General features: G+C 60.7%; 107 protein-coding genes, 1 tRNA gene and 1 pseudogene (1 of these 109 only partly in view). 50 read left to right on the top strand and 59 right to left on the bottom strand.

Going from position 1 to position 113538, the window contains the following annotated elements:
• The 3 genes from HX823_RS04535 to fdhA form a co-directional block, all read left to right on the top strand.
• Positions 1-469: the 3' portion of a sarcosine oxidase subunit gamma gene (locus HX823_RS04535; RefSeq protein ID WP_038848850.1), read on the top strand. It extends 164 nt beyond the left edge of the window; only the last 469 of its 633 coding nucleotides appear in the window; its start codon lies beyond the left edge, outside the window; its stop codon occupies positions 467-469.
• Positions 470-479: 10 nt separating this feature from the next.
• Positions 480-1337, top strand: coding sequence for a formyltetrahydrofolate deformylase (gene purU / locus HX823_RS04530; protein WP_016977808.1), 858 nt, complete (start codon positions 480-482; stop codon positions 1335-1337).
• A 197-nt stretch (positions 1338-1534) separates the two neighbouring features.
• On the top strand, positions 1535-2734 hold the full coding sequence (gene fdhA, locus HX823_RS04525) for a formaldehyde dehydrogenase, glutathione-independent (RefSeq protein WP_016977809.1): 1200 nt from the start codon (positions 1535-1537) through the stop codon (positions 2732-2734).
• 51 nt (positions 2735-2785) lie between these two features.
• On the opposite strand, the gene HX823_RS04520 is transcribed toward fdhA, so the two are convergent.
• The 5 genes from HX823_RS04520 to HX823_RS04500 all read right to left on the bottom strand — a co-directional run bounded on the left by HX823_RS04520 (position 2786) and on the right by HX823_RS04500 (position 5703).
• Entirely contained in the window at positions 2786-3172 is a 387-nt protein-coding gene (locus HX823_RS04520) for a hypothetical protein (RefSeq protein ID WP_177074235.1), read from the bottom strand.
• Positions 3173-3332: 160 nt separating this feature from the next.
• The gene (locus HX823_RS04515) at positions 3333-3734 is read right to left on the bottom strand and encodes a DUF3757 domain-containing protein (RefSeq protein WP_177074234.1); all 402 of its coding nucleotides are present in this window, start codon (positions 3732-3734) and stop codon (positions 3333-3335) included.
• 133 nt (positions 3735-3867) lie between these two features.
• On the bottom strand, positions 3868-4326 hold the full coding sequence (locus HX823_RS04510; protein WP_218169640.1) for an anti-sigma factor domain-containing protein: 459 nt from the start codon (positions 4324-4326) through the stop codon (positions 3868-3870).
• Between the two features lie 76 nt (positions 4327-4402).
• Complete coding sequence (locus HX823_RS04505) at positions 4403-5080, bottom strand: anti-sigma factor domain-containing protein (RefSeq protein ID WP_177074232.1); 678 nt, start codon at positions 5078-5080, stop codon at positions 4403-4405.
• Complete coding sequence (locus HX823_RS04500) at positions 5077-5703, bottom strand: RNA polymerase sigma factor (RefSeq protein ID WP_038848839.1); 627 nt, start codon at positions 5701-5703, stop codon at positions 5077-5079. Before HX823_RS04500 ends, HX823_RS04505 begins: the two co-directional genes overlap by 4 nt.
• A gap of 151 nt (positions 5704-5854) precedes the next feature.
• On the opposite strand from HX823_RS04500, the gene HX823_RS04495 reads away from it, so the two are divergent.
• Positions 5855-6427, top strand: a complete 573-nt coding sequence (locus tag HX823_RS04495) for a DUF2780 domain-containing protein (protein ID WP_033898061.1) — start codon at positions 5855-5857, stop codon at positions 6425-6427.
• Here HX823_RS04495 and HX823_RS04490 read toward each other — a convergent pair.
• Positions 6424-7311: an acyltransferase gene (locus tag HX823_RS04490; protein WP_177074231.1), complete on the bottom strand. Its 888-nt coding sequence runs from the start codon at positions 7309-7311 to the stop codon at positions 6424-6426. The two genes, HX823_RS04495 and HX823_RS04490, sit on opposite strands and share 4 nt — an antisense overlap.
• 173 nt (positions 7312-7484) lie before the next feature.
• Here HX823_RS04490 and HX823_RS04485 point away from each other — a divergent pair, with 173 nt between their 5' ends.
• From HX823_RS04485 to creD, 4 genes are read left to right on the top strand one after another with little or no spacing between them, the layout of a single operon-like run.
• Positions 7485-7985 (top strand): ATP-dependent zinc protease, encoded by a 501-nt coding sequence (locus tag HX823_RS04485; RefSeq protein WP_033898063.1) that lies wholly within the window; start codon positions 7485-7487, stop codon positions 7983-7985.
• Positions 7986-7994: 9 nt separating this feature from the next.
• Complete coding sequence (creB, locus tag HX823_RS04480; RefSeq protein WP_038848831.1) at positions 7995-8663, top strand: two-component system response regulator CreB; 669 nt, start codon at positions 7995-7997, stop codon at positions 8661-8663.
• Positions 8663-10102: a two-component system sensor histidine kinase CreC gene (creC, locus tag HX823_RS04475; RefSeq protein WP_177074230.1), complete on the top strand. Its 1440-nt coding sequence runs from the start codon at positions 8663-8665 to the stop codon at positions 10100-10102. The genes creB and creC overlap by 1 nt, the downstream gene beginning before the upstream one ends.
• 51 nt (positions 10103-10153) lie before the next feature.
• Positions 10154-11527 (top strand): cell envelope integrity protein CreD, encoded by a 1374-nt coding sequence (gene creD, locus HX823_RS04470; RefSeq protein ID WP_177074229.1) that lies wholly within the window; start codon positions 10154-10156, stop codon positions 11525-11527.
• Positions 11528-11692: 165 nt separating this feature from the next.
• Here creD and HX823_RS04465 read toward each other — a convergent pair whose 3' ends face one another.
• From HX823_RS04465 to HX823_RS04430, 8 genes are all read right to left on the bottom strand, one after another.
• The gene (locus HX823_RS04465; RefSeq protein ID WP_177074228.1) at positions 11693-12322 is read right to left on the bottom strand and encodes a glutathione S-transferase; all 630 of its coding nucleotides are present in this window, start codon (positions 12320-12322) and stop codon (positions 11693-11695) included.
• A 35-nt stretch (positions 12323-12357) separates the two neighbouring features.
• Positions 12358-12534 carry a hypothetical protein gene (locus tag HX823_RS04460; RefSeq protein WP_098467484.1) on the bottom strand — a complete coding sequence of 59 codons (177 nt, stop codon included), beginning with the start codon at positions 12532-12534 and terminating at the stop codon, positions 12358-12360.
• Positions 12531-13634 carry a PepSY domain-containing protein gene (locus HX823_RS04455; protein ID WP_177074227.1) on the bottom strand — a complete coding sequence of 368 codons (1104 nt, stop codon included), beginning with the start codon at positions 13632-13634 and terminating at the stop codon, positions 12531-12533. Before HX823_RS04455 ends, HX823_RS04460 begins: the two co-directional genes overlap by 4 nt.
• A gap of 62 nt (positions 13635-13696) precedes the next feature.
• Positions 13697-16126: a TonB-dependent siderophore receptor gene (locus HX823_RS04450; RefSeq protein ID WP_177074226.1), complete on the bottom strand. Its 2430-nt coding sequence runs from the start codon at positions 16124-16126 to the stop codon at positions 13697-13699.
• A gap of 86 nt (positions 16127-16212) precedes the next feature.
• On the bottom strand, positions 16213-17193 hold the full coding sequence (locus HX823_RS04445; RefSeq protein WP_038843098.1) for a FecR domain-containing protein: 981 nt from the start codon (positions 17191-17193) through the stop codon (positions 16213-16215).
• Positions 17190-17708: an RNA polymerase sigma factor gene (locus tag HX823_RS04440; RefSeq protein WP_177074225.1), complete on the bottom strand. Its 519-nt coding sequence runs from the start codon at positions 17706-17708 to the stop codon at positions 17190-17192. The genes HX823_RS04445 and HX823_RS04440 overlap by 4 nt, the downstream gene beginning before the upstream one ends.
• 100 nt (positions 17709-17808) lie before the next feature.
• On the bottom strand, positions 17809-18516 hold the full coding sequence (locus HX823_RS04435) for a PolC-type DNA polymerase III (RefSeq protein WP_061434395.1): 708 nt from the start codon (positions 18514-18516) through the stop codon (positions 17809-17811).
• Positions 18513-20435, bottom strand: a complete 1923-nt coding sequence (locus HX823_RS04430) for a putative nucleotidyltransferase substrate binding domain-containing protein (protein ID WP_177074224.1) — start codon at positions 20433-20435, stop codon at positions 18513-18515. Before HX823_RS04430 ends, HX823_RS04435 begins: the two co-directional genes overlap by 4 nt.
• Before the next feature lie 246 nt (positions 20436-20681).
• On the opposite strand from HX823_RS04430, the gene HX823_RS04425 reads away from it, so the two are divergent.
• Positions 20682-21128, top strand: a complete 447-nt coding sequence (locus HX823_RS04425) for a response regulator (RefSeq protein WP_025857000.1) — start codon at positions 20682-20684, stop codon at positions 21126-21128.
• Between the two features lie 50 nt (positions 21129-21178).
• Here the strand turns inward: HX823_RS04425 and HX823_RS04420 are convergent, their stop codons facing one another.
• A complete protein-coding gene (locus tag HX823_RS04420) occupies positions 21179-23356 on the bottom strand; it encodes a malate synthase G (protein WP_177074223.1) in 2178 nt (725 codons plus the stop codon).
• A gap of 266 nt (positions 23357-23622) precedes the next feature.
• Here HX823_RS04420 and HX823_RS04415 point away from each other — a divergent pair, with 266 nt between their 5' ends.
• Positions 23623-24135 carry a glycine cleavage system protein R gene (locus tag HX823_RS04415; RefSeq protein ID WP_038843084.1) on the top strand — a complete coding sequence of 171 codons (513 nt, stop codon included), beginning with the start codon at positions 23623-23625 and terminating at the stop codon, positions 24133-24135.
• A gap of 237 nt (positions 24136-24372) precedes the next feature.
• Here the strand turns inward: HX823_RS04415 and rarD are convergent, their stop codons facing one another.
• The 5 genes from rarD to HX823_RS04390 form a co-directional block, all read right to left on the bottom strand.
• Complete coding sequence (gene rarD / locus HX823_RS04410) at positions 24373-25257, bottom strand: EamA family transporter RarD (RefSeq protein WP_033898075.1); 885 nt, start codon at positions 25255-25257, stop codon at positions 24373-24375.
• A gap of 55 nt (positions 25258-25312) precedes the next feature.
• Positions 25313-26287, bottom strand: a complete 975-nt coding sequence (locus HX823_RS04405) for a serine/threonine protein kinase (protein WP_016977838.1) — start codon at positions 26285-26287, stop codon at positions 25313-25315.
• Positions 26288-26470: 183 nt separating this feature from the next.
• Positions 26471-28369 carry a PhoX family phosphatase gene (locus tag HX823_RS04400; protein ID WP_177074222.1) on the bottom strand — a complete coding sequence of 633 codons (1899 nt, stop codon included), beginning with the start codon at positions 28367-28369 and terminating at the stop codon, positions 26471-26473.
• A 78-nt stretch (positions 28370-28447) separates the two neighbouring features.
• Complete coding sequence (locus tag HX823_RS04395; RefSeq protein WP_038843079.1) at positions 28448-29212, bottom strand: TOBE domain-containing protein; 765 nt, start codon at positions 29210-29212, stop codon at positions 28448-28450.
• Between the two features lie 58 nt (positions 29213-29270).
• The gene (locus HX823_RS04390) at positions 29271-30008 is read right to left on the bottom strand and encodes a ComF family protein (RefSeq protein ID WP_177074221.1); all 738 of its coding nucleotides are present in this window, start codon (positions 30006-30008) and stop codon (positions 29271-29273) included.
• 92 nt (positions 30009-30100) lie between these two features.
• Between HX823_RS04390 and bioB the strand changes: the two genes are divergently transcribed.
• The 10 genes from bioB (at position 30101) to HX823_RS04340 (ending at position 42248) form a co-directional block, all read left to right on the top strand.
• On the top strand, positions 30101-31156 hold the full coding sequence (bioB, locus tag HX823_RS04385; protein ID WP_177074220.1) for a biotin synthase BioB: 1056 nt from the start codon (positions 30101-30103) through the stop codon (positions 31154-31156).
• A gap of 3 nt (positions 31157-31159) precedes the next feature.
• Positions 31160-32341 (top strand): 8-amino-7-oxononanoate synthase, encoded by a 1182-nt coding sequence (gene bioF / locus HX823_RS04380; RefSeq protein ID WP_177074219.1) that lies wholly within the window; start codon positions 31160-31162, stop codon positions 32339-32341.
• Positions 32334-33065: an alpha/beta fold hydrolase gene (locus tag HX823_RS04375; RefSeq protein ID WP_038843070.1), complete on the top strand. Its 732-nt coding sequence runs from the start codon at positions 32334-32336 to the stop codon at positions 33063-33065. Before bioF ends, HX823_RS04375 begins: the two co-directional genes overlap by 8 nt.
• Positions 33058-33870, top strand: coding sequence for a malonyl-ACP O-methyltransferase BioC (gene bioC / locus HX823_RS04370; RefSeq protein ID WP_177074218.1), 813 nt, complete (start codon positions 33058-33060; stop codon positions 33868-33870). The genes HX823_RS04375 and bioC overlap by 8 nt, the downstream gene beginning before the upstream one ends.
• Positions 33867-34547, top strand: a complete 681-nt coding sequence (bioD, locus tag HX823_RS04365) for a dethiobiotin synthase (RefSeq protein ID WP_095013765.1) — start codon at positions 33867-33869, stop codon at positions 34545-34547. The genes bioC and bioD overlap by 4 nt, the downstream gene beginning before the upstream one ends.
• Before the next feature lie 106 nt (positions 34548-34653).
• Positions 34654-34935 (top strand): hypothetical protein, encoded by a 282-nt coding sequence (locus HX823_RS04360; RefSeq protein WP_016977847.1) that lies wholly within the window; start codon positions 34654-34656, stop codon positions 34933-34935.
• Between the two features lie 252 nt (positions 34936-35187).
• Complete coding sequence (locus HX823_RS04355; RefSeq protein ID WP_016977848.1) at positions 35188-36993, top strand: phenylacyl-CoA dehydrogenase; 1806 nt, start codon at positions 35188-35190, stop codon at positions 36991-36993.
• 203 nt (positions 36994-37196) lie between these two features.
• Positions 37197-38486 (top strand): diguanylate cyclase, encoded by a 1290-nt coding sequence (locus HX823_RS04350; protein ID WP_038843061.1) that lies wholly within the window; start codon positions 37197-37199, stop codon positions 38484-38486.
• Positions 38487-38576: 90 nt separating this feature from the next.
• On the top strand, positions 38577-40346 hold the full coding sequence (locus HX823_RS04345; RefSeq protein WP_177074217.1) for an acyl-CoA dehydrogenase C-terminal domain-containing protein: 1770 nt from the start codon (positions 38577-38579) through the stop codon (positions 40344-40346).
• Between the two features lie 123 nt (positions 40347-40469).
• Positions 40470-42248: an acyl-CoA dehydrogenase C-terminal domain-containing protein gene (locus HX823_RS04340; RefSeq protein ID WP_177074216.1), complete on the top strand. Its 1779-nt coding sequence runs from the start codon at positions 40470-40472 to the stop codon at positions 42246-42248.
• 240 nt (positions 42249-42488) lie between these two features.
• Here HX823_RS04340 and HX823_RS04335 read toward each other — a convergent pair whose 3' ends face one another.
• Complete coding sequence (locus HX823_RS04335) at positions 42489-43388, bottom strand: LysR family transcriptional regulator (protein ID WP_177074215.1); 900 nt, start codon at positions 43386-43388, stop codon at positions 42489-42491.
• A gap of 209 nt (positions 43389-43597) precedes the next feature.
• On the opposite strand from HX823_RS04335, the gene HX823_RS04330 reads away from it, so the two are divergent.
• The 4 genes from HX823_RS04330 (at position 43598) to HX823_RS04315 (ending at position 46019) form a co-directional block, all read left to right on the top strand.
• Positions 43598-44860 (top strand): aspartate aminotransferase family protein, encoded by a 1263-nt coding sequence (locus HX823_RS04330; RefSeq protein WP_177074214.1) that lies wholly within the window; start codon positions 43598-43600, stop codon positions 44858-44860.
• Positions 44861-45095: 235 nt separating this feature from the next.
• A complete protein-coding gene (locus HX823_RS04325) occupies positions 45096-45461 on the top strand; it encodes a type II toxin-antitoxin system RelE/ParE family toxin (protein ID WP_177074213.1) in 366 nt (121 codons plus the stop codon).
• The gene (locus tag HX823_RS04320) at positions 45445-45765 is read left to right on the top strand and encodes a DNA-binding transcriptional regulator (RefSeq protein WP_095013759.1); all 321 of its coding nucleotides are present in this window, start codon (positions 45445-45447) and stop codon (positions 45763-45765) included. The genes HX823_RS04325 and HX823_RS04320 overlap by 17 nt, the downstream gene beginning before the upstream one ends.
• Before the next feature lie 95 nt (positions 45766-45860).
• Positions 45861-46019 carry a YqaE/Pmp3 family membrane protein gene (locus HX823_RS04315; protein ID WP_007904205.1) on the top strand — a complete coding sequence of 53 codons (159 nt, stop codon included), beginning with the start codon at positions 45861-45863 and terminating at the stop codon, positions 46017-46019.
• A 5-nt stretch (positions 46020-46024) separates the two neighbouring features.
• Here the strand turns inward: HX823_RS04315 and pqqE are convergent, their stop codons facing one another.
• The 10 genes from pqqE to HX823_RS04265 form a co-directional block, all read right to left on the bottom strand.
• Positions 46025-47155, bottom strand: coding sequence for a pyrroloquinoline quinone biosynthesis protein PqqE (pqqE, locus tag HX823_RS04310; RefSeq protein WP_038843053.1), 1131 nt, complete (start codon positions 47153-47155; stop codon positions 46025-46027).
• Positions 47148-47423: a pyrroloquinoline quinone biosynthesis peptide chaperone PqqD gene (pqqD, locus tag HX823_RS04305; RefSeq protein WP_038843051.1), complete on the bottom strand. Its 276-nt coding sequence runs from the start codon at positions 47421-47423 to the stop codon at positions 47148-47150. Before pqqD ends, pqqE begins: the two co-directional genes overlap by 8 nt.
• Positions 47420-48172, bottom strand: coding sequence for a pyrroloquinoline-quinone synthase PqqC (pqqC, locus tag HX823_RS04300; RefSeq protein WP_038843048.1), 753 nt, complete (start codon positions 48170-48172; stop codon positions 47420-47422). The genes pqqD and pqqC overlap by 4 nt, the downstream gene beginning before the upstream one ends.
• 11 nt (positions 48173-48183) lie before the next feature.
• Positions 48184-49095, bottom strand: a complete 912-nt coding sequence (pqqB, locus tag HX823_RS04295; protein ID WP_177074212.1) for a pyrroloquinoline quinone biosynthesis protein PqqB — start codon at positions 49093-49095, stop codon at positions 48184-48186.
• A gap of 66 nt (positions 49096-49161) precedes the next feature.
• On the bottom strand, positions 49162-49236 hold the full coding sequence (pqqA, locus tag HX823_RS04290) for a pyrroloquinoline quinone precursor peptide PqqA (RefSeq protein WP_003194766.1): 75 nt from the start codon (positions 49234-49236) through the stop codon (positions 49162-49164).
• Between the two features lie 159 nt (positions 49237-49395).
• A complete protein-coding gene (gene pqqF / locus HX823_RS04285; RefSeq protein WP_177074211.1) occupies positions 49396-51738 on the bottom strand; it encodes a pyrroloquinoline quinone biosynthesis protein PqqF in 2343 nt (780 codons plus the stop codon).
• A gap of 48 nt (positions 51739-51786) precedes the next feature.
• Positions 51787-52581 (bottom strand): carbon-nitrogen hydrolase family protein, encoded by a 795-nt coding sequence (locus tag HX823_RS04280; protein WP_177074210.1) that lies wholly within the window; start codon positions 52579-52581, stop codon positions 51787-51789.
• Positions 52582-52591: 10 nt separating this feature from the next.
• Entirely contained in the window at positions 52592-54283 is a 1692-nt protein-coding gene (locus HX823_RS04275; protein WP_177074209.1) for an NAD(P)/FAD-dependent oxidoreductase, read from the bottom strand.
• A gap of 146 nt (positions 54284-54429) precedes the next feature.
• Positions 54430-54876: an Lrp/AsnC family transcriptional regulator gene (locus tag HX823_RS04270; protein ID WP_038843036.1), complete on the bottom strand. Its 447-nt coding sequence runs from the start codon at positions 54874-54876 to the stop codon at positions 54430-54432.
• 37 nt (positions 54877-54913) lie between these two features.
• The gene (locus HX823_RS04265; protein ID WP_177074208.1) at positions 54914-55783 is read right to left on the bottom strand and encodes a LysR family transcriptional regulator; all 870 of its coding nucleotides are present in this window, start codon (positions 55781-55783) and stop codon (positions 54914-54916) included.
• A 112-nt stretch (positions 55784-55895) separates the two neighbouring features.
• Between HX823_RS04265 and HX823_RS04260 the strand changes: the two genes are divergently transcribed.
• The gene (locus HX823_RS04260) at positions 55896-56321 is read left to right on the top strand and encodes a VOC family protein (protein ID WP_177074207.1); all 426 of its coding nucleotides are present in this window, start codon (positions 55896-55898) and stop codon (positions 56319-56321) included.
• A gap of 44 nt (positions 56322-56365) precedes the next feature.
• On the opposite strand, the gene HX823_RS04255 is transcribed toward HX823_RS04260, so the two are convergent.
• The 5 genes from HX823_RS04255 to rpsU form a co-directional block, all read right to left on the bottom strand.
• Positions 56366-56442 (bottom strand) — tRNA-Ile (locus HX823_RS04255).
• Positions 56443-56458: 16 nt separating this feature from the next.
• The gene (locus tag HX823_RS04250; RefSeq protein WP_177074206.1) at positions 56459-60202 is read right to left on the bottom strand and encodes a bifunctional diguanylate cyclase/phosphodiesterase; all 3744 of its coding nucleotides are present in this window, start codon (positions 60200-60202) and stop codon (positions 56459-56461) included.
• Between the two features lie 123 nt (positions 60203-60325).
• The gene (gene rpoD, locus HX823_RS04245) at positions 60326-62176 is read right to left on the bottom strand and encodes an RNA polymerase sigma factor RpoD (RefSeq protein ID WP_038843028.1); all 1851 of its coding nucleotides are present in this window, start codon (positions 62174-62176) and stop codon (positions 60326-60328) included.
• A 67-nt stretch (positions 62177-62243) separates the two neighbouring features.
• A complete protein-coding gene (dnaG, locus tag HX823_RS04240) occupies positions 62244-64217 on the bottom strand; it encodes a DNA primase (RefSeq protein WP_038843026.1) in 1974 nt (657 codons plus the stop codon).
• Between the two features lie 443 nt (positions 64218-64660).
• Complete coding sequence (gene rpsU, locus HX823_RS04235; RefSeq protein ID WP_002551877.1) at positions 64661-64876, bottom strand: 30S ribosomal protein S21; 216 nt, start codon at positions 64874-64876, stop codon at positions 64661-64663.
• A 202-nt stretch (positions 64877-65078) separates the two neighbouring features.
• Between rpsU and tsaD the strand changes: the two genes are divergently transcribed.
• Entirely contained in the window at positions 65079-66104 is a 1026-nt protein-coding gene (gene tsaD, locus HX823_RS04230) for a tRNA (adenosine(37)-N6)-threonylcarbamoyltransferase complex transferase subunit TsaD (RefSeq protein ID WP_017739515.1), read from the top strand.
• Between the two features lie 33 nt (positions 66105-66137).
• Here the strand turns inward: tsaD and plsY are convergent, their stop codons facing one another.
• Positions 66138-66707, bottom strand: a complete 570-nt coding sequence (gene plsY, locus HX823_RS04225; protein ID WP_038843023.1) for a glycerol-3-phosphate 1-O-acyltransferase PlsY — start codon at positions 66705-66707, stop codon at positions 66138-66140.
• Between the two features lie 74 nt (positions 66708-66781).
• On the opposite strand from plsY, the gene folB reads away from it, so the two are divergent.
• Positions 66782-67135, top strand: coding sequence for a dihydroneopterin aldolase (gene folB / locus HX823_RS04220; protein ID WP_015886183.1), 354 nt, complete (start codon positions 66782-66784; stop codon positions 67133-67135).
• Complete coding sequence (gene folK / locus HX823_RS04215; protein WP_177074205.1) at positions 67126-67644, top strand: 2-amino-4-hydroxy-6-hydroxymethyldihydropteridine diphosphokinase; 519 nt, start codon at positions 67126-67128, stop codon at positions 67642-67644. Before folB ends, folK begins: the two co-directional genes overlap by 10 nt.
• On the opposite strand, the gene HX823_RS04210 is transcribed toward folK, so the two are convergent.
• From HX823_RS04210 to HX823_RS04160, 11 genes are all read right to left on the bottom strand, one after another.
• The gene (locus HX823_RS04210; protein WP_177074204.1) at positions 67639-68868 is read right to left on the bottom strand and encodes a multifunctional CCA addition/repair protein; all 1230 of its coding nucleotides are present in this window, start codon (positions 68866-68868) and stop codon (positions 67639-67641) included. The genes folK and HX823_RS04210 overlap by 6 nt on opposite strands.
• 63 nt (positions 68869-68931) lie before the next feature.
• The gene (locus HX823_RS04205) at positions 68932-70497 is read right to left on the bottom strand and encodes a SpoVR family protein (protein ID WP_033898111.1); all 1566 of its coding nucleotides are present in this window, start codon (positions 70495-70497) and stop codon (positions 68932-68934) included.
• Complete coding sequence (locus HX823_RS04200; protein ID WP_016977872.1) at positions 70494-71765, bottom strand: YeaH/YhbH family protein; 1272 nt, start codon at positions 71763-71765, stop codon at positions 70494-70496. The genes HX823_RS04205 and HX823_RS04200 overlap by 4 nt, the downstream gene beginning before the upstream one ends.
• Before the next feature lie 113 nt (positions 71766-71878).
• Entirely contained in the window at positions 71879-73801 is a 1923-nt protein-coding gene (locus tag HX823_RS04195) for a PrkA family serine protein kinase (RefSeq protein ID WP_038843013.1), read from the bottom strand.
• 285 nt (positions 73802-74086) lie between these two features.
• A complete protein-coding gene (gene glpE / locus HX823_RS04190; protein ID WP_033898114.1) occupies positions 74087-74416 on the bottom strand; it encodes a thiosulfate sulfurtransferase GlpE in 330 nt (109 codons plus the stop codon).
• Between the two features lie 9 nt (positions 74417-74425).
• Positions 74426-75277 (bottom strand): symmetrical bis(5'-nucleosyl)-tetraphosphatase, encoded by an 852-nt coding sequence (locus HX823_RS04185; protein ID WP_177074203.1) that lies wholly within the window; start codon positions 75275-75277, stop codon positions 74426-74428.
• Positions 75277-75657: a Co2+/Mg2+ efflux protein ApaG gene (apaG, locus tag HX823_RS04180; RefSeq protein ID WP_010206973.1), complete on the bottom strand. Its 381-nt coding sequence runs from the start codon at positions 75655-75657 to the stop codon at positions 75277-75279. The genes HX823_RS04185 and apaG overlap by 1 nt, the downstream gene beginning before the upstream one ends.
• Positions 75658-75754: 97 nt before the next feature.
• A complete protein-coding gene (gene rsmA, locus HX823_RS04175) occupies positions 75755-76567 on the bottom strand; it encodes a 16S rRNA (adenine(1518)-N(6)/adenine(1519)-N(6))-dimethyltransferase RsmA (RefSeq protein ID WP_177074202.1) in 813 nt (270 codons plus the stop codon).
• Positions 76564-77553, bottom strand: coding sequence for a 4-hydroxythreonine-4-phosphate dehydrogenase PdxA (gene pdxA / locus HX823_RS04170; RefSeq protein ID WP_038843003.1), 990 nt, complete (start codon positions 77551-77553; stop codon positions 76564-76566). Before pdxA ends, rsmA begins: the two co-directional genes overlap by 4 nt.
• Positions 77550-78887, bottom strand: coding sequence for a peptidylprolyl isomerase (locus tag HX823_RS04165; protein WP_038843001.1), 1338 nt, complete (start codon positions 78885-78887; stop codon positions 77550-77552). The genes pdxA and HX823_RS04165 overlap by 4 nt, the downstream gene beginning before the upstream one ends.
• Entirely contained in the window at positions 78862-81675 is a 2814-nt protein-coding gene (locus HX823_RS04160; RefSeq protein WP_177074201.1) for an LPS-assembly protein LptD, read from the bottom strand. The genes HX823_RS04165 and HX823_RS04160 overlap by 26 nt, the downstream gene beginning before the upstream one ends.
• Positions 81676-81805: 130 nt before the next feature.
• Here HX823_RS04160 and HX823_RS04155 point away from each other — a divergent pair, with 130 nt between their 5' ends.
• The 3 genes from HX823_RS04155 to HX823_RS04145 are packed head-to-tail and all read left to right on the top strand — an operon-like array spanning position 81806 to position 84271.
• Positions 81806-82831, top strand: coding sequence for an aminoglycoside phosphotransferase family protein (locus HX823_RS04155; protein WP_177074200.1), 1026 nt, complete (start codon positions 81806-81808; stop codon positions 82829-82831).
• On the top strand, positions 82828-83502 hold the full coding sequence (gene murU / locus HX823_RS04150; RefSeq protein WP_038842995.1) for an N-acetylmuramate alpha-1-phosphate uridylyltransferase MurU: 675 nt from the start codon (positions 82828-82830) through the stop codon (positions 83500-83502). The genes HX823_RS04155 and murU overlap by 4 nt, the downstream gene beginning before the upstream one ends.
• Before the next feature lies 1 nt (position 83503).
• Positions 83504-84271, top strand: coding sequence for a TerB family tellurite resistance protein (locus tag HX823_RS04145; RefSeq protein WP_038842992.1), 768 nt, complete (start codon positions 83504-83506; stop codon positions 84269-84271).
• 3 nt (positions 84272-84274) lie between these two features.
• On the opposite strand, the gene HX823_RS04140 is transcribed toward HX823_RS04145, so the two are convergent.
• On the bottom strand, positions 84275-85249 hold the full coding sequence (locus tag HX823_RS04140) for an alpha/beta hydrolase family protein (RefSeq protein WP_177074199.1): 975 nt from the start codon (positions 85247-85249) through the stop codon (positions 84275-84277).
• 77 nt (positions 85250-85326) lie between these two features.
• Here HX823_RS04140 and HX823_RS04135 point away from each other — a divergent pair, with 77 nt between their 5' ends.
• The 14 genes from HX823_RS04135 to HX823_RS04070 all read left to right on the top strand — a co-directional run bounded on the left by HX823_RS04135 (position 85327) and on the right by HX823_RS04070 (position 100087).
• Complete coding sequence (locus HX823_RS04135) at positions 85327-87321, top strand: histidine kinase (protein ID WP_177074198.1); 1995 nt, start codon at positions 85327-85329, stop codon at positions 87319-87321.
• An 18-nt stretch (positions 87322-87339) separates the two neighbouring features.
• Positions 87340-87969 (top strand): response regulator transcription factor, encoded by a 630-nt coding sequence (locus tag HX823_RS04130; RefSeq protein ID WP_038842984.1) that lies wholly within the window; start codon positions 87340-87342, stop codon positions 87967-87969.
• Positions 87970-88194: 225 nt separating this feature from the next.
• Positions 88195-89307, top strand: coding sequence for an ABC transporter ATP-binding protein (locus HX823_RS04125; protein ID WP_177074197.1), 1113 nt, complete (start codon positions 88195-88197; stop codon positions 89305-89307).
• A gap of 43 nt (positions 89308-89350) precedes the next feature.
• A complete protein-coding gene (locus tag HX823_RS04120) occupies positions 89351-90391 on the top strand; it encodes an ABC transporter substrate-binding protein (protein WP_033898127.1) in 1041 nt (346 codons plus the stop codon).
• Between the two features lie 73 nt (positions 90392-90464).
• Complete coding sequence (locus tag HX823_RS04115) at positions 90465-91697, top strand: ABC transporter permease (protein ID WP_177074196.1); 1233 nt, start codon at positions 90465-90467, stop codon at positions 91695-91697.
• A 12-nt stretch (positions 91698-91709) separates the two neighbouring features.
• Complete coding sequence (locus HX823_RS04110; protein WP_177074195.1) at positions 91710-92534, top strand: ABC transporter permease; 825 nt, start codon at positions 91710-91712, stop codon at positions 92532-92534.
• 85 nt (positions 92535-92619) lie between these two features.
• The gene (locus HX823_RS04105) at positions 92620-93768 is read left to right on the top strand and encodes an iron-containing alcohol dehydrogenase (protein ID WP_177074194.1); all 1149 of its coding nucleotides are present in this window, start codon (positions 92620-92622) and stop codon (positions 93766-93768) included.
• An 83-nt stretch (positions 93769-93851) separates the two neighbouring features.
• On the top strand, positions 93852-94526 hold the full coding sequence (gene rpe / locus HX823_RS04100) for a ribulose-phosphate 3-epimerase (protein ID WP_028618149.1): 675 nt from the start codon (positions 93852-93854) through the stop codon (positions 94524-94526).
• Positions 94523-95341, top strand: coding sequence for a phosphoglycolate phosphatase (locus tag HX823_RS04095; protein WP_033898132.1), 819 nt, complete (start codon positions 94523-94525; stop codon positions 95339-95341). The genes rpe and HX823_RS04095 overlap by 4 nt, the downstream gene beginning before the upstream one ends.
• Positions 95342-95411: 70 nt before the next feature.
• A complete protein-coding gene (gene trpE / locus HX823_RS04090; RefSeq protein WP_177074193.1) occupies positions 95412-96893 on the top strand; it encodes an anthranilate synthase component I in 1482 nt (493 codons plus the stop codon).
• A 10-nt stretch (positions 96894-96903) separates the two neighbouring features.
• Positions 96904-97497 carry an aminodeoxychorismate/anthranilate synthase component II gene (locus HX823_RS04085; protein ID WP_177052773.1) on the top strand — a complete coding sequence of 198 codons (594 nt, stop codon included), beginning with the start codon at positions 96904-96906 and terminating at the stop codon, positions 97495-97497.
• Positions 97498-97506: 9 nt separating this feature from the next.
• Positions 97507-98556 (top strand): anthranilate phosphoribosyltransferase, encoded by a 1050-nt coding sequence (gene trpD / locus HX823_RS04080; RefSeq protein WP_010206948.1) that lies wholly within the window; start codon positions 97507-97509, stop codon positions 98554-98556.
• Positions 98553-99389 (top strand): indole-3-glycerol phosphate synthase TrpC, encoded by an 837-nt coding sequence (gene trpC / locus HX823_RS04075; protein ID WP_177074192.1) that lies wholly within the window; start codon positions 98553-98555, stop codon positions 99387-99389. The genes trpD and trpC overlap by 4 nt, the downstream gene beginning before the upstream one ends.
• 2 nt (positions 99390-99391) lie before the next feature.
• Complete coding sequence (locus tag HX823_RS04070) at positions 99392-100087, top strand: lipoate--protein ligase family protein (protein WP_177074191.1); 696 nt, start codon at positions 99392-99394, stop codon at positions 100085-100087.
• Here the strand turns inward: HX823_RS04070 and crp are convergent.
• Positions 100084-100728: a cAMP-activated global transcriptional regulator CRP gene (gene crp / locus HX823_RS04065; protein WP_038842955.1), complete on the bottom strand. Its 645-nt coding sequence runs from the start codon at positions 100726-100728 to the stop codon at positions 100084-100086. The two genes, HX823_RS04070 and crp, sit on opposite strands and share 4 nt — an antisense overlap.
• A gap of 247 nt (positions 100729-100975) precedes the next feature.
• Here crp and HX823_RS04060 point away from each other — a divergent pair, with 247 nt between their 5' ends.
• Positions 100976-101398 (top strand): OsmC family protein, encoded by a 423-nt coding sequence (locus tag HX823_RS04060; protein WP_005792019.1) that lies wholly within the window; start codon positions 100976-100978, stop codon positions 101396-101398.
• A 71-nt stretch (positions 101399-101469) separates the two neighbouring features.
• Here the strand turns inward: HX823_RS04060 and coq7 are convergent, their stop codons facing one another.
• The 6 genes from coq7 to hemJ form a co-directional block, all read right to left on the bottom strand.
• Positions 101470-102117, bottom strand: coding sequence for a 2-polyprenyl-3-methyl-6-methoxy-1,4-benzoquinone monooxygenase (gene coq7 / locus HX823_RS04055; protein ID WP_177074190.1), 648 nt, complete (start codon positions 102115-102117; stop codon positions 101470-101472).
• 117 nt (positions 102118-102234) lie between these two features.
• Entirely contained in the window at positions 102235-102573 is a 339-nt protein-coding gene (locus HX823_RS04050; RefSeq protein ID WP_010206940.1) for a histidine triad nucleotide-binding protein, read from the bottom strand.
• Positions 102574-102619: 46 nt separating this feature from the next.
• Positions 102620-103408, bottom strand: coding sequence for an SDR family oxidoreductase (locus HX823_RS04045; RefSeq protein ID WP_038842947.1), 789 nt, complete (start codon positions 103406-103408; stop codon positions 102620-102622).
• Between the two features lie 64 nt (positions 103409-103472).
• A complete protein-coding gene (locus tag HX823_RS04040) occupies positions 103473-104429 on the bottom strand; it encodes a DUF805 domain-containing protein (RefSeq protein ID WP_177074189.1) in 957 nt (318 codons plus the stop codon).
• Positions 104430-104499: 70 nt separating this feature from the next.
• Positions 104500-105462 carry a nitronate monooxygenase family protein gene (locus HX823_RS04035; protein WP_061434349.1) on the bottom strand — a complete coding sequence of 321 codons (963 nt, stop codon included), beginning with the start codon at positions 105460-105462 and terminating at the stop codon, positions 104500-104502.
• A gap of 24 nt (positions 105463-105486) precedes the next feature.
• Positions 105487-105915: a protoporphyrinogen oxidase HemJ gene (hemJ, locus tag HX823_RS04030; RefSeq protein ID WP_038842941.1), complete on the bottom strand. Its 429-nt coding sequence runs from the start codon at positions 105913-105915 to the stop codon at positions 105487-105489.
• Positions 105916-106050: 135 nt separating this feature from the next.
• On the opposite strand from hemJ, the gene argC reads away from it, so the two are divergent.
• The 3 genes from argC (at position 106051) to erpA (ending at position 109238) form a co-directional block, all read left to right on the top strand.
• Complete coding sequence (gene argC / locus HX823_RS04025) at positions 106051-107085, top strand: N-acetyl-gamma-glutamyl-phosphate reductase (protein ID WP_010206935.1); 1035 nt, start codon at positions 106051-106053, stop codon at positions 107083-107085.
• 206 nt (positions 107086-107291) lie between these two features.
• Positions 107292-108674, top strand: coding sequence for a hypothetical protein (locus HX823_RS04020; protein ID WP_177074188.1), 1383 nt, complete (start codon positions 107292-107294; stop codon positions 108672-108674).
• 213 nt (positions 108675-108887) lie between these two features.
• Positions 108888-109238, top strand: a complete 351-nt coding sequence (gene erpA / locus HX823_RS04015) for an iron-sulfur cluster insertion protein ErpA (RefSeq protein ID WP_003176443.1) — start codon at positions 108888-108890, stop codon at positions 109236-109238.
• 67 nt (positions 109239-109305) lie between these two features.
• On the opposite strand, the gene HX823_RS04010 is transcribed toward erpA, so the two are convergent.
• A complete protein-coding gene (locus tag HX823_RS04010) occupies positions 109306-110397 on the bottom strand; it encodes an anhydro-N-acetylmuramic acid kinase (RefSeq protein ID WP_177074187.1) in 1092 nt (363 codons plus the stop codon).
• Positions 110398-110400: 3 nt separating this feature from the next.
• The gene (locus tag HX823_RS04005; protein ID WP_177074186.1) at positions 110401-111819 is read right to left on the bottom strand and encodes a peptidoglycan DD-metalloendopeptidase family protein; all 1419 of its coding nucleotides are present in this window, start codon (positions 111817-111819) and stop codon (positions 110401-110403) included.
• Between the two features lie 208 nt (positions 111820-112027).
• On the opposite strand from HX823_RS04005, the gene tyrS reads away from it, so the two are divergent.
• Positions 112028-113227: a tyrosine--tRNA ligase gene (tyrS, locus tag HX823_RS04000; RefSeq protein ID WP_033898150.1), complete on the top strand. Its 1200-nt coding sequence runs from the start codon at positions 112028-112030 to the stop codon at positions 113225-113227.
• Positions 113228-113349: 122 nt separating this feature from the next.
• Here the strand turns inward: tyrS and HX823_RS31830 are convergent.
• A pseudogene (locus HX823_RS31830) lies at positions 113350-113538 on the bottom strand (hypothetical protein); the annotation flags it as partial.

Raw genomic sequence — 113538 nt, 5'->3', positions numbered from 1 at the left:
CGGCCATGATGCCGCCTTCGCCGCTGGCGTACACAAGGCCCTGGGCATCGAACTGCCGAGCGCCTTGACCGTGATCGTCAAAGGTGAAACCAGCTTGCAGTGGCTCGGCCCGGACGAGTGGTTGCTCATCGTGCCAAGCGGCGAAGAATTCGCCGCCGAGAAAAGCCTGCGTGAGGCCCTGGGTGAGCTGCATATTCAGATCGTCAACGTCAGCGGCGGCCAGCAGATTCTTGAACTGAGCGGCCCGAACGTGCGCGATGTGCTGATGAAGTCCACCAGCTACGACGTGCACCCCAACAACTTCCCGGTGGGCAAGGCGGTGGGCACGGTGTTCGCCAAGTCGCAACTGGTGATCCGCCACACGGCCGAAGACACCTGGGAATTGCTGATCCGTCGCAGCTTCTCGGATTACTGGTGGTTGTGGTTGCAGGATGCGTCTGCCGAATTCGGCCTGAGTGTTCAAGCCTGAGGAATGCCCCATGAGCCGCGCACCTGATACATGGATTTTGACCGCCGACTGCCCCAGCGTGCTCGGCACGGTGGACGCGGTCACCCGCTATCTGTTCGAACAGGGTTGCTACGTCACTGAGCACCACTCGTTCGATGACCGGCTTTCGGGCCGGTTCTTTATCCGCGTGGAGTTTCGCCAGCCCGACGGTTTTGACGAACAAGGTTTCCGCGATGGCCTGGCCACGCGCGGCGAAGCCTTCGGCATGATCTTCGAGCTGACGGCGCCGAACTACCGGCCAAAAGTGGTGATCATGGTCTCCAAGGCCGATCACTGCCTCAATGATTTGCTGTATCGCCAGCGCATCGGCCAACTGTCGATGGACGTGGTCGCGGTGGTGTCCAACCACCCTGATCTCAAACCCTTGGCCGACTGGCACCAGATTCCCTACTACCATTTCCCCCTCGACCCCAATGACAAACCGTCCCAGGAGCGTCAGGTGTGGCAAGTGGTGGAAGACACCGGCGCGGAGCTGGTGATCCTTGCGCGCTACATGCAAGTGCTGTCGCCGGAGCTGTGCCGCAAGCTGGATGGCAAGGCCATCAACATTCACCACTCGTTGTTGCCGGGGTTCAAGGGCGCCAAGCCGTATCACCAGGCGTACAACAAGGGCGTGAAGTTGGTCGGCGCCACGGCGCATTACATCAACAACGACCTGGATGAAGGCCCGATCATTGCCCAGGGCGTGGAGGTGGTGGATCACAGCCACTATCCCGAGGACTTGATTGCCAAGGGGCGGGATATTGAAGGACTGACATTGGCCCGGGCGGTGGGGTATCACATTGAGCGGCGGGTGTTTCTAAACGCCAATCGGACGGTGGTGCTCTGATGGACGCCATCGCAGGCAAGCCAGCTCCCATATTCGACCGTGTTCCAAAGTTGGAATGCAGTCGAATGTGGGAGCGGGCTTGCTCGCGAAGAGGCCATCACTAACAACGCAAAAACAGCATCTGTACCCGAGCACTTAAACGCGCTGCCCACCCAACGGGCAACGCGGTTCCATAAAAACAACAGCGAGGTGAAAGCATGTCTGGTAATCGTGGTGTCGTGTATCTCGGCAACGGCAAGGTCGAAGTACAGAAAATCGACTATCCCAAAATGCAGGACCCCCGTGGCAGGAAGATTGAGCACGGCGTCATCCTGCGCGTGGTTTCCACCAATATCTGCGGCTCTGACCAACACATGGTGCGCGGCCGCACCACTGCCCAGACCGGCCTGGTGCTCGGTCATGAAATCACTGGCGAAGTAATCGAGAAGGGCAGCGACGTCGAGAACTTGAAAATCGGCGACCTGGTTTCGGTTCCTTTCAACGTGGCGTGCGGTCGCTGCCGCTCCTGCAAAGAGCAACACACCGGCGTCTGCCTGACCGTCAACCCGGCCCGTGCCGGTGGCGCCTACGGCTATGTCGATATGGGCGACTGGACCGGCGGCCAGGCCGAGTACGTGCTGGTGCCATACGCAGACTTCAACCTGCTGAAACTGCCGGACCGCGACAAGGCCATGGAGAAAATCCGCGACCTGACTTGCCTGTCGGACATTCTCCCGACGGGCTACCACGGTGCCGTGACTGCGGGCGTTGGCCCAGGCAGCACCGTGTACATTGCAGGCGCCGGCCCGGTCGGCCTGGCTGCTGCCGCTTCTGCACGCCTGCTGGGCGCGGCGGTGGTGATCATTGGCGACGTCAACCCGATCCGCCTGGCCCACGCCAAGGCCCAGGGTTTTGAAGTGGCCGACCTGTCCACCGACACCCCACTGCACGAACAGATCGCCGCGCTGCTGGGCGAGCCGGAAGTGGATTGCGCCGTCGACGCCGTCGGTTTCGAAGCCCGTGGCCACGGCCATGAAGGCGTGAAAGCCGAAGCCCCGGCCACCGTGCTCAACTCGCTGATGGGCGTGGTGCGCGTGGCCGGCAAGATCGGTATTCCGGGCCTGTACGTCACCGAAGATCCAGGTGCCGTGGATGCCGCCGCCAAAATGGGCAGCCTGAGCATTCGCTTCGGCCTCGGCTGGGCCAAGTCCCACAGCTTCCACACCGGCCAGACCCCGGTGATGAAGTACAACCGCGCGCTGATGCAGGCGATCATGTGGGACCGTATCAACATTGCCGAAATCGTCGGCGTGCAGGTGATCAGCCTGGATGACGCACCACGTGGCTACGGCGAGTTCGATGCGGGCGTGCCGAAGAAGTTTGTGATCGATCCGCACAAGCTGTTCAGTGCGGCGTAAGGTTCAAGGCTGAAAAAAATGGCGACCCTGGAGGTCGCCATTTTTTATGGGTTACTTGAGGGTCGTGAGTCGCAGATAGGGATCGGCCATCTCACCGTTCTTGATCAGGCGTTTGCCGCCGTAGTCGCAATGGATCTTGCCGTTGCGTTCATTGATGGCCTCGGCCTTGAGCTCGTACTCCGCGGCCAGGTAGTCATCCTGGGTGGCTGCCGTTTGGCCTGTCCACGACTTGCCGTTGGTGGTGGCAGTGTATTGATAGCCCTCGCCATAGGGCGCTGGAAGGTCAGGGTCTGTGTAGGGTTTGGATTGGATGTCACGGGGGGCGGGGCATTGGTCGATGCCAGTGGCTTGGGGCCGTGAAGCCTGGGCTTGGCTGCGAGATGGCAAATGGTTGAGTGCGCTGAAGGCAGCATAAAAATTGGGTATCAATCCGATCATGATCGTTACAGCTCCTTGTAGTGTGGCTGAGCCTCCCCGTTGAATGTGAATGGGAAGGCGAGCTTGGGTGGGCTGTGTCGATGGATGCGTTCCGCCATAATCTGGACCGCGGGTCGTGGATGTGTGGACGGTCACCGTAGGAATAATTCGGTGGCGCTTTTCAATGATGTGTAAATAAGCATTTGGCAATCTCCAGGGCTTCGCAATACGTGCCTCTCCAGTCGCCTATAGGGGTAAGGTTCCAACCTGAGACCTGTTTGAGTGTGACCGAAAAGCTCGCGGCGTTATTCATTGGCCCTTTGTAGGTGCAGATGACGGCTTGGTTGATCGCATCGTACCGGGCATCGTGGAACGTTGAGTCAGTGAGGTATGACGCCGTAGCCTGCGGGTTCTCGCCTGACCAAGTGCGCCCGTCAGGCTGGAGCATCTCGTAGCGATAGCCGCCGCTGCCCATGGCTTTTTGTTTGATCTCCTGGGGCGTCGGACAGGTGGAGGTCGCTGCATCCGACGTGTTCACCAGTGCAATGACAGCGAATACACCTGCAAGCATTGCGCTTTTCATGACGGCTTCCAGTAGGGGAAAGGCATCATGCTGCAGGTGAATACTGGAGGGTGGCTACTGTCAAACGTGACAGTTATTTAGAGCGGTTCGTGATCAGCAACCGGTTCTTTAGTCCAATAGGCAGCGCATCGATTCAGCGAGCAGCCAACGCGCCCTGATAAACCGTCGGCCCCGTGGGCTGCTTGCTCAACGACCCGCCCTTGGTCTCCGAACTCACCATCAATTCCACCGGCTTACGGATGCTTTTCTGCTGGCGCGGGTTGAGGCCGATAATGCCTTTGCCATCTTCCGGCAATAGCCCCAGGGAGACCGGCGCACCACCTTCGGGCATGGCCCAGAGTTCCAGGCTGCGATCCGGCTCGGGTGCCGTGGTGGCGATCGGTTCGACTTCGAGGTAATCCTTGTGCGCCATTATTTGCGCGGCCGGCTGCTGGGCAGTGGTCACCAGCGTGGCGGCGGCCTTGACGTTGTCCTGGGTGTAGAGCGCGCCGCCGAGGCCGGCGACGATGGCCATGCAGACGCCGATAAACACACGTGGGCGGCTCCAGAATGGGGGGTTTTGCTCAATCACTTGGGGGCGGGTCGCGCTCATGGGGCTATTCCTGACAGGGCTTTCAGTCCTGTCATGGACCCTGGTTTGCACGATGGGTTCCTGGCCCCGGTTCAGCTCAAAGTGATGCCAATTGGCCCTGATACAGCACCGGTCCGGTAGGTTGACCGGTCGGTGAGCCGCCGTGCGGCTCCAGGCTCACGGCCAGGGTCAGTGGCGCACTGAGCAACGCACGCTGTGTCTCGCTCAGTTGAATCCGGCCTTTGCCTGCGGCGGGCAGCAAGCCCAGTGAGATGGGTTTGCCACCCGGCGCAATCGCCCACAATTCCAGGCTCAACGTCGGTGCTATCGCGGCCAGTGTCAGGGGTTCCACTTGCAGGTGGTCGGCGAACGCGCTGATCTGCAGCGCGGGTTGTTGGTTGGCGTTGACCAGGGTGGCGTTGTACGCCACCCCTGTGTCGCGTTGGTACAGCACACCGACGGTGACGGCGACGACCACTGCGCAGGCGGCGGCCAGGACGCGGAGGTTTTTCCAGAACGCTTGCTTCGCCGGCACATGCAGTACCTGCGGCTCGATGCGTGCCTTGATGCCTGCCCACACGTGTTCCGGAACGGGTCGCTCAGGCAGAGTGCCGGTCAGGCTGGCGAGCGCGTCCTGCCAATGGCTGAGTTCCACGCGCAGCGCGACATCCTCCCGCAACAGCGCATCAAAACGCCGCCGTGCGGTAGCGGGCATCAGCCCGATGGCGTAGTCGGCGGCCAGGGCGCGGCGCAGGGCGGTGGTCTGGTAGTTCATGATTCAAGGCACCTGCGCAGGCGTTCCATGCCGCGGCGGATCCAGGATTTGACCGAACCCAGGGGCGCTGCCAACTGCGTGGCCAGCTCCGAGCAGGACAGGCCCTGGAAGTACGCCACGCTGATCGACCGGCGTTGCATGCCGTCGAGGGTGTCCAGGCAACGGTTCAAGGCATGGGCTTGGCGTTCGTGGTCGAGTTGGTCGTGGGCGCTGGGGGCGTCATCGATCAAGGCGTCTTGCTGACCATCGGCCAGCGGCTGTTCGCGGTGTTTGCGCAACTGGTCGATGGCCAGGTTGCGGGTGATGTTGACCATCCAGGTCATCGGCGCCGCCAGGTGCGCCTCGTAGCGCGAAGCGTTGTACCAGATGCGTACGAAGGCTTCCTGCAGCACTTCTTCGGCCAGGTCCGTGCGGCCCATGAAGCGCAGGGCCACACCGTGAAGGCGCGGCGAAACGCTGCGGTAGAGGGTTTCGAACGCTTGGCGGTTACCCAGGGCACATTGCGCCAGCAAAGGGCGCAAGGGGTCAGCATCATCGGCGCTAATAAGGCTTCTCCAGACCCTCGTTCGAGGGTTACGGGACGGCACGCGGTAAGCGGAGGGTAGTTCAGCCTGGGCATTCATTCCATCCAACTCCGAGTGGCGTATGCAGGCTATACGCGGGCCGAGGCCATTCGGATGCAGAAAAATCTGAACTAACCTTGGTGTGGGAACAATCGTTCCGGACTGTCAGTCAAACGCCTGCTTTTAGCTCTTACACCCAGAGGTTGTTTCGATGAAGATTTCACGCGGTTTCGCCCTTTCCTGCCTGATGACCCTGGCAGCCGCCCCGGTGTTCGCCGCAGGCTTCAGCCTTGGCGACGCGGCCAATGCGATTTCCGGCATGCAGGGTGGCAACAACAAGGCAGCCGCTGCCGCCCCGTCTTCCGAGACGGCCGGCCTGTTAAGCGCACTGACCTCGCAACTGAACATCACCCCCGAACAAGCGGTCGGCGGTACTGGCGCCATGCTCGGCCTGGCCAAGAACAAGCTGAGCGGCAACGATTATTCGCAACTGGGCAACAGCGTGCCGGGCCTCGACCAGTTGTCGGGCAACAACGCATTGGGCAGCCTCGGCGCCTTGAGCGGGATGCTCGGCCAGACCGGTGGTAGTAAGACCAGCGGCCTGGATGGCCTGTTGGGTAATGTGAAAAGCACCAACGACCTGAACACCGCCTTCAGCGCCTTGGGCATGGACAGCGGCATGGTCGGCCAGTTTGCCCCGGTCATCCTTCAATACCTGGGCGGCCAGGGTGCCAGCAGCTCGGTGCTGGGCAAGCTGGCCCAGGCCTGGGGCACCGGCAGTTAAGAGCGCTCCTCGCGCAGTTGTTCGATGTGCGCGTCCTTCTCCGTCCAGAGCTGGTTCACCCAGTTCTGGACGGTCTGGCGAAACGCCGGATCATTCTCGTAATCCCCTTGCCACAATGCCGGATCCAGTTCACGGGTGCGGATATCAATGATCACCTTGGGCACTGCGCCACTGATCAAATCCCAGAACCCCGGAATCTTCTGCTGCGGATAGACCACGGTCACGTCGAGCACGGCATCCAGTTGTTCACCCATCGCCGCCAATACAAACGCCACGCCGCCCGCCTTGGGCTTGAGCAAGCGAGTGAAGGGTGAATCCTGCTGCTTGCGCTTGGTTTCGTTGAACCGCGTGCCTTCCAGGTAATTGACCACCGTCACCGGCTGGCGCTTGAACAGCTCGCAGGCCTCCTTGGTGATCTTCAAGTCTTGCCCGGCGAGCTCCGGATGCTTGGCCAGGAAGGTCTTGCTGTAGCGCTTCATGAAGGGGTAATCCAATGCCCACCAGGCCAGGCCGAGGAAGGGCACCCAGATCAGCTCTTTTTTCAGGAAGAATTTGAAGAACGGCGTGCGGCGGTTGAGGGCCTGGATCAGCGCCGGGATATCCACCCAGGATTGGTGGTTGCTGATCACCAGGTAGGACGTATCGCCCCGCAGGTCTTCGCCACCGCGAATATCCCATTGGGTCGGGATGCACAGCGCGAAAATCAGCTTGTCGATCTCAGCCCAGGTCTCGGCGATCCACATCACCGCCCAGGACATGTAGTCGCGATAGCGACCGGGAGCTACCAGCTTGAGCAGGGCAAACACCATCAACGGCCCGATCAGGACCAGGGTGTTGAGCAGCAGTAGCAATGACACAAAACAGCCGGTGAGCAGGCGGCGCATAAGTAACTCTTGAAATCCTGTGGGCGGGCCATGATAAGCAGCTTGAGTCTAGAGGCCAAATGCCAATTCGCCGGACGAATGTTTCACAATGTGCCGGTTATGCTGGGGCGAGCTAACTAAGTGCTGCCTTTGCGGTCTAGAATCCGCCTACTTCTTTCCGAGGAAATCACTTCGTGAAACTGCTCCTTGCCTCTCTCGCCCTGGCTGCCCTGCCGGTCATGGCCGCCGAACCGACCCTCTACGGTCGCTACGAATACATCCAGTTGCCGGAGATCGGCGAAACCTTCAAGGCCAAGATGGACACCGGCGCGCTGACGGCTTCGCTGTCGGCCCGCGACATCGAGACCTTCACCCGTGACGGCGACGATTGGGTGCGCTTCCGCCTCGGCGGCAAAGACGCCTCCAACAAAGTCTACGAACACAAGGTGTCGCGCATCAGCAAGATCAAGAGCCGCGCCGATGAAGACGACGACAAGGACGAAGCCACCGTGGCCAAGCGCCCGGTGATCGACCTGGAAATGTGCCTGGGCGACGTCAAGCGCACCGTCGAGGTCAACCTCACCGACCGCAGCAGCTTCAACTACCCGTTGCTGATCGGCGCCAAGGCCCTGCGTGAATTTGGCGCTGCGGTAAACCCGGCCCGTCGTTACACTGCCGACAAACCGGACTGCTGACGGACCTACATGCCGCATATCCTGATTGTCGAAGACGAAGCGGCGATTGCCGACACGCTGATCTTCGCCCTGCAAGGCGAGGGCTTCACCACCACCTGGCTGACCCTCGGCCAGGCGGCGCTGGAGCATCAGCGCCAGACCCCCGCCGACCTGATTATCCTCGACATCGGCCTGCCGGATATCACCGGCTTTGAAACCTGCAAGCAACTGCGCCGGTTCAGCGAAGTGCCTGTCATGTTTCTCAGCGCGCGGGATGGCGAGATTGACCGCGTGGTCGGCCTGGAGATCGGCGCCGACGATTATGTGGTCAAGCCCTTCAGCCCACGGGAAGTGACGGCGCGGGTCCGGGCGATCCTGAAGCGCATTGGCCCAGGTGCTGCGCCGGCCGTGTTCCAGGTGGATCTGGAACGTATGCAAATTACCTTTCGCGGCCAGCCGTTGAGCCTGACGCGCCATGAGTTTCGTTTGCTGCAAAGCCTGCTGGAACAACCCGAGCGCGTGTTCAGCCGCGAGCAACTGTTGGACGCGGTGGGCGTGGCGGCGGATGCCGGCTACGAGCGCAATATCGACAGCCATATCAAAAGCCTGCGCAGCAAGTTGCGCAGCGTGGCCGCCGATGCCGAGCCGATCCAGACCCATCGCGGCCTCGGCTACAGCTACAGCCCGAGCAACAGCTGATGCGCCTGGGGCTGCGGATCTTCCTGGTGTATGCGCTGTTTATCGGCCTGACCGGCTACTTCGTGCTCAGCACCGTGATGAAGGAAATCCGCCCTGGCGTGCGCCAGTCCACCGAAGAAACCCTGGTGGACACCGCCAACCTGTTGGCCGAGATCGTGCGCAATGACGTAAAGAACGGCACCCTCGGCCAAAGCCACTGGCCGGAACTGCTCAAGGCCTATGGCAATCGCCAGCCGGGCGCGACTATCTGGGGCTTGCCGAAGAACCAGGTCAACCACCGCATCTACGTAACCGATGCCAAGGGCACCGTGTTGCTCGACTCCACGGGTGAAGCGGTGGGGCAAGACTATTCCAAGTGGAACGACGTGTACCTGACCCTGCGTGGCGAGTACGGCGCGCGCTCCACCCGCAGCGAACTGGATGACCCCGCCTCGTCGGTGATGCACGTGGGCGCGCCGATCCGTGACAACGGCCAGATCATCGGCGTGGTCACCGTGGCCAAGCCGAACAGTTCATTGCAGCCTTATGTCGACCGCACCGAGCGCCGCCTGCTGTGGTACGGCGGTGGCCTGGTGATTCTGGGCCTGCTGCTGGGCGCACTGCTGTCGTGGTGGCTGAGCGTGGCGCTGCGCCGTTTGACCGCCTACGCCGAAGCCGTCAGCGAGGGGCGGCGTGCGGAGCTGCCCCATTACCGTGGCGGTGAGCTCAAGCAACTGTCCACCGCCGTCGAGCACATGCGCACGCAGTTGGAAGGCAAGGCCTACGTCGAGCATTACGTACACACCCTGACCCACGAATTGAAGAGCCCATTGGCCGCGATCCGCGGTGCGGCGGAGCTGTTGCAGGGTGAGATGACCCGCGAGCAACAGCAGCGCTTCGTCAGCAACATCGACAGCGAAAGCGCGCGTCTGCAGCAGTTGATCGAGCGCCTGCTGAACCTGGCGCAGGTGGAACAGCGCCAGGGCCTGGAGGAGCAGGCGAGTATCCCGCTGGCGGCGATGGTCGATGAAGTGCTCAAGGCTCAATGCGCGCGGATTGAAGGCGCCGGGTTGCAGGTCGAGCAGTCAATTGCGGCGGATGTGAAGGTGTACGGTGAACCCTTCCTGTTGCGCCAGGCCCTTGGCAATCTGCTGGACAATGCCCTGGACTTCACGCCGCCCGGCGGGCTGTTGACGTTCAGCGCACAGACGCGACACAACGACGTGCAAGTCAGCCTGTTCAACCAGGCCGCGCCGATTCCCGACTACGCCCTGCCGCGCCTGAGCGAGCGTTTCTACTCGCTGCCACGCCCGGCCAGTGGGCGAAAAAGTACGGGGCTGGGCCTCAACTTTGTCGAGGAAGTGATGAAGTTGCACGGCGGCGCGTTGCAGATCGGCAATGTCGACGGCGGCGTGCAGGTGGTGCTGCATCTCCACACAGTCTCCACATTGCCCACATAAATCGCCCACACGGGCTGCCCAGACTCTCCCCATCAAAACAGGGAGAGACCCATGAACCGCAGCCTGCTTTTCAAACTTGGCGCGATTGCGCTGCTGATGCTGGTATTGCTGATTCCATTGCTGATGATCAACGGCATCATCGCCGACCGCCAGTTCACGCGTGATCAGGTGTTGGATGACATTGCCCGCAGCTCCAGCTACAGCCAGCGCCTCACTGGCCCGGTGATGGTGGTGCCGTATCGCAAGACCGTCCGCGAGTGGAAGCTCAATGAAAAGCTCAACAAACGCTACGAAGTCACCCGTGAAGAGCGCGGTCGTCTGTATTTCCTGCCGGATCGATTTGAACTCGATGGCAAGGTGCAGACCGAACTGCGCGCACGGGGCATCTACCAGGCGCGGCTGTTCCATGCCGACAACCGCATCAGCGGGCGTTTCGAATTGCCTGCGCAGTTGGGTATCACCGAAGACTTCGCCGATTACCGTTTTGAGCCGGCGTTTCTGGCGGTGGGCATCAGCGATATTCGCGGCATCGAGAACGCGCTGAAGCTGGAGCTGGGCAGCCAGCAACTGGAGTTCGAGCCCGGCTCCCAGGTGGACTGGCTGGGTGAGGGCGTGCACGTGACACTGCCGGAGCACGACAGCAAAAAGCCCAACGTTGTGGACTTTGCTTTCGACCTGCGCCTGCAAGGCACCGAGCAACTGCAAGTGGTGCCGGTGGGCAAAACCAGCCAGGTGTCACTCGCTTCAAACTGGCCACATCCCAGCTTCATCGGCAACTTCCTGCCGGCACAACGCGAGATTACCGCCCAGGGCTTTACCGCCAACTGGCAGACCTCCTTCTTCTCCACCAACCTTGAGCAAGCCCTGCAAACCTGCCTGGACAAGCAGGGCTGTGAAGACTTCAACAACCGCAGCTTCGGCGTGAACTTCATCGACCCGGTGGACCAGTACCTCAAGAGCGATCGTGCGATTAAATACGCGCTGCTGTTCATCGCCCTGACCTTCGCCGGCTTCTTCCTGTTCGAAGTGCTCAAGAGCCTGGCGGTGCATCCGATTCAATACGCGTTGGTGGGGTTTGCGCTGGCGTTTTTCTACCTGTTGTTGCTGTCGTTGTCCGAGCACATCGGGTTCGCGCTGGCTTATCTGATCTCTGCCAGCGCCTGCGTGTTGTTGATTGGCTTCTATGTGTGCCATGTGCTGCGCAGCGTCGCCCACGGGCTGGGGTTTTCCGCGGGGTTGGCGGCGTTGTATGGCTTGTTGTACGGGCTGTTGAGTGCCGAGGATTACGCGTTGCTGATGGGCTCGTTGCTGCTGTTCGGCCTGCTGGGCACGGTGATGGTGCTGACGCGTAAGTTGGATTGGTATGGGGTGGGCAAGCGTAAGACGGCGCCGCCTTTGGAATTTGACCTGGAGGCGGTGCAATGATCGGGTTGCGGGAGGATAGGCTGGAGCGGGCAAAATTGGTGCTACGGATTAATCAGCTGTTTTCTGTGGCGAGGGAGCTTGCTCCCGCTGGGGCGCGAAGCGGCCCCAAAGAATGGGCCTGCTACGCAGTCCAACGGGAGCAAGCTCCCTCGCCACAGTAAAATCTTACACCGGGGGTTGGGTCTGTTGCATCGAAGGCCGCTGGCTGACCTCGGCGTACCAGGCGGCAAGCTGCGGGTTATCCAGGCGCCATTGCATGTCCGGATGGCGGAAGTCGAGGTAACCCAAGGCGCAGGCCACGCTGATGGCGGCGATGTCGAAGTGGCTGGTCAGCTCGGCGATGGCGTCCGCTTCCAATTCAGAGAGTGTGCGGCGGATTTTGTTGCGCTGCTCATCGAGCCATTGGTCCCAATGCTTCTCGGCTGGGCGCAAGGCCGTTTCGTAGCGCACCAGCACGGCGGCATCCATGATGCCGTCGGCCATCGAGGCCAGGGTCAGGCGGCGCCAGCGGGCCGAGCCGTCGCGGGGAATCAGTGGGTTGCCGACGTGCTGGTGGTCGAAGTAATCGAGGATCACCCGGCTGTCGTGCAATACCGTGCCATCGGCCAGGCGCAGGGCCGGGATCTTGCCCACGGGGTTGCCTTGAACCACCTGCGCATCCGGGTTGACCGGGGTCGGCATGCAGCCGTGCAGCGCGACGCGGTCCTGCTGGCCGGTTTCAGCCAGCAGCACGCGCACCTTACGCACGAAGGGTGAAGCGGGGTTGTGGAACAAGGTCATGCTGGGAGCGGACATGGGCATTCCTCAAGAAAGGGCCGGGCTAATCTATCTCACCGCTTGAGCAAGGCCCAAGTACCAATTGCAGCGGGAATGCCCAAGCCGACCCAACTGAGCGAATCCCACAGCCCATCTCCCAGCAACGCCGCAAACAACCCGGCTGCGCTGAGCAGGCCGATCCCCAACGGGATACCAAACACCTTCCAGAAGTTCGATTGACGCGGCTTCATGCCTTGCCCGCCTTGCGCCGCACCATCCACAAGTAAATCCCACTGACCAACACGATGATGGTCAGCACATCCAGCGCCGCCCATAGGACTTTCATCGGCATGCCGCCGTAGTCACCGAAGTGCAGCGGTTGGGACATGCCCATGGCGTCCATGTACCACGGCCGTTCGGCGATGGCGGTGACGGCCAGGGTGCTGGCGTCGATCAGCACCGGCGTGAGCAGGTGTGAGGTCAGGTGGGTGCTGCCTTTCATGAACACGGCATAGTGGTGCTCGCTGGAAAAGCGCGTGCCGGGGAAGGCGATGAAGTCCGGCTCCATGCCGGGAGCGGCCTTGGCGGCGATGGTCAGCAGTTCGGTAGCCGGTGCGCGCTGGGTCAGCGGCGGGGCGTTTTTGTAGGGCTCGATCATGGCGCTGAGACTGTCCTGGCGCCAGGCGGCGATGATCAGGTCAGCGCAGGCGCTGATCACGCCGGTCACGCCCACCACCAAGGCCCAGGTCAGGGTGACCACGCCGATCAGGTTATGCAGATCGAGCCAGCGCAGGCGCGTGGACTTGTCCTGGCGCACCGTGGCGAACTTCAGGCGACGCATGAACGGCAGGTACAGCACCGTGCCCGAAATGATCGCCAGCACAAACAGAATGCCCATGAACGCCAGCAACAACTTGCCCGGCAGGCCGGCGAACATGTCCACGTGCAGGCGCAGCAGGAACAGGGTGAGCCCACCGTTGGCCGCCGGGGTTTCCACGGCTTCACCGGTACGCGCATCAAGCATGAAGGTGTGGGACGCGTTGGGCTCGGTGTCAGCGGTGGCGGCCATGATCGCGATCACGCCGTTCTTGTCATCCTCGTCCCAGGCCAGGTATTGCAGGGCATCGCCGGGGCGATGGGCCTGGGCGGCGCTGACGAGTTGTTCGAGATTGAGCTGCGGCGTATCAGCAGGCATTTGCGCCAGTTCCGGCTCGTTGCCCAGCAGGTGGTCGATCTCATGGTGAAACACCAACGGCAGGCCGGTGAGGGCGAGCAGCAGCAGGAATACCGTGCAGATCAGGCTGGTCCAAGTGTGGATGAAGGACCAGCGGCGGATGGTTTTGCTTTTCATTTTTTCAACCTTCAGACACACCAAAGCCGCCCACGGGGGCGGCCTGGGGTTAACTCAGCCGATTACCACTGGTAGGTGGCGCTGGCGACGACGCTGCGTTGGTCGCCGAAGTAGCAGTAGTTGCCATCGCAGGTCGACAGGTAGTCCTTGTTGAACAGGTTGGTGGCATTCAACTTGACCGATGCGCCTTTGAGGCTGTTGTCCAGGCGGCCCAGGTCGTAATGCACCGAACCGTCGAACACGGTATAGGCGTTGGCCTTGCCCAGCCAGGTGTTGGCCTGGTCGCCGTAGGTGTTGCCAGTGTAGCGCGCGCCGAAGCCGATGCCGAAGCCATCGAGCGGGCCGGTGTGCCACGTGTAGTCAGTCCACAGCGAAGCCTGCTGGTTGGGCATCAACGTCAGGCGGTTGCCTTTGTAGATGCCTTTTTGCACCTCGGATTTGGCCAAGGTGTAGGCGGCGATGACCTTGAGGTTCTCGGTCACGTCAGACACGGCTTCCAGCTCCAGGCCCTTGACCTTCACTTCGCCGGTCTGGCTGTTGATTTGCTGGCCTCCTGCGCCGAGCGTCGTGACCTGCACGTTTTTCTGGGTCAGGTCGTACACCGCTGCGCTCAGCAAAGTGTTGGAGCCGGGCGGCTGATACTTGACGCCCATTTCCCACTGCTTGCCTTCCGTCGGTTTGAAGGTCTTGGTGGCATTGGTATCGGCGTTGCTTGCCGGCTGGAAGGACTCGGCGTAGGACAAGTACGGTACGAAGCCCGAATCGAACACGTAGCTCAGCGCCGCGTTGCCGCTGAAATGTTTGATGCGGTCGGTGTTGGTTGCGTCGCTGTCGTTGAAATAGGTGGTGCCCTGATGCACCCAGTCTTCACGCCCACCCAGGGTCAGGCGCCATTTGTCCAAGGCCATCTGGTCCTGCACGTAGAGGCCGGTCTGTACGGTTTTCTGGTTGTAGTCGTAGAAAGGCCGCACGCCGGTTGGGCGCAGCGTTGGCGTGGTGTTGATCGGGTTGAAAATGTTGATGTTTGACGCGGTGCCGTAAATCGCACGGTAGGACGTGTCGGTGCGTTGGTGATCCAGGCCCAGCAGCAGGGTATGGATCACGTCGCCCGTGGCGAAATCCGCCTGGAAATTGTTATCCACCGCGAACTGGCCAATGCTTTCGTTGACGTTGGTGGTCGAGCGGCTGATATCGCCCGCCGCATTTGCCGGGGAAAATGCATAAGAGCCCACGGTCAACTGCCGGAAGTCCAGTTCCGACTTGGTGTAGCGCAGGTTCTGCTTGAACTGCCAGGTGTCGTTGAAACGGTGTTCGAACGCATAGCCCAGCGCATAGTAGGTGCGGTCGTAGAACTCGTAGTCCGGGTCGCCCAGGTTCTTGTGGTGGGAAACGTCACCCAGCGGCGACTTGATCTTGGTGCCCTGGATCGGCATGAACTGGCTGGTCGTGCCGGTATCGTCCCGCGTGAACTGCGACAAGAAGGTCAGCTTGGTATCCGGATCGATGTTCCACGTCAGGCTTGGCGCAAGGTTGTAGCGCTTGTTGTCGATGTGGTCGACCTGAGTGCCGGCGTCGCGCACCACGCCGCTGAGGCCGTAGAGGAACTGGCCGTCATCGTCGATCTTGCCGGTGCTGGCAAAGTTGATCTGACGGTAGTTATCGCTGCCGTATTGCACCTGGACGGCGTGGCTCGACTCCTCGCTGGGACGGCGGCTGACCATGTCCAACAGGCCGCCCGGCGGCGTCTGGCCGTACACCGATGAGGCCGGGCCGCGCAGCAGGGCGAGGCGGTCGAGGTTCCAGGTCTCGGCTTTCGGGTTGGCGTAGACGCCACGTGGCAGCGGCAGGCCGTCGAGGAACTGGGTGGGTTCGAAGCCACGTACACGCATCCAGTCGTAGCGGGTGTCGCTACCGTAGCTGGCGGACACGATGCCCGGCATGTATTTCACCGCGTCATCCAGGTTCTGCACGTTGCGGTCTTGCATCTGCTCGCGGGTGGCGACCGAGATCGAACGCGGCGCCTCGACCAGTGCGGTGTCGGTCTTGGTGCCGGCGGCGGTGCGTTTGGCCAGGTAGCCGTCGACCGGGCCCCAGGCGCTTTCATAGCTGTCCTGGCCGGTGATATTGGTGGTCGGCAACGCCACGACGCCTTCTGGAATCGCCACCAGGGTGTACGTCCCCGTACTGCTCTGTTCCAACTGCAACCCCGTGCCACGCAGTGCTTCACGCAGCGCGCCCGGAGCATCGAACTGGCCCTTGACCGGCGCCGAGGTCTTGCCTGACGCCAAGGCCGGGCTGAGGGTCAGCGCCAGGCCGCCCTGGCTGGCGATCTGGTTCAGGGTGGTGGCCAGGGGGGCCGCCGGCAGATTGTAGGTGCGCACGCTGGACGCCTGTTCCGCTGCGATCAGCGAAGTGCTGGCCAGCGGGGCGCTGAGGGCAATGGCCACGGCTAACAGGCTGGGGCGCAACAAGGTGTCTAGCGTGCGGGACATAGGGCGGCTCCTGAATGGAAATATTTCGCAATTGCCTAGGTGCCGAACGAGAATCGAAAAGTGATAGGGCAGGATGAAAATATTTTTTATTTGGCCGCGGGTGCTTTGCCGATCACGGTCACCCACCACGGGGTGTGCTGCTCGATCTGCACCGGCAACGTCGGCAGCAGCGCGTTGAGCGCCAGTGTGGTGTCGTGCAGCGGGAAGCTGCCAGTGATGCGCAGGTCAGCGACGTTTTTATCCACACCCAGGTAACCGGTGCGGTAACGGCTGAGCTCCGCAACCACATCGCCCAGGCGCGCGTTATCGACCACCAGCATACCGCGGGTCCAGGCGTCGGTGGCGGGGGTGACGGCAAGTGCCGGGCCGAGGCCATCGCTGCGCATCAGCACTTGCTGGCCTTCCTTGAAGATCTGTTCCTGATTCAGCGCTTCGGGCTGGGCGGCCACGGCCGATTGCAACACGCTCAAGCGCGTGGCGTCGTCTTCGCGCTTGACGATAAACCGCGTACCCAGCGCCCGCAGGCTGCCGTCGCGGGTTTGCACATAGAATGGCCGCGCGTCGTTGTGGCCGGTCTCGACCAGGATTTCGCCTTCCTGCAACACGATCAGCCGGCGTTTTTCATCAAAACGTACGTCGATGGCGCTGTGGGTGTTGAGGTTGATCAACGTGCCATCCGCCAGCTTCAGCGTGCGCTGCTCGCCGGTGGCGGTGCGTTGGTCGGCCAGCCAATAGTGGATCGGCACATAGCGTTCACCGGCAAACAGCGCCAGGCCAATCACCAGCGCGATGCTTGCAAGACCACTGCCCAGCTTGCGCACGCGCTGGCGAATGCCTTCACGCGATTGCAGCAACGCCGCCCGCGCCGGACCCGAGGCCACGCTGAAACGCTGGTCGAGCATGCCCAACTGGCGCCAGGCGCGGGCGTGTTCTTCATCGCTGGCCAGCCATTTATCGAATTCTTCACGCTCAATTACGCTGCCGTCGCCCGAATCGAGGGACAGCTGCCAGGCAATCGCCGCATCCAGCACGCGGGCCGAGACGGGTTTGGAGCTGATCACCGTCACAGCGGCTCGCCATACAGCGCGATGTAGCACTGGCGAATGCCCTGGGCGAGGTACTGGCGCACGCGGGGCACCGACACGCCGAGGCGCTGGGCGATTTCGGCGTGACCCATGCCGTCGAGGCGGTTATAGAGGAAGGCGGCGCGAGCCTTGCTCGACAGCTTGCCGAGCAGGCGGTCGATGGCCTTGAGGTCCTCGAGGATCAGTTGCTGTTCTTCCGGCGACGGGTGTTCGCTTTCCGGGATCAGCATCAGTTCAGTGAGGTACGTCTGTTCCAGGGCCGCGCGACGGAAGTAGTCGAACAACAAGCCCTTGGCGATTGCCACCAGGAACGCCCTTGGTTCGCGGGGTTCACGCAACTCATCACGGCCGAGCAGGCGCATGAAGGTGTCCTGGCTCAGGTCTTCGGCGCGGCTCGGGCAGGCCACGTTGCGTCGAAGCCAGGCCAGCAGCCAGCCACGATGGTCGCGATACAACGCGCCAACAAGCTCACTGTGTGGGTTCTGGATCGACGACAAGGCATCACCTGGTAAACGCGATGTTTAAACTAACGAGAATTATTCGCGATTGTGTCAGAGCCGTGGAGTGGGCGCAATTGGCGTCTGTCGGGAGATGACATTAAAACGATGGCGCGTGCTGACGCCGTTTCCATTGGCTCAAACGCTCTTGCAACGCCTGTGTCGTGTCGATGTGTTGCTGGCGCGCGCGGCTGAACAGGATCAGCATCAGCTCCGCCGTGGCCAGGGCGTCGGCGCTGGCGTGGTGGCGCTCGCCCACATGCAGGTGGAAGTGGTTGATCCAGTCGTCCAACCCGGCCTCGCGAATATGCGCATCCGGGCACAGCAGCGGGGCGATGTCTGCAACATCGAGAAACGGATGGGCCAGGCGATAACCCAGGCTGTCCTTGAGCGCCCGGCACAGCATGTGTTGATCGAACGGCGCATGGAAGGCCAGCAATGGGCTGTCGCCCACAAAGTCCATGAAGTCCAACAACGCATCGACCGGATCGCTGCCAGCGGCAATCGCACTGGGGCCGAGGCCGTGGATCAACACGCTGGGGCTGAGTTTGGTTTCGGTCCGTTGCAGCGTGCGTTCGAACAGTTGCGAGAAATCCACCGCGCCATCTTCGATCACCACCGCGCCAATCGACAGCACCTGGTCACGGTTGAGGTTGAGGCCGCTGGTTTCCAGGTCCACCACCACCCAGCGCTGGTTGCGCAGGGTGACGTCGCCCAGCGGTGTGGGTTTGCGCAGTTGCGCCAGGCGCTGCTGTTGCGCGCTGTCGAGCCCGGGCGCTTTCTTACGCAGCCAGTTGAACAAGCTCACAGCTGATACCGCAATGTCAGGCTGCTTTGCAGGCGCTGGGCCTGGCGCAGGGATTCACGCAGGATGCGCCGGTCCAGATGGTTGAGGCTGTCCGGGTCGACACGGTTGGAATACGGCTGATTCTCGCGGGTTTGCAGTTGGTGCTGCTGCATGCGGGTCTGCTGGATAAAGTGGTAGGCCTCTTCATACGCCGCGCCGTCCAGGGGCTCGATCACCTCCTTGACCACTAACTGGCGCAGGCGCTCCAGGGTGTTGTTGGCGTGGATGCCATTGGCCAGGGCCAACAGGCGCGCGCCGTCGACAAAAGGGGTCAGGCCCTGCACCTTGAGGTCGAGCGTGGCTTTTTCGCCGCCTTTACGCGTGAGTACAAATTCGCGGAAACGTCCTACGGGCGGCCGCTGGCGCAACGCGTTTTCGGCCAACATGCGTTGAAACAACCGGTTGTCCGCCACCTGGTCGAGAATACCTTGGCGCAATTGCTCGCAGCCGCGTTCATCGCCCCACACCACACGCAGATCGAAATAGATGCTGGAACCCAGCAGATTCTCCGGCGTGGCTTCGCGGATAAACGCTGCAAACCGTCGCGCCCATTCCGCCCGTGACAGGCACAGCTCCGGGTTGCCGGCCATGATGTTGCCTTTGCACAGGCTGAACCCACACAGCGCCAGGCTCTGGTTGATCTGCTGCGCCAGCGGCAACAACCGGCCTCGGATCGCCGCGGCTTCGGCCGCGTCCTTGGCATCAAACAGGATGCCGTTGTCCTGGTCGGTGTACAGCGTCTGCTCGCGGCGGCCTTCGCTGCCAAAGCACAACCAACTGAAGGGCACGCCGGGGTCGCCTTTTTCGGCCAGGGTCAGCTCGATCACCCGGCACACGGTGTGATCGTTGAGCAGCGTAATGATGTGGGTGATCTGGGTGGACGAGGCACCATGGGCCAGCATGCGTTCGACCAACTGGCCGATCTCGCCGCGAATCGCCACCAGATTGTCCACCTTCGGCGCATTGCGGATGGTGCGCGCCAGGTGCACCAGGTCCACCCGTTGCAGGGAAAACAGATCGCGCTCGGACACCACGCCGCACAGGCGCTGGTCCTTGACCAGGCAGACGTGGGCGATATGCCGCTCGGTCATGGCGATCGCGGCGTCGAAGGCGCTGTGGTCCGGCGTCAGGAAGAACGGTGCCTGGGTCATATGCCCTTCGATGGCCTGGCTGAAATCGCTGGTGCCATCGGCCACCACCTGGCGCAGGTCGCGCAGGGTGAAAATCCCCAGGGGCGCCTTGTGTTCATCCACGATCACGATGCTGCCGACCTGTTGCTCATGCATCAGCGTGACGGCTTCGCGCAGCGGCGTGGCGGGGCTGCACGTGACGGGGTGGCGCATGGCCAATTCACCGAGCCGCGTGTTCAGGGAATATTGAGTGCCGAGGGTTTCCACGGCTTTTTGCTGCACCTGCTGATTCACCTGATCCAACAGGCTGCTGACGCCGCGCAGGGCAAAATCGCGAAACGGGCTGGAGAGTGCAAACAGCTTGATGAACGCCTGTTTGTTCAGTTGCAGGCAGAAGGTGTCTTCGGCGGCCTTGTGCTCGGTGCGCGTCGCGCGTTCGCCCAACAGTGCGGCGAGGGGGAAGCATTCGCCAGTGGTGATTTCAAACGTGGTTTCGGCGCTGTCTGGCCGCTCACCGACCACCCGGCCCTGCTTGACGATATAAAAGTGCTCCACCGGCCCGCCCGACGGTTTGAGGATGCTGTCGCCGGGGCCATAGAAGCGTAACTGGCACTGTTCCACCAAAAACGCCAAGTGGGCGTTTTCCATCTGGTTGAACGGCGGGAAGCGTTGCAGGAATTGCAGGGTGCCGTGGATATTTTGCAACACAGCAGTTTTCCCCGCCTGGGCGAAGGCATCAGCTTTACTCATAACAATGACCGCAGTTTTTTTGTCGTTATCGTCCCTCATGGTCGACTCCTGCGCAGCGGGTGCCCATTGGACGTAAGTCTAGGTCGATACAAACGGCACACACCTAGGGAAAAACCTTACATGACTATCGTCCAAAACCCGTAGAACGCCCACTAGGCAAACTTTCCGACGAAGTGCACATTGATCGCCCTTCCGCAGATGTCTGACGAGTGTGCTGGGAGATTGATGAGAACTGCTGAGAACCGTATGTCCGACCACGATATTTTGAGTGATGCCGAGCGCGAGGCGCTGAGCGCCGTGATGCTGGAGCCTGATTTACCGCCACAACGCGTGTTGATCGTCGACGACGACAAGGACGCACGCGAACTGCTGGCGGAAATCCTGGGGCTGGACGGTATTCGCTGCATGACCGCCGACAGTGGTGAGGCGGCGTGGGATTTGTTGAAGTCGAGCAGCTCCATCGGTTTGCTGATCACTGACCTGCGCATGGCACCCAGTAACGGCCTGGAACTTATCCGACAAGTGCGTGAGTCCACACGTGCGGCGCTGCCAATCATCATCATGTCGGGGGATGCCGAAGCGCCGGATGTGATCGATGCGATGCATTTGAGCGTGGTGGATTTTTTGCTCAAGCCGATCGATAGCGTGAAGTTGGCAAAGATGGTGAAGCGAGAGTTGGGGATGGCGCAGTAAAACCCAGCCGGATAAAAAAAGCCCTGATCGTGTGATCAGGGCTTTTTCATTTACAAGCCGTTCTTGGCCTTGAACTCCCGACGCCGACGGTGCAATACCGGCTCGGTATACCCATTAGGCTGTTTGGTCCCTTCAATCACCAACTCCACCGCTGCCTGGAACGCGATGTTGCTGTCGAAATCCGGTGCCAGTGGGCGGTACAACGTATCCCCAGCATTCTGACGGTCCACCACCGGCGCCATGCGCTTGAGGCTTTCCATCACCTGAGCTTCGTTGACGATGCCGTGGCGCAGCCAGTTGGCGATGTGCTGGCTGGAGATGCGCAGGGTGGCGCGGTCTTCCATCAGGCCTACATCGTTGATGTCCGGCACTTTCGAGCAACCGACGCCCTGGTCGATCCAACGGACCACATAACCCAGGATGCCTTGGGCGTTGTTGTCCAGTTCGTTGCGGATCTCTTCGTCGGACCAATCGGTGTTGCTGGCCAGCGGAATGGTCAGGATGTCGTCCACCGACGCACGCTCGCGCTTGGCCAACTCGGCCTGGCGGGCGAACACATCGACCTTGTGGTAGTGCAACGCGTGCAGCGCAGCCGCTGTCGGCGACGGCACCCAGGCGGTGTTGGCGCCGGCCAGTGGGTGGGCGATTTTCTGTTCGAGCATCGCCGCCATCAGGTCGGGCATGGCCCACATGCCTTTACCGATCTGCGCGCGACCTTGCAGACCGGTGCTCAGGCCGATATCGACGTTCCAGTTTTCGTAGGCGCCGATCCATTTTTCCGCCTTCATTGCCGCCTTGCGCACCATCGCGCCGGCTTCCATGGAGGTGTGGATCTCGTCGCCGGTACGGTCGAGGAAACCGGTGTTGATAAACACCACGCGCTCGCTGGCGGCCTTGATGCAGGCCTTGAGGTTGACCGTGGTACGGCGCTCCTCGTCCATGATCCCGACTTTCAGCGTGTTGCGCGGCAGCTTCAGCACGTCTTCGATGCGGCCGAACAGCTCGTTGGTGAACGCGGCTTCTTCCGGGCCGTGCATCTTCGGCTTAACGATGTACACGGAGCCAGTGCGGCTGTTCTTGCGGCTGTTGTTGCCGTTGAGGCTGTGGGTCGCGGCGAGGCTGGTGACCAGGCCGTCGAGGATGCCTTCCGGCACTTCGTTGCCGTCTTTGTCGAGGATCGCATCGATGGTCATCAGGTGACCCACGTTGCGCACGAACAACAGCGAGCGACCGTGCAGCGTTACGTCCTGGCCATCCACGCCGGTATAAACGCGGTCGGCGTTCATGGTGCGAGTAAAGGTCTTGCCGCCCTTGGCCACTTCTTCGGCCAGGTCGCCCTTCATCAGGCCGAGCCAGTTGCGGTAGATCACCACTTTGTCGTCGGCATCGACGGCGGCGACGGAGTCTTCGCAGTCCATGATGGTGGTCAGCGCGGCTTCCATCAGCACGTCTTTGACGCCGGCGGCATCGGTCTGCCCGACCGGGGTGCTGGCGTCGATCTGGATTTCGAAGTGCAGGCCGTTGTGTTTCAGCAGGATCGCAATCGGCTCGGCCGCAGGGCCCTGGAAACCGATCAACTGTGCGTCGTCGCGCAGGCCGCTGTTGCTGCCGCCCTTGAGGCTGACGATCAGCGTGCCGTCGACGATCTTGTAGCCGGTGGAATCGACGTGGCTGCCGGCGCTGAGCGGTGCGGCCTCATCGAGGAAGGCGCGGGCGAAGGCGATGACCTTGTCGCCACGCACTTTGTTGTAGCCCTGGCCCTTTTCGGCGCCGTCGGCTTCGCTGATGGCGTCGGTGCCATACAGCGCGTCGTACAGCGAGCCCCAGCGCGCATTCGAGGCGTTGAGGGCGAAGCGGGCGTTCATCACCGGCACTACCAGCTGCGGGCCGGCCATGCGGGCGATCTCGTCATCGACGTTTTGGGTCGTGGCCTGGAAGTCCGCGGCTTCTGGCAGCAGGTATCCAATGTCTTGCAGGAAGGCTTTGTAGGCCACCGGGTCGTGCGCCTGGCCGGCATGAGTCTGGTGCCAGGTATCGATCCGCGCTTGGAAATCGTCGCGTTTGGCGAGTAGGGCTTTGTTCTTCGGGGCCAGGTCATGGATGACCTTGTCGGCACCGGCCCAGAACTGGTCGGCAGTAATGCCGGTGCCGGGAATGGCTTCGTTGTTCACGAAGTCGAACAGGACTTTGGCGACCTGCAGGCCACCGACTTGAACGTGTTCAGTCATTGCTTGCCTCACTCTGCACAGCTTAAGCGCTTTTTAGATTTTCATTATGTAGTGCCAGGTTGCGCATACTACATGATGACTTGCGGTTGTGAAAATTAGACTAAATACGTCGTTTAGCGACCCACTTTGGTCGTACGGTCACAGCGGAGAACCGGATGTTCTCAAAAAACTATTGGATTGTTCCAGATAAATATAAAAATGGTACACGATTTGTTATCGAGGGCCTTCGGGTCCACCTTGTAGATTGAATTCCAGAGGGCGTTGCCATGGACCATCTTGTACTCACAATTATCGCTGCCGACAAACCCGGCCTGGTCGAGCGCATCGCGCAGAATATCGCCGCCCACGGTGGCAACTGGCTGGAAAGCCGCATGGCGCACATGGCCGGGCAGTTTGCCGGGATCCTGCGGGTCAGCGTGCCTACAGAGCACCGTCAGGCGTTGGTCGGGGCGTTGGAGGATTTATCCACCCATGGCATTCGCGTGCTGGTGGGCGAGGGCAGTAGTGGGCAAGCGTCGGCGTCCAAATCGATCATGATGACGCTGGTGGGCAATGACCGTGCGGGCATTGTGCGCGAGATCACCGCGCTGCTGAGCCAGCAGGGCGTGAACCTGGAGAGCCTGAGCACCGATGTGCGCCCGGCCCCCATGAGCGGCGATCCGTTGTTTACCGCCGAGGCGATGTTGCAGGTGCCGACCGCGTTATCCCTGGACACCTTGCAGCTGTCCCTGGAAACCCTGGCCGATGACTTGATGGTGGAACTGCACCACGAGGAATAAATGACGAGGAATAATCTGCCCACAGGGTTATGCATGGAAATCTTGCATGGGCCTGTGGATAACCTGTAGAGACCCCTCGCCAGCCCACGCCGGCCGGGGTTCTTCGCTGTTTGAGCAAAAAACGAGCAATTTCAAAAGCTTGTGCACAAATGGCGGGGACCAGGTTGTGGATAACCTTGGGGTGGATGTCTGCAAGCCACGCGCCCTGTAGCCTGCAGAGGTTTGTACGTTATTTGATCAACGTTTGCGCACGCTGAGCCAGATATCCACGCTATACACCACCAGCCCCGCCCAGATGAAGGCGAACGCGGTCAGCGTGCTCGGTGCCAGGTGTTCGCCGAACAGCAGCACGGCTTCGAGCAATACCAGGGTCGGCGCGACGTACTGCAAAAAGCCCAACGCGGTGTAGGGCAAATGCCGTGCGGCGGCGTTGAAACACACCAGCGGGATCAGCGTTACCGGGCCGGCCGCCACCAGCCACCAGGCTTCGGACGTACTCCAGAACGCCATTTGCGCGCTATGGGCGGTTGGGTTGAACAGCAGCCAGGCAACTGCAATCGGCACCAGCATCCAGGTTTCCACCACCAGCCCCGGCAGCGCCTTGACCGGCGCCTGCTTGCGAATCAGCCCGTAGAAACCGAAGGTCAACGCCAGCACCAGCGACACCCATGGCAAGCTGCCGACCTGCCAGACCTGTTGCGCCACACCCACGGCTGCCAGCCCGACGGCGACCCACTGCAAGCGGCGCAGGCGTTCACCCAGGATCAGCATGCCCAACACTACGTTCACCAATGGGTTGATGTAGTAACCCAGGCTCGCTTCCAGCATGCGCCCGGTGTTCACCGACCACACATACGTCAGCCAGTTACCCGCGATCAGCGAGCCACTGAGGGCCAGGATCGCCAGGCGCTTGGGGTTGTCGCGCAACTCGCGGAACCAGCCGGGATGCTTCCACACCATCAACAGCAAACCGCCGAACAGCGCCGACCACAACACGCGGTGCACGATGATCTCGGCGGCGGGCACGCTGGCGATGGCTTTGAAGTAGAGCGGGAACAGACCCCAGATGACGTAGGCGCTCAGGCCCAGGATGTACCCCTTGCGGGGGTTGGCGGCTTGCATTGCAGAATCCTTGCTTAGGCAGCTAACAAAGCGCGATTGTAAGGATATTTGTCCGTCAAAACAGCTTCAACGGTTCTTCATTCAAGGCGGCCAGTTGTTCGCGCAATGCCAACACCTGATCGCCCCAATAACGCTCGCTGCCAAACCACGGGAAGCTGTGGGGGAACGCTGGGTCGTCCCAACGCCGTGCCAGCCAGGCGCTGTAGTGCATCAGGCGCAATGCACGCAGCGGTTCGATCAGCGCCAGTTCACGCGGGTCGAAGTCATGGAATTCCTGGTAGCCGTCCATCAGTTCCGACAACTGTCCCAGACATTCCTGACGATCTCCGGCGAGCATCATCCACAGGTCCTGTACCGCCGGGCCCATGCGGCAGTCGTCCAGGTCGACGATATGGAACATCTCGTCACGGCACATCATGTTGCCGGGGTGGCAATCGCCGTGCATGCGGATGTTCTTGTGCGGTGTGGCTTTGTACACCTCTTCCACGCGCTTGAGCAGGTCGCGGGCCACGGACTCGTAGGCCGGCAGCAGGCTCTTGGGAATGAAATTGCCTTCAAGCAAGGTGGTGAGTGAGTCGTGACCGAAGTTCTTCACGCCCAAGGCTTCGCGGTGTTCGAACGGGCGGGTGGAGCCCACCGCATGCAAACGTCCGAGCAATTGCCCAAGGCGATACAGCTGATCGAGATTACCCGGCTCCGGCGCACGGCCGCCACGGCGGGGGAACAGGGTGAAGCGGAAACCGGCGTGTTCGAACAGGCTTTCGCCGTTGTGGATCAGTGGTGCGACCACCGGCACTTCGCATTCGGCCAGTTCGAAAGTGAAGCGGTGTTCTTCGAGGATTGCCTCGTTGGTCCAACGCTGCGGCCGATAGAACTTGGCGATCAGCGGTTCCGAGTCTTCAATGCCCACTTGATAGACGCGGTTTTCGTAGCTGTTGAGCGCCAGAACGCGAGCATCGCTGAGGAAACCGATGCTTTCGACAGCGTCGAGCACCAGGTCGGGCGTGAGTGTTTCAAACGGGTGGGCCATGCGAACTCCTGCGCGCAGCAGGGCGCCGCGTCCGGCCGGGTATGGTAACAGTGATAGGTGGTGACTGTGCGGACGCCTTCGCGAGCAAGTCGAAGCGTCGAACCGCCGCTCCCACATTCGACCGCATTCTCATGCTGGAACTCGGTCAAGTGTGGGAGCTGGCTTGCCTGCGATGAGGCCCTATCAGGCGCCGACGATACCGCCGTCATCCCGCCGAATCGCCATCACCGACGAGCGCGGCTTGCCATTCGGCAGATGCTCCGGCCAGGTCGAACCACCGGTTTCGCCTGGGTGCTGGATCCCCACAAACAGCGTCTTCTGATCCGGCGAGAAGCTGATGCCCGTCACTTCACAGGCCACCGGTCCGACCATGAAGCGGCGGATTTCCCCGGTGGAAGGGTCGGCGCAGAGCATCTGGTTATTACCCATTCCCGCGAAATCTCCCGCGTTGCTGTAGTCCCCATCCGTAAGAATCCACAGGCGTCCAGCCTTGTCGAAGCCCAACCCGTCCGGGCTGTTGAACATGTTCTGCGGGTTGATGTTCGACGAGCCACCCTTCGGCGTGCCGGCGTGCACGCCAGGGTTGCCGGCCACCACAAACAGGTCCCAGGTGAACGTATGGGCCCCGTGGTTATCGGCGTCGGCCTTCCAGCGCAGGATCTGGCCGTAGACGTTTTTCTCACGCGGGTTGGGGCCGCCCACCGGCTGGCCCTCTTCACCGCGCTTGGCGTTGTTGGTCAGGGTGCAATAGACCTGGCCGTCGGTGGGGCTGACCACGATCCATTCCGGGCGGTCCATGCGCGTGGCTTTCACCACACTGGCGGCTAGGCGCGCGTGGATCAGCACTTCGGCCTGGCTGGCGAAGCCGGTGCTGGCGTCGATGCCGTTTTTGCCGTGGGTCAGCTCGACCCATTGGCCCTTGCCCTTGGGGTGGTCGGCGTTGCCGTCGCCTGCGTCGAAAATCGCCACATACAAGGTGCCGTGGTCGAGCAGGTCTTTGTTGGCCTTGGGGTTCTTGTGGTTGATCTTGTCGCGGCTGACGAACTTGTAGATGAACTCGCCGCGCTCATCGTCGCCCATGTACACCACGGCGCGGCCGTCGCGGGTTTCTCCCAGGGCGGCGTTTTCATGCTTGAAGCGGCCCAGGGCGGTGCGTTTGGCTGGGGTGGATTGCGGGTCGAACGGGTCGATTTCCACCACCCAACCGTGGCGGTTGAGTTCGTTGGGGTTCTTGGCCATATCGAAACGCGGGTCGTGCTGATGCCAGTTGATGTCTTTGCTGGCGGCGACCACGCCATAACGTTTCTGCCCGGCATCGAAGGTTTGTTGTGGGTTGCTGCTGCCGAAGCAGTCGGTGAAGTTCTCTTCACACGTCAGATAAGTGCCCCATGGCGTCTTGCCGTTGGCGCAGTTCTGGAAGGTGCCCAGGGCTTTTTTGCCGGATTTGTCGGCGCTGGTTTTCAGCCAGTCGTGGCCAGCAGCGGGGCCACTGAGGCGGATCGGCGAGTTGCCGTGGATGCGGCGGTTGTAACGCGAGTCTTGCACGAACTGCCAGGTGTCGCCCTTGCGCCGCACTTCGATGACCGACACGCCTTCGCTGGCCTGGGCCTTGTGCACGTCTTCGGCCGATTGCGGCGCGCCGCCGTGGGCGAAGAGGTAGCGGTAGTTGGTGTATTCGTTGTTGATCGCCATCAGCGCGCGGTTGTCGTCACCGGGGAAGGCAAACAGGCTCATGCCGTCGTTGTTGTCGCCGAACTGCTGTTCCTGGGCTTTGGCCGTGCCGTTGCCGGACGGGTCGAAGGCCGGCGCGCTCTTGCTCAGTGGCTGGCCCCAGCTGATCAGCACCGACGCGCTGTAGCCCGGCGGCAAGGTGATGGCGTCGCTGGTGGCGGCGGCGATGCTGGTGAACCCCAGCAACGGGCTGGCGCTGGCGGCGTTGACGGCGAGGGCGCTGCGGGTCAGCAGGTTGCCACCCAGGAACATCGCGGCGCCACACAGGGCACCGGCGCCGATGAAACGGCGGCGGGTGAGGCCGACCATCTGCTCAAGGTCGGTGGCTTGGTTTTCTTCTAATAGGCTCATCTCAGGCTCCCTGCGGTTTTTGCAGACACCATAAGGAGCGGGCGTGACGAAATTGTTGCAGTTTAAATAGCGGGCCGCTTACACCGGCGTGCCGAGCAGCACATTGCTCGGCGCAAATTGAACCTGGATCGCTTTGCCTTCGGTCACGCGCAGCGTCTTGAGCGTGGCGGGCTGCGCCAAGGCGCACAAAACCTGGCCGTTGGGCAGGGTGACGCGCACTTCGCTGGGCCCGTCTTCGGCATCGAGAATGGCGTCGACGATGCCGCTCATGCAATTGTGTCCAGTTGTTGCGAAGGCCTCGGGTGCCAGCAACTCCAGCCAGCCGGCCTTGATCAGTGCGACCACTTCCACGCCGGTTTCCAGCTCCAGTCGCTGGGTGCTGTCGTGGGTGATCTGCGCAGCCAGGGTCAGCCCGCCGGCCAGTTGCAGGCGGATCAGATCATTGCGGCCATGCTGCTCGATGGCGACGACCTGACCATGCAGTTGGTTACGTGCGCTGGTGCGCAGCATCAAGCGGCCCAGTAGATTGAAATCGCTGGCGGCTTCGTCCGAGCCCAACACTTCGGCCTGCACCACTTGCAGGCGCTGGTAAAGGCGCAACACACGTTCACCTTCGACCGTCAACCTGGCGCCGCCGCCGCCCTTGCCGCCGACGCTACGTTCCACCAGTGGTTTTTGCGCCAAGTTGTTCAGCTCGTCGATGGCATCCCACGCCGCTTTGTAGCTCAAGCCCGCGCTCTTTGCCGCGCGGGTGATGGAGCCCTGCTCAGCGATATGCGCCAGTAAGGCAATGCGCTGGGGACGGCGGATGATGTGTTGGCTGAGGGACGTTGGCAGAGACATGGGGATACGCTTCGATGGGATAAGCCGAACGTTGCGGGCAAGGGTGACCGGAGTCAAGTCAACTGCCCGGTTTGGGCGTGCGGGCCACGCAGTACACATCGACTTGTCGTGCGCCGGCATTCATCAACAACCGCGCCAGGCTGTGGGCGGTGGCGCCGGTGGTGAGTACGTCGTCCACCAGCGCGAAGTGACGGCCTTGCACCCGTGCGTCGGGCGCCAGGGCGAAAGCGCCGAGCAGGTTGCGTTGGCGGGTCTTGGCATCGAGGGCTTGTTGGGCGACGGTTTCATGGGGGCGTAACAACAGGTGTTCATCGTAGGGGATGTTCAAGTCGCTGCTGAGCCAGCGCGCCAGCATCAAGGCCTGGTTATAGCCGCGTTCACGCAGGCGCTTGCGGGCCATGGGTACCGGCAGCAGGCAGTCGGGACGTGTGAGTCCGGTGTTGTCGAAGCGATGTTGCAGGTGCTGGGTCAACAGCCGCGCCAGCATCTGCCCCAGGGGCCAGCGCGCTTGGTGCTTGAAGCGGCTGATCAGGCTGTCGACCGAAAAGCTGTAGGTCCAGGGCGCGATCACCTGTTTAAAGGCCGGCGGATGTTTCTGGCATTGGCCGCAGATCAAGCCCTCCATCGGCAAGGGCAGGGCGCACAGGTTGCAGTGTTCTATCAGCCACGGCAGCTCGGTTTCGCAGACGTTGCACACAGAGTCGGCCGATTCCGTCGCCTCATCGCAGATTAAACAGGTTTGGGTGTTTTTTGACCAGATGTAAACCTGGTGTTTGTAGCCTGGTTGACAGTGCATGAATCTTCCTTAAATATGCCGAGCATCCGTGTCGTGCCTGTGGGTATTGCCCTTCCCGCAGCGCTTGCCAAAGCATAATCAAGGAATCGCCCATGAGCGCCAGCACCACCGCCACTTTGCGTCACGATTGGTCCCTCGCCGAAGTCAAGGCCCTGTTCGTACAGCCGTTCAATGACCTGCTGTTCCAGGCGCAGACCGTGCACCGCGCGCATTTCGACGCCAACCGTGTGCAGGTGTCGACGCTGCTGTCGATCAAGACCGGCGCCTGTCCAGAAGATTGCAAATATTGTCCGCAGTCGGGCCACTACAACACTGGCCTGGAAAAAGAGAAGCTGATGGACGTGCAGAAGGTCCTCGAAGAGGCTGCCCACGCCAAAGCCATCGGCTCGACCCGCTTCTGCATGGGCGCCGCCTGGAAGCACCCGTCGGCCAAAGACATGCCCTACGTGCTGCAGATGGTCAAAGGCGTGAAGGCCATGGGCCTGGAAACCTGCATGACCCTTGGTCGCCTCGATCAGGACCAGACCGAAGCCCTGGCCCAGGCGGGCCTGGACTATTACAACCACAACCTGGATACGTCGCCGGAGTTCTACGGCAGCATCATCACCACCCGTACCTACAGCGAGCGCCTGCAAACCCTGGCCTATGTGCGGGATTCGGGGATGAAGATCTGCTCCGGTGGCATCCTCGGCATGGGCGAGTCCCTCGACGACCGCGCCAATTTGCTGATCCAACTGGCCAACCTGCCGGAGCATCCGGAGTCGGTGCCGATCAACATGTTGGTGAAAGTGGCCGGTACACCGCTGGAAAACGCCGAAGACATCGACCCATTCGACTTCATCCGCATGCTCGCCGTGGCGCGCATCCTGATGCCGCAGTCCCATGTACGCCTGTCGGCCGGTCGCGAAGCAATGAACGAGCAGATGCAGGCCCTGGCGTTCTTCGCCGGCGCCAACTCGATTTTCTACGGCGACAAACTGCTGACCACAGCCAACCCGCAGGCTGACAAGGACATGCAACTGTTCTCGCGCCTGGGCATCCTCCCGGAAGCCCGTGAAGAACACGCGGATGAAGTGCATCAGGCGGCGATCGAGCAGGCGTTGGTGGAGCAGAAGAGCAGCGAGCAGTTCTATAACGCTGTGGTGTGAGGGATGTCTTTCGATCTCGCCGCGCGCCTCGCTGCCCGCCGTGCCGAACACCTTTATCGCCAGCGCCCGCTGCTCGACAGCCCCCAAGGCCCGGAAGTGGTGGTGGACGGCAAGCCGCTGCTGGCGTTCTGCAATAACGATTACCTGGGCCTGGCCAATCACCCGCAAGTGATTGAAGCCTGGCGCGCCGGTGCGTCCCGCTGGGGCGTGGGCGGCGGTGCTTCGCACTTGGTGGTCGGGCATGCGACGCCGCACCATGAGCTGGAAGAAGCGCTGGCCGACCTTACCGGCCGTCCGCGTGCGCTGCTGTTTACCACCGGCTACATGGCCAATCTCGGTGCGGTCACGGCGTTGGTGGGGCAGGGCGATACGGTGCTGGAAGACCGGCTCAACCATGCCTCGTTGCTGGATGCGGGCCTGCTGTCGGGGGCGCGTTTCAATCGCTACCTGCATAACGACGCTGCAAGCCTCGCCAAGCGCCTGGAGAAAGCTACCGGCAATACCCTGGTGGTCACCGATGGCGTGTTCAGCATGGACGGCGACCTGGCCGACCTGCCCGCCCTGGCCCGTGAAACCAAGGCCAAGGGCGCCTGGCTGATGGTGGATGATGCCCATGGTTTCGGCCCATTGGGTGCCAACGGCGGCGGTATCGTCGAGCACTTCGGCCTGAGCCAGGAGGACGTACCGGTCCTGGTTGGTACCCTTGGCAAGGCGTTCGGCACGGCCGGCGCTTTTGTGGCGGGCAGTGAAGAACTGATCGAAAGCCTGATCCAGTTCGCGCGCCCGTACATCTACACCACCAGCCAACCGCCGGCACTGGCCTGCGCCACCTTGAAAAGCCTGGAGCTTTTGCGCACCGAACATTGGCGACGCGAGCACCTCAACGGCCTGATCCGCCAGTTCCGTCACGGCGTCGAGCAGCTTGGGCTGGACCTGATGGACAGCTTCACGCCGATCCAGCCGATCCTGATCGGCGACAGCGCCAAGGCCATGCGCCTGTCGCAGATGCTGCGCGAGCGCGGCCTGATGGTTACCGCGATTCGCCCACCCACCGTGCCGGCTGGCAGTGCGCGTTTGCGCGTGACCTTGACGGCGGCCCACACCGAGGCGCAGGTGCAGCTATTGTTAAACGCATTGGAAGAATGTTTCCGCTTGTTAGGCGCCACGGAGCCCGACCATGCGTGATCGACTGATATTGCTGCCGGGTTGGGGCCTCGGTGTATCGCCGCTGGAACCGTTGGCCGCTGCATTGCAAGGCCTGGACGAACACCTGCAGGTGCAGATCGAGCCGTTGCCCGCACTGGATTCCAGCGACCTGAATGAATGGCTCGACGAACTCGACGCCACGCTGCCGGACAACGCCTGGCTGGGCGGTTGGTCGCTGGGTGGCATGCTCGCTTCGGAGCTGGCGGCGCGGCGTGGCGAACGTTGCTGCGGCTTGCTGACGCTGGCGAGCAATCCGTGTTTTGTCGCCCATGAAGGTTGGCCCAGCGCGATGCCCGCCGAGACGTTCGATGCGTTTCTCGCCGGTTGCCACGCCGACTCCCAAGTGACCCTCAAGCGTTTCGGTTTGCTGTGTGCCAAAGGCGCCGAAGACCCGCGTGGGTTATCGCGCTTGCTGGTCAGTGGCGCGCCGAACACGCCTTCCAGTGTGCTGATGCCCGGCCTCGAACTGCTCGCCCAACTCGACACCCGCGAAGCCTTGCTGGCGTATCGGGGTCCGCAGTTGCACCTGTTCGCCGGGCTGGACGGATTGGTGCCCGCCGAAGCCGCCAGCGACCTGCTGGCACTGCTGCCCGATGTTGAAGTCGGCCTGATTGAACAGGCCGGCCACGCGTTTCTTCTGGAAGACCCCCACGGTGTTGCGGGGGCCATCCAGGCTTTTTTGCATGAGTGCGTCGATGACTGATTTATCCCACGCCCCGCTGCCGGGTGCCTTGCCCGACAAACGCCAGGTGGCGGCGTCGTTTTCCCGTGCAGCCGCCAGTTACGACAGCGTTGCCGAGTTACAGCGCGCAGTGGGCAGCCAATTGCTGGCACGCTTGCCGGCTGACATTGCGCCGCAACGCTGGCTGGACATGGGCTGCGGCACCGGTTATTTCAGCCGCGTGCTGGCCGAACGTTTGCCCGCCAGCCAAGGCATTGCACTGGACATCGCCGAAGGCATGCTCAATCACGCGCGTCCGCTGGGGGGGGCGCAGCACTTCGTCGCAGGCGATGCCGAGCGCTTGCCGCTTAAAGCTGACAGCGCGGCGCTGATCTTCTCCTCCCTCGCGGTGCAGTGGTGCGCCAACTTTGAGGCGGTGCTCAACGAGGCCTACCGCGTGCTGCAACCGGGTGGCACGTTCGCTTTTGCCAGCCTGTGTGTGGGCACCCTGGAAGAGCTGCGCGAAAGCTGGCGCGCGGCGGATGGCCTGGTTCACGTCAACCGCTTTCGTACGTTCGAGGCTTATCAGCATCTGTGCGCAGCCAGCGGCTTGCGGGTAGTGAGCCTGGAGCGCCGCGCCCACGTGTTGCATTACCCGGACGTGCGCAGCCTCACCCATGAATTGAAGGCCCTGGGTGCGCACAACCTCAACCCCGGCCGGCCGGGAGGGTTGACGGGGCGCGCGCGGATTGTTGCACTGGTGCAGGCGTATGAGCGGTTCCGCCAGGCCCAGGGCCTGCCGGCGACTTACCAAGTGGTGTATGCCGTACTGGAGAAACCTCTATGAACGCCGCCTACTTCATCACTGGCACCGACACCGATGTTGGCAAGACCACCGTCGCTGCTGGCCTGCTGCACGCGGCGCGACAAGCCGGCAGAAGCACTGCCGCTGGCAAGCCCGTGGCTTCCGGTTGCCAGGTCACGCCCAAAGGCTTGCGCAACGCTGATGCGCTGGCGTTGCTGGCCGAATGTTCGTTGCCCCTGACGTATGCCGAGGTCAACCCGGTGGCGTTCGAACCGGCCATCGCGCCGCATCTGGCGGCGCGGGAGGCGGGCGTCTCTCTGACCGTGCAATCGTTGCTCAAGCCCATGCAGCAGATTCTGGCGCGCGAAGCGGATTTCACCTTGATCGAAGGCGCAGGCGGTTGGCGGGTGCCTCTGGCCGATCAGGCGAACCTGTCGGATTTGGCCATGGCGCTCAAGCTGCCGGTGATCCTGGTGGTAGGCGTGCGCCTGGGTTGCATCAGCCATGCCTTGCTCACCGCCGAAGCCATCGCCCGCGACGGTTTGCAGCTGGCCGGGTGGGTGGCGAATATCATCGACCCCAAGACCTCCCGTCTGGAAGAAAACCTCGCCACCCTGGCCGAACGGCTGCCTGCGCCCTGTCTGGGCCGTGTACCGAAACTCAAGCAGGCGGGGGCTGAAGCGGTGGCGGAATACTTGCAGCTGGACCTGCTTGACTGATTTTGGCTATCGCTAAGGCATTATGCTATTAGTGTTTTTGACGGGCGTTTTGCGGGCAACTCTGCTTCAATCACGGTTCACGATTCTCTAAAGGCAGGCTTACGCCATGGAAATCTCTGGAAGCAGCGCGTTTTATTCGGGCCTGAGCAGCATTCAGACCGGGCAGAACCGTGTCGACCAGGCCGCCGGCAAAATCGCCAGCGCCGCGACGACCCAGCCCTCGGATGCGCAAAGCGACCGCCTGCAAGCCAACGACCGTGCCCAGCCGTCCAACTCGGCCAGCAACATGGTCGAAATGGCCCAAGGCAAATTCCAAGTGGAGCTCGGTGCCAAAGTCGCCAAGGCTTCGGATGAAATGCTCGGCACCCTGATCGACACCTACGCTTAATCCCCTCTGACTCCCACCGGCCTCTTACTGAGGTCGGTTGTGCTTGCACAATTCTTGATTCCCTTCTGAACTCCTTGTGGCAACCCGCCGCAGGCGTCGCCGTGCGCGCCTTTGATTCACGTCATGACAAACGGCATCCGGACGACGCTTGACATCCCAAGGTGGTAAACGTATGTTTCAAACACCTGTTTGACCGCCACAACAATTCCACGCGGTTGTTCATTCCAGATACATCAGCAGAGGTTTATCGCTATGCCTGACTACAAGGCCCCCTTGCGTGATATTCGCTTCGTTCGTGACGAACTGCTTGGCTATGAAGCGCACTATCAGAGCCTGCCGGCTTGCCAGGACGCTACCCCGGACATGGTTGACGCCATCCTTGAAGAAGGCGCCAAGTTTTGCGAGCAAGTACTGGCACCGCTGAACCGCGTGGGCGACATCGAAGGCTGCACCTGGAGTGAGTCGGGCGTTAAAACCCCAACCGGTTTCAAAGAAGCCTACAAACAATTCGTCGAAGGCGGCTGGCCAAGCCTGGCCCACGACGTGGAGCACGGCGGCCAAGGCCTGCCGGAATCCCTGGGCCTGGCCGTAAGCGAAATGGTTGGCGCCGCCAACTGGTCGTGGGGCATGTACCCGGGCCTGTCCCACGGTGCGATGAACACCATCTCCGAGCACGGTACTCCCGAGCAGCAAGAGGCTTACCTGACCAAGCTGGTGTCGGGTGAATGGACCGGCACCATGTGCCTGACCGAGCCACACTGCGGCACCGACCTGGGCATGCTGCGCACCAAGGCCGAGCCTCAGGCCGACGGTTCCTACAAAGTCTCCGGCACCAAGATCTTCATCTCGGCCGGTGAACACGACATGGCCGACAACATCGTCCACATCGTACTGGCCCGCCTGCCGGACGCACCGGCCGGCACCAAAGGTATCTCGCTGTTCATCGTGCCTAAGTTCCTGCCGAACGCCGACGGTTCGATCGGCGCGCGCAACGCCGTGACCTGTGGATCCCTTGAACACAAGATGGGCATCCACGGCAACGCCACCTGCGTGATGAACTTCGACGCGGCCACCGGTTTCCTGATCGGCCCGGCGAACAAAGGCCTGAACTGCATGTTCACCTTTATGAACACCGCTCGCCTGGGTACCGCGCTGCAAGGCCTGTCCCACGCCGAGATCGGCTTCCAGGGCGGCCTGAAGTACGCTCGCGATCGCCTGCAAATGCGCTCCCTGACCGGCCCGAAAGCGCCGGACAAAGCTGCCGACCCAATCATCGTGCACCCTGACGTGCGCCGCATGCTGCTGACCATGAAAGCCTTCGCTGAAGGCAACCGTGCGATGGTGTACTTCACCGCCAAGCAAGTGGATATCGTCAAGTACGGCACCGACGACGAAGCCAAGAAGCAAGCCGACGGCCTGCTGGCGTTCATGACCCCGATCGCCAAGGCGTTCATGACCGAAGTCGGTTTTGAATCCGCCAACCACGGCGTGCAGATCTACGGCGGCCACGGCTTTATCGCCGAGTGGGGCATGGAACAGAACGTTCGCGACAGCCGCATCTCGATGCTGTACGAAGGCACCACCGGCATCCAGGCCCTCGACCTGCTGGGCCGTAAAGTGCTGATGACCCAGGGCGAAGCGCTCAAGGGCTTCACCAAGATCGTGCACAAGTTCTGCCAGGCCAACGAAGGCAACGAAGCGGTCAAAGAGTTCGTTGCACCGCTGGCGGCACTGAACAAAGAGTGGGGCGAGTTGACCATGAAGGTCGGCATGGCCGCGATGAAAGACCGCGAAGAAGTGGGTGCCGCCTCGGTGGACTACCTGATGTACTCCGGTTACGCGTGCCTGGCTTACTTCTGGGCCGACATGGCGCGCCTGGCTGCCGAAAAATTGGCTGCCGGCACCACCGAAGAGGCGTTCTACACCGCCAAGCTGCAGACTGCGCGCTTCTACTTTCAGCGCATCCTGCCGCGTACCCTGGCCCATAAAGCCACCATGCTGTCGGGCGCAAACAACCTGATGGACATGAAAGAAGAAGACTTCGGCCTGGCTTACTAAGACTTACCGGGTTCTCGTGAAGCCGCCGCGCCCCTTGGGTGCGGCGGTTTTTTTATGGGTGATAAAAAACCACAGCACAGCGCTCAGGGATTGCGTTCGGCTGCCGTTACAGTGATGGCAATGTGATACATGCGTGCCAGGTTGTGCTTAACTGTCTGCATCAAGGCACAGTGCCATCATTTTTTGCGGGTCGGAGTTTACCCTTGTCGCGCGTGTCCGCTGTACGTTTCAGCCACTTTTTACCTTCGTTGCTGCTCTTGCTGGCCGGGCTCTCGGCTGCGTACGTCAAGGACCTCAACGTCTTCTTCACGTCACTGTTCAATGTGTTGCCGACCCTGGTGCTGTTGCTCGGCGGTTCGTACTGCGCGGTGTATCGCCGTCAGCGCGAACTGTTTCTGATGATCACGGTGTACATCGCCTACTTCCTGCTGGATACCCAGACCGATTTCTACCGCGACAACGGCCGCGTGCGCGAAGACGCGGCGGTGGTGTTTCACCTGTGCTGCCTGCTGTTGCCGCTACTGTTCAGCATCTACGCGCTATGGCAGGAGAAGACCCACCTATTCCGCGACTTCGTCGCCCGTGGCGCGGTGTTGCTGGCGATCGGCAGCGTGGCGCTGGCGCTGGAGCAAAGTTATCCCCAGGCCGTGCTCAATTGGCTGGCGGAGATTCGCTGGCCCGCGCTGCATGGCAGCTGGATGAGCCTGATCCAGCTGTCATACCCGATGTTCCTGATCGGCTTCCTGACCCTGGCGGCGCAGTACTGGTATCAGCCACGTCCGCTGCACGCCGCGCAACTGGTGGGTTTGCTGGGGATGTTCTGGATGTTGCCGCAGACGTTCATCCTGCCGTTCACCCTGAACATCATGTGCAGCCAGGTGATGCTGATGATTGCTGCCGGTGTGGCACACGAGGCTTATCAAATGGCCTTTCGCGATGAACTCACCGGTTTGCCGGGGCGTCGCGCACTGAACGAACGCATGCAGCGGCTGGGGCGCAACTACGTGCTGGCGATGAGCGACGTCGACCACTTCAAGCGCTTCAACGACACCCATGGCCATGATGTCGGCGACCAGGTGCTGCGCCTGGTGGCGAGCAAGCTGTCCAAGGTCAACGGTGGCGGGCGCGCTTATCGCTATGGCGGTGAGGAATTTGCCGTGGTGTTCGCCGGCAAGACGGTGGAGGAATGCATGCCGCACCTGGAGGAAATCCGCGAAATCATCGCCGACTACGACATCAAGCTGCGCAACTCGGACCGCCCTCAGGACGATCATCAAGGCCGTCAACGCCGTTCCGGCGGTGGCGCATCGAGTGTTTCGGTAACCATCAGCATCGGCGTGGCCGAGCGCCAGGCCGAGCAGCGCACGCCGGAAGAAGTGCTCAAATCCGCCGACCAGGCGTTGTATGCCGCCAAAGGCGCGGGGCGCAACTGCGTGGTCGCCGCCGGGCAAACCCGTCGTGGCGCGGTGCGCATGGAGAGCGCTGCCGGTTGAGTGATGGCGCTGTATTCAGCAGCGCTACAGTGATTGTCCGAGGCAATGCCCGGCAGTAGGTTGAAACCATCTGCTGACGGAGACATTGCCATGCCTGACTACAAAGCCCCCCTTCGCGACATGCGCTTCCTGATCGACAACGTGTTTGATTTCCACGGCCATTACGCCGCCTTGGGCGCGACCGATGCCAGCCCGGACATGGTCAGCGCGATTCTCGAAGAAGGCGCCAAATTCTGCGAAAACGTCCTCGCGCCGCTCAACCGCAGCGGCGACGAAGAAGGCTGCCATTTCGACAATGGCGTGGTGACTACGCCCAAGGGTTTCAAGGAAGCCTTCGCCCAGTACGTGGAAGGTGGCTGGCACGGTGTGGCGGCAGACCCGGCCTACGGCGGCCAGGGCTTGCCGTCGTCGCTGGGCCTGGTGCTCAGCGAGATGATCGGCTCCAGCAACACGTCCTGGGGCATGTACCCAGGGCTGACCCACGGCGCGATGTCGGCGATCCACGCCCACGGCACCGTCGAGCAGAAGGACACGTTCCTCAGCAAACTCACCGCCGGCGAATGGACCGGCACCATGTGCCTCACCGAAGCCCATTGCGGCACCGACCTGGGCCTGATCAAGACCCGCGCCGTGCCCCAGGCGGACGGCAGCTATGCGGTCACCGGCAGCAAGATCTTCATCTCGGCCGGCGAGCACGACATGAGCGCCAACATTATCCACCTGGTGCTGGCCAAACTGCCGGACGCACCGGCGGGCACCAAGGGCATCTCGCTGTTTATCGTGCCCAAGTTCCATGCGGATTCGGGTGAGCGTAACGCGGTGCACTGCGGCTCCATCGAACACAAGATGGGCATCAAGGGTTCGGCCACCTGTGTGCTGAACTTCGACGGCGCCAAGGGCTTCCTGATTGGTGAGGCGAACAAAGGCCTCAATTGCATGTTCACCATGATGAACCACGCGCGCCTGGGCACCGGGATGCAGGGCCTGTGCAATGGTGAGGCGAGCTTCCAGGGCGCAATCAAGTACGCCAACGACCGCCTGCAGATGCGCTCGCTGACCGGCGCCAAGGCTCCGGATAAAGCCGCCGACCCGATCATCGTGCATCCCGATGTGCGCCGCATGCTGCTGACCATGAAGGCCTTCAACGAAGGCAATCGCGCACTGACCTACTTCACCGCACAGTTGCTCGATACCGCGCACCTGAGCAGCGACGCCACCCAGCGCCAGGACGCTGAAGACCTGCTGGCGTTTCTCACACCCATCTGCAAAGCCTTCATGACCGACACCGGCCTTGAGGTGACCAACCACGGCATGCAGGTCTTCGGCGGTCACGGTTACATCCGCGAGTGGGGCATGGAACAACTGGCTCGCGATGCGCGGATTGCGCCGATCTATGAAGGCACCAACGGCATCCAGGCCCTCGATCTGCTGGGGCGCAAGGTGTTGGGCAGCCAGGGCAAGTTGCTGCGTGGGTTTACCAAGATCGTGCATAAGTTCTGCGCGGCGAATGCCGAGCATCCGCAGCTCAAGGCCTATGTAGGGCAGCTCAACCAACTGAACGGGGAATGGGGCGAACTGACCACCCAGGTCGGCATGGCCGCGATGAAGAACCCCGATGAAGTGGGTGCGGCGGCCGTGGATTACTTGATGTACAGCGGCTACGTGATCCTCGCCTACCTGTGGCTGCGCATGGCGATGGCTGCCCTTGAGCAACCGGACTTGGATTTTTCCAAGGCCAAGCTCGCGACCTGCGACTTCTATTTCAAGCGCCTGCTGCCACGTACCGCCACCCACCGCGCTGCGGTGGAAGCGGGCAGCGAATGCCTGATGAGTCTGCCTGCGGAGGCGTTTGCGTTGTAATGACTTAAAAATACCAATCAGTCACAAGTGGACCCTATGTGTCTGAAAAGTTGTTCGGGTACACTCTGAGCCTGTAAAACCGACTCTTACCGAATTACTTTTCACGTTCTCACGAGGTTTGCCATGGCTGATTACAAAGCGCCGCTGCGTGATATGCGCTTCGTCCTCAACGAAGTCTTTGAGGTCGCCACCACCTGGGCCCAATTGCCGGCATTGGCAGACACCGTTGACGCCGAAACCGTAGAGGCCATCCTCGAAGAAGCCGGCAAGGTCACCGCCAAATCCATCGCCCCGCTCAGCCGCGGTGGCGATGAACAGGGTTGCCGCTGGGACAACACCGCAGTGTTTACGCCGGATGGTTTTCCACAGGCTTACAAAACCTATGCCGAAGGCGGCTGGGTGGGCGTAGGGGGTGACCCGATGTTTGGCGGCATGGGCATGCCCAAGGCGGTGTCGGCCCAGGTTGAAGAGATGATCAACTCGTCGAGCCTGGCGTTCGGTTTGTACCCGATGCTCACCTCCGGCGCCTGCGTGTCGATCAACACCCACGCCAGCGAAGCACTGAAAGCCGCTTATCTGCCGAAGATGTATTCCGGCGAATGGGCTGGCTCCATGTGCCTGACCGAGGCCCATGCCGGTACTGACTTGGGGATTATCCGCACCAAGGCCGAGCCCCAGGCGGACGGTTCCTACAAAGTCAGCGGCACCAAGATCTTTATCACCGGCGGTGAACACGACCTCACCGACAACATCATCCACCTGGTGCTGGCCAAGCTGCCGGACGCACCGGCCGGTCCCAAGGGCATCTCGCTGTTCCTGGTGCCGAAGTTCATGGTCAATGCCGACGGCAGCCTGGGCACACGTAACACCGTGAGTTGTGGTTCCATCGAGCACAAGATGGGGATCCAGGCGTCGGCGACCTGCGTGATGAACTTCGACGAGGCCGTGGGTTACCTGGTGGGCGAGCCGAACCGTGGCTTGGCGGCGATGTTCACCATGATGAACTACGAGCGCCTGGGCGTGGGCATCCAGGGCCTGGCATCCGGCGAGCGTTCCTACCAGAACGCCATCGACTATGCGCGCGACCGCGTGCAAAGCCGTGCGCCAACCGGCGCTCAGCACAAAGACAAAGTGGCCGACCCCATCATCGTGCACCCCGATGTGCGCCGCATGTTGCTGACCATGAAGGCCGCGAACGAAGGTGGCCGGGCGTTCTCCACCTATGTGGCGACGCAACTGGACATCGCCAAGTTCAGCGAGGATGCCGCCGCGCGTGAGCGTGCCGATAACCTGGTCGCCCTGTTGACCCCGGTAGCCAAGGCGTTCTTGAGCGACCTGGGCCTGGAAACCACTGTGCTCGGCCAACAGGTGTTCGGCGGCCATGGCTACATTCGCGAGTGGGGCCAGGAGCAACTGGTGCGTGATGTGCGCATCACCCAGATCTACGAAGGCACCAACGGCATCCAGGCACTGGACTTGATGGGGCGCAAGATCGTCGGCAGCGGCGGGGCGTTCTACACCCTGTTTGCCGACGAGATCCGTGCTTTCATTGCCTCGGCGGGTGCCGAGTTGACGGAGTTCACCAAGCCGCTGGGCGCAGCAGTAGATAACCTGGATGAGTTGACCGCCTGGGTGCTGGACCGCGCCAAGACCAACCCGAATGAAATCGGCGCGGCGTCGGTGGAGTATTTGCACGCCTTTGGCTACATGGCCTACGCCTATATGTGGGCGCGTATGGCCAAGGCTGCGTTGGGCAAGGAATCTGAAGAAGACTTCTACGCCAGCAAATTGGGCACTGCACGCTTCTACTTCGCGCGCTTGTTGCCACGCATCCACTCGCTGAGTGCCTCGGTTAAAGCCGGTAGCGAATCTCTGTTCCTTCTGGATGAGGCCCTGTTCTAAGGGCTTGGAGGGCGTGTAAGCATTCTCTTACATGACGTGCTGCTAATCGTCCTCTATCGCCAGATTGGATCCACGGATAATCTACTTCACATGGACGTCGCGCAGGAAGCGCAAAGCAACAACACGGACACGTAGGATTCTGCCAGGACGGCGGAGTGAAATGGATGTCAGGGAAACAGTCTGCAAAGCCCCGCTTCGGCGGGGTTTTCTTTTGCCCGCGAAAAAGTCAGCTCCTTGAGTTCAGGGCTGCGCCTGCGGGGCATTCATCACGTCTTCCAGCAGGGTGCGCAGCAACGCCACCGTCGCTTGCTGGCGCTGCACATCGCGGCACACCAGGCCGACTTTCAGCGGCACTCTGGGTTCACTCAAGGGTTTCCACAGCAGCGACTGGCTGTTGTGTTCGTCCTGAGAGCGGCCCGGTAGCACCGTCGCCAGTTTTGTGTGGGGCAGGCTGTCGAGAATCCCCACCATGGTGTTCAGCTCCGCCTGTACTTGCGGGCGTCTTCCGAGGTTGGACAGCTGTCCTTGCCAGATCTGCCGGACCTGGAACTCTTCCCCCAGCAGCAACATCGGCAACTCCGCCGCCTGCTTCAGCGAGACTTTCTTGAATTCCCGCAAAGGGTGATCCTCGGGGATGACCACCCTCAGTTCATCTTCATACAGCAACACGCCATGCAGCCCCGGCTGGCGTGGCGGCAAGTAGCTGATGCCGATATCCAGCGAGCCGTTGAGCAGTCGGCGCTCGATCTCAAGCCCGGTCAATTCGTAGATCTGCACCACCAGATGTGGCTGGGCCTTGCGCACGCGCTCCAGCATCTGCGGGACCAGGCTGGTGTGTACGGTTTGCAGTACGCCGATAGCCAGCGTGCGCATCGCCTGGCCCTTGAAATTGCGCAAGGCTTCAACCGCCTGTTGCATGCCGTCGATCAATGGCAGCGCGTGGTTGTACAGTGTGTGCGCCGCCAGTGTCGGCAGCAGGCGCTTGCTGCTGCGCTCGAACAGGCTCACATCCAGGTTCTGCTCCAGTTGGCGGATCTGCTGGGACAGCGCCGGTTGAGAGATCGACAGGCGCTCGGCGGCACGGCCTACGTGGCCTTCCTCATACACCGCGACGAAATAACGCAGTTGCTTGAAATCCATAAGACTTACTTATCGAAAAAGCTGGAAAAACGAAATGGCTGTTGGCCCCCGAGGCGCCTAGTCTAGCGCCTATTCGCAGGGCTTACAGGGCCGGATCGGGCAATGAACAGCGTTTATGTTGATAGCGTTTACATAGGCAAGGCAAAAAACCTCAAGGCAGCACAGGCGTGTCGCACCGACCAAGGTCCGGTTGCTATTGGGGGCGAGCTATGAATCTGTTTCGTCGCCCCGCGCCGAGCCTGGACGATTTGATGTTCGAAGCGCCCAGCGATACTTCTTCCAGCGACTCCCTGATGCCCTCCGTCGCTCGCCCTGCGCAAGTTTTCGTACGCGGACAAGGCTCCTGGCTGTGGGACAGCGAGGACCGTGCCTACCTGGATTTCAGCCAGGGCAACGCGGCCAACAGCCTCGGCCACAGCCCTCAAGTGTTGATAAAGGCGCTGACGGACCAGACCCAGGCGCTGATCAACCCCGGCAACGGCCTGCATAACCGCGTTCAACTCAACCTCGCTGAGCGCCTGTGCCATCGCACCGGCAGCGATCAGGCATACCTGCTCAACAGCGGCGCTGAAGCCGTTGAAGCCGCGATCAAGTTGGCGCGCAAATGGGGCCAGCTGCATCGCGGGGGAGCGCATCGCATCCTCAGTGCCAGCGCAGGTTGCCATGGCCGCAGTTTTGCAGCGATGTCGGCGTCGGCGGGTGGTCCAGAAAACCGTTTCGAACCGCAATTACCCGGCTTCAGCCATGTGCCCTTCAACGACCTGCCGGCGCTGCATGCGGCCGTCGACGCGCAAACCGTCGCCATCCTGCTCGAACCGATCCAGGGCGAAGCGGGCGTCATTCCTGCGACCGAGCATTACCTCAAAGGCGTCGAGCGCTTGTGCCGTGAACTGGGGATCCTGCTGATCCTCGACGAAGTGCAAACCGGCATGGGCCGCTGCGGCACCTTGCTCGCCGAGCAGCAATACGGCGTACGTGCCGACATCATCACCCTCGGCAAAGGCCTGGGCGGCGGGGTGCCCCTTGCAGCGCTACTGGCGCGTGGCAAAGCCTGTTGTTTCGACGTGGGCGAGTTGGACGGTACTCACCACGGTAATGCACTGATGGCATCGGCCGGGCTGGCGGTACTCGATGCCGTGCTGGAGCATGGTTTTATGGACCACGTGCGTGAGTCCGGCGTGTATCTGGGCGAAGGTCTTGCCCGCCTGGCCTACCGCTACGACCACGGTCAACTGCGTGGTCACGGCCTGATGTGGGGCCTGACGTTGTCAGATGATTCTGCGGATGCTGTCGTAAAGGCAGCGCTGCACGAAGGCCTGATCCTCAATGCCCCGCAACCCAACTGCCTGCGCTTCACCCCGGCCCTGAGCGTGAGCAAAAGCAACATCGACGAAATGCTCCTGCGCCTGGCCCGCGCCTTCTCCCGCGTGCGCACCGCTCAACTGCAATGCCGCAAGGGCATCGCCGTTTAACCCCCTATTCCTGAACCGTCTCGCGGTCTACGCGGCGCCTCCGGCCTGATTCTTTTAGCTGGGGGCGTTTTTTTGGGCGTGTCATTTTTGGATTGAAAATGTTGATTGAGCGTTTGTGAAAACAATGGCTTTTTAGCGGGCATCGGCAAGGACTGCCGATGGGGCGCGGGGAGTTTTAGCGTGCTTCATTTTCAATCTGTACCACTGGGTGGTATGTTTGTGGGAAGGGATATCCATGAGGCTTAGGTTGTTCAAAACCCGTAACTTCGCTGATGCAGCGAGCAGAGCCTGGATCTGTGATTCTGAGCTAAGAGAAGCGTTTGGCGAATTGCTCAAGGGCCAAGCGGATGATCTGGGTGGTGGTGTTTGGAAGAAGCGCCTGAAGGAAAACCGGCACCGCTCCATCGTGTTGGCAAAGGGCCGGCATTACTGGGTTTATCAATCTCTTTTTGATAAGCAGAGACAGGCCAATATCAGCCCTAAGGAATTGGGTAGGCTTCGTGCGCTGGCTAAGGTCTATGAAAACTTAAGCGAAGCACAGCTCCGATACCTTCTGGATGCCAAGGATTTTGTGGAGATACATCATGACCAAAAAATATGAAAGCGAAGTACTTGAGTCTGTTCACCAGTCTGCCCTAGCACTGTACGCAATTGGCGCTATCAGCAAAACCACGCTTCGCGAATATGACGAGGCCTGCTTATCTGCGGTCCCTGAGCAAATCCCGGCCGAACAAATCAAGCAGCTTCGTGAAAGCAGCCATGTGAGCCAGCCTGTGTTCGCCCGCTACCTGAACACCAGCGCGTCCACCGTGAAAAAGTGGGAATCCGGCGAGAAACAACCCAGCGGCATGGCGCTCAAATTGCTAAGCATTGTGAAGAAGCACGGCTTGGAGATTCTTGCCTGACAGTGGCCCAACGCCAGATCCCACTGAACCCTCACGAACGCCCAAGGTCGATTAGCTACACGGCTCACACGAGCCGATTTTCTGGAGCTGACCCCATGGATTTCATTCGTATCATCATCGCCATTCTGTTGCCGCCACTGGGTGTGTTCCTGCAAGTGGGTTTCGCCGGCGCGTTCTGGCTGAATATCCTGCTGACCCTGTGCGGCTACATCCCTGGCATCGTGCACGCGGTGTACATCATCGCCAAGCGCTGAGGCCGTCAGCCTTTTGCGATGAGCCGTGAGTTGCGCTCGTTGCGAAAGGCCAACTGCTCGATGGTCTGGGTGGCGTGTTCGGCTTCTTCCCGCGCTTGCAGGATGAGGCCGTGCTGCTCGGACTTGCTGCACACCGGGTCGGCATTGCTCGCGTCCCCCGTGAGCATGAAGGCCTGGCATCGGCAGCCGCCGAAATCCTTTTCCTTTTCATCGCATGACCGGCATGGCTCGGGCATCCAGTCGTAGCCGCGAAAGCGGTTGAAGCCGAACGAGTCGTACCAGATGTGCTGCATGCTGTGGTCGCGCACGTTGGGAAACTGCACCGGCATCTGTCGGGCGCCGTGACAGGGCAGGGCCGTACCGTCTGGTGTCACGGTCAGAAAGATACTGCCCCAGCCGTTCATGCAGGCTTTCGGGCGTTCCTCGTAGTAATCCGGGGTGACGAAAATCAACTTGCACGGGTGACCTTCGGCTTCCAGCTTGGCGCGGTATTCGTTGGTGATGCGTTCGGCGCGCACCAGTTGCGCCTGGGTTGGTAATAGTCCGACACGATTGAGCTGGGCCCAACCGTAGAACTGGCAGGTGGCGAGTTCGACGAAGTCCGCTTCCAGCGCAATACACAGCTCGATGATGCGGTCGATCTTGTCGATATTGTGCCGATGGGTGACGAAGTTCAGCACCATCGGGTAACCATGTGCCTTCACCGCACGGGCCATTTCCAACTTTTGCGCGAAGGCTTTTTTAGAGCCGGCCAGCAGGTTGTTCACCTGTTCGTCGCTGGCCTGGAAGCTGATCTGGATATGGTCCAGGCCGGCTTTCTTGAAGTCGCTGATCTTCTGCTCGGTCAAGCCGATGCCGGAGGTGATCAGGTTGGTGTAGAACCCCAGCCTGCGCGCCTCGGCGATCAGCTCGGCCAAGTCTTGACGCACCAACGGCTCACCGCCGGAAAACCCCAATTGTGCGGCCCCCATCTCGCGGGCTTCGCGAAACACCTTGAACCACTGCTCGGTACTCAGCTCCTTGCCCTGCTCGGCAAAGTCCAGCGGGTTGGAGCAGTACGGGCATTGCAACGGGCAGCGGTAGGTCAGCTCGGCCAGTAGCCACAGTGGCAAGCCAACCGGCGGTTTTTCAGGCAAGGGTAATCCAGTGCTCTGCACGGGCGACCTCCATGAAATCCTCGATGTCTTTACCGAGTTCTGGCACGCCGGGGAACTGTTTATCCAGCTCAGCGATGATCGCCGCCACGTCGCGCTCGCCGTCGATCAAACCACCGATCAGCGCAGCGCTGTCGTTGAGCTTGATCATGCCCTCGGGGTAAAGCAGCACATGGCCTTTTTGCGCGGGTTCGTACTGGTAGCGATAGCCCTGGCGCCAGGTGGGTGTCTTGCTGCGATCAAAGCTCATAGGGGGATCCCTTTATGCCACACCCGTTGGTCGGTCACGCTGTGATACGGCGGGCGTTTGAGTTCGTAGGCCATGCTCATGGCGTCCAGCATGCTCCACAAAATATCCAGTTTGAACTGAAGAATTTCCAGCATGCGTTCCTGGCCTTCACGGGTGGTGTAGTGCTGCAACGTGATCGCCAAACCGTGCTCCACATCACGACGAGCCTGGCCCAGGCGGGTGCGGAAATATTCATAACCGGCCGGGTCGATCCACGGGTAATGCTGCGGCCAGCTGTCGAGGCGCGACTGGTGGATCTGCGGCGCGAACAATTCGGTCAGCGAACTGCTGGCGGCTTCCTGCCAACTGGCGCGGCGGGCGAAGTTGACGTAGGCGTCTACCGCGAATCGTACACCGGGCAGTACCAATTCCTGCGAGCGCAGTTGATCCGGGTCGAGGCCCACGGCCTGGCCCAGGCGCAGCCAGGCTTCGATACCGCCGTCTTCACCGGGGGCGCCGTCGTGGTCTAGCAGGCGCTGGATCCACTCGCGGCGGATCTCGCGGTCTGGGCAGTTGGCCAGGATCGCGGCGTCTTTCAGGGGGATGTTCACCTGATAGTAAAAACGGTTGGCGACCCAGCCCTGGATCTGCTCGCGGGTCGCGCGGCCTTCGTACATCGCCACGTGGTAGGGGTGATGGATATGGTAGAAGGCGCCCTTGGCACGCAGGGCGGCTTCGAATTCGGTGGTGGTCAATGGCGTGTCAGTCATGTCGGTCGCTCCTACAATTCAATGCTCATGCCGTCGTAAGCCACTTCGACATTGCGTCGCACCAGTTCCGCTCGCTCGGGGGAGTCTTCATCGAGGATCGGGTTGGTGTTGTTGATGTGGATAAGCACTTTGCGCTGCTCGGGCAATTGCTCCAGCACTTCCAGCATGCCGCCGGGGCCGTTCTGCGCCAGGTGGCCCATTTCGCGGCCGGTGCGGGTGCCGACGCCACGGCGCTGCATTTCGTCGTCGTCCCACATCGTGCCGTCCACCAGCAGGCAGTCGCTGTTGGCCATGATTTCCAGCAGCGGCGCGTCCACTTTACCCAGGCCCGGCGCGTAGAACAGTTTGCCGCCGGTGCGCAGGTCTTCGACGATCAGGCCGATGTTGTCGCCGGGGTGCGGGTCGAAGCGGTGCGGCGAGTAGGGCGGTGCGGCGCTGCGCAGGGGCAGTGGGGTGAAGCGCAGGTTGGGGCAGGCCGGAATGGTGAAGCTGGCGTCCAGCTCAATGCGGTTCCAGGCCAGGCCGCCGTTCCAGTGGGTGAGCATGGTGAACAGCGGGAAGCCGGAGCTCAGGTCTTCATGGACCATGTCGGTGCACCACACTTGGTGCGGGCAGCCTTCGCGCAGGCTCAACAGGCCGGTGGTGTGGTCGATCTGGCTGTCCATCAGGATGATTGCGCTGATGCCGGTGTCGCGCAGGGCGCGGCCGGGTTGCATCGGTGCAAAGCCCTGGAGTTGCGCGCGGATATCCGGCGAGGCGTTGCACAGCACCCAGTTCACACCATCGTCGGAGATCGCGATGGACGACTGGGTACGCGCCTGGGCCCGCAGGCTGCCATCACGAAAACCCGCGCAGTTCACGCAGTTGCAGTTCCACTGCGGGAACCCACCGCCGGCGGCGGAACCTAGAATCTGGACAAACATGGCAGCTCCATCAAGCTCAAAACAAAAACGCCCCGGGCGAACCGAGGCGTTGTATTACCCAGCGGATTAACGGCTGGCGAAGTACATGGTGACTTCGAAACCGATGCGCAGATCAGTGTAAGCAGGTTTGGACCAGGTCATATTCTTACTCCTACGAAGGGATGGGACGTTTACTACCAAGTAATACATATAGTCCACCTCCAGTCGGAGATGTTCAGATGTGTGCGTAGGAATGTTACGCAATTCTTTTCAAGTTAGCGCTGTCTTGGCGGAAAAAGCCTTTTGCAAGGGTGGCAATGATCAGTCTGCCGCTTGCCAGGTTGCCGAGATACGCGGGCCGTTGGTCACGCAGCGCCAGCCGCCTGCGGCGTCGTTCAATTGCTGGGCGGCGAGCTGTAATGCTTCGCGGGTATAGGTTTGGATGTGGGATTGAAGGTCAGCCAGGTAGCCCGACGAGTGGCCCGCCAGATGGGCGTGCCACAACAATTCGGCGGCTTGGGCGCTGGGCAGCTCCTGTGCTGAGAATTGCTGTGCCAAAGTCATGTTGCCCAGGTCGGCGCTGCTATCGATCAGGGCTGGCAGTTGTTTCAGGAATACGTGCAGGTGATCAACGATACCTTCCAGCGACACGCTGGGGGATTGCACGCCGAATAGCAGGCCGGTCTGCCCATTGATCTGTCGGATGCCGCTGAACACGGCGTAGCCGATTTGCAGCTCGACGCGCAGGCGCTGGTAGAACGGGCCTTGGAGCAAATGGCCAAGCAATCGCCAGGCGGCTTCATCCGCCAGGGACTGACTTGGCGTTGGGCAAAACAGCAGCAGTGCGGCTTCGTCAGCGTTGGTTTCAATCTCATGCCAGATACGCTGGCCGCTGAGAGCGGGCAGAACATGATCGAGGTGTGCAGGCTGCCCTGGCAGACGGGCCGCTGCGGTCTTGATCGCGGCTTCAAGCGTTGCCGAGAAACCCAGTCCCAGGCCGTGCCAGCGCGCAGTGGACCAGGATGCCGATTCGGGATTGTGACCGTTGCAGCACGCGGGCAGCGCCTTGAGCAATTCACGGATGGCGATCATCTGCGGTAAGGCGGGTGGGGCTTCTTGCGGTTGATTCAGGCTTTGCGCCAACGCGTCCAGCACGGCCGGCATGGGCTCCTGCAGCCCAATCATGTTCACCTGCCAGTCTTGGCCCAGGCTTTCGAACGACAATTCGACGCCCGCCTGACGGGCATGCTCGCGCAACGGCTGCAAAGCGTTTTCCAGGCCGGAAGGCGCTGAGCGCCATTGCAGATACAGCGCACCTTCATCACCGTCGTTTGCCAATGCCTGGCTGAATGCCAGCGCCGACACTTCCCTACGTCCACGGGAGCGATCCTGCGCAAAGGTGCGCAAGCCCCGGTGAGCGCTGGTCTGGCCGCGAATCAGGCCGGCGCGTTCTTCCTTGACCGGTGGGCGCAGGAATGGGTTGTTCGGTGGCAGTTGCCATGAGTGCTCGGAGGGCGGCAGGTGCAGCGAATCAAGCAGGGCCTTGAGGGCGACGACGTCCTGTTCCGACAGCCCTTTGCTGTCATTTCGGGCCAAGGCCAGGGCGCCTTGGACCTGCTGTTGACGCGCGGCCAGCAGCGCAAACTCTTCCCGCAGTGAAGTCCAGTCGCTGTGTGCGAAAAAGCTCAACCAGTCGTGCAGCAACGCCTCGATTTGCGTAGCCGATTCGCCTGGGGTGGTGAAGTCGATATCCAACACAGCCTGCCCGGCGAAGTCATAAATCACAGACGCCTGCAGGGCAGCCGCCAGTTGCCGCGTCTTCAATTCAGCCAGCAATCCGCCGGGTGCCGAGGCGTTAAGCCAGGTGCAGAGAAACGCCAGTGCTTCCCGTGGCGTATTGCAGGCGATGACGTGGTGCAGGTGATGGTGGGTGATGCGCTGATAGCTCCACGCAGCGCCCTGCATCAATGCCGGTGGAGCGGATTGTGGGCGTAGCGGTCCTGAGGTGAGTTGCTCGCTGAACAGCTGTGCCAAGGCTTCCAACGCTTCCAGTGATTGCGGACCCGCCAAGCTCAAGGTCATCTGCCCGCTCTGATAGAACTGCGTGTGGAATTCCTGCAACGCCTGCTGAAATGCCTCACGCTCCACCGGCAGGCTGTCGCGGTTGCCTGCATGGAAACCCCGCAGCGGATGATCCGCCGCCAGCCCTTCCAGCAACGCGACCTGCTGCTGCGCCTTGGCATCGCGGGACCAGGCGACAAACTCGGCGTGCAGCACCTCGCGCTCACGCAACTGGTCCTCCAACGCCAGGCGCGGGTGGCTCAGCATGTCAGCCAAACGCTCCAATCCACCGGCAAACAGTGCAACGGGCAGCTCAAAGAAAAACTCCGTGGTGCGCTCACGGGTGCTGGCATTGATCTGACCCCCATGACGTTGCACGTAGGCCATCAACCCTTCGTTCGTGGGAAAACGCTCGGTGCCCAGGAACAGCAGATGTTCGAGGAAATGCGCCAACCCCGGCCACGCCAGCGGCACGTCATGGCTGCCCGCGGCTACGCGCAAAACGGCGGCGCAACGTTTGAGACGTGGCGCATGCTGCAAGGAAACCCGCAAGCCATTGGCGAGGGTCAGGTGAAGGTGATGAGGGTGGGCCGGCGCAGGCATGGGCACTTCCGAAACGTGGGATGTGCCTATGCTAACAAACCGGCTGGATCAGGGCTTGTGCAGCACGCCGTATAACTCGGGGCGGCGGTCCTGCAAGTAGTGATTGGCGGCACGGGCGTCGAGGATCGACTGGCGATCCACCTCTCCGACGATCAGCGCTTCATCCAGGCCCGCCTGGGCTATGCGCTGGCCATTCGGCGCGGCGATGCTGCTTTGCCCGCAATACTGGATCTCGCCTTCGTGCCCGCAATAGTTGGCGTAGGCCACATAACATTGGTTCTCGAAGGCCCGCGCCCGCACGGTGACGTCGGCAACAAAGTCGAACGGCACCATATTGGCGGTGGGCACCAGGATCAGTTCGGCACCGGCGAGGGCCAGGCGTCGGGTGTTTTCCGGGAACTCCAAGTCGTAGCAGATCAGGAAACCCAGCTTCCAGCCGTTGAGCTCCACCAGCGGGAAATCATCGCCGCCGGCACTGAACATCGAGTGGTCCAGGTCGCCAAACAGGTGGGTCTTGCGGTAGTTGCACAAGCGCTGGCCGTGGGCGTCGATCAACTGCACAGCGTTGTAAATCTTGCCGTCCTCGGCCCGCTCCGGGTAACCGTAAAGAATCGCCAGCCCTACACTTTTGGCCAGTTCGGCGATCGCCTGTGCCGACGGCCCATCCTGCGCCTCGGCCAAGGCGCCAACCGCCTCGGTGCCGATGTTGTAGCCGGTGAGGAACATCTCCGGCAGCACCAGCACATCGGCGCCGGACGCCTCATGCGCCAAAGCGTGCAGGCGCTTGAGGTTGCCGGCCACATCCAGCGGCAACGGTGGGCATTGGTACAGGGCGACGCGCATGTTCAACTCCTTAGTCGGCCAGGGCGATCGGCCCGATTTCATCGAATACGTCACCCGGTCCTGGGTTTTCCGGGTGAGTGCTGCCACCGAAGTGGGTCATGATGCCCCACACCGCGTTCAGAGAGGTCTGCACCGCGCCCTCGACCCAGGCTGGGGTCCACGACACATCATCACCGGCGATAAAAATCCCACGTTGTTCGGCGGGCATGTCCTTCTGCATGAAGTGCGCATACATACGCTGGTTGTAGCGATAGTGGCCCGGCAGTGCGCCTTTGAAGGCCCCGAGGAAATGCGGGTCGGCTTCCCATGACACGGTGATCGGGTCACCGATGATGCGTGCCTTGATATCGACGTTCGGGTAGATCTTTTTCAGGGCGTCGAGGGCCAGTTTTACACGCTTGTCGATGGGCTGCGGCAGCATTTTCAGGGCGTCGCTCATCCACGAGTACGACAGGCAGATCACCCCCGGCTTGTCGTCGCCGTTATCGAACAGGTAGGTGCCACGGGTCAGGCGGTCGGTGAGGGTCATGCTCATGAGGTCGCGGCCGGTTTCAGGGTCTTTGTCTTTCCAGAACGGGCGGTCGACCATCACGAAGGTTTTCGACGACTGCATGTAGCGCGTGCGGTCCAGGGCCATCCACATCTTTTGCGAGAACAGCGTTTCGTCGCATTCGATCTGGGTGGTCAGCAGCCAGCTTTGGCAGGTGGTCAGCACCGCGGCGTATTCGCGGGTGTCGCCATAGTTGTCGGTGACGGCGAAACGGCCATCGGCGGCATGGGCGATACGTTTCACCCCGGCCCGAGGCGCGCCCCGGTGTAGCGAACTCAGGCTGGTGCCGGCTGGCCAGTGGGCGCAGCGCTCCGGTACATGGCGCCAGATGCCCATCGGCACCTGGGCCACACCGCCGACCACCAGGTGTTGATGGTCGTCGCAGTTGGTCATCACCACACGGAAGATTTCCAGCATGGAGTTGGGGAAGTCCGAGTCCCAGCCGCCAGTGCCAAAACCGACCTGGCCGAAGACTTCGCGGTGCAGGAATGACAGCTTGGCGAACGCCTTGGAGGTCGCGACGAAGTCGTAGAAGGTGCGGTCATCCCACAGTGGCACCAGCTTGTTCCATAGCTCCTTGAGGCGCGGCACGTCACGGTCGCGGATGGCCTGCTGGATATCGCCGAACTGCGAGCCAGCTTCCAGGGCATCGGCCCAGGCGTCCGCCACTTCCTGGAACAGCACCGGCAAGTCGGAGAGTTTTTGCGCGTAGTGGGTCTGGCCTTCAAGGTCGATGACCGTACTGCCGGACGCCGGGGTCAGTGGGTTGGGGAAAGGTTTGGTTTCCAGCCCCAGCTTATCGACATAGTGGTAGAACGCGGTGGACGACACCGGAAAGCGCATGCCGCCCAGCTCGGCAATGATGCCTTCGGCACCTTCGAAGGCTTGGGAGCGCAGACGGCCGCCCATTTTCGAGGCTTCGTACACTACCGGCTTGAGGCCGAGCTTCATCAGCTCGTAGGCGGCCACCAGGCCCGCGATCCCGGCGCCGACGATCGCCACTTCGGCACCGTGGTGGGCGGCGGGGATGCTGCCGAGGCCGGCCGGGTGTTCGATCCAGTCATCAAAGGCAAACGGAAAGTCTGGGCCAAAGATGGTGATGGGCTTTTTACCGTCTGCAGGGTGGCGATTGTTTTTGTTGAACGTGTTCATGGCTGACCTTGCTGGATACCCGGCGGGGCACGACCCGCTGAGTATAGGAAAAGATGGCAGCCAGTTTAGTGAGCGTTGCGTACGTTAATAAGACGCAATGTGTCGTCGAATTGATCTGTTTTGAGTCAAAGTGACGAGTTGCGTGGTCAAACTGGCTGTCCACGATCCAATTTGTTACTGAGGATGATCGAAGTCGTGGTTTTCTCCACGCCGTCCACGCTGCCGATCTGGTCGAGCAATTGGTCCAACTGCTCAGGCGAATCCGTGCGCAGCCAGGCGACGTAATCGAACTCGCCACTCACTGCGCACAGCTGCTGCACCTGGGCCATGGCGCTTAACCGGCGCAACACCTCTTTGCCAGAGCGCGGTTGCACGGTGATGCCCACGTAGGCTTGCAAACCTCCGTCCGCCACCCGCTGGCTCAGGCGCACGCCATACCCGGTGATCACCTGGGTTTTCTCCAGGCGCGCCAGGCGAGAGGTCACCGTGGTGCGTGCGATGCCCAGCTGCCGGGCCAGCATGGCCACGCTTTCGCGGGCGTTGATCTGCAAGGCGGCGATCAGTTGGCGATCGATTTCATCTAGGGCGGGCAAAGTGAGGGCTCCGAAACGGCGGCAATAAGCAGGCATCTTACAGGCTGGCGTCAGCGAGCAGGCAGCGGGCAAACAGTTGCGGTACGGGGAGTTGGCGCTGGTTATAGCGACTGAGCAGGATGATTTCGCGGTAAAAGGTCAGGCTGCCCAGCGGGATAATTCGTATCTTGGGCGAGCGTTCCAGCCACAACCCGGCCTGAGGAATCAGCGATACACCCAAGCCGCACTCGACCATCTTGACGATGGCCTCCAACTCGTCCAACTCCAGCGCCACCTGCACATCGAGCTTCTGCTCACGCAGGAATCGACTGACCAACCGACCACCAAATGAGGCACGGTCATAACGCACGTGAGGCTGCGTCGCGAGCAGTTGCAGAGGGTTATCGCCCGCCAGCGTGTCAGGCACGATCAGCACAAACGGCTCCTTGCGCAGCACCTGCACATGCAACTCCTTGGGCAGGTCGAAGGGCGGACGGATGATGATGGCCGAGTCCAATTCGCCTGCATCTACCTGGCTCAACAGCTCCAGGGACACCCCCGGTATCAGCTTGCACTCCACCGCCGGCGCCGCCTGGCGCAAACGCACCAGCGCCTGGGGCAGCACACCGGTTTGCGCGGTAGTGATGGCCCCGACTTTCAACTCACCCCGGTACTCGTTGGCGTCTACCGGCACTGCCATGCGGTTGAAGGTTTCCAGAATCTCCTTGGCCAGCGGCAGTGCGCGTAGCCCGGCAGCATTCAGCGTGGCCTGGCGTCCGGTGCGGTCGAACAATGGCACGCCGAGGGCCTGCTCCAATTGACGAATTTGTGCACTGACCGCCGACTGCGTCAGCCCGATATGCATACCCGCCGCCGCAAACGTACCGTGCCGGGTTACCGCAATAAAGGTTTTCAGTTCGCGCAGCATGGGCCTCTCGATTGATCGAAATAATTTGAGCTCGACACAAAAACTATCGTCTTTTCATCGTCAGGAGCAAGGCTAAACTCGATGCACTTAACGCCCATAGAGGTTTGACCTGATGACACTTGCGCCTTTTCACCTGGCAATTCCGGTATTCGATCTGGCCGCCGCGCGGCACTTCTACGGCGACGTCTTCGGCCTGGAAGAAGGCCGCTCCAGCGACCATTGGGTCGACTTCAACTTCTTCGGCCACCAATTGGTGATCCACGAACACCCGAAAACTGCCTCGCAGGAGGCCGCCCACACCAATGCCGTAGACGGCCACGACGTGCCTGTGCCGCACTTTGGCGTGGTGCTGGGCTGGGACGATTGGCATGCCTTGGCGGAGCGCTTGCAGGCGCGGAAAACCCGGTTCGTGCTGGAACCGCATATTCGGTTCAAGGGGCAGGTGGGGGAACAGGCAACGCTGTTTCTGTTTGATCCGTGCGGGAATGCGCTGGAGTTCAAGGCGTTCAGGGATATTGGGCAGTTGTTTGCGAAATGAGGCTGCCAGACACACAAAAGCCGCGCAATGCGCGGCTTTCGAATTGGTGGGCCCACACGGACTTGAACCGTGGACCAAAGGATTATGAGTCCTCTGCTCTGACCAACTGAGCTATAGGCCCTGTAACAGGTCGCGGATTATAACGATGGTTTCCCCGCTGTGCCATCCGAATAATCCTCAATGCGCATACGAAGAAACGTAGCAGCAAAAAGCTCCGGCGGTAGCGGCAGGCTGACGATGTAGCCTTGCATCTGTTCGCAGCCTTCGGCCGCCAGGAAGGCTTGCTGTGCGGGGTTCTCCACGCCTTCGGCGATGATGGTGAATTGCATGCTGTGGCCCAGGGCGATGATGGCGCGCACGATGGCGGCGTCGTGGGGGTCGTCGGGCAGGCCGCGGACGAAGGACTGGTCGATCTTGAGGAAGTCCAGGGGCAGGCGCTTGAGGTAGCTGAGGGATGAATAGCCGGTGCCAAAGTCATCAATGGCCAGCTGTACGCCAAGGTCTTTGAGTTGGTGCAACACCTCCAGCGCCTCTTCAGCCTGGCTCATGATGAAATTTTCGGTGATTTCCAGTTGCAGACGGCCGGGGGCGAGTCGGTAGTCATGCAGCAACTGTTTGATACGGCCCAATAAGCCGGGGTGACGTAACTGCGCGCCGGCCAGGTTGACCGACAACGGACCGAAATCGTCGAAGTGGCCTTGCCAGGCGTGCATTTGCCGGCAGGCTTGTTCCAGTACCCAGTCGCCAATTTGCAGGATCATGCCGTTTTCTTCGGCCAGGGCGATGAAGTGTTCGGGGGGGACGTCGCCAAAGGTGGGGTGGCGCCAGCGGATCAAGGCTTCGGCGCCGATCAGTTCGTGGGTCGTCAGGCTCAGTTTGGGCTGGTAGTAGAGGCTCAACTCATCGCGCTCGATGGCGCGGCGCAGTTCGTGTTCGAGTGCCACGCGTTCGTTGGCCTGGGCGGTGAGGTCTCGGGTGTAGCTTTCGACCCGGTTGCGCCCTTTGGCCTTGGAGCGGTACATCGCCGCGTCAGCGTTCTTGACCAGCGTGGCAACGTCGGTGCCGTCCTCGGGGTACAGGCTGGTGCCGATGCTGGCGCTGATAAAAAACTCGTGCTCACCCGCCTGGAACGGCGGTGTGAAGCAGGCCAGCAGTTTATTCGCCAGGTACTGGGCGTCGCTGGCGTGCTGCAAGCCGGGGAGCAGGATGATGAATTCGTCGCCGCCCAGGCGGGCGACGGTGTCGATGTCGCGCAGTTGTTCCTTGAGGCGTACGGCGATGTCTTTGAGCAGCAGGTCGCCGATCGGATGGCCGAGGCTGTCGTTGATGTGTTTGAAGCGGTCCAGGTCGAGAAACAGCACGGCGCCCTGTTTACCGGTTTCCTGATGGCCGTTGAGGGCCGCTTGCAGCCGGCTTTCGAACAGCGTGCGGTTAGGCAGGCCGGTCAGCGGGTCGTGGTGCGCCTGGTAGTCGAGGCGGGCCTGGGCGAGTTTGAGGCTGGAGATGTCGGCAAACACTGCGACGAAGTGCGTGATCAACTGGTCGCGATTGCGCACGGCACTGATCGTCAACCAGCTTGGGTACACTTCGCCGTTCTTGCGACGGTTGGAAATCTCGCCCTGCCAGTGGCCCTGGGCAGTCAACTGGTGCCACATGGCGGCGTAAAAGGCGCTGTCATGCAGGCCGGATGCCAGCAGGCGCGGGGTGTGGCCGAGGGCTTCGGCCTCGCTGTAGCCAGTGATCTCGGTGAAGGCACGGTTGACGGCGCTGATGTTCTGCCGGGTGTCAGTGATCAACACACCTTCAGCGGTGCTCTCGAACACCGTGGCGGCCTGTTGCAGTTTTTCCTGCATCAGCTGGCGCTCGGTGATATCGCGGGCAATGGTCAGCATGCAGTCTTCGTCGCCGATCGGCAACGGGCGGCTGGACAGTTCGCACAGGCGGATCTGCCCATCGCTGCGGCGGATATGGCAGATGAAGTCACGCACAAAACCATCGCGTTGCATCATTTCCAGCATGTGCTTGCGTTCGTTGAGGTCGACCCAAATGCCAAGGTCCAAGGTCGATTGGTCGAGGGAGGTGGCGCTGGTGAAGCCGGTGATCCGGCTGAAACCATCGTTCACTTCAATCAGCAGGCCATCGCGTTGTCTGCTCAGCAACAAGCCGTCGGGGGAGGCGTGGAAGGCTTTGGCGAATTTCTCCTCGGAGGTTTGCAGTTGCTGCTGGGTTTCCTTGAGTTGGGTGATGTCACGCACCACCACGACGATGGCTTCTGTGGTGTCGAGTTGGAACGGCTCGGCGGAAATCAGCCCGGTGAAGGCCTGACCGTTGCTGCGCAGAAAGGGCATTTCCAGGTTGCGGATGCTAGTGGTCTGCACCCGCTGCAGCAGGTCGGGACCGACGCCCTGAATGCCCCAGATATTCAGCTCGGTAGCGGTTTTACCGACGACCTGTTCGGCCGTCAGGCCAATCTGGTCTTCAAACGCCTTGTTCACTTCCAGTAGGCAGCCATCAGACAGTCGCGCGATCACCAGCATGTCCGGGCACTGTTGGAACACCGAGGCGAATTTTTGCTCGGACAGCTGCAAGGCTTCCTCGGTGCGCTTGGCCTCGCTGATATCGATCATCAAACCGCGCAGAACCGGCTCATGACCATGTTCGATCAGGCTGACAATGTCACGCACCCACAAGCAACGGCCGTCAGCGGTGATCACCCGGTAATCAATGCTATGGTCGCGGTTAGCGCGGGTTTCGCGATAGCAGTAGGCTTCGGTGCGGATCAGATCGGCGGGGTGAATGATGTTGCGCCAGAAGCCTGGGATCAGCCAGTGCGCACGCGGGTAACCGAGCAAATCTTCAGCGTGGGGCGACACATAGCTGTAGGTGAAGTCGGTGATACTGGCTTCCCAGGCAATGGCGGACAGGCTCTCCACCAGGCCGCGATAGTGGTACTCGCTGCTGCGCAGTTCCTGTTCGAGGGCAACACGGCGGGAAATTTCCGAACTGAGTCGGCGATTGATCCGAATCACCACGGCCAATACGGTACTCAGCATGAGCACTGCGGGCAGGCCGTAGGTCAGCAGGTCGGTCCAGAAGGTGCGGTGATCGGTAAAGCTGCCGACCCAATGTTGCTGGATGGCGTCGGTTTCTTGTGGGCTGAGGTCGGCGAGTACCTTGTCCAGAATGCCCACCAGCATTTTGTTGTCACGCGGTACGCCCATCGCCAATTGGTAGCGGTAGGGTGTTTCGCCGCTGACGTACAAGCCGTCGAGCTTGAGTTGGCGCAGGCTCCAGACGCTGGAAGCCAGGTCGCCGACCACCGCATCCACTTCATCGGTCGCCAGGGCTTGCAGCGTCGAGCTGACATTCGGCATGGCCACCAGGTTGAGATCCGGGTGATGGGTGCGCAGCAGCTCATGGGGGGCGTAGTTTTCCACCACGGCAATCTTCAAGCCGTAGAGGTCTTTCAGGGTACGTGGTTTGGCGCCGCCCTCATGGGCCAGGATAACGATGGGGAAGTCCAGGTAAGGCCGTGTGAACGCCATATAGCCCTGGCGCTCCGGCGTGGACATGATGCCTGGCAGCAGATCGAGCTGATTGTTACGGGCCTGTTCCAGTACCGCACTCCAGTTCGCCGGCTCGATCAATTTGACGCGCACGCCAAGGCGGTCCTGGATCAGGCGCACATAATCCGCTGCCAAGCCTTGGTAGCGGCCATTCTCGTCACGGTATTCAAAGGGTGGCCATGACGCATCCACCCCGAGGCGCAACTCCTGATGGTCCGCCAGCCAGCCACGCTCATCATCACTAAGAGTCAACGCGCCAGCCGTTGCGGTCCAGGTCAGCAGCGACAGCAGCAACACAGTCGGCAATCTGGGCATAACGGTCTCGTTATGGCACGGGGAATGTTTCGAGTGTAGACGGGCATTGCGGGGGAGGAGGGGGGGGCGCAGGATTTTATCGATACAAAACAAAACCCCCGGCCTGGGCCGGGGGTTCTGGTATCACTCGTCGAGGAAGGAGCGCAGATGCTCGCTTCGCGTCGGGTGGCGCAACTTGCGCAGCGCCTTGGCTTCGATCTGACGGATCCGCTCGCGGGTCACGTCAAACTGCTTACCGACTTCCTCAAGGGTGTGGTCGGTATTCATGTCGATGCCGAAACGCATGCGCAATACCTTGGCTTCACGGGCAGTGAGGCCGGACAGTACGTCGCGAGTCGCTTCTTTCAAGCTCTCAACGGTGGCGACATCGATTGGCGACTGCATGGTCGAGTCTTCGATGAAGTCACCCAAGTGGGAGTCTTCGTCATCACCAATCGGGGTTTCCATGGAGATCGGCTCTTTAGCGATCTTCAATACCTTGCGGATCTTATCCTCAGGCATTTCCATGCGTTCGCCCAGCTCTTCCGGGGTCGGTTCACGACCCATTTCCTGCAACATCTGCCGGGAAATACGGTTGAGCTTGTTGATCGTCTCGATCATGTGCACCGGAATACGGATGGTGCGGGCCTGGTCGGCGATCGAGCGAGTGATCGCCTGACGGATCCACCAGGTGGCATAAGTCGAGAACTTGTAGCCGCGACGGTATTCGAACTTGTCCACGGCCTTCATCAAGCCGATGTTGCCTTCCTGGATCAGGTCGAGGAATTGCAGGCCACGGTTGGTGTACTTCTTGGCGATGGAGATCACCAGACGCAAGTTCGCTTCAACCATCTCTTTCTTCGCGCGGCGGGCCTTGGCCTCACCGATCGACATGCGACGGTTGATGTCCTTGATCTCGGCAATCGTCAGACCGGTTTCGGTCTCCAATGCTTGCAGCTTCTGCTGGCAACGAATGATGTCCGGCTGCAGGCGACCAATGGCTTCGGCGTATTTCGCCTTGCCCTTGGCCAGTGCGTCGGTCCAGCTTTCGTCTACTTCGTTGCTCGGGAACTGGCGCAGGAAGTCGGCACGCGGCATGCGCGCATCACGGACACAGAGCTGCATAATGGCGCGCTCTTGTGCGCGCAGACGCTCCAAGGCACTGCGAACACGCTCAACCAGGCCTTCGAATTGCTTCGGTACCAGCTTGATCGGCATGAACAGCTCAGCCAGGGCCAGCAGCTCGGCGATTGCCAGCTTGTTGGCGCGACCATGCTTTTTCAGGGCCTTGCGGGTGATTTCCATTTGATCGGAAACGGCACCGAAACGCTGGGCAGCGATGATCGGGTCTGGACCGCTTTCAACTTCATCTTCGTCGTCGCCGCTGGCTTCAGCGTCGTCGTCTTCGGAGTCGTCGTCCGCTTTCGCAGCCTTGGCATCGACTGGCGGCGGCACTTCGGCGGCCGGCGGCGCAATGCCGTCGTCCGGGTCAATGTAGCCACTCAGTACGTCGGACAGGCGACCACCTTCGGTGGTGACGCGGGTGTACTCGGAGAGAATATGGTCAACCGTGCCAGGGAAGTGCGCGATTGCGCCCATCACTTCACGGATGCCCTCTTCGATACGCTTGGCGATTTCGATTTCGCCTTCGCGTGTCAGCAGCTCGACGGTACCCATTTCACGCATATACATGCGCACAGGGTCGGTGGTACGACCGATATCGGTCTCCACAGCAGCCAGCGCGGCAGCCGCTTCTTCAGCGGCAGCCTCGTCGGTATCGGCGTCCGCCAGCATAAGGGAATCCTTATCTGGCGCAGCTTCGAATACGTTGATCCCCATGTCGTTAATCATGCGGATGATGTCTTCCACCTGCTCTGGATCTGAAATATCCTCAGGCAGGTGGTCGTTGACCTCCGCGTAAGTCAGGTAACCCTGCTCACGACCGAGAACGATCAACTCTTTGATACGAGACTGCTGTTGCGCTTTTCCGGACATAACACCCTATCCACTGAAGGTCTTGGCGGGCAAAAAACAAGCCGAGGATTATACCCGAGCTATGACCTCACACGCCAGCTGAGGTCGGGTTTGATGCGGAAACATTCTGTTTTAAGAGGTCGCGCATCTGTTTTGCTATCTGAATTTGCTCTTCAGCCGATAATCCAGGCTGCCTTGCTCTCTTGATGAGTTCGTCGAGGGTCTGCGTGTGCTGACCCGCGGATAACCTAGTAATGGTGTCTAAAAACTGTTGTTCAAGGTTATCGCCGTCAATTAGCCACTCCTTTTCTGCGAGTGCTTTCAATAACCGGCCTTGTTCGGTGCCATGCCAACGCGCCATCAACTGAATGGAGTTTAGCTTAGGATTTTTCTGTACCGCCTCGATCAAGGCGATCAGTACCTGGGCATAAGTGTTACTTGCGTTGGCAAAGTGATCGGCGCTCTCGACTTTTTCCGCCAATTGCGGGTGGTGGATGAGCGTGCGCAGGGCAATGAGCGTTGGCGCCTCTACAGCAACCGGCGTTCGTGGAGCGTAAGCCTCGTCGCGATCACCGCGCTTGCCGTTCTTGCTCCAGGGTTTCTTTTCCCATTTCTTGCCGTCGTTGCCAGACTTTTTCGGTGTCCACTCCTGCTGGGGCGCGTAGGCCTCCTGCGGTTGGTGGAAGTCTGAATAGTCAGGCATGGCGTCGTAATCCATGCCTGGGTCGTAGGCCGGCGGCGGCGCATCATGCGGCGCGTTGTGCACCAGCTGGCTGACGGCTTCGCCGCTTAGCCCGGTGATTTCCTGCAAGCGCATGCGCATCAACGATTTCAGGTTGGCGCCGGGGACTTTGTCGATCAGCGGCGCCGCAAGGGTGGCCATATGGGCCTTGCCTTCAAGGGAGCGCGGGTCGGCTTCCTCGGTCAGTTGCTGGAAGAAGTAGTCTGCCAGCGGTTGAGCGTGTTGATTGATGCGTGCGCGGAATGCATCGGTACCTTCAGAGCGAACCAGGGTGTCCGGGTCTTCGCCTTCGGGCAGGAACAGGAAGCGCGCGCGACGTCCATCTTGCAGGCTGGAAAGTGTTGCCTCCAGCGCGCGCCAGGCGGCGTTGCGGCCCGCCTGGTCACCGTCGAAGCAGAACAATACGCTGGGCACTACGCGAAACAGGCGCTTCATGTGTTCTTCGCTGGTCGCGGTGCCGAGTGTGGCGACGGCATTGCGCAAGCCCTGCTGGGCGAGCGCGATCACGTCCATATAGCCTTCAACCACGATGATTTCATCGAGATTGCGGTTGTTCTTGCGCGCCTCGAACAGGCCGTAGAGCTCCTGGCCCTTGTGGAATACTGGGGTTTCCGGGGAGTTCAAGTACTTGGGCTTGTCGTCCCCCAGCACACGGCCACCAAAGGCGATGATGCGGCCCCGGCTGTCGCGGATCGGGAACATCACGCGGTCGCGGAAGCGGTCGTAGCGTTTGCCGGTTTCGGCGTTTTCCACCAGTAGGCCGGCGTCGATCATGGCCTTTTGCTGGAGGGTGTCGCTGCTCAGGTGCTTGTACAGGTTGTCCCAGCCGGGCGGGGCGAACCCCAGGCCGAAGTCGCGGGCGATTTCCCCGGTAAGGCCGCGACCTTTCAAATAGTCGACGGCGGCCTTGCGCTGCGGATGGCTTTTAAGCGCCTGACGGTAAAAGTCGGCAGCGGCCGTCAGCAGCGGGTACAGCGGCGAATCGGTGGGTTGGCGCGGCTTGTGCGCGCGGCCACTTTCTTCGCGAGGGACTTCCATGCCCGCCGCTTTTGCCAGGTCCTCGATCGCCTGGGGGAAGTCCAGGTTGTCGTGGTCCATGAGAAAACCCAGGGCGTTGCCACCTGCGCCGCAGCCGAAGCAGTAATAGAACTGCTTGTCCGGGCTGACGCTGAACGATGGGGTTTTCTCTTTATGGAACGGGCAGCAGGCGGTGTAGTTCTTGCCGGCTTTTTTCAGTTGCACGCGCGAGCTGACAACATCGACGATGTCGGTGCGGTTCAGAAGGTCGTCAATAAAGCTCTGGGGAATCAGCCCGGCCATGGCGTTCTCGTCATCACTGCGTGTCAATGAGGGCCCAATGATTGCTCAAGCGCACGCGTTGCGCGGCTCGATCATCAGTTGTCTGCTTGGGCATTCAGGAAGTGTATCTGCCGTTCATTCACTGACGTTAGTTTCAATCAGGTTTTTGGCATGGAAATGTTGCCCCGGCATCCGGTCTTGGCCAATGGCGGCCTCGGAAGCTCATCGTCGGGCACAGTAGATACAGTTGATCGCCTGTTTGAAGAATAAGTGTGCTCGTCAGTAGCCTTGATAGGCTCGTCAGAAGACGTGCACCGCTGGCAAAAGAGCCAGTCCTGACGTGTGAAGCAGTTGTCTCGGTCGCGTCTGCGGCGTCAACAGTGAAGCATCAAGCGATATCCGCAAATGCCATTAGCCCGGCTGAGGGCCGGGCTTGGCAGAAGCTTGCTACGAACGTCTGTGTATTAGTACAGACGAACGGCGCGGCGCTGTTCGCGCTGAACTTTCTTGGCGTGACGCTTAACAGCGGCTGCTGCTTTACGCTTACGCTCAGAAGTTGGCTTCTCGTAAAATTCGCGGCTACGAACTTCAGCCAGTACACCGGCTTTTTCGCAGGAGCGCTTGAAACGACGCAGAGCTACGTCGAAGGGTTCGTTCTCTTTAACTTTGACGGCTGGCATCCAGAGCTACCTTCTTTCATTACCGGGATCAACGTTCTCGTCGCAAAAAATTCGCGGCTGAGGTCGTCGGTTTTTAAGGGTTGCGGATGTTAACCCCTCATTGCCCGGAATGCAAAGCCTCTGATCGAAAACCGCTAGTCGGGAGGGGGAGTGACGACTATTATGCGCGCCTTCGAATTCAGCCTCTACAAGGCGCAAACCCATGCTAGTACTGGGACTTGAAACCTCCTGCGACGAAACCGGTGTCGCACTTTACGACAGTGAACGCGGGCTCTTGGCCGATGCGTTGTTCAGTCAGATCGACCTGCACCGTGCTTATGGTGGCGTGGTGCCGGAGCTGGCCAGCCGTGATCACGTCAAACGCATGCTGCCCCTGATCCGCCAGGTGCTGGATGAAGCCGGCTGCGTGCCGACCGAGATCGATGCAATCGCCTACACCGCAGGCCCCGGATTGGTCGGAGCCCTGCTGGTTGGGGCCTCTTGCGCCCAGGCGCTGGCGTTTGCCTGGGGCATTCCGGCCCTCGGCGTGCACCATATGGAAGGCCATTTATTGGCGCCGATGCTGGAAAAAACACCGCCAGAGTTCCCGTTCGTCGCATTGTTGGTGTCGGGCGGCCATACGCAGTTGGTTCAGGTGGACGGAATCGGCCAATACACCCTTTTGGGTGAATCCCTGGACGACGCTGCCGGTGAAGCTTTCGACAAGACCGCGAAGATGATGGGCCTCAATTACCCCGGTGGCCCGGAAATCGCGCGTCTCGCCGAAAAAGGCGTGGCGGGCCGTTACACCTTCCCGCGCCCGATGTGTGATCGCCCTGGCCTGATGTTCAGCTTCAGTGGTTTAAAAACCTCCGCGCTGAACACTTGGCAGCACAGCGTCAGCGCCGGAGACGACAGCGAGCAAGCCCGTTGCGACATCGCGCTGGCGTTCCAGCAGGCCGTGGTGGAGACTTTGACCATCAAGTGCAAGCGCGCCCTGAAACAGGCGGGCATGAAGCGCCTGGTGATCGCAGGCGGCGTCAGCGCCAACAAGGCCTTGCGCACGTCGCTGGAAAAAATGCTCGGCGACATGAAGGGCGACGTGTTCTATGCGCGCCCGGAGTTCTGCACCGACAACGGCGCGATGATCGCCTATGCCGGTTGCCAGCGTTTGCAGGCTGGGCAGCACGAAAGCCTGGCGATCAGCGTGCAGGCGCGCTGGCCGATGGAGCAGTTGTCGCCGTTGTAAGGCCACAAGGTGGGCTGGGCTCGTCGACGGTATTTAAAAATGCCGTTCGCGCCCGGCAAACAGGTCGCGTAAATTGCCCCGGTGGCGCCAGACGATCAGCAGTGTCAGCACGCTCATCGGCAGCAGTGCCGCCGGTTCTTGCCAGGCCAGTAGTGGCAGGGTGAGCGGGGTGGCGATCAGCGCGGCGAGCGAGCTGGTGCGGGTCAGGTAGAACGTCAGCAGCCAGGCGAGTACGGCCAGCAAGGCCGCCGGCGGGTAGATCCCCAGCAACATACCGGCTGCCGTGGCGACGCCTTTGCCACCGCGAAAGCGGAAGTACAGGGGAAACAGGTGGCCGAGGACCGCGCATACGCCGATCCAGGCCTGCTGTTGCAGGGGCAGGCCGGCGAGGCTGGCGATCAGCACGGGCAACAGGCCCTTGCACAGGTCGCCCAGCAGCGTCAGTACGGCGAGTTTCTTGCCGGCCAGGCGCAACATATTGGTGGCGCCGGCATTGCCTGAGCCACTCATTCGCGGGTCGGGATTTCCCGTCAGGCGGCTGAGCAAAATGGCGAAGGACAGCGAGCCGAGCAGGTAGGCGAAAATCGCCAGTGACCAAAACATGCTAACTATTCCGGGCGAGGACGCCCTGATTCTAACGGGGCATCGCGCCCTTGTCGTGCTGCGGAGAAGAGTGCTTGGACAGAGTGTTTATCGAAGGCCTGGAAGTCGACACCGTCATCGGGGCCTACGACTGGGAGCGCGGAATCCGCCAATGCCTGCGCCTGGACCTGAGCTTCGCCTGGGATAACCGCCCGGCCGCCGCCGGGGATGACCTGACGTTGGCGCTGGATTACGCCAGTGTGTCCGCGCGTATCCAGGCCTTTGCCGAGCAATCCCAGTACCAGTTGGTGGAAACCTTTGCCGAACGCCTGGCCGAAGTATTGATGAGTGAATTCCAGATTCCCTGGTTGCACCTCAAGCTGACCAAGCCAGGCGCCGTGCCGGCCGCCAAGGGTGTGGGCGTGGAGATCGAGCGCGGATGCCGCTAACTCAGGTTTACCTCGGCCTAGGCAGCAATATCGAGCGCGAGTCTCATCTGCGCGCTGGCCTGGATGCGTTGGCGAGTTTCTTGACCGATCTGCGTTGTTCGGCGGTGTTCGAAAGCCAGCCGGTGGGCATCAAGAGCGGTCCGTTCTTCAATCTGGTGGTGTCGGCCTACACCGACCTGCCGTTGATGGAGCTGGACCGTCGGTTGAAATTCATCGAGGCCGACAATGGCCGTTACGCGCCGGATCGCAAGGGTCTGCCGCTGGATATCGATGTGCTGTTGTATGGCGATCTGGTGGGCAATTTCGATGGGTTGATCCTGCCGCGTGCGGAAATCCTGAAGAACGCGTTTGTGCTGTGGCCGCTGTCGTTGATGGCGCCGGAGCGTGTGCATCCTGAGGTGGGCAAGACCCTGGCCGAGCTATGGCGCGATGCGCAGATTGACCAGGTGCTGGCGCCTGTCGGGTTTGAATGGCGGGGCCAGCAGCTGACATCAGACACACTTCTATAGGGCGTGCTGTTCCTTGTAGGTCTTCAGGGCCCTGAGCCGCTCGCGCTTTAGCGCCTCGCCCAATTCCGGGCCTTTGAAGCCTTTCTCCAGCAATGGCGCAACGGCAACCTCGCGGGCTGCCTTCGCCGCTCCGCGTAAATAATCCGCTTGTGGATAACTTCGTTGCTCCAGGCCCTTGCGGCCTCGGGCGTCCATCTCGCAAGCGACGATGAATTCCTCAAAGCGCTGCGGCCGACGGTAAACGTCGAAACTTTGCAGCAACTCCAGCAAAGTCGAGGCTTTTAGCTCCAACGCACGATGACCATGGGTGTGGTACTGGCCCACCAATAACGCCAATTCCTGGCAATCCCTTGGCACCTTGAAGCGCTCATTGACGGCCTTGATCAGCTTCAATCCCCGCTGCTCATGGGCGATGTGCTGCGGCAACTTATCCACAGGTGTCGTGCCTTTGCCCAAGTCGTGCAGCAAGCAGGCCCAGCGTACGGTCAGGGGCTGTTGGTGCAAGGCAGCCTGTTCCAGCACGCTCAAGGTGTGAATGCCGGTGTCGATTTCAGGGTGATGGGCCTCGGGTTGTGGGACGCCGAACAGCGCGTTCACTTCTGGCATCAAGGTTTTCAGCGCATCGCAGTCGCGCAGTACCTGGATGAACACGTGGGGTTGGTCTTCCATCAGCGCACGGGAGATTTCTTTCCAGCTGCGCTCAGGCGTCAGCGCCTCCAGTTCGCCGGATTCGCTGAGCTGGCGCATCAGTTCGAGTGTTTCTGGGGCAACGGTAAAACCCAGTGATGCGTAGCGTGCGGCGAAGCGTGCAACGCGCAACACGCGCAGTGGATCTTCGGCGAACGCCGGAGAAACATGGCGTAAAACGCGCTCTTCGAGATCACGCTGACCTTGATAAGGATCGGTCAAGTTGCCGTCATCGTCTTCCGCCATGGCGTTGATCGTCAGGTCACGGCGGATCAGGTCTTCTTCCAGCGTCACCTCGGGGCTGGCGTGAAACACAAAGCCGCCATAGCCCCGGCCACTTTTGCGCTCAGTGCGGGCGAGGGCGTACTCGTCACCGTTTTTTGGGTCGAGGAACACTGGAAAGTCAGAACCCACCGGCTTGTAGCCCTTGGCGAGCATCTCTTCGGCCGTCGCGCCCACCACGACGCGGTCGATATCGGTAACAGGGATACCCAAGAGACGATCCCGTACCGCACCGCCGACTTTGTAGATTTTCATGAAAAAGCCTCCATTAGCGGCACAGGATACCGCCTGCGCCTGGCCAATGGAGGCTTTGCTGTTTCAGAGGTGAACGACGGCCAGGTCCAGGCGGCCGTAGTCGTTGTCGTTGTGATCGGTACGCGGTGGCACGTGGTGGGTTTTCATCACCTGGTCGCCCTGCAGGGTTTCCAAATGAATATCGAAGCCCCACAACCGGTGCAGGTGCTTGAGCACTTCCTCGGTGGATTCGCCCAGGGGTTTGCGGTCGTGCTGTTGGTGACGCAAGGTCAGCGAGCGGTCGCCGCGCACATCGATGCTATAGATCTGCACGTTGGGCTCGCGGTTACCCAGGTTGTACTGGGCCGCCAGGGTTTCGCGGATGGTGCGGTAGCCGGGTTCGTCGTGGATGGCCGGCACCACCAAGTCATCCTTGAGGTCGTCATCCAGGATGCTGAACAGTTTCAGGTCGCGGATCACCTGCGGTGACAGGTACTGCAGGATAAAACTCTCATCCTTGAAGCTGCTCATGGCGAACTTGATGGTGGACAGCCAATCACTGCCGGCGATTTCCGGGAACCAGCGGCGGTCTTCTTCGGTGGGGTGTTCACACATGCGCCGGATATCGCGGTACATGGCAAAGCCCAGGGCATAGGGGTTGATGCCGTTATAGTAAGGGCTGTCGAAGCCGGGCTGGAATACCACGCTGGTGTGGGAGGTGAGGAACTCCATCATGAAGCCGTCGGTGACCAGGCCTTCGTCGTACAGGTCGTTCATCAGCGTGTAGTGCCAGAACGTGGCCCAGCCTTCGTTCATCACCTGGGTCTGGCGCTGTGGATAGAAGTACTGGGCGATCTTGCGCACGATACGCACGATTTCACGCTGCCAGGGTTCCAACAGCGGCGCGTGTTTTTCCAGGAAATAGAGGATGTTCTCCTGCGGTTCGGCGGGGAAGCGCGCATTGTCTTTGTCGCTGTTCTTTCCGGCTTTTTTCGGAATGGTGCGCCACAGGTCGTTGATCTGTTTCTGCAGGTGCTCCTCGCGCTCCTTCTGGCGCAGGCGTTCTTCCTCGGCGGAGATCGGATACGGGCGTTTGTAGCGGTCGACGCCGTAGTTCATCAGCGCATGGCAGGAATCGAGCAGGTCCTCCACCGCATCGATGCCGTGGCGCTCCTCGCACTGCATGATGTACTGCTTGGCGAACACCAGGTAATCGATGATCGAACTGGCGTCGGTCCAGGTGCGGAACAGGTAGTTACCCTTGAAGAAGCTGTTATGCCCATAGCAGGCATGCGCCACCACCAGTGCCTGCATGCAGATGGTGTTCTCTTCCATCAGGTAGGCGATGCACGGGTCGGAGTTGATCACGATCTCGTAGGCCAGGCCCATCTGACCGCGGGTGTAGGACTTCTCGGTGCTGAGAAAGTGTTTGCCGTAGGACCAATGGTGATAACCCAGCGGCATGCCCACCGAGGCGTAGGCATCCATCATCTGCTCGGCGGTGATCACCTCGATCTGGTTGGGGTAGGTGTCCAGGGCATAACCCGCCGCAATGCGGCTGATTTCCCGGTCATAGGCCTGGATCAGCTCAAAGGTCCACTCGGAACCCGTGGAGATCGGTTGGCGTCTTTGCTCTTTTTTGGCGGTCATGTCACTAACCTGCGCTGGAAGAGTTCACGGAAGACCGGGTAGATATCGCCGGCCGAGACCAGTTGCTGCTGGGCGAACGTGTCGGCAAAGGCTTCGCCGATGCGCTCGTATTCGAACCACAGGGCCTGATGCTCACGGGGGGTGATTTCAACGTAAGTGTAGTACTGCACGAACGGCATGATCTGGTTGATCAGGATGTCGCGGCAGATCGGGGAGTCATCGTTCCAGTTGTCGCCGTCCGAGGCCTGGGCGGCGTAGATGTTCCATTCGTTGGCCGGGTAGCGCTCGGCCATGATTTCCTGCATCAGCTTCAAGGCGCTGGAAACGATAGTGCCGCCGGTTTCCCGTGAATAGAAGAATTCCTCTTCGTCGACTTCCCGGGCGCTGGTGTGATGGCGAATGAACACGACGTCGATCTTGTCGTAGTTGCGCTTCAAGAACAGGTACAACAGGATGAAGAAACGCTTGGCGATGTCCTTGGTGGCTTGGGTCATGGAGCCGGATACGTCCATCAGGCAGAACATCACCGCCTTGGAGCTGGGGTTGGGTTGTTTGACCAGCAAGTTGTACTTCAAGTCGAAGGTGTCGAGGAACGGCACGCGGTGAATGCGCGCGCTGAGTTTCTCGATTTCCGCCTCGATTTCCTGAATGTCGCCGAAGTTGTCCGGTTCTTCACGCTTCAGGCGCGCCAGCTCTTCCTTGGCTTCCTTCAGCTTGGCGCGGCTGCTGCCCGATAGGGCGATACGTCGGGCGTGGGCTGAGCGCAGGGTGCGGATGATATTGATGCGGGACGGGTTGCCCTCGTTGCTGATCCCGGCGCGCACTGTCTTGAAGGTGTCGGTGCCGGTCAGGTTGCGTTTGACCAGGTTGGGCAGTTCCAGGTCTTCGAACATGAATTCGAGGAATTCTTCCTGGGTGATCTGGAACACGAACTCATCCATGCCTTCGCCGGAATTGCCCGCCTTGCCCGGCCCTTTACCGCCGCCACCGCCTTGGGGGCGCTGGATATGTTCGCCGGTGGTGAATTCCTTATTGCCGGGATGAACCACGGTCTGTTTGCCGCCCCGGCCGTGGTGCAGCACCGGTTCGTCGATGTCCCGTCCGGGAATGCTGATTTGTTCGCCATGCTCCATGTCAGTAATGGAGCGGCGGCTGACGGCCTCTTCAACGGCCTTTTTGATGTGGTCACGGTAACGCCGCAGGAAACGCTGGCGGTTTACCGTGCTCTTGTTCTTGCCATTGAGGCGTCGGTCGATCACATAGCTCATGGGGAGCCCTCCGGGCAGCTTCACGTTACAAGCTTCAAGCCGCGAGCTGGAAGCTTAGAGACAAGCGGTCAGCTGCCAGGCCAGTGGCCTGGCAGTTCACGCCTGTCGCTGCCTTACTGCGATTTGCGAACCCGCAGATACCACTCGGAGAGCAGCCGTACCTGTTTGTCGGTGTAGCCGCGCTCGACCATGCGTGTGACGAAGTCGTTGTGTTTTTGCTGATCCTCCTTGCTGGCCTTGGCGTTGAAGCTGATGACCGGCAGCAGATCCTCGGTGTTGGAGAACATTTTCTTCTCGATGACCACCCGCAGTTTCTCGTAGCTGAGCCAGGTGGGGTTTTTGCCATTGTTGTTGGCACGGGCGCGCAGCACGAAGTTGACGATTTCGTTGCGGAAATCCTTCGGATTGCTGATGCCGGCCGGTTTCTCGATTTTTTCGAGTTCCTCGTTGAGGGCTACGCGGTTGAGGATCTCGCCGGTTTCCGGGTCGCGGTATTCCTGGTCCTGGATCCAGAAGTCGGCGTACAGCACATAGCGGTCGAAGATGTTCTGGCCGTATTCGCTGTAGGACTCCAGATACGCGGTCTGGATTTCCTTGCCGATAAACTCGATATAGCGTGGCGCCAGGTATTCCTTGAGGAAGCGCAGGTAGCGTTCGCGAGTTTCTGCCTGGAACTGCTCCTGTTCTATCTGCTGTTCCAGCACGTAGAGCAGGTGCACCGGGTTGGCGGCAATTTCGTGGGGGTCGAAGTTGAAGACCTTGGACAGGATCTTGAACGCGAACCGCGTCGACAGGCCGTTCATGCCCTCATCCACACCGGCGGTGTCGCGATACTCCTGGATCGATTTGGCCTTGGGATCGGTGTCCTTGAGGTTTTCGCCGTCGTACACGCGCATCTTCGAATAGATGTTCGAGTTCTCCGGTTCCTTGAGGCGTGACAGCACGGTGAACTGGGCAAGCATCTTCAGGGTGTCGGGTGCGCAATGGGCCTTGGCCAGCGAACTGTTGAACAGCAGTTTGTCGTAGATCTTGATTTCATCGCTGACCCGCAGGCAGTACGGCACCTTGACGATGTAGATCCGGTCGATGAAGGCTTCGTTGTTCTTGTTGTTACGGAAGGTGTGCCACTCCGATTCGTTGGAGTGCGCCAGCAGGATCCCGGTGAACGGAATCGCCCCCAGGCCTTCGGTGCTGTTGTAGTTGCCTTCCTGGGTCGCGGTGAGCAGTGGGTGCAGCACCTTGATCGGTGCCTTGAACATCTCCACGAACTCCATCAGGCCCTGGTTGGCCCGGCACAGCGCGCCCGAGTAGCTGTAGGCGTCTGCGTCGTTCTGCGGGTATTCTTCGAGCTTGCGGATATCGACCTTGCCCACCAGCGCCGAGATGTCCTGGTTGTTCTCGTCGCCTGGTTCGGTCTTGGCCACGCCGATCTGGTTGAGGATGGACGGGTAGAGCTTGACCACGCGGAACTGGCTGATGTCACCGCCGAACTCGGCCAGGCGCTTGGTAGCCCAGGGCGACATGATGGTGTTCAGATAGCGGCGTGGAATACCGAAGTCTTCTTCGAGGATCGCGCCATCTTCGGTGGCGTTGAACAGGCCCAGGGGCGACTCGAAGACCGGTGAGCCCTTGATGGCGTAGAAGGGCACCTTCTCGATCAATTGTTTGAGCTTCTCGGCCAGGGACGATTTACCGCCGCCGACGGGGCCGAGCAGGTAGAGGATCTGCTTCTTCTCTTCCAGGCCTTGGGCAGCATGGCGGAAGTAGGAGACGATCTGGTCGATGCATTCTTCCATGCCGTGGAAGTCTTCAAAGGCCGGGTAGCGGCGGATCACCTTGTTGGAGAATATTCGCGACAGGCGCGAATTGTTCGAGGTGTCTATCAGCTCCGGCTCGCCAATTGCCAGCAGCAGGCGTTCGGCGGCAGACGCGTAGGTGCTGCGATCCTGTTTGCACAGCTCGAGATACTCTTGCAGCGTGAGTTCTTCCTGCTGTGTGGATGCGAAGCGTTGTTGGAAGTGGCTGAAAATACTCATGACGTCGTCACCTCGCTCGATACGTGGAGCCGACGCCGGATCAATCAGTCGATGCTGGCAGACATTGGCAGACGCCAATGGCCGTTTTCCCCCCAGAACACCCTGAAACGCTACCGATGACCCGCACGCCGGTGTACCGGCTCTCCCCTGATTCGGATGGCCTGCGCTTAAGGATAGTTCGGAATCGGAGAGGTCAAGGCGCGATGCGCAATTAGTTTGGCTGCGCCGTTCGTCAGAAACGGCGCGAGCCCAAGCGTCACGCGGGGTAGCGGGGTGTGAAAAAAATTATTGCGAATTGCCGGAAGAAATTTCCGCAGGATAAGTCGTACGCCACAGTTCAAAGCCGCCGTCCAGGCTATAGACGTCGGAGAAGCCCTGGCTGATCAGGTAGGCTGCTGCGCTCTGGCTGGAATTGCCGTGGTAACAGGCCACGATCACCGGTGCGTCGAGGTCGGCGGCACGGATGAAATCCGCAATGTTGACGTTGTCCAGGTGCTGGGCACCGGTGATGTGGGCGGCTGCGTAGGTCGGTTGGTCACGGATATCGACCACCACCGCGCCTTGCTCGCGCAGGGCCTGGGCTTGTTCGGGAGGGATACGTTTGAATTCGCTCATGGCGGGCTCCTATGGCTTGGCAGTAGCCGGCAGTGTAACGGGAAGAGGGGGTTCGCACTGGCAGCTATAACGCTCGCCGGTGTCGATATTCATCAGGGTCATGGCGCCGCCCCACACACAGCCGGTGTCGAGGGCGAATACGCCGGGTTCATTGCACTTGCCCTCAAGGGCCGCCCAGTGGCCGAAAATGATTTGGGTGTCACGGGTCTTGCGCTCTTTGTGAGCGAACCACGGCTTGTAGCCCGGCAGCGCGGTGTCGGCGCCTTCCTTGCTCTTGAGGTCGAGCTTGCCCTCGGCGGTACAGAAACGCATGCGCGTGAAGTAGTTGGTGATGACCCGCAGGCGCGTGACGCCGCTGAGGTCATTGTCCCACTTCACGGGCTCGTTGCCGTACATGCCATCGAGGTAGGCGGTATAGAGGTTGTCATCGGCCAGGGCGCTCTCGACTTCGGCGGCGCACTTGAGGGCTTTCTTCAGTGTCCACTGGGGCGGGATGCCTGCATGGACCAGGGCCATGTTGCGGTTTTCGTCGTAATGCAGGATTTTTTGCTGGCGCAGCCAGTCGAGCAGTTCGGTGCGATCCGGCGCTTCGAGAATTTCCCGCAGGGTGTCGCCCTTTTTCAGGCGCTCGATGTTATTGCCAGCGGCCAGCAGGTGCAGGTCGTGGTTGCCCAATACGCAGACCAAAGAGTCACGCAGGCCATATAAATAGCGCAGCGTCTCCAGGGATTGCGGGCCGCGATTGACCAGATCACCCACTAGCCACAGGCGATCGTCGGCAGGGTTGAAGGTCACGCGCTCAAGTAGGCACTTGAGCGGTTCCAGGCAGCCTTGCAGGTCGCCGACCGCATACGTCGCCATCAGTGCAGGGCTCCCGGCACGGCGAGGCGGAAGGGCGCGATGATGGCGTCGAACAGCTGGCCATCGGTGGCTTTCATCTGATACGAGCCTTGCATGGTGCCGACTTTGGAGGTCATCACTGTGCCGCTGCTATAGGTATGGCTGGCGCCGCTGTCGATCAACGGTTGCTGACCCACCACGCCGGCACCGCGAACTTCTTCGACCTGGCCGTCACCGTCGGTGATCACCCAGTGGCGAGACAGCAGCTTGGCCGGCACCAGCCCGTTGTTTTTCACCGTAATGGTGTAGGCAAAGGCGAAGCGGTTCTGTTCAGGTTGGGATTGGTCCGCCAGGAAGCGGGTGACGACGCTGACGTCGATCTGGTAGCGAGGATCGGACATGCAAGAGGCCTTAAAAGCGGAGGACAGCAGATGCGGGTCAGTCTAGGCCATGAGGACGGCACTAGGCCAGACATGTGTCTGGCCTTGCTCGGCACTGTCAGTCTGCGGCTGGCGCAGGCTGGATAGCCAACTGGTCGGCCAGGCGCACAAAGGCGGCCAGGTCGAGTTGCTCAGGACGCAAGCTGCCATCGACGCCGGCGGCTTCGATCTCGGCGTTGCTCAGCAGGGCCTTGAGCGTGTTGCGCAGGGTCTTGCGGCGTTGGTTGAACGCTTCGCGCACCACGCGCTCCAGCAATTTGTGGTCCTTGGCCGGATGTGGCAACACAGCGTGAGGCACCAGGCGCACGATGGCCGAGTCGACCTTCGGCGGCGGATTGAACGCGCCAGGGCCAACGTTGAACAGGTGTTCGACGCGGCAGTGATACTGAACCATGATCGACAGACGGCCCCAATCACCACCACCAGGGCCAGCTGCCAGGCGCTCCACCACTTCCTTTTGCAGCATGAAGTGCATGTCGCGGATGATCCCTGCGTTATTCAGCAGGTGGAAAATCAGCGGTGTAGAGATGTTGTACGGCAGGTTACCCACCACACGCAGGCTGTTAGGCTCAGCGTTGAGGGTGTTGAAGTCGAACTTCAGCGCATCACCCTGATGCAGGTTGAAGTTGGACTTGCCGGCGAACTGCTGGTTAAGGATCGGGATCAGGTCCTTGTCCAGCTCCACCACGTCCAGTTGGCCGCCGCTGGCCAGCAGGCCTTGGGTCAACGCGCCCTGGCCCGGGCCGATTTCAAGCAGGCGATCTTCAGGCTTGGCATGGATGGAGCGCAGGATGCGGTCGATCACGCCAGCGTCGTGCAGGAAGTTTTGCCCGAAGCGCTTGCGCGCCCGGTGTTGGTAATGCTCAGTCATATACGGGTCTCGGCCATCTGATAGGCGGTTTCCAGGGCCACGTGCAGGCTGCCGGTATCGATCTTGCCGCTGCCCGCCAGGTCCAGGGCGGTGCCATGGTCGACGGAGGTGCGGATGATCGGCAGGCCCAGTGTCACGTTGACTGCGGCGCCGAAGCCTTTGTATTTAAGCACCGGCAGCCCCTGGTCGTGGTACATCGCCAGCACTGCGTCGCAGTGCTCCAGATATTTGGGGGTAAACAGAGTGTCCGCAGGCAGCGGGCCGCGCAGGTCCATGCCTTCTTGGCGCAGACGCTCCAGGGTAGGTTCGATGATGTCGATTTCTTCATGGCCCAGGTGACCGCCTTCGCCAGCATGGGGGTTGAGCCCACAGACCAGGATGCGCGGTTGGGCGATGCCGAATTTCTGTTGCAGGTCGGCGTGCAGGATGCGTGTGACGCGTTCCACCCGCTCGGCGGTGATGGCATCGGCAATCTCGCGCAGCGGCAGGTGTGTGGTCACCAAGGCGACCCGTAGGCCGCGCGTGGCCAGCATCATGACGACTTGTTCGGTGTGGGTCAGCTCGGCGAGGAATTCGGTGTGGCCCGAAAACGCGATACCGGACTCGTTGATCACGCCCTTGTGCACGGGCGCAGTGATCATGCCGGCGAAGTCGCCATCGATGCAGCCTTGCCCGGCGCGAGTCAGAGTTTCCAGCACGAACGCTGCGTTGGCTTTGTTCAGTTGCCCGGCAACCACCTTGGCTTGCAGCGGGGTGTCCCATACATACAGGCTGCCGGCGGGGGCGGGCAGGTCGGGCCAGTTGCCAGGCGCTGTGTCCAGCAAAGTGACAGCCACACCCAGCTGCGCGGCCCGCTCAAGGAGCAGGTCGCGGCTGGTGATGGCAATCAGGGGGTGTGGCTGGGGTTGCGAGGCGAGCAGCAGGCACAGGTCAGGACCAATGCCGGCCGGCTCGCCGGGTGTCACCGCGAAACGCTGGGGTTTCACTGAACTGCCTGGTCGGTGCCTGTTGGGGCGCCTGGCAGCTTATTCTCTACGTAGGCTTCGTCACGGATCTGACGCAACCAGGTTTGCAGCTCTTCATCATATTTGCGGTTACGCAATACGTTCAGTGCCTGTTGCTCGCGGGCCTGGTTGGTGTTGTCGGTGGCGCGACGGCCAAGGACTTCCAGTACGTGCCAGCCATATTGGGTCTTGAACGGCTTGGACAGCACGCCTTGCGGGGTGTCGGCCATGACCTGCTGGAACTCTGGCACTAGGGCTTTCGGGTCGATCCAGTTCAGGTCGCCGCCATTGAGGGCAGAACCGGGGTCTTCCGAGAAGCTCTTGGCCAGGGTGGCGAAGTCTTCACCGCTTTCGATGCGGTCATAGATCTTCTGGGCCAGTTCCTTGGTTTGGGCTTCGGTGCGGATTTCACTTGGCTTGACCAGGATGTGGCGAACGTGCACCTCATCTTTGAGCGAAGTTTCGCCGCCACGTTTTTCCAGGAGCTTCAGGATGATGAAACCACCCGGTGTGCGCGCAGGTTGGGTGATGCCACCCACTTCCATCGCACTCAGCTCGCGGTCGAACGGAGGAGGCAATTGAGCCGCTTTACGCCAGCCCATGTCGCCGCCTTCCAGTGCGTTGTCGCTGCCGGACTGGGCGATCGCCATTTGGGCAAAGTCGGCACCCGCCTTCAAGCGATCATAGATAGCCTGGGTTTTGGCGGCGGCTGCGTTGAGCTGCTCGGAGTTTGCGCTGTCCGGTGTCGGGATCAGGATATTGGCCAGGTGCAGTTCTTCGGAAAGCTGCATCTTGCCCAGATCCGACGCCAGGAAGTTCTTCACTTCCTGTTCGGACACCTGAACCCGCTCGGCCACACGGCGCTGACGTACACGGCTGATGATCATTTCGCGGCGGATCTGGTCACGGGCGTCCTCATAGGACAACCCGTCGTGGGCCAGGGCTGCACGGAACTGGTCGATGCTCATGTTGTTGCGCTGGGCAATGGTGCCCACGGCCTGGTTCAGTTCTTCGTCCGAAATACGGATGCCGGAACGATCGCCGATCTGCAGTTGCAGGTTCTCGACGATCAAGCGCTCCAGAACCTGCTGGTCCAGAACGCTGGTCGGTGGCACGCCACCGCCACGCTTGGCGATGGTTTGCTGGACTTCCTTGACGCGCTGGTCCAGTTGGCTCTGCATGATCACGTCGTTATCGACGATGGCCACTACCTTATCCAGTTCTTGAACCGCAGCGTGCGCCGATGCGGTGCCCAGGAACAGTGCGCCCAGCACTAGCGGGCGCAGACAATCAGAAAGCTTGGTCTTCACGTTCACGATAACCTTCAATGCCTTTGTCGAGGAAGCTCTCTACCTTGGCGCCGGTCAGGCCGCCGAGTCCTTTGAGGACGATCTGGAAGAAGAGCCCGTGGTCACCCTTTTCGTTAAGCGGGGCGATCTGGCTGTATTCGTCGTTGGAAACCCAGTAACGGTTGATGACGCGCAGTTTCCAGCAGCAGTTGTCGTACTCGAAGCCACCGAAGGCTTCCAAGGTACGGTTGCGAGCGTAGTCATACTGCCAGCGGGTGATCAAGTTCCACTGGGGAATGATCGGCCACATCATCGAGAAGTCATGTTGTTGGATTTTGTAGTAATCCTTCACATAGTTATCTGCGCCAGGCGTGCCGTAGTCGCCACCGAACTGCCATTTGCCGGTCAACTGGTTGTAGACGACCTGGTCATTACGATAGCGATAGCCGACGTTGATGATCTTGTTCGGGTTGTCTTCCGGCTGGTAGTGAAGCATCGCGCTACCGGAACGAGGGCTGTGTTCCTCGGTGTCCCAGTTGTAGTCGGCAGTGGCGCGCCAGTCGCGGTTGAAACGGAACTCGTAGTCCAGGGCTACCGGCGAAACATCGGACTGTGCGTCGGCACGGTCGGCAGCCAGGATGCCCGGCAGTTGAACTTCACGATCCTTGAAGTACAGCGCCTGGCCTACGGATACGCGCTGACGCTCAAAGCCGTTTTCTTCGATCCAGCGGCTGGTCAAGCCCAGGGACAGCTTGTTCTCGTCGCCGATACGGTCAGAGCCGCTGAAGCGGTTGTCGCGGAACAGCGACGAGTAGCTGAACGAGTACTCGCTGGTGTCGAAGACCGGGATATCAGCCTGGTCCTTGTTCGGTACGTACAGGTAGAACGCGCGCGGTTCCAGGGTCTGGCGATAGTCTTTGCCGAACCAGTTGGTATTGCGGTCGAAGTACAGGCCGCTGTCGATGCTGGCCACCGGGACGGCGCGGTCCTGAGAGCTCTTGAACGTACCACCGGCATAGCGGGTGCCGGCATTGGCTGCTGCCGTTTGTGCCGCGACGATGTCGTTCTTGCCCTGGCTATCCAGGTCCAAATCGTACTTGGTGTACACGTACTTGAGCTTCGGCGTCACAAAGCCGAAGGTCCAGTTCATCGGGTATTCAACGGCAGGCGCAACGTTCAGGCGGGTACCGTTTGCACGGGTCAGGCCTGTGACGTAGGTGTCCAGGCGACGTTCCGTGCCACCGTCTTCATTGATGAAGTCACCGTTCTCCAGGTCGCGGTCGAAACGCACGGCTTCGGCATCGTAGGTGAAGTTCAAGCCACCCGGATGGTACGGCAGCTGACCATTGAAGGTGAGCTGCGGCAGGCGGTTATACGGGGTGACCTGGGAAATCGTCGCCAGTTGGTAAGCCTGCAGGTTCAAGCGAGCCTGGAAGCTGTCGCCGCGATAAGTCACGGCACCTTGCTGGTTCACGTAGTCACGGCTCTCTACGCCTTCCTGGTAGGACTTGAGGTCCTGGAAGTAGTAAGGGTCGCTGATCGTGGTGTAGTCAACTTCGGTCAGTACGCGTGAGTCCAGCCCGCCCTTGTGCTGCCAGTTGAGCATGTAGCGGGTTTTTTCGTAGTCGGTCTGACGCTTGCGCTCGTCGTTGTCGTCGTTCAGGTACGCGCCGCCGAACTGACCTTCGCTGGACTTGGTGAGGTAGCGGAACTCGCCTTCCATCATCATGCCGCGCTTGGTCATGTATTGCGGGTACAACGTGGCGTCGTAGTTGGGCGCCAGGTTGAAGTAGTACGGCGTCACCAGGGTGAAGCCGGTTTCGCTGCCGGTGCTGAAGCTCGGCGGCAGGAAGCCGGATTGACGACGGTCGTCGATCGGGAAATAGATGTAAGGGGTGTACAGGATCGGGATGTTCTTGACCCGCAACGTCGCGTTGGTGGCGGTACCGAAACCGGTGGCCGGGTTCAACGTGATGTTGTTGCCCCTGAGCTGCCAGGCATTGCTGTCTGGCTCGCACGTGGTGTACGTACCATCCTTGAGACGGATGATCGCGTTTTCAGCACGCTTGGCGTACAGCGCGTTACCGCGGATGCGCGATTTGTGCATCACGTATTCGGCGTTGTCGATCTGGGCGGCGCCGGTGTCGAGTTGCACTTCGGCGTGGTCGCCGACGATCAGTGCGCCGTTGTCGCGCAAACGAACATTGCCGTTCAGCTCGCCACGGTTCTCGGCCTGGTACAGGCTGGCTTCTTCAGATTCCAACTGCATGCTGCCCTGGCGCATGACCACGTCACCGGCCAGGGTAGCGACTTGTTGTTCCTGCTCGTAACGCGAGGCCTTGGCGCCGATGAAGGTGGGGGCATCGCTCTTGTTCGTCTTGTCGTTCATGCCAGGACGAATCGGCTCGATGTACGCACCGCCGCAGTACGGGCCGGTTTCGGCCAGCTGCGCTGCGGTCAGCTTCTCGCGTGGGACCCAGTCCAGGTGGCTGTAGTCGGCGCTGCGCGAGCGCAGGCCACGGCCCTTGGATTCGGTGACCAGTGCGGTCTTGGGCTCGGCCTCGGCTTTGCCGCCAGCATCGGCCTGCGCCGTGCTGTTGGCGGAGCTGATGGCAGCGCCATCATGCACCGGGCGTGGTGGTAGCGGGGCTGCGGCGGTTTTCGGCGCGCAATCCCAGGCACCCGAAGCAGAGACTGAGCAGTCATACTGTTCCGCGGCGACCACGAATGAGGTGGCGAAGGGTTGCAAGGCCAGCAGACTGCCGGTTACCAGCAACGGAAATTTTCTACGAAACGCGGGGGATTTCAATGCCATCTTATTAGTCCGGGCTTCCTGCGTGCCATCTGCCCGCGGTTTGGGCCGCACGCCTCTCGATGGTCTGAAAAAGATGCGTGATAATAAAGCATGCCCCGCTTGACGGCTAGCGCCGTCGGAGACCCTTGTAATGCCCGAGCAAGATCTACGTTTACAACAGCTGGAAGTCTGGCTGGATGAGCAGTTGCCGATCCTTTTCAACGCTCAAGGCTGGGGTGCCGTACCCCCGGCCACATTGACCGCGGCCAGCAGCGACGCGAGTTTCAGGCGCTACTTCCGTTGGGAAGGCGGCGGCCGGACCTTCGTCGTCATGGACGCTCCGCCCCCCCAGGAAAACTGCAAACCTTTCGTCGATATCGCACATTTGCTGGCAAAGTCAGGAATAAATGTTCCAAAAATTTATGCAGAAGATTTGCCGCGTGGCTTTCTTTTGCTCAATGACCTGGGCAGAAAAACCTATCTGGACGTGATTGACGACAAAAACGCCGATGCATTGTTTGCCGATGCCATCGACGCCTTGTTGGCCTTCCAGCAATTGCCGATGGACGCGCCGCTGCCCAGCTATGACGTCGCCTTGCTGCGCCGCGAGCTGGAATTGTTTCCAGAGTGGTACGTGCGCCGGCACCTGGGTATCGAACTGGATACGCAGCAGCAAGCGCTTTGGCAGCGGGTCAGTGATCACCTGATCGACAGCGCCCTGGCGCAGCCGAAAGTGCTGGTGCATCGCGACTATATGCCGCGCAACCTGATGATCAGCGAGCCCAACCCCGGCGTGCTGGACTTCCAGGATGCGGTCTACGGGCCGGTCACCTATGACATCACCTGCCTGTTCAAGGACGCCTTCCTCAGTTGGCCCAAGGCCCGCGTGCGGGAATGGCAGCTCGGCTATTGGGAGCGTGCGGGGCAACTGGGCATTCCGGTGCAGGCGAATTTCGACGATTTCCTGCGCGCCAGCGACCTGATGGGCGTGCAGCGCCACCTCAAGGTCATCGGTATCTTCGCGCGCATTTGCCATCGCGATGGCAAGCCACGCTACCTGGCCGACGTGCCGCGCTTCTTTGCTTATATAGAAGCGGTGCTGGCGGACCGTCCCGAGTTGAGCGAGTTGGGTGAATTGCTCGCCAGCCTGCGCCAACCCGCCGAGGCACGTGTATGAAGGCGATGATCCTGGCCGCCGGCAAAGGCGAGCGGATGCGCCCGTTGACCTTGCACACGCCAAAGCCGCTGGTACAGGCCGGCGGCAAGCGCCTGATCGAATATCACCTGGAAGCACTGGCCAAGGCTGGCTTCACCGATATCGTGATCAACCATGCCTGGCTCGGCCAGCAGATCGAAAGCTACCTGGGGGATGGCGCGCAATTTGGCTTGCGTATCCGTTACTCCCCCGAAGGCGAGCCGCTGGAAACCGGTGGTGGGATTTTCCAGGCATTGCCGTTGCTGGGGGATGAACCTTTCCTGGTGGTCAATGGCGATATCTGGACCGACTACGACTTCATCCAACTCAAGCAGCCGCTCAAGGGCCTGGCCCATCTGGTGATGGTCGATAACCCGGCGCACCACCCTTCGGGCGGTGATTTCTACCTGGATCAAGGTTTGCTTCATGATGCAGCGCCCGGTGCCGATAACCTGACCTTCAGTGGCATTTCAGTGCTCGACCCCAAGCTGTTCGCGGGTTGCAGCGCGGGTGCCTTCAAACTGGCGCCGCTGCTGCGGGCGGCCATGGCCAAAGGCCTGGTAACGGGGGAACACATGGCGGGACGCTGGATCGATGTTGGCACGCTGGAGCGCCTGGCGCAGGTCGAAACACTGCTGACAGCGAGGCAGTAACATGCTGTGGCCAGGGACGCTGATCGGCGCCGGGGCTGGCTATGCCATTGCCAGTATTCCGGGGGCCATGTTGGGGGCACTGTTGGGGCAGGCGTTGGACCGTCGCCTGCAACTGCACAGTTGGGCGCAGTTGCGCGAGCGCCTGGGTGGTCGCCCGGCGTTGCGCAATGACGAGCTGTTGTTCGTGTTGCTGGGTCGCTTGGCCAAGAGCAATGGCCGGGTGGTGGATGGGCATATCCAGCAGGCGCGTCAGGAGATGCGCTCGCTCGACATGACCGAGTCGGCCCAGCGTCGTGCGATTGCGGCGTTCAATCGCGGCAAGTCCGGTTCCGACCGCGTCCGCAGTTATCTACGTGTGCTCAAGGCTCAACCCCACGCGGCGGAGGGCGTATTGCGCGCGTGCTGGCGCATGGTCTGGGCGGACGGCAAGGCGGATGACGCCGAGCGTGACCTGATCGACCTCTGGGGCAAATGGCTGGGCTGGACGCCGCAACAGTTGCAGGCGCTGGCGGCCGACTACACGCCGGAGCGCAAGCCGCTGGTCAGCCGTGGCCCCTCTTATCAGGACGCGTTGCGCTTGCTGGGGGTGACGGCCACTACCGAGCCGTCTGTGATCAAGCGGGCTTATCGTCGCCTGCTCAGTCGCCATCACCCGGACAAGATCGCCGGCACCGGCGCCAGCCCCGCGCAAGTGCGTGAGGCCACCGAGCGCACTCGCGAATTGCACACTGCCTATACATTGATTCGCGAGCGCCGGGACTTCCGGTAGGTTTCAGTCAGTGTTGGCCTGTGGGCTCAGCCAGCCGCGAACCCTGCGATACAACTGCTCCTGCTCGGCAGCACTGTTGCCGGGCAAGGCTTTCAATGACACTTGCTTGTAACCGTCATTCTTTAAACGCTTGGCTGCCTGGACGCGGGCCAGGGCGTTTTTGCGTGATTGGGCGTTGTCCTGATAGAAGACATCGGCGGTCGGCAACTTCAGGGCGGGGGCCAGTTGCTGCACATCTGGATGCCGTCCGTTGGGCGTCTGCGCCCCCACCATCACAAATTTCTGCACTTGGGATGGTTGTTTCTCGCTCAAATAGCGTGCGGCCCACCAGGCACCGGTGCCATGGCCGAGCAGCACTACACTGCGTGCGCTCTGGGTCTGGGCGAAGGCCACGGCGGCGTCGATGCGGTCGAAGATGCGCGAGGCGTCGGTCTTGTCCTGCTCATCGGCACCCGGCACCACCGCCGGGTCGGTGCCTTCGGCTTCGGCGCTGGCGGCCTGCTCGATGGGTTTGTCAGCGGTGCTCGCTTCCTTACTGCTGGTGTCGACAGTGGCCTTGGGCGCTTCCATCACGCGGGGTGGCAGCGTGTCCACGCTTACATCCGGCAACGACAGGCTGAGGCTGCCCCAATTGGCGTCCGGCAATTTGTGTCGCAGCGGGCTGATTGCTTGCGGCCAGTCAGCATTTTCGCCGGCGCCGGGGACGATAATTACCACGCCATCGGGCTCGGCGCTGTTGGCGGGTTTCCACAGGGCGAGGAATGAATCGCTGCCGGCCTGCAATTGCTGCTGTTCTTGTTGCGGGATCGTGCGTTCCAGGGCACTGGCTTCTGCCAGGCTGCGCTCGGGCAAGGGTTGGCGCTCGACCGGTTTTTCCGCGGCAGGTGCGGGCGCGTCGGCCGCCTGTGCAGAAAAGGCACTGGTAAAAAGCAGCGACAGGCACAATGCTGGCAGTGCTGAACGGTGAAGAAAGGGCATCGTAAATTCCCGGCCAGAAGTGATTCCAGCAGCCTAATGGGTTGGTCAGTATTTGTCAGTGATGTGAGACGTGGATCATGGGTTTTCGCTGTCTGCTGGTTATCGGCTGTTTGTGCCTTGCCTTGATGGCAAATGCCGCGCCTGCGCCCGTCGCGCCCCAGGCGCAGCTCGATGCGCAGCAACGCGAATGGCTGGCCCAGCACCCGGAATTGCGGGTGGGCCTGGTGTTGCAAGCGCCCTATGCGCAATACGATCGGCGTTTGCAACGGCTGTCCGGGGCGAATGTCGAGTTGATGCAATGGCTGGCCAAGGCGCTGAATATCGAGCTGACCTGGCGTAATTTTCCCAACCAGGAGCAGCTGGAAGCCGCCGTGCGCGACGGCGAAGTGGATATCGCTCCCGGCCTGCAACAAACCCCGGCCGGTCTGCGGCTGTGGTTGTTCAGCGACCCCTACATGCGCGTACCGCAACACATCATCGGCATCCGCGAGGGGGGTGGCGCCGTGGAGTTGGAAAAACTCGATGAGCAATCCCGCGTCGCCGTGCGCATGCCCAGTGCCGTCGCCGATTACCTGCGTGGCACCTATCCCGGCCTCAACCTGCAAGGCGTACCCATGGAGCGCCAGGCCCTGCAATTGTTGGTGAGCCAACAGGCGCGTTATGCGGTGGTGGATGAAGCACAATTGAGCCGCTTGTCCGGCGAGGCGGAGTTTGCCGGCCTGGCAGTGGTGGGCGATATCGGCCTGCCGCAATTGCTGCGGGTGGCCACGCGACGAGAATGGCCGGAACTGGCCGGCATCATGCAAAGCGCCTTGCGTGCGATTCCTGCCCGTGACCTGGATCAACTGCACAACCGCTGGCTGCAACCCAAATACCCACGGCTGACGGAATCCCCTGGCCTGTGGCAAAACCTCAGTTTATTGCTGGGCCTGTTGCTGCTTGCCAGCCTGGCCGTGGTGTTCTGGCAGCGCCGCCAGCAACGGGTGCTGGAACACGGCCTGTTGGCCGCGCGGGAAGAAAGCGCCGCCCGCGCCGCGGGTGCCGAGGCCTTACGGTTGACGCAGTTTTCCATCGACCAGAGCACCGTCGGCATCCTCTGGGTCAATTGGGACAGCCATGTGCGCTACGCCAATCGTGCGGCCGAAAGCATGCTCGGCTACGGCGCCGGTGCGCTGATCGAGCGGCCGCTCGCCGACCTTGACCCGAGCCTGGACATGGACCGTTGGCTCAACCTCTGGAAGCGCGCACGAGCCAGCGAAGACGGCCCACAGAACTTCGCCACCGATTGCCGGCGAGCCGATGGCAGCGTCCTGCCGACTAACGTGTCGCTGAGCTTCCTGCGTTTTGCCGAAGCCGAATACCTGGTGGTCTACCTCAACGATGTCAGCGAACTCAGGCGGACGTTGGCTGCGCTGCTGCAAAGCGAGGCGCAACTGCGCGAATTGTCTGCTCACCTGGAAACCGTACGCGAGGAAGAAAAGGCGCGTATTGCCCGTGAGGTGCACGACGAACTGGGGCAAATGCTCACCGTGCTCAAGCTCGAAACCTCCATGTGCGAATTGGCTTATGCGCAACTCGACCCCGGCTTGCATGAACGCTTGAACAGCATGAAGCGTTTGATTGCCCAGTTATTTCAATTGGTGCGAGATGTGGCCACTGCGCTGCGCCCGCCGATTCTTGACGCCGGTATCGCTTCCGCCATCGAATGGCAGGCCCGGCGCTTCGAAGCGCGCACACAAATCCCCTGTCTGGTGCAGGTACCGGATAACCTGGCGCCCCTGAGCGATGCCAAGGCCATCGGCTTGTTCCGTATCCTGCAAGAGGCGCTGACCAACGTGATGCGTCATGCACAGGCGCATACTGTGGAGCTGACGCTCGCCGTAGACGGCAGGAATTTGCGGCTGACCATCAGCGACGATGGCGTCGGTTTCGCCCAGGCCCAGGGTCGCCCAGTGTCGTTTGGCCTGGTGGGTATGCGCGAGCGCGTGCTGATCATGGGCGGGCAGTTGAGCCTGGACAGCGCGTTGGGGGAGGGCACCACCCTGAGTGTCACGGTGCCGTTGGATGCATAACACCATGAGGAAGTCCCTGTGATCCGCGTACTGGTAGCCGAAGACCACACCATCGTTCGTGAAGGCATCAAGCAATTGATCGGCCTGGCCAAAGACCTGTTGGTGGTGGGGGAGGCCAGCAATGGCGAGCAATTGCTGGAAACCCTGCGCCACGTGGCCTGCGAGGTGGTGTTGCTGGACATTTCGATGCCCGGCGTCAACGGCCTGGAAGCGATTGCGCGGATCCGTGCGCTGAACAATCCGCCAGCAATCCTGGTGCTGTCGATGCACGACGAAGCGCAAATGGCCGCCCGCGCCTTGAAGGTCGGCGCCGCCGGTTACGCCACCAAGGACAGCGACCCGGCGCTGTTGCTCACAGCGATTCGCAAGGTGGCGGCGGGTGGGCGTTACATTGACCCGGACCTGGCCGACCGGATGGTCTTCGAAGTCGGCCTGACTGATGCCCGCCCGTTGCATTCATTGCTATCGGAGCGCGAGTTCTCGGTATTCGAGCGTCTGGCCCAGGGCGCCAACGTCAACGACATTGCGCAACAGCTGGCACTGAGCAGCAAGACCATCAGCACCCATAAGGCGCGGCTGATGCAAAAGCTCAATATCACGTCCCTGGCGGAGTTGGTGAAGTACGCCATGGAACACAAGCTGCTCTAGCCGCATACCTGATAACGACACCGCGAAAACCCCGCCGGGCCCATTCTTGCTGCTTGCAGCTCGCCCCCTGTCGCTGCACCGTCCCGTGCGCGCCATCCGTGTAGGGCAATCCCTACCCCGAACCTTCCATCCGACTGATGCAATTCTCTCCTGGCCCCCGATTTCCGGGGCCTCGCGCCTGGACTACGCTTGTCTCACAGCAGTCCAAAACACAAAGGTGCGGGTATGAGCGAGGTGGATTCAAATGATGTGCTGGTCAGCTTTCGTGGCGTGCAGAAGAGCTACGACGGCGAGAACCTGATCGTCAAAGACCTCAACTTGGAGATTCGCAAGGGCGAGTTCCTTACCCTGCTCGGGCCTTCCGGTTCGGGCAAGACCACCAGCCTGATGATGCTCGCCGGCTTTGAAACACCGACCGCCGGCGAAATCCAGCTGGCCGGCCGCGCCATCAACAACGTGCCGCCGCATAAGCGCGACATCGGCATGGTGTTCCAGAACTACGCACTGTTTCCGCACATGACCGTGGCCGAGAACCTGGCGTTCCCGCTGTCGGTGCGGGGCTTGAGCAAGACCGATATCAGCGAGCGGGTCAAACGCGTATTGAGCATGGTCCAGCTTGATGCGTTCGCCCAGCGCTACCCGGCGCAACTCTCCGGCGGCCAGCAACAGCGCGTGGCATTGGCACGTGCGCTGGTGTTCGAACCGCAACTGGTGCTGATGGACGAACCCCTCGGTGCCCTCGACAAGCAACTGCGCGAACACATGCAGATGGAGATCAAGCACCTGCACCAGCGCCTCGGCGTGACCGTGGTGTACGTGACCCACGACCAGGGCGAGGCGCTGACCATGTCTGACCGGGTGGCGGTATTCCACCAGGGTGAGATCCAGCAGATCGCCGCGCCGCGCACCCTTTACGAAGAACCGAAGAACACCTTCGTCGCCAACTTCATCGGCGAGAACAACCGCCTCAACGGCCGCTTGCACAGCCATACCGGCGAGCGCTGCGTGGTGGAGCTGGCGCGCGGCGAGAAGGTCGAGGCGCTGGCCGTGAATGTCGGCCAGATCGGCGGTCCGGTGACCCTGTCGGTGCGCCCGGAGCGCGTCAGCCTCAATGGCTCTAGCGAAAGCTGCGTCAACCGCTTCTCTGGGCGCGTGGCCGAATTCATCTACCTGGGCGACCACGTGCGCGTGCGCCTGGAAGTCTGCGGCAAGGCCGATTTTTTTGTGAAACAACCGATTGCCGAGCTGGACCCAGCCCTGGCGGTCGGCGACGTGGTACCGATTGGCTGGCAAGTCGAGCACGTTCGCGCACTCGACCCACTTCTAGAGGCGAATTGATCGCCCCCTGGCTTCACCAACCCTGCACGTGGAGAGAACAACAATGTTGAGATCCCTGAAGTATTCCGCCCTGGCTTTGGGCTTGATGGGCGCGACACAGGCCATGGCAGGCCCGGACCTGACGGTCGTGTCCTTTGGCGGCGCGAACAAGGCGGCCCAGGTCAAGGCCTTCTACGCCCCGTGGGAAAGCGCGGGCAACGGCAAGATCATCGCTGGCGAGTACAACGGTGAAATGGCCAAGGTCAAAGCCATGGTCGACACCAAGAGCGTGTCCTGGGACCTGGTGGAAGTGGAGTCGCCGGAATTGTCTCGTGGCTGCGATGAGGACATGTTCGAACCGCTGGACCCGAAACTGTTCGGCAACAGCGCCGACTACGTGAAGGGTGCTATCCAGCCGTGCGGTGTGGGTTTCTTCGTGTGGTCGACTGTGCTCGCCTATAACGCCGACAAGTTGGCCAGCGCACCGACCAGTTGGGCGGATTTCTGGGACACCAAGAAATTCCCCGGCAAGCGCGGCCTGCGCAAAGGCGCCAAGTACACCCTGGAATTCGCACTGATGGCCGACGGCGTCGCGCCGAAGGACGTGTACAAAGTGCTGGCCGGCAAAGATGGCCAGGACCGAGCGTTCAAGAAACTCGACGAACTCAAGCCATCGATCCAGTGGTGGGAAGCGGGCGCACAGCCGCCGCAATACCTGGCTTCGGGCGACGTGGTGATGAGCTCGGCCTACAACGGCCGCATCGCCGCCGTGCAAAAAGAAAGCAACCTGAAAGTGGTGTGGAACGGCGGCATCTACGACTTCGACGCGTGGGCGATTCCTAAAGGCCTGGCGAAAGACCGCGCCGAAGCGGCGAAGAAATTCATCGCCTTCTCGGTGCAGCCACAGCAGCAGAAGACCTACTCGGAAAACATCGCCTACGGCCCGGCCAACACCCAGGCCGTGCCGTTGCTGGCCAAGGACATCCTCAAGGACATGCCGACCACCCCGGAAAACATCGCCAACCAGGTGCAGATCGACGTGAGCTTCTGGGCGGATAACGGTGAGCAGTTGGAGCAGCGCTTCAACTCGTGGGCTGCCAAGTAACCAGCAAGCCCGCTCCCACAGGGGATCTGCTGTGTTGGGCAGATTGCATTCATTTTCATCATCGGAGTTTGCCATGGCTATCGCCATTCCTGGCCCCACCCTCAAGCAGCGCCTGGCGCGTGCCGAGCGGCTCAATCGCTGGAAGGCCCAGGCCTTGATTGCGCCGCTGGTGCTGTTTTTGCTGCTGGTGTTCCTGGTGCCGATTGTTGCGCTGCTGTTCAAAAGCGTCGGCAACCCCGAAGTGGTGGGCGGTTTGCCGCGTACCGTGGTGGCGGTGACGGCCTGGGATGGCCGGGGTTTGCCGGGCGAATCGGTATACCAGGCCCTCAGTGAGGACTTGGGCGAGGCCCGTCAAAACCAGACCTTGGGCGATCTGTCCAAACGCTTGAACATGGAGCTGGCCGGCTACCGCAGCCTGCTGACCAAAACCGCGCGGGCGCTGCCCTTCAGCGAAACGCCCGCCTCCTATAAAGATGCGTTGGAAAGCCTTGATGAACGCTGGGGTGACCCGGCGTACTGGCAGGCGATCCGGCGCAATACCAGCAGTCTTACCCCGTTCTATCTGCTGGCGGCCGTCGATCACCGCATCGATGACCTCGGTGAAGTGGCGCCGGCCACGCCGGACCAGGCGATTTACCTGGACATCTTCGCCCGGACCTTCTGGATGGGCCTGGTGATCACGGCGATCTGTCTGCTGTTGGCCTATCCGCTGGCGTACCTGCTGGCCAACCTGCCAGCCCGCAAAAGCAACCTGCTGATGATCCTGGTGTTGCTGCCGTTCTGGACCTCGATCCTGGTGCGAGTCGCCGCGTGGATCGTGCTGCTGCAATCCGGCGGCCTGATTAACAGCGCACTGCTGGGCATGGGCCTGATCGATAAGCCGCTGGAGTTGGTGTTCAACCGGACCGGCGTCTACATCTCCATGGTGCACATCTTGCTGCCGTTCATGATCCTGCCGATCTACAGCGTGATGAAGGGGATTTCACCCACCTACATGCGCGCGGCGATTTCACTGGGCTGTCACCCGTTTACCAGTTTCTGGCGCGTGTACTTCCCGCAGACCTACGCCGGTGTCGGAGCCGGTTGCCTGTTGGTGTTCATCCTGGCGATTGGTTACTACATCACCCCGGCGCTGCTGGGCAGCCCGAACGACCAGATGGTCAGCTACTTCGTGGCGTTCTACACCAACACCAGCATCAACTGGGGCATGGCCACGGCACTGGGCGGCTTGTTGCTGCTGGCCACGGTGGTGCTGTACCTGATCTATAACCGGTTGGTAGGCGCCAGCCGCCTGCGCCTGAGCTGAGGAGACCTTGCGATGCTGAGCCCTTATATGTCGCCCGTCGAACGGGTGTGGTTCTACAGTTTGCGGATTCTCTGCGGCTTGATCCTGTTGTTTTTGATTCTGCCGGTGCTGGTGATCATCCCGCTGTCGTTCAACAGCGGCAGTTTCCTGGTGTACCCGTTGCAAGGTTTTTCGCTGCATTGGTACCAGGACTTCTTTGCCTCCGCAGAGTGGATGCGGGCGCTGAAGAACAGCATCATCGTTGCCCCGGCGGCCACGGTGCTGGCGATGGTATTCGGCACCTTGGCGGCGATTGGCCTGACTCGCGGCAACTTCCCTGGCAAGGCGCTGGTCATGGCGCTGGTGATTTCACCGATGGTGGTGCCGGTGGTGATCATTGGCGTGGCCAGTTACTTGTTTTTTGCGCCGCTGGGCCTGGGCAATAGCTTCTTCTCGCTGATCGTAGTGCATGCAGTGCTGGGTGTGCCGTTTGTGATCATCACCGTGTCGGCCACATTGCAGGGTTTCAATCACAACCTGGTGCGGGCGGCGGCCAGCCTGGGTGCTTCGCCACTGACCGCATTCCGCCGGGTGACCTTGCCGTTGATTTCGCCGGGGGTGATTTCCGGGGCGCTGTTTGCGTTCGCAACGTCGTTTGATGAAGTGGTGGTGACGCTGTTCCTCGCCGGCCCCGAGCAAGCCACGCTGCCACGTCAGATGTTCAGCGGCATTCGCGAAAACCTCAGCCCGACGATTGCGGCCGCGGCAACCCTGCTGATTGCGTTCTCGGTGTTGCTGTTGCTGACCTTGGAATGGCTGCGCGGCCGCAGCGAGAAACTGCGCACCGCCCAGGTGTAACGACCATTCGCCCGATGAATGGCTGACAACACGCCATAGGGAGCTACTCTTGTGCCAGCCCATCACTTAATAAGAGGCCGCGCACATGAGTACTTCCTCATTCAAGATCGCCCACAAACTGCTGACCGGCGCTGGCGCCATCGAACAACTGGCCTCTGAGCTCACACGCCTGGATGTGGACAACCCGCTGATCGTCACCGATGCCGCGTTGGTCAAGTCCGGCACCGTGGCGTTGGCGCTCGAACACCTGGGCGAGCGCACCTACGAGATTTTTGACCGGGTGTTACCCGACCCGGAAATCGCCATCGTCGAAGACTGCATGCGCGTCTACCGCGAGGGCGGGCACGACGGCCTGATTGGCGTGGGTGGCGGCAGCGCCATCGACATTGCGAAAAGTGTTGCGGCGTATGCCGGCTACCACGGCGCGCTGGCGGATTTGTTCGGCGTCGACCAGGTGCCGCGCAAGGGCCCGCCGCTGATCGCGATCCCCACCACCGCCGGCACCGGCTCGGAGGTGACCAATGTGGCGATTCTCTCCGACAAGGCCGCGCAGCTGAAAAAGGGCATTGTCAGCGACTACCTGCTGCCGGATGTCGCGTTGATCAGCCCGCAAATGACCCTGACCTGCCCGCGCAGCGTGACCGCCGCCAGTGGCGTGGACGCGCTGGTACATGCCATCGAATCCTACCTGTCGCTGAACGCCTCGCCGATCACCGACGCCTTGGCTATCGGTGCCATCAAGTTGATCGCCAGTGCGCTGCCCAAGGCCTACGCCAACCCGGCCAACCTGCAGGCCCGCGACGATATGGCCACCGCCAGCCTGATGGCCGGCATGGCGTTCGGCAATGCCGGGGTCGGCGCGGTGCACGCGTTGGCGTATCCGTTGGGTGGGCGTTTCAATATCGCCCATGGTGTGAGCAATGCGCTGTTGCTGCCCTATGTGATGCACTGGAACAAGCTGGCCTGCGTGGAGCGCATGCAGGAGATTGCCCAGGCCATGGGCGTGAATATCACCGGCCTGAGCGTCAACGATGCCGCCGACCAGGCCGTGGAGGCGATGACGCGATTGTGCGCCGCCGTCGAGATCCCGGCAGGGCTGCACAGTTTCGGGGTTCCCGAAGATGCAATCCCCGCCATGGCCGTTGAGGCGGCGGGCATTGAGCGGCTGATGCGCAACAATCCGCGCAAGCTCAGCGCGGCCGATATCGAGAAAATCTACCGGGCCGCTTACTAACCGTTGAGTTAGGTCACGGTGCGCGCGGCAAAGCATGAGGTATACAATGCGCGCCATCGTGATTTAGCTCAAAAAGGTGCGTCATGCAGCCCTTCGTTATTGCTCCATCGATTCTCTCCGCCGACTTCGCCCGCCTGGGTGAGGAAGTGGACAAGGTATTGGCCGCCGGTGCCGACTTCGTGCACTTCGACGTCATGGACAACCACTACGTGCCCAACCTGACCATCGGCCCGATGGTCTGCGCCGCGCTGCGCAAGTACGGCATCACTGCCCCGATCGATGCGCACCTGATGGTCAGCCCGGTGGATCGCATCATCGGCGACTTCGTCGACGCCGGCGCCACCTACATCACCTTCCACCCGGAAGCCTCGCTGCACGTCGACCGCACCTTGCAGTTGATCCACGAAGGCGGTTGCAAGGCGGGCCTGGTGTTCAACCCGGCTACTCCGCTGAGTGTGCTTGAGTACGTGATGGACAAGGTCGACATGATCCTGTTGATGAGCGTCAACCCAGGCTTCGGCGGCCAGAAGTTCATCCCCGGCACGCTGAACAAGCTGCGTGAAGCCCGTGCGCTGATCGATGCGTCCGGCCGTGACATCCGCCTGGAAATCGACGGTGGGGTCAACGTCAACAATATCCGTGAAATCGCCGCCGCTGGCGCTGACACCTTTGTGGCCGGCTCGGCGATCTTCAACGCGCCGGACTACCAGGAAGTCATCGACAAGATGCGTGCCGAGCTGGCGCTGGCGCGTCCATGAGCGGCTTTGAGCAGCTGTTCCCCGGCAAATTGCCACGGCTGGTGATGTTCGATCTGGACGGCACCTTGATCGACTCGGTGCCTGACCTGGCGGCGGCGGTGGACGACATGCTGCTCAAGCTGGGGCGCAAGCCGGCCGGGATCGAGTCGGTGCGCGAATGGGTCGGTAACGGCGTGCAGATGCTGGTGCGCCGGGCCTTGGCCAACAACATTGATGCCGAAGGCGTGGATGATGTGGAGGCCGAGCATGCCCTGGAACTGTTCAACGCCGCCTATGAAGACGGCCATGAACTGACCGTGGTTTACCCTGGCGTGCGTGACACGCTCAAGTGGCTGAGCAAGCAGGGTGTGGAAATGGCCCTGATCACCAACAAGCCGGAGCGCTTTGTCGCGCCGCTGTTGGACCAGATGAAAATCGGCCGGTATTTCCGCTGGATCATTGGTGGCGACACCCTTCCGCAGAAAAAGCCCGACCCGGCGGCGCTGTTTTTCGTGATGAAAATGGCCAATATCCCGGCCTCGCAGTCGTTGTTTGTCGGCGATTCGCGCAGTGATGTGCTGGCGGCAAAGGCGGCGGGCGTGCAGTGCGTGGCCCTCAGTTACGGCTATAACCATGGTCGGCCAATCGCCGAAGAGTCGCCTTCATTGGTGATTGATGACCTGCGCCTGTTAATCCCCGGTTGCTTGGGAGCTGGCGCTGAGATAACGTTGCCCGATACCGATCCGTCCCCTTCTGGAAATTCCATCGTGGTGGTCACTCGCAAACTCTGGATGAAAGTCATCAAGGCCCTGGCCCGCTGGCGTTGGCGCGCCTGACTGATCCTGGCCGCACTCTGCGGCGCGTTTGCATACCTGACTGTTAGACCCTCAAGCCACGAGGCATATCATGACCCGCGAAGAATTCCTGCGTTTGGCCGCTGCCGGCTATAACCGCATCCCCCTGGCCTGCGAAACCCTGGCCGACTTCGACACGCCGCTGTCGATCTACCTCAAACTGGCCGACGAGCCCAATTCCTACCTGCTCGAGTCCGTACAGGGCGGCGAGAAGTGGGGGCGTTATTCGATCATCGGCCTGCCGTGCCGTACGGTGCTGCGGGTACACGACCATCATGTGAGCATTACCCATGATGGCGTCGAGATCGAAAGCCACGACGTAGACGATCCGCTGGCGTTCGTCGAAGCGTTCAAAGCGCGCTACAACGTGCCGACCATTGCTGGCCTGCCGCGTTTCAATGGCGGCCTGGTGGGTTACTTCGGTTATGACTGCGTGCGTTATGTGGAAAAACGCTTGGGCAAATGCCCGAACCCGGATCCGCTGGGCGTGCCGGACATTCTGTTGATGGTTTCCGATGCCGTAGTGGTGTTCGACAACCTCGCCGGCAAGATGCACGCGATTGTGCTCGCCGACCCATCCCAGGCGGACGCGTTCGAACAAGGCCGCGCCAGCCTCGAAGCCCTGTTGGAAAAACTGCGCCAGCCGATCACCCCGCGTCGCGGCCTGGACCTCAGCCGTCCACCGGCCGCCGACCCGGTGTTCCGCTCCAGCTTCACCCAGGATGACTACGAGCGCGCCGTCGACACCATCAAGGAATATATCCTCGCCGGTGACTGCATGCAGGTGGTGCCGTCGCAACGTATGTCCATTGACTTCAAGGCCGCGCCAATCGATCTGTACCGCGCCCTGCGATGCTTCAACCCGACGCCGTACATGTACTTCTTCAACTTTGGTGACTTCCACGTGGTGGGCAGTTCGCCGGAAGTGTTGGTGCGCGTCGAAGACAACCTGATCACCGTGCGCCCGATTGCGGGTACCCGCCCACGTGGTGCGACCGAAGAGGCTGACCTGGCGCTCGAAGAAGACCTGCTGAGCGACGACAAGGAAATCGCCGAGCACCTGATGCTCATCGACCTGGGCCGCAACGACACCGGGCGTGTCTCGGAAATCGGTTCGGTGAAACTCACCGAGAAGATGGTCATCGAGCGTTATTCGAATGTGATGCACATTGTGTCCAACGTCACCGGCGAGCTGAAGGCCGGCCTGACGGCGATGGACGCACTGCGCGCGATTCTGCCGGCGGGCACCTTGTCAGGTGCGCCGAAGATCCGCGCGATGGAAATCATCGACGAGCTGGAGCCGGTCAAGCGTGGTGTCTACGGCGGTGCCGTGGGTTACTTCGCCTGGAACGGCAACATGGACACGGCCATTGCGATCCGCACGGCCGTGATCAAGGACGGGGAACTGCACGTGCAGGCCGGTGGCGGGATCGTCGCCGACTCGGTGCCGGCCCTCGAATGGGAAGAAACCCTGAACAAGCGCCGCGCGATGTTCCGCGCCGTTGCGCTGGCTGAACAGACCCCCAATTCCTGAGGTTTCCCCCATGTTGCTGATGATTGATAACTACGACTCCTTTACCTACAACGTTGTGCAGTACCTGGGTGAGCTGGGTGCCGAGGTCAAGGTGGTGCGCAACGACGAACTGACCGTGGCCGAAATCGCCGCCCTGAACCCGGAGCGCATCGTGGTTTCGCCAGGCCCGTGCACGCCGACCGAGGCAGGCATTTCCCTCGAAGCCATCCAGTATTTCGCAGGCAAGCTGCCGATCCTGGGCGTGTGCCTGGGCCACCAATCCATCGGCCAGGCCTTTGGTGGTGACGTGGTGCGTGCGCGCCAGGTGATGCACGGCAAAACCAGCCCGGTGTTCCATAAAGATGCAGGCGTGTTTCATGGCCTCAATCTGCCGGTGACCGTGACCCGCTATCACTCGCTGGTGGTCAAGCGCGAAACCCTGCCGGACTGCCTGGAGCTGACCGCCTGGACCCAGCTGGAAGACGGCTCCGTCGATGAGATCATGGGCCTGCGCCACAAGACACTGAATATCGAAGGGGTGCAATTTCACCCCGAGTCGATCCTGACCGAGCAGGGCTACGAGCTGTTCGCCAACTTTCTCAAGCAGAGCGGCGGCACGCGCTAAGGACTTTCCATGGATATCAAGACTGCCCTGAGCCGTATCGTCGGCCACCTGGACCTGAGCACCGCTGAAATGAGCGATGTGATGCGCGAAATCATGACCGGTCAATGCACCGACGCGCAGATCGGCGCGTTCATGATGGCCATGCGCATGAAGAGCGAGAGCATCGACGAGATCGTCGGCGCCGTGTCGGTGATGCGCGAGCTGGCGGACAAAGTCGAACTCAAGACCCTCGACGGCGTGGTCGATGTGGTCGGCACCGGTGGTGACGGTGCGAACATCTTCAACGTGTCGACGGCCTCTTCCTTTGTGGTCGCGGCGGCGGGCTGCACTGTGGCCAAGCACGGTAACCGCGCGGTGTCCGGCAAGAGCGGCAGCGCCGACTTGCTGGAGGCGGCCGGGATCTACCTGAACCTGACGCCGGTACAAGTGGCGCGCTGCATCGACAGCGTCGGTATTGGCTTCATGTTTGCCCAATCCCACCATGGTGCGATGAAGCACGCCGCCGGCCCGCGCAAGGACCTCGGCCTGCGCACCCTGTTCAACATGCTCGGCCCGCTTACGAATCCGGCCGGTGTGAAACACCAGGTAGTGGGCGTGTTCAGCCAAGCGCTGTGCCGACCGTTGGCCGAAGTACTGCAACGCCTGGGCAGCAAACATGTGCTGGTGGTGCATTCCAAGGACGGCCTGGACGAATTCAGCCTGGCGGCACCGACCTTTGTGGCGGAGCTGAAGAATGACCAGGTCACCGAGTATTGGGTCGAGCCGGAAGACCTGGGCATGAAGAGCCAGAGCCTGCACGGCCTGGCGGTGGAAAGCCCGGCTGCCTCCCTGGAGTTGATTCGCGATGCCCTGGGGCGTCGCAAGACCGAGAACGGTCAAAAAGCTGCCGAGATGATAGTGTTGAATGCGGGTGCTGCGCTGTATGCGGCCGACCACGCCTATAGTCTTAAAGAAGGTGTCGCCTTGGCCCACGATGCGCTGCACACCGGTCTGGCTCGCGAAAAGCTCGAAGAGCTGGGAGCATTCACCGCGGTATTCAAGATGGAGAATGAAGGATGAGTGTGCCGACCGTTCTGGAAAAGATCCTGGCCCGCAAGGCCGAAGAAGTGGCTGAGCGTCGTGCCCGCGTGAGCCTGGCCGAGCTGGAAGCCCAGGCGAAGGTCGCCGATGCACCGCGTGGCTTTGCCAATGCGTTGATCGCCCAGGCCAAGCTCAAGCAGCCGGCCGTCATTGCTGAAATCAAGAAAGCTTCGCCGAGCAAGGGCGTGATTCGCGAGATTTTCATTCCTGAAGAGATCGCCAAGAGCTATGAGAAGGGCGGTGCGACCTGCCTGTCCGTACTGACTGATATCGACTATTTCCAGGGTTCCGACCTGTTCCTGCAGCAGGCCCGCGCCGCGTGCAAGTTGCCGGTGATCCGCAAGGATTTCATGGTCGACCCGTATCAGATCGTTGAAGCCCGTGCCCTCGGCGCCGATTGTGTGCTGTTGATCGTCTCCGCCCTGGATGACGTGAAGATGGCGGAACTGGCGGCCGTGGCGAAAAGCGTTGGCCTGGATGTGCTGGTAGAAGTGCACGACGGTGACGAACTGGAACGTGCCCTCAAAACCCTCGACACACCGCTGGTGGGGGTCAACAACCGTAACCTGCACACCTTCGAAGTCAGCCTGGAAAACACCCTCGACCTGCTGCCGCGCATTCCGCGTGACCGTTTGGTGATTACCGAGAGTGGCATCGTCAACCGTGCCGATGTGGAGCTGATGGAGATCAGTGGGGTGTATTCGTTCCTGGTGGGCGAAACTTTCATGCGTGCCGAGAGCCCGGGGGCTGAATTGCAGCGCCTGTTCTTCCCGGAGCGTGGCGTGGCGGTCAGCGGTTCGACCCTGGATTGATGATGACTCAGCCGGTGGCGATGACTGTCGAAGCAGGGCTTGCCGCCGAACAAGACCTGTTGGCGGCGGTTTGCGCGGGTGAGCGGGAATATGGGTTGCTGTTCTGGCAACCCAGCGACCAAGCCTTGGTCATGCCGCGTCGTTTGAGCCGCTTGCCGGCTTTTGAGACCGCCAGCCAAGTCTCTGCCGACGCCGGTTGGCCAGTACTGCTGCGCGAAACCGGTGGTGAACCGGTGCCGCAGTCGAGTGCCACAGTCAACATCGCCCTGGTCTACGCACCGCCACGCAGTGAAGGCGACCAGAACCGTATCGAAACGGGTTACTTGCGTTTGTGCCAACCGATCTGCGATTTGCTGATCGAGTTGGGAGGCGATGCGTCCGTCGGTGAAATCGACGGCGCGTTTTGCGACGGCCGCTACAACGTCAACCTCAACGGCCGCAAAATGGTCGGCACCGCCCAGCGCTGGCGGCAAAGTGGCGGCCGCCCGGTGGGGTTGGTGCACGGTGCGCTATTGCTGGAAAACGATCGCGAAGAGCTGATCGCGGCGGTCAATCGCTTCAATGAAGCCTGCGGCCTCGACCAGCGGGTGCGCGCCGACAGCCACATTGCCCTGCACGAAGCCTTCCCCGCGCCGGATGCGATCAGCCGGCTGGACGCCCGGTACCGCAAAATGCTGGCCAGCTTCCTGCCGGTTTAGCGGGTGCCGAACACCACCATCGTCTTGCCTTTGACGTGTACCAGGTTGCGCTCTTCCAGGTCCTTGAGCACGCGACCGACCATCTCCCGTGAACAGCCGACAATGCGTCCGATTTCCTGGCGTGTGACCTTGATCTGCATGCCGTCGGGGTGCGTCATGGCGTCCGGCTGCTTGCACAAATCCAGCAGGCAACGGGCGACTCGTCCGGTTACATCAAAAAATGCCAGGTCGCCGACCTTGCGCGTGGTGTCGCGCAGACGCTGGGCAATCTGGCCGCTCAGGGCGTAAAGAATGTCGGGATCGTGCTGGGACAGTTCGCGGAACTTGGCGTAGCTGATCTCGGCCACATCACATTCGACCTTGGCGCGCACCCAGGCGCTGCGTTCCTGTTCCTTGCCGGCTTGTTCGAACAGCCCCAACTCCCCAAAAAAATCTCCGGTGTTCAGGTAGGCGATGATCATTTCGCGGCCGTCTTCATCCTCGATCAAGATGGTGACCGAGCCTTTGATGATGAAGAACAGCGTTTCGGAGCGTTCACCCGCGCAGATGATGTTGTGCTTGGCCGGGTAGCGGCGTCGCTGGCAATGCATCAACAATTTGTCGAGATTCTTGATCTTGGGTATGGGAGTAAGGGCAACCATGGTTGTATCCCGAAAAGACTGCGCTAAATAGTTTGAGTTGTTGTATTCATCGGGTATCGGCACTGATACGCGCTGTATAAAGGGTGGCATTACGCCATCGATTTGGCGTCAGCTTAACAGACACATTCTGACTCGATTAGCCAATTTTCCGTGCAAACCCTGCTATTGATCGCTTTTGTTGGAAACGCTGACGCAGGCGGGCCCTGTGCTAAGCTGGCGACCCTTTTTTAGCAGTGGAGTCTGGGCGATGAAGGCACGCATCCAATGGGCGGGCGAAGCCATGTTCCTCGGTGAGTCGGGCAGTGGCCATGTGGTGGTCATGGATGGCCCGCCGGAAGCCGGTGGCCGTAACCTGGGCGTACGCCCGATGGAAATGCTCCTGCTGGGCGTAGGCGGTTGCAGCAATTTCGACGTGGTCAGCATCCTGAAAAAGTCCCGCCAGGCCGTGGAAAGCTGCGAAGCCTTCCTGGAAGCCGAGCGCGCCACTGAAGACCCCAAGGTGTTCACCAAGATCCACATGCATTTCGTGGTGAAGGGCCGGGCGCTGAAAGAAGCCCAGGTCAAGCGTGCTATCGAGCTGTCAGCCGAGAAGTATTGCTCGGCGTCGATCATGCTTGGCGCGGCCGGTGTGGCCATCACCCATGATTACGAAATCATCGAGTTGGGTTGATCGCTCAATCGGAAGGCAAAAAGAAAGGGCGCTGTGATAGCGCCCTTTTTTTCGGCTTAGATCCGATGCATTCAAATTCTATAGGTGCTTTTGGTCATGACTTTGGCCAAGAGACTCATGCCGAACCGCACCGGCGCGGGGAAGCGGAAACCGCCCGCATCCAACGCGCTTTCGGCGTGGTGTTCTTCATCGATGCGCATCTGTTCAAGAATTGCCCGGGACTTTTCGTCCTCGGCTGGCAGTTGTTCCAGATGCTCATCCAGGTGTTTGCACACTTGGTGTTCGGTGGCGGCGACAAAACCCAGGCTGACTTTGTCGCTGATCAGGCCGGCAGCAGCGCCAATCCCGAACGACAAACCATAAAACAGCGGGTTCAGCACGCTCGGGTGACTGCCCAGTTGGCGGATGCGTTGCTCGCACCAGGCCAGGTGGTCGATTTCTTCTTCGGCGGCGTGTTCCATGGCGGCACGGACCTGCGGCAGCTTGGCGGTCAGGGCCTGTCCCTGGTACAGCGCCTGGGCGCAGACTTCACCGGTATGGTTGATGCGCATCAGGCCGGCGACGTGGCGGGTCTCGGTCTCGCTCATCTGGGCGTCGGGCTGCACAATCGCGGGCGAAGGGCGGTACGGCTGGCCGCTGAACGGCAGCAGCGTGCGTATGGCCATGTCGGCTTGCAGCAACAGACGGTCAATCGGCGAGTAGTGACGTTGGGTAGTCATGCTGACCTCCGGGAAGAATCTCGGCGGCCAGTTTACCGCAAGAGAGGGGGAAGCGTTTGCCCTGCGTCAAGGGCATGGGGTCGCAGCCGGGGGCCGCGACCTTCGCCGAAAGGCTGATCAGCCCGGCGGCCAGTTCATCTGGCGCTGACCCAGCACATGCATATGGATGTGATAGACGGTCTGCCCACCTTTCGGATTGCAGTTCATCACTACCCGGAAACCTTCTTCACAGCCTTGTTCCACGGCCAGGCGCTGGGCGGTGAACAGAATATGACCGGCCAGGGCTTTATCTTCTTCGGTCAGGTCATTGAGGGTCGGGATGTGTTTCTTGGGAATGACCAGGAAATGCACAGGCGCCGCCGGGTGGATGTCCTTGAAGGCCAGGACTTGATCATCTTCGTAGATGATATCCGCGGGTATTTCTCTGTTGATGATCTTGGTGAACAGAGTATCCACAGCTGTTTCTCCATTATGAATGTGCAGGGTGAGTGTACTCAGCCAATCAACGTGGGCAATAGGCCTTGTTGATGGCGCCGGCGATCTTGCGGGTCAGCCAGCGTGGGCTGAAGCGCGGGCTGAAGGCGATCCAGCGGTTACGGCGGCCAGGGATGATGATGGCTTTGTTTTTATCCAGGGCGCGCACGGTGTAGAGCGCCACTTCTTCGGGGCTCATCAGCTGCTGGCTGCGGTCGAGCTTGGCTGTGTCCATTTGCGCGGTGCCAAAGAAGGCGGTGCGTGTAGGGCCGGGGCAGAGCACCGAGACCTTGATGCCGCAGGTTTTCAACTCCTCACGCAAGCCTTCGGAGAAGTGCAATACATAGGCTTTGCTGGCGTAGTACGTGCTCATCCACGGGCCGGGTTGGAACGCCGCGACGGAGGCAACATTGAGAATCTGCCCGCCGCCGTGCAGCGCCATGGTGTTACCGAGCGCGTGGCACATACGGGTCAGAGCGAGGATGTTGACCTCCATGAGGTCTTGTTCGGTCATCCAGTCCTGGGCCAGGAATGGTCCGCTGGTGCCGATACCGGCGCAGTTCACCAGCAGGTCGATCTGCCGCTCGCCTTCTTCAAGCTCCAGCAGGAACCCGGACAAACGCAGCGGCTCGCCCAGGTCGCAGGCCCGGAACAGCACCTCGACGCCAAAGCGTTGGGTCAACTCGATTGCAATGCTTTCCAACTGATCACGCTGGCGGGCCACCAGAATCAAGCTGCGGCCGCGACGGGCCAGGGCTTCGGCCATGGCCAGGCCGATGCCGCTGGAGGCGCCGGTGATCAGAGCGTAACGGGTCATGCCTTTCTCCATCGCAACGCCACCGCGCCTGTGACAAAGGCATCACAGGCCGGGGGGCGTTTCTTCACTGTTCTGGAGAGTCTACAGGTTCGCCCGCTTCGTCAGCACTCTGCGCTTCGTCTTCTTCGACGGTCGCGGCTTGGTCAGCGTCTTCATCGGAGGTGATGGAGCTGCTTTCGTAGCTGCTGTCCATGTTGGCTTCAAGCTGGTTCAGGTAGCCGTTCATGCCCAGGGTGACCACGATGGCAAGCATGACCGGGATAAACGCCAGCCACAGGGTGGCCAGGACTTTTACCGCCGTGGAGTTGCGTGGTGGTGGCGCGCCGTATTGGTTGGCGCCTGCGTTGCCCGGCAATACCAGCAGCAGGATCGGGAACACGCTGTTTACCAGCGGAACCAGGTTGAGGAAGTACAGCCAGCCCGACCAACCCAGGTCGTGCAGGCGCTGCACACCGATTTGCACACTGACCCAGACCAGCGCAACAAACAGCCCGAGGCCTAGCAGTACACCAAGAATGGTCCCCGCCGTTGGCGAAGCGGTGGCAACGGCAAAGCTGACGGTGCTGATGATGCCGCCCGCAACCAGCAGTGTGAGGGTCAACACCAGGGTCCAGGCGAGGTATCGCAGTCGACCGATGCGGCCGTGGATAGTGAACACCTTGAGGGTGGCGTATTCCGGCAGGTCATCACCCACGGCGGAACGTGGTGGTGCGTAAGGTGAAGCTGCAGGGCGCGAGAAGCTGCCAGAGTCAGTTTCGTGAGTTTCGTCCAGGCTGAAGGCCACAGGCTGTTCGGGTTCAATGCGCGCATCGACCCCGGCGTTTTTCAGTGCGGTGAGGTAGGTTTCCGCATCCGGGCGCGACAGGTCACGTTTGAGCGCGACCGGGCGACCGGTGAAGAGCTTCTCGATGGCTTCGACGTCACTCTTGAACAGCTCGGCCAGGTTCAGCTTGGCCGTGGTGCTTTCGACACCCGGGAGCAAGGCTCCATCAAACACAATCTTGAAACGGTTGTCGCTCATGCGGGCTTCCTTGTCACTTGATTCAGGGAGGTAGGGCAGGCCGGCTCAAGTGGCAGGCCTTGCGGTTGGGTCAGCGCGGCCAGCGCAATTGAGCGGCCTGTTCGCGGGCCTTGCGGTATTCGGCATCCAGACGGGCAACCAGTTCATCGACGCTGGGCAAATCATCAATCTCACCGACACCTTGGCCGGCTGACCATACAGTCTTCCACGCCTTGGCCTCGTCGCTCAACGGCTTGAGCTTGGAGCCGAAGTTGACTTCGCCTTTGCCTTGCAAGGCGGCGAGGTCGAAACCAGCGTTTTCCAGGCTCTGGCGCATAAAGCTGGCAGGCACGCCGGAGACAGCGGGAGTGTGCACGATGTCGGCGGCGCGCGATGTGAGCAGCATCTCCTTATACGCATCCGGGGCGTGGCTTTCGGTGGTGCCGATAAAACGTGTGCCGAAATAGGCCAGGTCGGCGCCGAGCAGTTGGGCCGCAAGTATCTCATGCCCGTGGTTGAGGCAGCCGGCCAGCAGCAGGGTTTTGTCGAAGAACTGGCGAATTTCGGCAATCAGCGAGAACGGGCTCCAGGTGCCAGCGTGGCCACCCGCGCCTGCCGCCACGGCGATAAGGCCATCGACGCCGGCTTCGGCAGCCTTCTCGGCATGGCGTCGGGTGGTGACGTCATGGAACACCAGGCCGCCGTAGCTGTGTACGGCGTCTACCAATTCCTTCACGGCGCCCAGGCTGGTAATGACGATCGGCACTTTGTGCTCGACGCAGATCGCCAGGTCCGCCTCCAACCGTGGGTTGCTGTGGTGCACGATCAGGTTGACGGCGTAGGGCGCGGGGTTATCCAACTGTGCCAGGCCCGCTTCGATTTCCTCCAGCCAGGCCTTGAATCCACTGCTTTCGCGTTGGTTGAGCGCCGGGAAACTCCCGACCACCCCATTGCGGCAGCACGCCAGGACCAGTTGCGGGTTGGAAATCAGGAACATCGGCGCCGCCACGACGGGCAGGCGCAGACGTTGTTCAAGCAGAGCGGGCAATGACATTGGAGGTACCCCGAGTAATTGAAATTAGAACGGTTTGACCACGACCAAAATTACGATAGCCAGCAATAGCAGAACGGGCACTTCATTGAACCAGCGATAAAAGACATGGCTGCGGGTGTTTTCGCCACGGGCGAAGCGTTTTACCTGCGCGCCGCACATGTGGTGGTAACCAATGAGCAGCACGACGAGGGTCAGCTTGGCGTGGATCCAGCCGCCCGAATGAAAGATGCTCGGGTTCAGGTAGATCAGCCAGCCGCCGAATATCAGCGCGGCAACCATCGCAGGCCCCATGATGCCGCGGTAGAGCTTGCGCTCCATGACGCTGAAACGCTCTTTGCTGACGGTGTCCTCGCTCTGGGCGTGGTAGACGAACAGGCGTGGCAGGTAGAACAGCCCGGCAAACCAGCAGACGATGCTGACGATATGGAAGGCTTTGACCCATAGATAAAGCATTTTTAGTTATTCCCAGGTTCACGGTAGCCGAGATAGTAGTGGCTCATGCGCCCGTACGTCACGTTGACGGTTGTCGCAGGACGATACGGCCCCTATTATCGACGGCTTTCCAGTGGGTTCGTTGAGGGCAGGTTTATGGTCAAGGTCGGTATCGTCGGCGGCACGGGTTACACCGGTGTCGAATTGCTGCGTCTGTTGGCACAGCATCCGCAAGCTGAGGTGGTGGTCATCACTTCCCGATCCGAGGCCGGGCTGGCCGTGGCCGATATGTACCCGAATCTGCGAGGCCACTACGACGGCCTGGCATTCAGCGTCCCGGACATCAAGACCCTGGGCGCCTGCGACGTGGTGTTCTTCGCCACCCCGCACGGCGTTGCCCACGCATTGGCCGGTGAACTGTTGGCGGCGGGCACCAAGGTGATCGATCTGTCGGCGGATTTCCGTCTGCAGGACGCTGATGAATGGGCCAAGTGGTACGGTCAGCCTCACGGTGCGCCGGAGCTGTTGGAAGAGGCGGTGTACGGCCTGCCGGAAGTCAATCGTGAGCAGATCAAGCAAGCGCGCCTGATTGCGGTGCCGGGTTGCTATCCGACCGCTACTCAGCTGGGTTTCCTGCCGTTGCTGGAAGCTGGGTTGGCGGATGCTTCGCGTTTGATCGCAGATTGCAAGTCGGGCGTCAGTGGCGCCGGTCGTGGTGCTGCCGTAGGGTCCCTGTACTCCGAGACGTCGGAAAGCATGAAGGCCTATGCAGTGAAAGGTCACCGTCACTTGCCGGAAATCCGCCAGGGGCTGCGTCGCGCGGCTGGCAAGGATGTGGGCCTGACGTTCGTGCCGCACCTGACGCCGATGATCCGCGGTATTCACTCGACGTTGTACGCAACCGTGGTTGATCGCTCGGTAGACCTGCAAGCGTTGTTTGAAAAGCGTTACGCCAACGAGCCGTTCGTCGACGTGATGCCTGCTGGTAGCCACCCGGAGACCCGCAGCGTACGCGGTGCCAATGTGTGCCGGATTGCTGTGCACCGTCCACAGGATGGCGACTTGGTGGTGGTGCTGTCGGTGATCGATAACCTGGTCAAGGGCGCGTCGGGCCAGGCGGTGCAGAACATGAACATCTTGTTTGGGCTGGATGAGAAGTTGGGCTTGTCGCATGCAGGCATGTTGCCATAAGCCTATAAAAATCGAACAAGGCGCCTCGCGTTAGTAGGCGCCTTTTTCAGCCGCCGCTCATAGTCTTTCACAACACTTCACGGGAACCTCTTTCCCGCCTTCGCCACTCATATTGTGCTGTTCTTCACTAACAACCATGGATTCGGTGATAGAGCATGGTGCTGATGATGTCTTTAAAAGACGCACTTGGCACTTGAGAGGCTAATATGCTGATTCGCAGTCACTCCCTACCTAATATTAATACCCATGAAACTGCTATTGATTTGTCGAAAGTTAAACTTTCAGACAATAGGCAGCAGGCGGGCGCCGCAGTGTTTTCCTATAACCCTTCCGGGACTAAAGGGGCCAATCTGGATGAGAATGAAAATGTCGTCGTAGCATCAGGATCTGTGCCGCGTGCGTTGAATAGTGTCCCCATTCGTTTGAAACCCAATCCTCTCTGGATCAACCCAGAGACCAGGCTTGCGTGTAAATACTCCCCGGTCAAGGTGCCTGAACCGGCCCATGAAGGCGTCAGCCAAAGCATGCGGACGGTGCTTCATAACCGAATCGAAACCTGTAGAACTCTTGCCGGGGAGCGGAGTTTCTCGGGGGATAACAGCAATTGGCTTTCCTTCATTAGAGGCCCTCAGTTAAAAGAGGCTCATTTCAATCAAGATACTGTTCCCGCGCTCGTCATCAGTGGCGGTAGCGCAAATAAGCTTGCGGCGGATTTGCGCAACGATTACAGCCTGGCATGGCACCCCAAGAATATGCGGGTTGGGTTGGATGGTCGTTCCGATCCGGTCTTTCTCATCGTCCATAAGTTGGATTACCCGACTTATACATCAGTATTGAGCGATGCATTGGAGTCTTATCCAAACCTGAGAATCATCGGTTGGGACGGTGGAAAGTTGACCGGGTTTGGCGCTGCGCGTGCTGCGGCGCTAGGGTTTGCTGACTCTTTACCATGGAAGCCTGAACGCTTAATGATGATTGATCAAGATGTGGTGACGACAGAGCAAACCAGGCATTCAAATCCTGCGGTACGCCGTAGAGTCGAAAACCTGCATCAAGCGACCAACCAGCCTGTAGTTGGATTCGGTGTCGGCTACCCGACACGACAAACGCCACCCCTCCCGTTTAGAGATACTGAGCAGCCGAAACCGTCGGATTGGGACGGGCCCGCCGAACAGTTTGTTTCCCTCCGCGCGCCTTATCGTAGGAATAGGGGCGATGGTATTTATGACCCCTATATGGTGGCGGGGGGCGAAGACATGCTCATGAGTAAAAAACTTGGCTTAAGCAAAGAGGGCCGTAATACAGCGCAGGTTCAGGAGAAAATTATAAAGAAAGAGCTCAAAGGTCCGCCGGACGTGCCTAACACTTATTGGAGCGAGGGGCGTGTCCAGACGTTAAAGGCGCTCTTTGAGGCGGAAAAAAACACGCTGGTCGCGTTCGAGGGAGAGAGCATGACGCTTGACAGTCTGATGTCAAAATTCGTAGTTAATGGGTGGGTTTCAGCTCACCCCAGCGTTGACTCGTATACAGCTGCTGCCTGCATCGTCGAGCGTATTATTTTGCGGCTGGCGTCAGAGTCACGGGTGTAATCGATGAATCAGCCGCTCATCTGGACTCACCCTGCATGGCGCCGGCCGGATCCTGTGTTGAGCATGAGCAGACCTGCCCTCAGGTGAGCCCCAAGTGCCTTTCGTGCCGATGATACGTTTGATATACCGTAACAATAGTTGACCGCTTTTCTAGGAGAAGCGGATAATGCCGCCATTACGCATATGGCGGCGGTACGCCGGGAGATTATCAGCATGAGCGTTGAATCCTTCACCCCCACGGCTTTGCAATTCACCCACGGTGCTGCGCACAAGGTGAAGAGCCTGGTCGATGAAGAGGGTAATGATCGCTTGAAGCTGCGCGTATTCGTTACGGGCGGCGGTTGTTCAGGGTTTCAGTACGGTTTTACCTTCGATGAAGATGTGGCCGATGATGACACCATCGTTGAGCGCGAGGGCGTGAGCCTGGTCGTGGATCCGATGAGCTTCCAATACCTGGCAGGTGCCGAGGTGGATTACCAGGAAGGTCTGGAAGGTTCGCGTTTCGTGATCAAGAACCCTAATGCCACCACGACCTGTGGTTGCGGGTCTTCGTTCTCGATCTGATCTGTAGCGCATACAAAAACGCCGCTTGGCTGTGATAGGCCAAGCGGCGTTTTGTTGTCCGGATATTTTAGGCGGGGTAGATCGCGCCCAGTACTCGAAGCCCGCGTGCGCCTGTGACGCTCGGGCGGTTGGCGGCAATGCCTTCAAGGCAGCAATGCGCCAGCCAGGCGAAGGCCATGGCTTCGACCCAGTCGGGGGCTACGCCGTAGGTGGCGGTGCTGCTGACGTGGGTTGACGGTAGTAGAGCGGCCAGGCGATTCATTAGTGTGGCGTTGTGAGCGCCGCCACCACATACCAGCAATGTTTCTGTCTGGGATTGGGCTGACTGTAGGGACTCAACGATCGTCAGCGCGGTCAGCTCAAGCAGCGTTGCCTGCACATTCTGAGGCTGAAATGCAGGCAAGTGGCCAAGGTGTTGGTGTAGCCATTGCAGGTTGAACACTTCGCGCCCAGTACTCTTTGGGCCTTTGGTCACGAAGAAGGGGTCGCTGAGCAGAGCGTTGAGCAACTGGGGCTCGACCTTGCCGCTGGCCGCCCACTGACCATCGCGATCAAAGTGTTCGCCGCGTTGTTGGTGAATCCACGCATCCAATAGGACGTTGCCCGGGCCGCAGTCGAAGCCGGCGACAGGCTTGCCAGTCTCGATCAGGCTGAGGTTGCTGAAACCTCCCACATTCAATACGGCACGGTTACCGGTGCGCTCACCAAACAGCGCTTCGTGGAATGCAGGCACCAGCGGGGCACCCTGACCACCGGCGGCCACATCGCGGCTGCGGAAGTCGCTGACCACGGTGATATTCGTCAGCTCGGTGAGCAAGGCCGGATTACCGACCTGTACGGTAAAACCCCGGGCAGGCTCATGGCGGATGGTCTGGCCATGGCTGCCTATCGCACGAATATCCTGCGGCTTGAGCTTTTGCTGATCGAGTAGAGCGTGAATACCTTGTGCGGCCAAGGTTACCCATTTCTGTTGGGCAATGGCTGAGCGGGCGATTTCATCCTGCCCGCTTGCGCACAGAGCGAGCAGCTCGGCGCGCAGGGTATCCGGCATTGGGATGTAGTGCGTGGCGATCAACTTGATCGCCGAGTCTTGCTCGATCAAGGCAATGTCCAGGCCATCAAGGCTGGTCCCGGACATCACGCCTATATAGAGAGGCATACCTTAACGCTTCGCCGAAGCCAGCAGGGTGGAGCGCTCTTGATCCATGCGCGCCATCAAGGGCTGGCTTTGTTGCATGAAGCGGGCGCGCTCGGCCTTGGCGATCGGGTCGGCCATCGGCAGCTTCTGGCCCAGTGGGTCGACGTGGACGCCATTGACCTGGAACTCATAGTGCAAGTGCGGGCCAGTGGACAGGCCGGTAGTACCGATATAGCCGATCACCTGCCCTTGCTTCACAGTGCCGCCGGTTTGCACGCCCTTGGCGAAGCCTTGCATGTGGCCGTACAGCGTACGGTAGGTATTGCCGTGCTGGATGATCACAGTATTGCCGTAGCCGCCGCGACGACCGGCCAACAGTACCTTGCCGTCGCCGGCAGCCTTGATTGGCGTGCCACGCGGGGCAGCATAGTCCACACCTTTGTGGGCGCGGATTTTGTTCAGAATTGGATGCTTGCGACCCATGGAGAAACGCGAGCTAATACGAGCGAAGTCCACCGGGGTGCGGATAAAGGCCTTGCGCATGCTATTGCCATCGGCGGTGTAGTAGCTGCTGTTGCCTTGTTTATTGGTGTAACGCACGGCGGTGTAGGTTTTGCCGCGGTTGGTGAAGCGCGCGGAGAGGATATTGCCAGTGCCGACGACTTTGCCGTTGGCGACTTTCTGCTCGTAGATTACGTCGAATTCGTCGCCTTGGCGGATGTCCTGAGCGAAGTCGATGTCGTAGCCGAACACGCTGGCCATGTCCATGGTCATGCTGTGGGACAGGCCGGCGCGGGCTGCGGATTGTGACAGCGAGCTGTTGATAACGCCGTGTACGTAGGCGGAGCGCATCACGGGTTTGGTGGTGATGCGGTTGAAGGCAAAGCCCTTGGCACCTTTGGTCAGGGTGATGCTTTCGAGGTCGCTGACATTGCTGTGCAGGTTGTGCAACTGACCATCAGGTGTCAGTTCGAATTCAAGTTTCTGACCGTGTTTGAGCTGGGTAAATTGCTTGGCTTGCTTGTCGCTGGCCAGTACTTCATTGACGGTGGCAGCAGGCAGGCCGACTTTCTCAAACAGGGTCGACAATGTGTCGCCCTTGGCCACGATCACTTCGCGGTGTTGGGGGCTCTTGGCGGCATCGGCGACCGGCGCAGACGGCTCTTGGGCGGCTTGCTGGGTATCTTCCGAGCTGCTTTCTATCTGGGCAAAAGGCGATTCGGTCGGTGCATTTGTGGCTTGTTGCGCGTCGGAAGCGTCTTGATCTTGTGTCAGTTGTTCAACTGGACTTTCCAGGTCAAGGCTCAGGGATGTTCGTTTGGCTTCTACGTCACTGGAAGGGAATACCAGGAGTGCCAGGCTGAGAAGGGCGGCGATACCACTTGCGGCGAGCAGGTGGGTCTTCGGGTAAAGCGGCGGCGCTTTAGACGGTTCAGTGGTCATAGGTAATTTGACTTTGAAGATGAAATGGAAAAGATGAATGACATGATGAAGATGAAATAACTGTATAAAATATAACCAAATCATCTGTGGCGCAAGCTCGCGAACGCTGGGCTTGCTGAACGGTGTCCGTTCGCAGGGCAAAACTTGTAATTAGTCCCTGATCTTGTATGGTTGGTTCCCTTTTGAATCTGAGCCTTGCGGGTCTGTTATGAAGTCGGTTGAAGAGCAGCTAGCGCTGATAAAACGTGGTGCGGAAGAACTGTTGGTTGAAGCTGAGCTGATCGAAAAGCTCAAGCGCGGCCAGCCCCTACGTATTAAGGCTGGCTTTGATCCGACTGCGCCGGATCTGCACCTGGGCCATACCGTGCTTATTAATAAGCTGCGCCAGTTCCAGGAGCTGGGGCATCAGGTCATCTTCCTTATAGGTGACTTCACCGGGATGATCGGCGATCCGAGCGGCAAGAGCGCGACGCGTCCGCCGCTGACGCGTGAGCAGGTGCTCGATAACGCCGAGACCTACAAGACCCAGGTGTTCAAGATTCTCGATCCGGCCAAGACTGAAGTTGCATTCAACTCTACTTGGATGGACAAGATGGGGCCGGCGGACTTCATTCGCCTGACCTCTCAGTACACCGTTGCGCGCATGCTTGAGCGTGATGATTTTGATAAGCGCTACTCCACCAATCAGCCGATCGCCATTCATGAGTTCCTTTATCCGCTGGTTCAGGGTTACGACTCGGTAGCGTTGCGTGCGGACGTTGAGTTGGGTGGCACCGATCAGAAATTCAACCTTTTGATGGGGCGTGAGCTACAGCGCGCGTATGGGCAGGAAGCGCAGTGCATCCTCACCATGCCGTTGTTGGAAGGGTTGGATGGCGTCAAGAAGATGTCCAAGTCCCTAGGCAACTATGTCGGTATCCAGGAAGCGCCGGGTGTGATGTACGGCAAGCTTGTTTCGATTCCTGATGCACTGATGTGGCGTTACTTCGAGTTGTTGAGCTTCCGCTCGATGGATGAGATCAATGCGCTGCGTGCTGAAGTAGAGGCGGGTGCGAATCCGCGGGATGTGAAGATCAAGCTGGCCGAAGAGATTGTTGCGCGTTTCCATGGTGAAGAGGCTGCTGCCAATGCTCACCGTGCTGCGGGCAATCGCATGAAGGATGGCGAGCTGCCGGATGATCTGCCGGAGATTGAGCTGTCTGCTGCCGAGGCGATGCCCATCGCGGCTGTGCTTAATAAGGCAGGCCTGGTCAAGAACTCTGCGGTTGCGCGTGACCTCCTGGGTTCCGGTGGTGTGCGTATAGATGGTGAGGTTGTGGATCGCACCTTTATATATGAGCTGGGTGCTACCCATGTTTGTCAGGCTGGCAAGAAGGCCTTTGCACGTATCACGCTCAAATCCGAATAAAACTGAAATTAGGTGTTGACGGCGAATTGTAACTGTCTATAATTCGCCCCACTTCCGGCGCAGTCGAAACGGAAAACTCTTTGGTAAACAATGAGTTATGTAGGTTTCGGCAGCAGGTTGCTTCAGTTCATCGAAGCCAAAAGGAAGTTGAAAAAGAGGTGTTGACAGCAGCGTGTAACGCTGTAGAATTCGCCTCCCGCTGACGAGAGATCTGAAGCGCAAGTGGTTGAAGTTGTTGAAGAAATCTTCGAAAGCTTCTGAAAATAATCACTTGACAGCAAATGAGGCTGCTGTAGAATGCGCACCTCGGT

The sequence above is a fragment of the Pseudomonas sp. P7759 genome (assembly GCF_013386445.1).
In the GTDB taxonomy this organism is placed as follows: domain Bacteria; phylum Pseudomonadota; class Gammaproteobacteria; order Pseudomonadales; family Pseudomonadaceae; genus Aquipseudomonas; species Aquipseudomonas azotoformans_A.
This window is presented reverse-complemented; position numbering and strand designations above follow the sequence as displayed.

What these genes read in the sequence shown, in the direction of transcription:
- HX823_RS04085 (WP_177052773.1), top strand. Translation starts at nt 96,904, where the DNA reads ATGTTGCTGATGATTGATAACTACGACTCCTTTACCTACAACGTTGTG.
- plsY (WP_038843023.1), bottom strand. Translation starts at nt 66,707, where the DNA reads ATGTTTTGGTCACTGGCGATTTTCGCCTACCTGCTCGGCTCGCTGTCC.
- fdhA (WP_016977809.1), top strand. Translation starts at nt 1,535, where the DNA reads ATGTCTGGTAATCGTGGTGTCGTGTATCTCGGCAACGGCAAGGTCGAA.
- HX823_RS04375 (WP_038843070.1), top strand. Translation starts at nt 32,334, where the DNA reads ATGCGTGATCGACTGATATTGCTGCCGGGTTGGGGCCTCGGTGTATCG.
- HX823_RS04275 (WP_177074209.1), bottom strand. Translation starts at nt 54,283, where the DNA reads ATGAACACGTTCAACAAAAACAATCGCCACCCTGCAGACGGTAAAAAG.
- HX823_RS04125 (WP_177074197.1), top strand. Translation starts at nt 88,195, where the DNA reads ATGAGCGAGGTGGATTCAAATGATGTGCTGGTCAGCTTTCGTGGCGTG.
- pqqC (WP_038843048.1), bottom strand. Translation starts at nt 48,172, where the DNA reads ATGACTGACACGCCATTGACCACCACCGAATTCGAAGCCGCCCTGCGT.
- pqqB (WP_177074212.1), bottom strand. Translation starts at nt 49,095, where the DNA reads ATGTTTGTCCAGATTCTAGGTTCCGCCGCCGGCGGTGGGTTCCCGCAG.
- HX823_RS04520 (WP_177074235.1), bottom strand. Translation starts at nt 3,172, where the DNA reads ATGATCGGATTGATACCCAATTTTTATGCTGCCTTCAGCGCACTCAAC.
- HX823_RS04495 (WP_033898061.1), top strand. Translation starts at nt 5,855, where the DNA reads ATGAAGATTTCACGCGGTTTCGCCCTTTCCTGCCTGATGACCCTGGCA.
- HX823_RS04260 (WP_177074207.1), top strand. Translation starts at nt 55,896, where the DNA reads ATGACACTTGCGCCTTTTCACCTGGCAATTCCGGTATTCGATCTGGCC.
- coq7 (WP_177074190.1), bottom strand. Translation starts at nt 102,117, where the DNA reads ATGACTACCCAACGTCACTACTCGCCGATTGACCGTCTGTTGCTGCAA.
- HX823_RS04140 (WP_177074199.1), bottom strand. Translation starts at nt 85,249, where the DNA reads ATGCCCTTTCTTCACCGTTCAGCACTGCCAGCATTGTGCCTGTCGCTG.
- tyrS (WP_033898150.1), top strand. Translation starts at nt 112,028, where the DNA reads ATGAAGTCGGTTGAAGAGCAGCTAGCGCTGATAAAACGTGGTGCGGAA.
- HX823_RS04450 (WP_177074226.1), bottom strand. Translation starts at nt 16,126, where the DNA reads ATGTCCCGCACGCTAGACACCTTGTTGCGCCCCAGCCTGTTAGCCGTG.
- HX823_RS04135 (WP_177074198.1), top strand. Translation starts at nt 85,327, where the DNA reads ATGGGTTTTCGCTGTCTGCTGGTTATCGGCTGTTTGTGCCTTGCCTTG.
- HX823_RS04145 (WP_038842992.1), top strand. Translation starts at nt 83,504, where the DNA reads ATGCTGTGGCCAGGGACGCTGATCGGCGCCGGGGCTGGCTATGCCATT.
- HX823_RS04340 (WP_177074216.1), top strand. Translation starts at nt 40,470, where the DNA reads ATGGCTGATTACAAAGCGCCGCTGCGTGATATGCGCTTCGTCCTCAAC.
- HX823_RS04360 (WP_016977847.1), top strand. Translation starts at nt 34,654, where the DNA reads ATGGAAATCTCTGGAAGCAGCGCGTTTTATTCGGGCCTGAGCAGCATT.
- HX823_RS04115 (WP_177074196.1), top strand. Translation starts at nt 90,465, where the DNA reads ATGGCTATCGCCATTCCTGGCCCCACCCTCAAGCAGCGCCTGGCGCGT.
- HX823_RS04465 (WP_177074228.1), bottom strand. Translation starts at nt 12,322, where the DNA reads ATGTCCGCTCCCAGCATGACCTTGTTCCACAACCCCGCTTCACCCTTC.
- apaG (WP_010206973.1), bottom strand. Translation starts at nt 75,657, where the DNA reads ATGTCCGATCCTCGCTACCAGATCGACGTCAGCGTCGTCACCCGCTTC.
- bioF (WP_177074219.1), top strand. Translation starts at nt 31,160, where the DNA reads ATGTCTTTCGATCTCGCCGCGCGCCTCGCTGCCCGCCGTGCCGAACAC.
- HX823_RS04405 (WP_016977838.1), bottom strand. Translation starts at nt 26,287, where the DNA reads ATGGCCCACCCGTTTGAAACACTCACGCCCGACCTGGTGCTCGACGCT.
- HX823_RS04200 (WP_016977872.1), bottom strand. Translation starts at nt 71,765, where the DNA reads ATGAGCTATGTGATCGACCGACGCCTCAATGGCAAGAACAAGAGCACG.
- HX823_RS04060 (WP_005792019.1), top strand. Translation starts at nt 100,976, where the DNA reads ATGAAGGCACGCATCCAATGGGCGGGCGAAGCCATGTTCCTCGGTGAG.
- HX823_RS04395 (WP_038843079.1), bottom strand. Translation starts at nt 29,212, where the DNA reads ATGTCTCTGCCAACGTCCCTCAGCCAACACATCATCCGCCGTCCCCAG.
- HX823_RS04250 (WP_177074206.1), bottom strand. Translation starts at nt 60,202, where the DNA reads ATGCCCAGATTGCCGACTGTGTTGCTGCTGTCGCTGCTGACCTGGACC.
- rpoD (WP_038843028.1), bottom strand. Translation starts at nt 62,176, where the DNA reads ATGTCCGGAAAAGCGCAACAGCAGTCTCGTATCAAAGAGTTGATCGTT.
- HX823_RS04040 (WP_177074189.1), bottom strand. Translation starts at nt 104,429, where the DNA reads ATGAGCGACAACCGTTTCAAGATTGTGTTTGATGGAGCCTTGCTCCCG.
- HX823_RS04110 (WP_177074195.1), top strand. Translation starts at nt 91,710, where the DNA reads ATGCTGAGCCCTTATATGTCGCCCGTCGAACGGGTGTGGTTCTACAGT.
- HX823_RS04280 (WP_177074210.1), bottom strand. Translation starts at nt 52,581, where the DNA reads ATGCGCGTCGCCCTGTACCAATGCCCACCGTTGCCGCTGGATGTGGCC.
- HX823_RS04390 (WP_177074221.1), bottom strand. Translation starts at nt 30,008, where the DNA reads ATGCACTGTCAACCAGGCTACAAACACCAGGTTTACATCTGGTCAAAA.
- HX823_RS04505 (WP_177074232.1), bottom strand. Translation starts at nt 5,080, where the DNA reads ATGAACTACCAGACCACCGCCCTGCGCCGCGCCCTGGCCGCCGACTAC.
- HX823_RS04095 (WP_033898132.1), top strand. Translation starts at nt 94,523, where the DNA reads ATGAGCGGCTTTGAGCAGCTGTTCCCCGGCAAATTGCCACGGCTGGTG.
- creC (WP_177074230.1), top strand. Translation starts at nt 8,663, where the DNA reads ATGCGCCTGGGGCTGCGGATCTTCCTGGTGTATGCGCTGTTTATCGGC.
- HX823_RS04325 (WP_177074213.1), top strand. Translation starts at nt 45,096, where the DNA reads ATGAGGCTTAGGTTGTTCAAAACCCGTAACTTCGCTGATGCAGCGAGC.
- trpC (WP_177074192.1), top strand. Translation starts at nt 98,553, where the DNA reads ATGAGTGTGCCGACCGTTCTGGAAAAGATCCTGGCCCGCAAGGCCGAA.
- HX823_RS04455 (WP_177074227.1), bottom strand. Translation starts at nt 13,634, where the DNA reads ATGAAAAGCAAAACCATCCGCCGCTGGTCCTTCATCCACACTTGGACC.
- creD (WP_177074229.1), top strand. Translation starts at nt 10,154, where the DNA reads ATGAACCGCAGCCTGCTTTTCAAACTTGGCGCGATTGCGCTGCTGATG.
- HX823_RS04070 (WP_177074191.1), top strand. Translation starts at nt 99,392, where the DNA reads ATGACTCAGCCGGTGGCGATGACTGTCGAAGCAGGGCTTGCCGCCGAA.
- HX823_RS04330 (WP_177074214.1), top strand. Translation starts at nt 43,598, where the DNA reads ATGAATCTGTTTCGTCGCCCCGCGCCGAGCCTGGACGATTTGATGTTC.
- HX823_RS04010 (WP_177074187.1), bottom strand. Translation starts at nt 110,397, where the DNA reads ATGCCTCTCTATATAGGCGTGATGTCCGGGACCAGCCTTGATGGCCTG.
- HX823_RS04185 (WP_177074203.1), bottom strand. Translation starts at nt 75,277, where the DNA reads ATGGCGACGTATGCGGTCGGCGACCTGCAAGGCTGCCTGGAACCGCTC.
- murU (WP_038842995.1), top strand. Translation starts at nt 82,828, where the DNA reads ATGAAGGCGATGATCCTGGCCGCCGGCAAAGGCGAGCGGATGCGCCCG.
- rpe (WP_028618149.1), top strand. Translation starts at nt 93,852, where the DNA reads ATGCAGCCCTTCGTTATTGCTCCATCGATTCTCTCCGCCGACTTCGCC.
- HX823_RS04335 (WP_177074215.1), bottom strand. Translation starts at nt 43,388, where the DNA reads ATGGATTTCAAGCAACTGCGTTATTTCGTCGCGGTGTATGAGGAAGGC.
- HX823_RS04500 (WP_038848839.1), bottom strand. Translation starts at nt 5,703, where the DNA reads ATGAATGCCCAGGCTGAACTACCCTCCGCTTACCGCGTGCCGTCCCGT.
- HX823_RS04210 (WP_177074204.1), bottom strand. Translation starts at nt 68,868, where the DNA reads ATGAAAATCTACAAAGTCGGCGGTGCGGTACGGGATCGTCTCTTGGGT.
- rpsU (WP_002551877.1), bottom strand. Translation starts at nt 64,876, where the DNA reads ATGCCAGCCGTCAAAGTTAAAGAGAACGAACCCTTCGACGTAGCTCTG.
- HX823_RS04160 (WP_177074201.1), bottom strand. Translation starts at nt 81,675, where the DNA reads ATGGCATTGAAATCCCCCGCGTTTCGTAGAAAATTTCCGTTGCTGGTA.
- crp (WP_038842955.1), bottom strand. Translation starts at nt 100,728, where the DNA reads ATGGTTGCCCTTACTCCCATACCCAAGATCAAGAATCTCGACAAATTG.
- bioD (WP_095013765.1), top strand. Translation starts at nt 33,867, where the DNA reads ATGAACGCCGCCTACTTCATCACTGGCACCGACACCGATGTTGGCAAG.
- HX823_RS04425 (WP_025857000.1), top strand. Translation starts at nt 20,682, where the DNA reads ATGTCCGACCACGATATTTTGAGTGATGCCGAGCGCGAGGCGCTGAGC.
- HX823_RS04315 (WP_007904205.1), top strand. Translation starts at nt 45,861, where the DNA reads ATGGATTTCATTCGTATCATCATCGCCATTCTGTTGCCGCCACTGGGT.
- HX823_RS04155 (WP_177074200.1), top strand. Translation starts at nt 81,806, where the DNA reads ATGCCCGAGCAAGATCTACGTTTACAACAGCTGGAAGTCTGGCTGGAT.
- HX823_RS04105 (WP_177074194.1), top strand. Translation starts at nt 92,620, where the DNA reads ATGAGTACTTCCTCATTCAAGATCGCCCACAAACTGCTGACCGGCGCT.
- HX823_RS04510 (WP_218169640.1), bottom strand. Translation starts at nt 4,326, where the DNA reads ATGAGCGCGACCCGCCCCCAAGTGATTGAGCAAAACCCCCCATTCTGG.
- HX823_RS04430 (WP_177074224.1), bottom strand. Translation starts at nt 20,435, where the DNA reads ATGAGTAAAGCTGATGCCTTCGCCCAGGCGGGGAAAACTGCTGTGTTG.
- trpE (WP_177074193.1), top strand. Translation starts at nt 95,412, where the DNA reads ATGACCCGCGAAGAATTCCTGCGTTTGGCCGCTGCCGGCTATAACCGC.
- HX823_RS04035 (WP_061434349.1), bottom strand. Translation starts at nt 105,462, where the DNA reads ATGTCATTGCCCGCTCTGCTTGAACAACGTCTGCGCCTGCCCGTCGTG.
- folK (WP_177074205.1), top strand. Translation starts at nt 67,126, where the DNA reads ATGCCGCTAACTCAGGTTTACCTCGGCCTAGGCAGCAATATCGAGCGC.
- hemJ (WP_038842941.1), bottom strand. Translation starts at nt 105,915, where the DNA reads ATGCTTTATCTATGGGTCAAAGCCTTCCATATCGTCAGCATCGTCTGC.
- HX823_RS04355 (WP_016977848.1), top strand. Translation starts at nt 35,188, where the DNA reads ATGCCTGACTACAAGGCCCCCTTGCGTGATATTCGCTTCGTTCGTGAC.
- trpD (WP_010206948.1), top strand. Translation starts at nt 97,507, where the DNA reads ATGGATATCAAGACTGCCCTGAGCCGTATCGTCGGCCACCTGGACCTG.
- bioB (WP_177074220.1), top strand. Translation starts at nt 30,101, where the DNA reads ATGAGCGCCAGCACCACCGCCACTTTGCGTCACGATTGGTCCCTCGCC.
- HX823_RS04420 (WP_177074223.1), bottom strand. Translation starts at nt 23,356, where the DNA reads ATGACTGAACACGTTCAAGTCGGTGGCCTGCAGGTCGCCAAAGTCCTG.
- HX823_RS04460 (WP_098467484.1), bottom strand. Translation starts at nt 12,534, where the DNA reads ATGAAGCCGCGTCAATCGAACTTCTGGAAGGTGTTTGGTATCCCGTTG.
- HX823_RS04320 (WP_095013759.1), top strand. Translation starts at nt 45,445, where the DNA reads ATGACCAAAAAATATGAAAGCGAAGTACTTGAGTCTGTTCACCAGTCT.
- dnaG (WP_038843026.1), bottom strand. Translation starts at nt 64,217, where the DNA reads ATGGCCGGGCTGATTCCCCAGAGCTTTATTGACGACCTTCTGAACCGC.
- glpE (WP_033898114.1), bottom strand. Translation starts at nt 74,416, where the DNA reads ATGAGCGAATTCAAACGTATCCCTCCCGAACAAGCCCAGGCCCTGCGC.
- HX823_RS04345 (WP_177074217.1), top strand. Translation starts at nt 38,577, where the DNA reads ATGCCTGACTACAAAGCCCCCCTTCGCGACATGCGCTTCCTGATCGAC.
- HX823_RS04045 (WP_038842947.1), bottom strand. Translation starts at nt 103,408, where the DNA reads ATGACCCGTTACGCTCTGATCACCGGCGCCTCCAGCGGCATCGGCCTG.
- bioC (WP_177074218.1), top strand. Translation starts at nt 33,058, where the DNA reads ATGACTGATTTATCCCACGCCCCGCTGCCGGGTGCCTTGCCCGACAAA.
- rarD (WP_033898075.1), bottom strand. Translation starts at nt 25,257, where the DNA reads ATGCAAGCCGCCAACCCCCGCAAGGGGTACATCCTGGGCCTGAGCGCC.
- purU (WP_016977808.1), top strand. Translation starts at nt 480, where the DNA reads ATGAGCCGCGCACCTGATACATGGATTTTGACCGCCGACTGCCCCAGC.
- HX823_RS04415 (WP_038843084.1), top strand. Translation starts at nt 23,623, where the DNA reads ATGGACCATCTTGTACTCACAATTATCGCTGCCGACAAACCCGGCCTG.
- creB (WP_038848831.1), top strand. Translation starts at nt 7,995, where the DNA reads ATGCCGCATATCCTGATTGTCGAAGACGAAGCGGCGATTGCCGACACG.
- pqqD (WP_038843051.1), bottom strand. Translation starts at nt 47,423, where the DNA reads ATGAGCTTTGATCGCAGCAAGACACCCACCTGGCGCCAGGGCTATCGC.
- pqqF (WP_177074211.1), bottom strand. Translation starts at nt 51,738, where the DNA reads ATGCCTGCGCCGGCCCACCCTCATCACCTTCACCTGACCCTCGCCAAT.
- tsaD (WP_017739515.1), top strand. Translation starts at nt 65,079, where the DNA reads ATGCTAGTACTGGGACTTGAAACCTCCTGCGACGAAACCGGTGTCGCA.
- HX823_RS04490 (WP_177074231.1), bottom strand. Translation starts at nt 7,311, where the DNA reads ATGCGCCGCCTGCTCACCGGCTGTTTTGTGTCATTGCTACTGCTGCTC.
- HX823_RS04120 (WP_033898127.1), top strand. Translation starts at nt 89,351, where the DNA reads ATGTTGAGATCCCTGAAGTATTCCGCCCTGGCTTTGGGCTTGATGGGC.
- HX823_RS04005 (WP_177074186.1), bottom strand. Translation starts at nt 111,819, where the DNA reads ATGACCACTGAACCGTCTAAAGCGCCGCCGCTTTACCCGAAGACCCAC.
- erpA (WP_003176443.1), top strand. Translation starts at nt 108,888, where the DNA reads ATGAGCGTTGAATCCTTCACCCCCACGGCTTTGCAATTCACCCACGGT.
- HX823_RS04515 (WP_177074234.1), bottom strand. Translation starts at nt 3,734, where the DNA reads ATGAAAAGCGCAATGCTTGCAGGTGTATTCGCTGTCATTGCACTGGTG.
- HX823_RS04265 (WP_177074208.1), bottom strand. Translation starts at nt 55,783, where the DNA reads ATGCTGCGCGAACTGAAAACCTTTATTGCGGTAACCCGGCACGGTACG.
- HX823_RS04400 (WP_177074222.1), bottom strand. Translation starts at nt 28,369, where the DNA reads ATGAGCCTATTAGAAGAAAACCAAGCCACCGACCTTGAGCAGATGGTC.
- HX823_RS04020 (WP_177074188.1), top strand. Translation starts at nt 107,292, where the DNA reads ATGCTGATTCGCAGTCACTCCCTACCTAATATTAATACCCATGAAACT.
- HX823_RS04195 (WP_038843013.1), bottom strand. Translation starts at nt 73,801, where the DNA reads ATGAGTATTTTCAGCCACTTCCAACAACGCTTCGCATCCACACAGCAG.
- HX823_RS04205 (WP_033898111.1), bottom strand. Translation starts at nt 70,497, where the DNA reads ATGACCGCCAAAAAAGAGCAAAGACGCCAACCGATCTCCACGGGTTCC.
- argC (WP_010206935.1), top strand. Translation starts at nt 106,051, where the DNA reads ATGGTCAAGGTCGGTATCGTCGGCGGCACGGGTTACACCGGTGTCGAA.
- rsmA (WP_177074202.1), bottom strand. Translation starts at nt 76,567, where the DNA reads ATGACTGAGCATTACCAACACCGGGCGCGCAAGCGCTTCGGGCAAAAC.